Source organism: Marinobacter sp. ELB17 (assembly GCF_000169375.1).
In the GTDB taxonomy this organism is placed as follows: domain Bacteria; phylum Pseudomonadota; class Gammaproteobacteria; order Pseudomonadales; family Oleiphilaceae; genus Marinobacter.
Window position 1 is genome coordinate 1 of record NZ_AAXY01000016.1, and the last position, 84,138, is coordinate 84,138.

Annotated in this window: 63 protein-coding genes and 5 pseudogenes; 48 read left to right on the plus strand and 20 right to left on the minus strand. The window is 50.8% G+C overall.

Going from position 1 to position 84,138, the window contains the following annotated elements; translation table 11 throughout:
* Positions 1-303: 303 nt before the first annotated feature.
* The 20 genes and pseudogenes from mnmG (at position 304) to tnpB (ending at position 20,850) form a co-directional block, all read left to right on the plus strand.
* Entirely contained in the window at positions 304-2,190 is a 1,887-nt protein-coding gene (gene mnmG / locus MELB17_RS15670; RefSeq protein ID WP_007351272.1) for a tRNA uridine-5-carboxymethylaminomethyl(34) synthesis enzyme MnmG, read from the plus strand.
* Positions 2,191-2,838, plus strand: a complete 648-nt coding sequence (gene rsmG, locus MELB17_RS15675) for a 16S rRNA (guanine(527)-N(7))-methyltransferase RsmG (protein WP_007351273.1) — start codon at positions 2,191-2,193, stop codon at positions 2,836-2,838.
* 58 nt (positions 2,839-2,896) lie between these two features.
* Positions 2,897-3,691: a ParA family protein gene (locus MELB17_RS15680; RefSeq protein ID WP_007351274.1), complete on the plus strand. Its 795-nt coding sequence runs from the start codon at positions 2,897-2,899 to the stop codon at positions 3,689-3,691.
* A gap of 58 nt (positions 3,692-3,749) precedes the next feature.
* The gene (locus tag MELB17_RS15685; protein ID WP_007351275.1) at positions 3,750-4,625 is read left to right on the plus strand and encodes a ParB/RepB/Spo0J family partition protein; all 876 of its coding nucleotides are present in this window, start codon (positions 3,750-3,752) and stop codon (positions 4,623-4,625) included.
* A 266-nt stretch (positions 4,626-4,891) separates the two neighbouring features.
* Positions 4,892-5,287, plus strand: coding sequence for a F0F1 ATP synthase subunit I (locus tag MELB17_RS15690; protein ID WP_007351276.1), 396 nt, complete (start codon positions 4,892-4,894; stop codon positions 5,285-5,287).
* A 19-nt stretch (positions 5,288-5,306) separates the two neighbouring features.
* Entirely contained in the window at positions 5,307-6,182 is an 876-nt protein-coding gene (atpB, locus tag MELB17_RS15695; RefSeq protein WP_007351277.1) for a F0F1 ATP synthase subunit A, read from the plus strand.
* Positions 6,183-6,255: 73 nt separating this feature from the next.
* Positions 6,256-6,513, plus strand: a complete 258-nt coding sequence (atpE, locus tag MELB17_RS15700) for a F0F1 ATP synthase subunit C (RefSeq protein ID WP_036185081.1) — start codon at positions 6,256-6,258, stop codon at positions 6,511-6,513.
* 63 nt (positions 6,514-6,576) lie between these two features.
* A pseudogene (locus tag MELB17_RS15705) lies at positions 6,577-7,046 on the plus strand (F0F1 ATP synthase subunit B).
* A gap of 23 nt (positions 7,047-7,069) precedes the next feature.
* The gene (locus MELB17_RS15710) at positions 7,070-7,597 is read left to right on the plus strand and encodes a F0F1 ATP synthase subunit delta (RefSeq protein ID WP_036185096.1); all 528 of its coding nucleotides are present in this window, start codon (positions 7,070-7,072) and stop codon (positions 7,595-7,597) included.
* A gap of 28 nt (positions 7,598-7,625) precedes the next feature.
* On the plus strand, positions 7,626-9,170 hold the full coding sequence (atpA, locus tag MELB17_RS15715; RefSeq protein WP_007351281.1) for a F0F1 ATP synthase subunit alpha: 1,545 nt from the start codon (positions 7,626-7,628) through the stop codon (positions 9,168-9,170).
* A 67-nt stretch (positions 9,171-9,237) separates the two neighbouring features.
* Positions 9,238-10,098: a F0F1 ATP synthase subunit gamma gene (gene atpG, locus MELB17_RS15720; RefSeq protein ID WP_007351282.1), complete on the plus strand. Its 861-nt coding sequence runs from the start codon at positions 9,238-9,240 to the stop codon at positions 10,096-10,098.
* A 53-nt stretch (positions 10,099-10,151) separates the two neighbouring features.
* Positions 10,152-11,546, plus strand: a complete 1,395-nt coding sequence (atpD, locus tag MELB17_RS15725) for a F0F1 ATP synthase subunit beta (protein WP_007351283.1) — start codon at positions 10,152-10,154, stop codon at positions 11,544-11,546.
* A 35-nt stretch (positions 11,547-11,581) separates the two neighbouring features.
* Positions 11,582-12,004, plus strand: coding sequence for a F0F1 ATP synthase subunit epsilon (locus tag MELB17_RS15730; protein ID WP_007351284.1), 423 nt, complete (start codon positions 11,582-11,584; stop codon positions 12,002-12,004).
* A gap of 168 nt (positions 12,005-12,172) precedes the next feature.
* Positions 12,173-13,537 (plus strand): bifunctional UDP-N-acetylglucosamine diphosphorylase/glucosamine-1-phosphate N-acetyltransferase GlmU, encoded by a 1,365-nt coding sequence (glmU, locus tag MELB17_RS15735; RefSeq protein ID WP_007351285.1) that lies wholly within the window; start codon positions 12,173-12,175, stop codon positions 13,535-13,537.
* A gap of 79 nt (positions 13,538-13,616) precedes the next feature.
* Positions 13,617-15,449: a glutamine--fructose-6-phosphate transaminase (isomerizing) gene (gene glmS, locus MELB17_RS15740; RefSeq protein ID WP_007351287.1), complete on the plus strand. Its 1,833-nt coding sequence runs from the start codon at positions 13,617-13,619 to the stop codon at positions 15,447-15,449.
* A 134-nt stretch (positions 15,450-15,583) separates the two neighbouring features.
* Positions 15,584-16,399 carry a heteromeric transposase endonuclease subunit TnsA gene (locus tag MELB17_RS15745; RefSeq protein ID WP_007351288.1) on the plus strand — a complete coding sequence of 272 codons (816 nt, stop codon included), beginning with the start codon at positions 15,584-15,586 and terminating at the stop codon, positions 16,397-16,399.
* Entirely contained in the window at positions 16,389-18,470 is a 2,082-nt protein-coding gene (locus MELB17_RS15750) for a Mu transposase C-terminal domain-containing protein (RefSeq protein WP_007351289.1), read from the plus strand. Before MELB17_RS15745 ends, MELB17_RS15750 begins: the two co-directional genes overlap by 11 nt.
* Positions 18,460-20,055 (plus strand): ATP-binding protein, encoded by a 1,596-nt coding sequence (locus tag MELB17_RS15755; protein ID WP_198136500.1) that lies wholly within the window; start codon positions 18,460-18,462, stop codon positions 20,053-20,055. Before MELB17_RS15750 ends, MELB17_RS15755 begins: the two co-directional genes overlap by 11 nt.
* Positions 20,056-20,233: 178 nt before the next feature.
* Entirely contained in the window at positions 20,234-20,554 is a 321-nt protein-coding gene (gene tnpA / locus MELB17_RS15760) for an IS66 family insertion sequence element accessory protein TnpA (RefSeq protein ID WP_007351291.1), read from the plus strand.
* Complete coding sequence (tnpB, locus tag MELB17_RS15765) at positions 20,554-20,850, plus strand: IS66 family insertion sequence element accessory protein TnpB (protein ID WP_007351292.1); 297 nt, start codon at positions 20,554-20,556, stop codon at positions 20,848-20,850. The genes tnpA and tnpB overlap by 1 nt, the downstream gene beginning before the upstream one ends.
* A 185-nt stretch (positions 20,851-21,035) precedes the next feature.
* Here the strand turns inward: tnpB and MELB17_RS15770 are convergent, their stop codons facing one another.
* Genes MELB17_RS15770 through MELB17_RS15790 form a run of 6 tightly spaced genes read right to left on the minus strand, consistent with a single transcriptional unit; the run spans position 21,036 to position 31,515 of the window.
* Positions 21,036-22,742, minus strand: coding sequence for an NERD domain-containing protein (locus MELB17_RS15770; protein WP_007351293.1), 1,707 nt, complete (start codon positions 22,740-22,742; stop codon positions 21,036-21,038).
* Positions 22,723-22,968 carry a hypothetical protein gene (locus MELB17_RS24660; RefSeq protein WP_007351294.1) on the minus strand — a complete coding sequence of 82 codons (246 nt, stop codon included), beginning with the start codon at positions 22,966-22,968 and terminating at the stop codon, positions 22,723-22,725. Before MELB17_RS24660 ends, MELB17_RS15770 begins: the two co-directional genes overlap by 20 nt.
* The gene (locus tag MELB17_RS15775; RefSeq protein WP_007351295.1) at positions 22,937-27,487 is read right to left on the minus strand and encodes a DUF3883 domain-containing protein; all 4,551 of its coding nucleotides are present in this window, start codon (positions 27,485-27,487) and stop codon (positions 22,937-22,939) included. Before MELB17_RS15775 ends, MELB17_RS24660 begins: the two co-directional genes overlap by 32 nt.
* 34 nt (positions 27,488-27,521) lie before the next feature.
* On the minus strand, positions 27,522-28,451 hold the full coding sequence (locus tag MELB17_RS15780; RefSeq protein WP_007351296.1) for a DUF5655 domain-containing protein: 930 nt from the start codon (positions 28,449-28,451) through the stop codon (positions 27,522-27,524).
* Complete coding sequence (locus MELB17_RS15785; protein WP_007351297.1) at positions 28,448-29,887, minus strand: restriction endonuclease subunit S; 1,440 nt, start codon at positions 29,885-29,887, stop codon at positions 28,448-28,450. The genes MELB17_RS15780 and MELB17_RS15785 overlap by 4 nt, the downstream gene beginning before the upstream one ends.
* Entirely contained in the window at positions 29,887-31,515 is a 1,629-nt protein-coding gene (locus MELB17_RS15790) for an N-6 DNA methylase (protein WP_036185085.1), read from the minus strand. Before MELB17_RS15790 ends, MELB17_RS15785 begins: the two co-directional genes overlap by 1 nt.
* Before the next feature lie 96 nt (positions 31,516-31,611).
* Here MELB17_RS15790 and MELB17_RS15795 point away from each other — a divergent pair, with 96 nt between their 5' ends.
* On the plus strand, positions 31,612-32,499 hold the full coding sequence (locus MELB17_RS15795) for a radical SAM protein (RefSeq protein WP_007351299.1): 888 nt from the start codon (positions 31,612-31,614) through the stop codon (positions 32,497-32,499).
* Between the two features lie 676 nt (positions 32,500-33,175).
* Here MELB17_RS15795 and MELB17_RS15800 read toward each other — a convergent pair.
* Positions 33,176-36,253: a glycosyltransferase family A protein gene (locus tag MELB17_RS15800; protein ID WP_157133322.1), complete on the minus strand. Its 3,078-nt coding sequence runs from the start codon at positions 36,251-36,253 to the stop codon at positions 33,176-33,178.
* Between the two features lie 816 nt (positions 36,254-37,069).
* Positions 37,070-40,594, minus strand: coding sequence for a type I restriction-modification system endonuclease (gene hsdR / locus MELB17_RS15810; RefSeq protein ID WP_007351302.1), 3,525 nt, complete (start codon positions 40,592-40,594; stop codon positions 37,070-37,072).
* Positions 40,595-40,798: 204 nt separating this feature from the next.
* Between hsdR and MELB17_RS15815 the strand changes: the two genes are divergently transcribed.
* Positions 40,799-42,388 (plus strand): TnsD family Tn7-like transposition protein, encoded by a 1,590-nt coding sequence (locus tag MELB17_RS15815; protein ID WP_050774945.1) that lies wholly within the window; start codon positions 40,799-40,801, stop codon positions 42,386-42,388.
* A 1,599-nt stretch (positions 42,389-43,987) separates the two neighbouring features.
* On the opposite strand, the gene MELB17_RS15825 is transcribed toward MELB17_RS15815, so the two are convergent.
* Entirely contained in the window at positions 43,988-44,266 is a 279-nt protein-coding gene (locus MELB17_RS15825) for an antitoxin Xre/MbcA/ParS toxin-binding domain-containing protein (protein ID WP_319795889.1), read from the minus strand.
* A gap of 282 nt (positions 44,267-44,548) precedes the next feature.
* Between MELB17_RS15825 and MELB17_RS15830 the strand changes: the two genes are divergently transcribed.
* Both MELB17_RS15830 and MELB17_RS25105 read left to right on the plus strand, forming a co-directional pair.
* Positions 44,549-45,997: an anti-phage dCTP deaminase gene (locus MELB17_RS15830; RefSeq protein ID WP_007351307.1), complete on the plus strand. Its 1,449-nt coding sequence runs from the start codon at positions 44,549-44,551 to the stop codon at positions 45,995-45,997.
* Positions 45,994-46,146 (plus strand): hypothetical protein, encoded by a 153-nt coding sequence (locus MELB17_RS25105; protein ID WP_007351308.1) that lies wholly within the window; start codon positions 45,994-45,996, stop codon positions 46,144-46,146. Before MELB17_RS15830 ends, MELB17_RS25105 begins: the two co-directional genes overlap by 4 nt.
* 332 nt (positions 46,147-46,478) lie before the next feature.
* Here MELB17_RS25105 and MELB17_RS15835 read toward each other — a convergent pair whose 3' ends face one another.
* The 3 genes from MELB17_RS15835 to MELB17_RS15850 all read right to left on the minus strand — a co-directional run bounded on the left by MELB17_RS15835 (position 46,479) and on the right by MELB17_RS15850 (position 52,373).
* Entirely contained in the window at positions 46,479-48,860 is a 2,382-nt protein-coding gene (locus tag MELB17_RS15835; RefSeq protein WP_050774946.1) for a DUF4238 domain-containing protein, read from the minus strand.
* A 471-nt stretch (positions 48,861-49,331) separates the two neighbouring features.
* Entirely contained in the window at positions 49,332-50,195 is an 864-nt protein-coding gene (locus MELB17_RS15840; RefSeq protein ID WP_007351310.1) for a TIGR02391 family protein, read from the minus strand.
* 1,320 nt (positions 50,196-51,515) lie between these two features.
* Complete coding sequence (locus MELB17_RS15850) at positions 51,516-52,373, minus strand: EAL domain-containing protein (protein WP_227498937.1); 858 nt, start codon at positions 52,371-52,373, stop codon at positions 51,516-51,518.
* Between the two features lie 153 nt (positions 52,374-52,526).
* Here MELB17_RS15850 and MELB17_RS15855 point away from each other — a divergent pair, with 153 nt between their 5' ends.
* Both MELB17_RS15855 and MELB17_RS15860 read left to right on the plus strand, forming a co-directional pair.
* Entirely contained in the window at positions 52,527-53,432 is a 906-nt protein-coding gene (locus tag MELB17_RS15855) for a tyrosine-type recombinase/integrase (RefSeq protein ID WP_007348111.1), read from the plus strand.
* Position 53,433: 1 nt separating this feature from the next.
* Positions 53,434-54,489: an IS91 family transposase gene (locus MELB17_RS15860; protein ID WP_007348110.1), complete on the plus strand. Its 1,056-nt coding sequence runs from the start codon at positions 53,434-53,436 to the stop codon at positions 54,487-54,489.
* Positions 54,490-54,648: 159 nt separating this feature from the next.
* Here MELB17_RS15860 and MELB17_RS15865 read toward each other — a convergent pair whose 3' ends face one another.
* The gene (locus MELB17_RS15865; RefSeq protein WP_083796409.1) at positions 54,649-56,235 is read right to left on the minus strand and encodes a diguanylate cyclase domain-containing protein; all 1,587 of its coding nucleotides are present in this window, start codon (positions 56,233-56,235) and stop codon (positions 54,649-54,651) included.
* A 333-nt stretch (positions 56,236-56,568) separates the two neighbouring features.
* Positions 56,569-56,904, minus strand: a pseudogene (locus MELB17_RS23935) (IS66 family transposase zinc-finger binding domain-containing protein); the annotation flags it as partial.
* A gap of 84 nt (positions 56,905-56,988) precedes the next feature.
* Here MELB17_RS23935 and MELB17_RS23300 point away from each other — a divergent pair.
* Positions 56,989-57,234, plus strand: a complete 246-nt coding sequence (locus MELB17_RS23300) for a hypothetical protein (protein WP_050774947.1) — start codon at positions 56,989-56,991, stop codon at positions 57,232-57,234.
* A gap of 580 nt (positions 57,235-57,814) precedes the next feature.
* Here MELB17_RS23300 and MELB17_RS25110 read toward each other — a convergent pair.
* Positions 57,815-57,976: a hypothetical protein gene (locus MELB17_RS25110; RefSeq protein ID WP_007351317.1), complete on the minus strand. Its 162-nt coding sequence runs from the start codon at positions 57,974-57,976 to the stop codon at positions 57,815-57,817.
* 264 nt (positions 57,977-58,240) lie between these two features.
* Here MELB17_RS25110 and MELB17_RS15880 point away from each other — a divergent pair, with 264 nt between their 5' ends.
* The gene (locus MELB17_RS15880) at positions 58,241-59,431 is read left to right on the plus strand and encodes a diaminopropionate ammonia-lyase (RefSeq protein WP_007351318.1); all 1,191 of its coding nucleotides are present in this window, start codon (positions 58,241-58,243) and stop codon (positions 59,429-59,431) included.
* Between the two features lie 81 nt (positions 59,432-59,512).
* On the opposite strand, the gene MELB17_RS15885 is transcribed toward MELB17_RS15880, so the two are convergent.
* Positions 59,513-59,989, minus strand: coding sequence for an Lrp/AsnC family transcriptional regulator (locus tag MELB17_RS15885; protein ID WP_198136501.1), 477 nt, complete (start codon positions 59,987-59,989; stop codon positions 59,513-59,515).
* A 236-nt stretch (positions 59,990-60,225) separates the two neighbouring features.
* Between MELB17_RS15885 and MELB17_RS15890 the strand changes: the two genes are divergently transcribed.
* The 12 genes and pseudogenes from MELB17_RS15890 to MELB17_RS15940 all read left to right on the plus strand — a co-directional run bounded on the left by MELB17_RS15890 (position 60,226) and on the right by MELB17_RS15940 (position 71,725).
* Positions 60,226-61,041 (plus strand): Asp/Glu racemase, encoded by an 816-nt coding sequence (locus MELB17_RS15890; protein WP_050774948.1) that lies wholly within the window; start codon positions 60,226-60,228, stop codon positions 61,039-61,041.
* Positions 61,038-62,201, plus strand: a complete 1,164-nt coding sequence (locus tag MELB17_RS15895) for a M20 aminoacylase family protein (RefSeq protein ID WP_007351321.1) — start codon at positions 61,038-61,040, stop codon at positions 62,199-62,201. The genes MELB17_RS15890 and MELB17_RS15895 overlap by 4 nt, the downstream gene beginning before the upstream one ends.
* Positions 62,202-62,264: 63 nt before the next feature.
* Entirely contained in the window at positions 62,265-63,317 is a 1,053-nt protein-coding gene (gene dctP, locus MELB17_RS15900) for a TRAP transporter substrate-binding protein DctP (RefSeq protein ID WP_007351322.1), read from the plus strand.
* 76 nt (positions 63,318-63,393) lie between these two features.
* A complete protein-coding gene (locus MELB17_RS15905) occupies positions 63,394-63,936 on the plus strand; it encodes a TRAP transporter small permease (protein WP_007351323.1) in 543 nt (180 codons plus the stop codon).
* Positions 63,937-64,046: 110 nt separating this feature from the next.
* Positions 64,047-65,275, plus strand: a pseudogene (locus tag MELB17_RS15910) (TRAP transporter large permease).
* 83 nt (positions 65,276-65,358) lie between these two features.
* Positions 65,359-66,537, plus strand: a complete 1,179-nt coding sequence (locus MELB17_RS15915) for a M24 family metallopeptidase (protein ID WP_007351326.1) — start codon at positions 65,359-65,361, stop codon at positions 66,535-66,537.
* A 34-nt stretch (positions 66,538-66,571) separates the two neighbouring features.
* Positions 66,572-66,855 (plus strand): annotated as a pseudogene (locus MELB17_RS25725) (IS3 family transposase); the annotation flags it as partial.
* A gap of 378 nt (positions 66,856-67,233) precedes the next feature.
* Positions 67,234-67,863 carry an ABC transporter permease gene (locus MELB17_RS15920; protein WP_007351327.1) on the plus strand — a complete coding sequence of 210 codons (630 nt, stop codon included), beginning with the start codon at positions 67,234-67,236 and terminating at the stop codon, positions 67,861-67,863.
* A gap of 34 nt (positions 67,864-67,897) precedes the next feature.
* The gene (locus tag MELB17_RS15925) at positions 67,898-69,022 is read left to right on the plus strand and encodes an ABC transporter ATP-binding protein (RefSeq protein ID WP_007351328.1); all 1,125 of its coding nucleotides are present in this window, start codon (positions 67,898-67,900) and stop codon (positions 69,020-69,022) included.
* A 33-nt stretch (positions 69,023-69,055) separates the two neighbouring features.
* Entirely contained in the window at positions 69,056-69,787 is a 732-nt protein-coding gene (locus tag MELB17_RS15930) for an ABC transporter permease (RefSeq protein ID WP_007351329.1), read from the plus strand.
* 113 nt (positions 69,788-69,900) lie between these two features.
* Positions 69,901-70,794, plus strand: a complete 894-nt coding sequence (locus tag MELB17_RS15935) for a glycine betaine ABC transporter substrate-binding protein (RefSeq protein WP_007351330.1) — start codon at positions 69,901-69,903, stop codon at positions 70,792-70,794.
* Positions 70,795-70,891: 97 nt separating this feature from the next.
* On the plus strand, positions 70,892-71,725 hold the full coding sequence (locus MELB17_RS15940) for a nitrilase-related carbon-nitrogen hydrolase (protein WP_007351331.1): 834 nt from the start codon (positions 70,892-70,894) through the stop codon (positions 71,723-71,725).
* Between the two features lie 33 nt (positions 71,726-71,758).
* On the opposite strand, the gene MELB17_RS15945 is transcribed toward MELB17_RS15940, so the two are convergent.
* Entirely contained in the window at positions 71,759-72,649 is an 891-nt protein-coding gene (locus MELB17_RS15945; RefSeq protein WP_036185132.1) for an amidohydrolase family protein, read from the minus strand.
* Positions 72,650-72,743: 94 nt separating this feature from the next.
* A complete protein-coding gene (locus MELB17_RS15950; RefSeq protein ID WP_007351333.1) occupies positions 72,744-73,634 on the minus strand; it encodes an alpha/beta hydrolase in 891 nt (296 codons plus the stop codon).
* Positions 73,635-73,889: 255 nt separating this feature from the next.
* Between MELB17_RS15950 and MELB17_RS15955 the strand changes: the two genes are divergently transcribed.
* From MELB17_RS15955 to MELB17_RS15970, 4 genes and pseudogenes are all read left to right on the plus strand, one after another.
* The gene (locus tag MELB17_RS15955; protein WP_227498940.1) at positions 73,890-74,777 is read left to right on the plus strand and encodes a GlxA family transcriptional regulator; all 888 of its coding nucleotides are present in this window, start codon (positions 73,890-73,892) and stop codon (positions 74,775-74,777) included.
* Between the two features lie 100 nt (positions 74,778-74,877).
* Positions 74,878-76,185, plus strand: a complete 1,308-nt coding sequence (locus tag MELB17_RS15960) for an MmgE/PrpD family protein (RefSeq protein WP_007351335.1) — start codon at positions 74,878-74,880, stop codon at positions 76,183-76,185.
* A 171-nt stretch (positions 76,186-76,356) separates the two neighbouring features.
* Positions 76,357-77,531: pseudogene (locus tag MELB17_RS26530) on the plus strand (FAD-binding oxidoreductase); the annotation flags it as partial.
* Positions 77,532-78,288: 757 nt separating this feature from the next.
* On the plus strand, positions 78,289-78,624 hold the full coding sequence (locus tag MELB17_RS15970) for a MerR family DNA-binding protein (RefSeq protein WP_007351338.1): 336 nt from the start codon (positions 78,289-78,291) through the stop codon (positions 78,622-78,624).
* 63 nt (positions 78,625-78,687) lie between these two features.
* Here the strand turns inward: MELB17_RS15970 and MELB17_RS24670 are convergent, their stop codons facing one another.
* Complete coding sequence (locus MELB17_RS24670; RefSeq protein ID WP_157133323.1) at positions 78,688-78,870, minus strand: hypothetical protein; 183 nt, start codon at positions 78,868-78,870, stop codon at positions 78,688-78,690.
* Positions 78,871-79,075: 205 nt separating this feature from the next.
* Here MELB17_RS24670 and MELB17_RS15975 point away from each other — a divergent pair, with 205 nt between their 5' ends.
* The 4 genes from MELB17_RS15975 to MELB17_RS15990 all read left to right on the plus strand — a co-directional run bounded on the left by MELB17_RS15975 (position 79,076) and on the right by MELB17_RS15990 (position 83,221).
* Complete coding sequence (locus MELB17_RS15975) at positions 79,076-80,077, plus strand: hypothetical protein (RefSeq protein WP_007351340.1); 1,002 nt, start codon at positions 79,076-79,078, stop codon at positions 80,075-80,077.
* A gap of 85 nt (positions 80,078-80,162) precedes the next feature.
* The gene (locus MELB17_RS15980) at positions 80,163-80,540 is read left to right on the plus strand and encodes a cupredoxin domain-containing protein (protein WP_007351341.1); all 378 of its coding nucleotides are present in this window, start codon (positions 80,163-80,165) and stop codon (positions 80,538-80,540) included.
* Between the two features lie 118 nt (positions 80,541-80,658).
* Positions 80,659-81,717, plus strand: a complete 1,059-nt coding sequence (locus tag MELB17_RS15985) for an ADP-ribosylglycohydrolase family protein (protein WP_007351342.1) — start codon at positions 80,659-80,661, stop codon at positions 81,715-81,717.
* 136 nt (positions 81,718-81,853) lie between these two features.
* Positions 81,854-83,221, plus strand: coding sequence for a patatin-like phospholipase family protein (locus tag MELB17_RS15990; RefSeq protein WP_227498938.1), 1,368 nt, complete (start codon positions 81,854-81,856; stop codon positions 83,219-83,221).
* On the opposite strand, the gene MELB17_RS23315 is transcribed toward MELB17_RS15990, so the two are convergent.
* Positions 83,199-84,138: lipid A deacylase LpxR family protein (locus MELB17_RS23315; RefSeq protein ID WP_007351344.1), on the minus strand; the 940-nt coding region annotated here is incomplete at its 5' end. The genes MELB17_RS15990 and MELB17_RS23315 overlap by 23 nt on opposite strands.

Consider the following 84,138-nt stretch of genomic DNA (forward strand, 5'->3'; position numbering starts at 1 on the left):
TGCGGGCAGCAATTGAAATTTTTTTTTAAAAGATATACAAAACAGATTGTTATGCTGTTAATAAGGGCAATAAACAAATGCGTCGATCTGTGGATAACTTTATAGTGACGGACTTGAAAAAGGTCTGGCAAGCGGTTGAAATTTAGCCAATTTCACAGCCATTTCCGAGGCCGTTGACGAATTTTGCTAAGGGTTGCCTTAACTGGTTAAAATTTGCACATCCCGACTGCAATTTAGCAGCCGAGGCGTTATACTCGCCGCCTTGTTTTTACTTGATTCTGTTCCCGTTGTTTGAGGTGATTTGTGGATTTTCCGACCCGTTTCGATGTAATTGTTATTGGTGGTGGCCATTCGGGCACCGAAGCCGCGTTGGCAGCGGCGCGTATGGGCTCACAAACCCTGTTGCTGACCCACAACATTGAAACTCTGGGGCAAATGTCCTGCAACCCGGCCATTGGCGGTATTGGCAAAAGCCATCTGGTAAAAGAAATTGACGCGTTAGGCGGAGCCATGGCCCGTGCCACGGACAGGGCCGGCATCCAGTTTCGCGTGTTGAATGGCCGCAAGGGTCCCGCCGTGCGCGCTACTCGCGCCCAGACCGATCGCATTCTGTACAAAGCGGCCATCCGCGAAATACTGGAAAACCAGCCTAATTTGACTCTGTTCCAGCAGTCCGCCGATGATCTGATTGTGGAGAATGAGCGGGTAACCGGCGTAGTCACCCAGACCGGCATCCGTTTCCTGGGCAAAACAGTGGTGCTGACTACCGGTACGTTTCTGGGCGGCATAATACACATTGGTATGAAGAATCACGCCGGTGGCCGTGCTGGTGATGCTCCGGCCAATGCGTTGGCCCAGCGCCTGCGGGAGTTACCGTTTAACGTTGGCCGGCTGAAAACGGGCACGCCGCCGCGCATTGATGCCCGCAGCGTAGACTTTTCAGTGATGCAGCAACAGTGGGGCGATGACCCAGCGCCGGTTATGTCGTTTATGGGTTCCCGCGATGAACACCCACGGCAAGTTTGCTGTTATATCACCCGTACCACCGAAGAAACTCACGACATCATCCGCAGCGGCTTTGACCGCTCACCGATGTTCACCGGCAATATTGGCGGTGTTGGCCCGCGCTACTGCCCGTCTTTAGAAGATAAAGTAAGCCGGTTTGCCGACAAGAGCTCGCACCAGATTTTTGTCGAACCTGAAGGCCTGACCACGCATGAGCTTTATCCCAACGGCATTTCCACCAGCTTGCCGTTTGATATCCAGGTTAGGGCCGTTCAGTCGATTCCGGGTTTTGAAAAGGCCCACATCATGCGCCCGGGCTACGCTATCGAATACGATTATCTGAACCCGCAGGATTTACGCCACACCCTGGAAACCAAGTTCATTCAGGGTCTGTATTTTGCCGGCCAGATTAACGGTACTACCGGTTACGAAGAAGCGGCAGCCCAAGGCTTGCTTGCGGGCATTAACGCTGCACGGCAGGCGCAGGAAAAAGACGCCTGGTATCCGCGCCGTGATGAGGCCTACATTGGCGTACTGGTGGATGACTTAATCACCATGGGTACCTCCGAGCCTTACCGGATGTTCACCAGCCGCGCCGAATACCGACTCATTTTGCGCGAAGACAACGCCGACCTGCGCCTGACTGACAGCGGCCGCGAACTGGGCCTGGTAGACGACGAGCGCTGGAGCAAATTCAACGCCAAGCGCGAAGCCATAGGCACCGAGCGCAGTCGCCTGGAAGGCACGCGTGTGCATCCGAACACCGCTGCGGGTGAGCGTGCCAATCAGTATCTGAAGCAGCCTCTGGGCCGAGACCACACGTTGGCCGAGCTGCTGCGGCGCCCGGAAATAGTGTACGCTCACATTGCTGATATCGCGGAATATCGGGCCGATGACGCCGTAGTGGCTGACCAGGTTGAAATCGAGATTAAGTACGAAGGCTATATTTCGCGCCAGGCCGATGAGATTGAGCGCCTGCGCAAAAACGAGAACACCGCGCTGCCAGTCGATCTGGATTATGGAATAATTGGCGGATTATCCAACGAAATCAAGCAGAAGCTAGGAGTCGTGCGACCCGAAACTGTCGCCCAGGCGTCCCGAGTTCAAGGCGTTACACCGGCCGCCATAAGCCAGATTCTGGTGCATATGAAAAAGCGCGAATTGTTGCGCAAGCAGAGTGCGTAAATGGCACAGAATCCAGTATGGCAGCGTCAGCTTGACGAAGGCCTGGCGCAAATGGAGCTCAAGCTCGACGCCAGCCAACAGCGACAGTTGTTGGCATTTTTGGCTTTGCTGGCCAAATGGAACAAGGCTTTCAATCTGACCGCCGTGCGTGACGAGCGCGAGATGGTGTCGCGACAACTGTTAGATAGCCTCAGCATCTTGCCGTTTGTGACCACCCATCACTTGCTAGACGTTGGTGCGGGTGGCGGTTTGCCGGGAATTCCGCTGGCCATTGCCCTACCAGACATGCGCTTTACCCTACTGGACAGTAACGGTAAGAAAACCCGCTTCCTTAAGCAGTGTGTGCTGGAGTTGGGGTTGCGCAACCTGGACGTTATTCACAGTCGCGCCGAGGCGTATCAGCCCCGTGAGCTGTTTATCCAGATCAGCAGCCGTGCGTTCACCGCGCTGGACAATCAGGTGAGCTGGTGTGACCACCTGCTGGCAGGCAACGGCGAGTTTATTGCCATGAAAGGCCAGTATCCCGATGATGAAGTGGCTGCCCTTGGCCGTGGTTGGCAGGTAAACTCTAGCCATAGGCTAGCAGTACCCGGCGTAGAGGGTGAACGTAACGTGCTGATTATTGCCCGCAACGGACACCCACACTGAGGAATTCAGCAGCGCTGATCCTCTGACCGACAACCAATTCCGACACAGGAGGCAAGCGATGGCGCGCGTGATTGCGGTGACCAATCAAAAAGGCGGTGTGGGTAAAACCACCACCTGCGTCAACCTTGCCGCATCTCTGGCAGCGACCAAACGCCGGGTGCTGCTGGTAGACATGGACCCCCAGGGCAATGCCACCATGGGTAGCGGCATTGATAAAAACGCCCTGCAACTCTCTGGTTATGATTTGCTCACCAAGCGCGCCAGCGCCAGTGAGATCATCATTTATAACGAGATGGGCGGTTACGACATCATGCCGGGTAACGGTGATTTGACGGCAGCTGAAGTGGAGCTGATGACGGAAATCGGCCGCGAGCATCGTCTGCGTCAAGCCTTGAACCCGCTTCGTGACAACTACGATTACGTGCTGATTGATTGCCCCCCATCGCTGAACCTGCTGACGGTGAACGCGTTGTCGTTCGCCGATTCCATTCTGATTCCGATGCAATGTGAGTATTACGCGTTGGAAGGCCTGGCAGCGCTAATGAACACGGTGCAGCAGATTCAGGAAACGGTAAATCCTAATCTGCAGGTTGAGGGCATTCTGCGTACCATGTACGACCCCCGTAGCAGTTTGACGCGGGACGTGTCTGGTCAGCTCATCGAATTTTTTGGCGATAAAGTGTACCGCGTCGTCATTCCCCGTAACGTGCGTCTGGCGGAAGCACCCAGCTACGGCATGCCTGCCTTGAAGTACGACAAAGCCTCGAAAGGCGCTATTGCCTATCTGGCTCTGGCGGGTGAAATGGTTCGCCGGCACGGAGCAAAGAAAGCATCTGACGCGGTTGCGGTGTAAGATGCCGCCAACGCAAAATGCAATTTGATGGACATTAACGGAAACATTGGCTGACACCATGGCGGCGAAAAAACGAGGACTTGGGGAGCGCGGGCTAGGAGCCCTATTAGCAAATTCCCGCGTAAATCTGGAGCAGACACCGGCCAGCCAAGACGGCGAGTTGCGGGATATTGCTTTGGATTTGATTCAGCGTGGCCGCTATCAGCCGCGCCGCGACATGGACCCGGCAGCCTTGCAAGAGCTGGCCGACTCCATTCGCCAACAAGGCGTGATGCAGCCAGTTGTGGTGCGCCCTCTGGCCGCCGAACGCTTTGAACTGATCGCTGGTGAGCGCCGTTGGCGCGCCGCCCAGATGGCCGGCCTGGAGTCGATACCGGCTATTATCCGGGACGTATCAGACGAAGCGGCCATCGCTATGGCCCTGATCGAGAACATTCAGCGCGAAAACCTGAACCCCATCGAAGAAGCGTTTGCCCTGCAACGTTTACAGGACGAGTTCGGGCTGACTCAGGCTCAAGTGGCCGAAGCGGTCGGCAAGTCACGTACCACCATCACCAACTTGCTGCGCCTGATTGGCTTGACTGAAGATGTGCGACTGATGCTGGAACACGGCGATCTTGAAATGGGCCATGGCCGCGCCATGCTGACTCTGGCGCCAGAGCAGCAAATGCAGGTGGCCCGGCAGGTAGTTGCACGTTCACTATCGGTGCGCCAAACCGAAGCTCTAGTGCGCCAGCTGCAGCAGGAGAAGCCCGATAGCGGCACAGCGGCCAAGCCCAGGGTGGATCCAAATATCCGGGCTCTGCAGGACGATCTGGCCGAGCGTCTGGGCGCACGGGTGGCGATTAATCACGGTCAGCGTGGCAAGGGGAAGTTGGTGATTGAGTACAGTTCACTTGATGAGCTTGATGGCATTTTGGGTCACATCCGTTAAATCGTTAGATTTTTTGAACTTTCGGGCTCCCTCCAAAAGTATGATGCTGCTGTTATACACAATATATAGTGGCGAAAACTAAGCTAATGCCTATTTGTGTCGGATAAGAGCCAGACCCGGTTATTCTGCAGTTTCTCACGGTCTGTCGCGGTTTGGGTTTTGTTGATTCATGCACATTGAACATATACAATCTGCGGCGCTAATGTCAGTGTGCCTGTTCATTTTTCATGCGGCATCGATTAAAAGCATCAAATTCTAGGACAAACATGGCCAAACCAGCTCTGGGTGGCATTCAACGCCCGCCCATCGCACGATGGCTTGCAATAGAAAGTGTGGTGCTTGTCCTGGTCAGCCTGGCATTTTTATTACGTGGTCAGGTTTCTGGTTATTCAGCGCTTTTGGGCGGTCTCATTTTTTTGCTGCCCCACGGTTATTTTGCGTTTAAGGCATTCCGCTACTCCGGCGCGCGGTCTGCCAAAAAGATCATAAGCTCTTTTTATCAGGGTGAGTCCGGAAAGCTCATTCTGTGCGCCATCTCGTTTACGGTGGTGTTTAAATGGATTCAGCCGCTTGACGTAGCGGCACTTTTTTTAACATTTGCGATCATGCTGGTCGCCAACTGGTTCACGCCGTTTTTGGTAAACAGCACGCAGCGACGCTAACAGGACCTGAGAGAACGATATGGCAGGCAAAACCGCATCCGAGTATATCCAGCATCACCTCCAGAACCTGACCTATGGGCAGCTGCCGGTAGATTATGAGCGTTTTGACGGCACTGTGCTTTCTGAAAAATCCTGGACCATTGCACAAACATCCAAAGAAGCTGCCGATATGGGCTTCTGGGCGATTCACGTAGATACAATGGCCTGGGCTATCGGTCTTGGCGCACTGTTCCTGTTTGTGTTCCGTCTTGCCGCCAAGCGGGCAACCTCCGGGGTTCCCGGTGGTCTCCAGAACTTCGTCGAAGTGATGGTCGAGTTTGTCGATAAAAGCGTTAAAGAAACCTTTCATGGCAAGAATGCCGTTATTGCACCGTTGGCACTGACTATTTTCTGTTGGGTTTTCTTGATGAACCTGATGGATCTAATACCGGTTGATTTCATTCCGCATCTGTTTACTCTCGCAGGTTTCCCGTTCATGAAGATCGTTCCGACCACGGACATCAACGTGAGCCTGGGCATGGCGCTGTCAGTATTCGTGCTGATTATCTATTACAGCATCAAGATCAAAGGTGTGAGCGGCTTCGTGGGCGAACTTACGCTGCACCCGTTCTCATCTGACAATTTCTTCCTGAAGCTTGTGCTAATTCCGATCAACCTGCTGCTGGAAGGTGTCAGCCTACTGGCCAAGCCAGTTTCACTGGCGCTGCGTTTGTTTGGTAATCTTTACGCAGGCGAGCTGATCTTTATCCTGATTGCTCTGCTGCCTTTCTGGGCGCAGTGGGCATTGTCTGTACCCTGGGCGATCTTCCACATACTGATCATCACGTTGCAGGCCTTCATCTTTATGATGCTGACCATTGTGTACCTCAGTATGGCGCACGAAGACAGTCACTGATTTTGTATTGAAAACGTAGTTCTAAACCCCTAACCCTTAAACTGAAAAACTAAACTGAAAACTGGGAGTTATCATGGAAACTGTAGTTGGAATGACCGCGATTGCTGTTGCATTGCTGATCGGCCTGGGCGCACTGGGCACCGCTATCGGCTTTGGTATTCTGGGTGGCAAGTTCCTGGAAGGCGCCGCGCGCCAGCCGGAAATGATCCCGATGCTGCAGGTCAAAATGTTTATCGTTGCAGGTCTGCTGGATGCTGTAACCATGATCGGTGTTGGTATTGCACTGTTCTTCACCTTCGCCAACCCGTTTGTTGGCCAGCTTGCCGGTTAATCGAATCGCCACCGGAGTGTTCCGGAAAGGTGTTTTCTTACATAACAGGCGAGAGGTGAAGACGTGAACATTAATTTGACGATTCTTGGTCAAGCCATCGCGTTCTTTATCTTTGTTGTTTTCTGCATGAAGATGGTCTGGCCTCCGGTCATTGCCGCTTTGCAGGAACGACAAAAGAAGATCGCTGACGGACTTGCTGCTTCAGATCGTGCGGAACGTGACCTTGAACTGGCGCAGGAAAAGTCAGCTCAGGAACTGCGTGAAGCCAAGCAGCAGGCCGCCGGCCTTATTGAGCAGGCTAACAAGCGCGCTGCCCAGATTGTGGAAGCATCCAAGGATGACGCCCGCAAAGAAGGCGAGAAGCTGATTGAGCAGGCCAAGGCCGAAATTGTACAAGAACTGAATCAGGCTCGTGAGGCGCTGCGTGCAGAAATTGGCGTCATAGCCATTGCGGGTGCCGAGAAGATTCTTGAAACCTCTGTCGATGCCTCCAAGCACAACGAAATGTTGGAAAACTGGCGGCAGAACTTTAAACGACGAGGTTCATTATGGCAGACTGAGAACGCTGGCCCGTCCTTACGCAAAGGCAGCATTTTCTGTAGCCCGGGAGCACGACCAGCTTGCTGAGTGGCACCGGGTACTGACGATCGCCGGACAGGTTACTGCGATTAAAGACATTCGACAGCTTCTCGCGAATCCGGGTCTGGAAGAGCAGAAGAAGGCAAACATGATTCTGGAGGTTGCTGAAGCCGGCGACTCAGAACAGGTACGCAACTTCTTTGCCGTGCTGGCTGAAAACGGCCGGCTCGTTCTTCTTACCGAGATTGCAGCTCTCTTCGACACGTACTGGGCTAATCTGAAGCGCACGGTTGATATCGAAGTGACCGCAGCCTTTGAACTGACGGACGAACAGCAAAACAAGCTCGCCCAGGCACTCTCGAAGAAGCTCGAGCGGCAAGTATCACTCGTAGCGTCATTAGACAAGTCACTGATTGGGGGTGTGATTATCCGCACTGGCGATATGGTGATTGACGCATCTGTACGCGGAAAGCTGACTAAGCTGGCCGACGCTCTGGGCTCCTGATTTCAGCACAAGGTTTGAGGATATTGGCATGCAGCAACTGAATCCATCCGAGATCAGTGACATCATCAAGAAGAGAATCGAAAAACTCGATATCTCTTCTGAAGCAAAAAATGAAGGCACCATTCTGTCTGTAGCAGACGGCATTGTGCTTATCCACGGTCTGGCCGACGTTATGTCGGGCGAAATGATCGAATTCGCCAACGGCGAATTCGGCATCGCTCTGAACCTGGAGCGCGACTCTGTTGGCGCCGTAGTTCTGGGTGACTACGAAGATCTGGCCGAAGGCCAGAAAGTTCGTTGCACTGGACGTATCCTGGAAGTTCCGGTTGGCCCGGAACTGATGGGCCGCGTTGTAGACGGTCTGGGCAATCCTATTGATGGCAAGGGCGAGCTGGGTACCACCCTGACTGATGCGGTTGAAAAGGTCGCACCGGGTGTTATCGAACGTCAGTCGGTTGACCAGCCGATTCAGACCGGTATGAAAGCGATCGATACCATGGTTCCGGTTGGCCGTGGCCAGCGCGAGCTGATCATCGGTGACCGCCAGATTGGTAAGACCGCTGTTGCCATCGATGCGATCATCAACCAGAAGAATTCCGGCATCAAGTGTATCTACGTTGCCATCGGTCAGAAGCAGTCGTCGATCGCTGCGATTGTGCGCAAGCTGGAAGAGCACGGCGCGATGGATCACACCATCGTGGTCGCCGCAGGCGCGGCAGATCCGGCAGCCATGCAGTTTTTGGCACCGTATTCCGGCACCACCATGGGCGAATACTTTCGTGACCGTGGCGAAGACGCTCTGATTGTGTACGACGACCTGTCAAAGCAGGCTGTTGCTTACCGCCAGATCTCTCTGCTGTTGCGTCGTCCGCCAGGCCGTGAAGCCTATCCGGGTGACGTGTTCTATTTGCACTCCCGTCTGCTGGAGCGTGCCTCCCGTGTGAATGCGGACTACGTTGAAAAGTTCACCAACGGTGAAGTGAAAGGTAAAACCGGTTCTTTGACCGCGCTGCCGATCATCGAAACCCAGGCAGGTGACGTGTCGGCTTTCGTACCGACCAACGTAATTTCTATTACGGATGGCCAGATCTTCCTCGAGACCAACTTGTTTAACTCCGGTATCCGTCCGGCGATGAACGCGGGTATTTCGGTATCGCGGGTAGGTGGTGCAGCTCAAACCAAGATCATGAAGAAACTGGGCGGTAACATTCGTCTGGCTCTGGCTCAGTACCGTGAACTGGCAGCTTTTGCCCAGTTCGCCTCGGATCTGGACGAAGCCACCCGTAATCAGCTTGAGCACGGCCAGCGCGTTACCGAGTTGATGAAGCAGAACCAGTACAGCCCGATGTCTGTGGCTGAAATGGGGACCGTTCTGTATGCCGCTAACGAAGGCTTCCTTGATGACATAGATGTCACCAAAGTAGTTGAGTTCGAAGCACAATTGCTGGATTGGATGCGTGTCGAGCAAAAAGATCTGCTTGAGAAAATCGGTGCTGCCGGCAACTACAACGATGACGTTGCCGCTGGCCTGAAAGCTGCGCTGGAGAAATTCAAGACCACTCAAGCCTGGTAACAGCGCCGGCCCGCTGCGGCGGGCCTGTTTGTCCAAATGAGTGTCTAACTTGAAAGGGCAGTGACCTATGGCCATCGGAAAAGAAATACGTAATCAGATCGGCAGCATCAAGAGCACGCAAAAAATCACCAGCGCCATGGAAATGGTGGCGGCGAGTAAAATGCGCAAAGCTCAGGAACGCATGCGGGCAACTCGGCCTTATGCGGAAAAGATGCGCCAGGTAATTGGACATATTGCCAAGTCCAACAAAGATTATCGGCATCCGTTCATGCTTGAGCGTGAGGTGAAGCGTGTAGGCTACATCGTTATCTCTTCTGACCGCGGCTTGTGCGGTGGTTTGAACAGCAACGCGTTCAAACTTCTGGTGCGTGAAATGCGTGACTGGAAAAATAAAGATGTTGCGATTGATCTCTGCGCAATTGGGCAGAAGGGCGCTTCATTTTTCCGCAGCTACGGCGGTAACGTGGTTGCGGCTCTTACGCACATCGGTGACGCCCCCAGCGCGGAAGCTTTGATCGGTAACGTTAAGGTAATGCTGGATTCTTTCCGGGACGGCAAGATCGACCGGTTGTACCTGGTTAGCAACGAATTCGTCAATACCATGACGCAAATGCCGAAAGCACAGCAATTGCTGCCGCTGCCGGAAGGCAAGGAAGACGACATCGGTCACCAGTGGGATTACATCTACGAGCCGGATGCGCGCCCGATTCTGGACGCGCTGCTGCCACGCTATATTGAGTCCCAGGTTTATCAGGGAGTGGTAGAAAATCTGGCCTGCGAACAGGCTGCCCGGATGATTGCCATGAAGAGTGCTACCGATAACGCCGGTGACATTATTAAAGACCTGCAGTTGGTATACAACAAAGCTCGTCAGGCAGCCATTACGCAAGAGATTTCGGAAATTGTGAGCGGCGCGGCATCGGTCTGATTCGCCACAATCCTACTGGTATTATTGACTATGAAGATAGCGAGGAACCGAGCATGAGTAGCGGACACATCGTTCAGATCATTGGCGCGGTTATCGACGTGGAATTTCCACGTGATGCCGTACCCGGCATTTACGACGCACTGCTGCTTGAAGGTGGCGAAACAACTCTGGAAGTTCAGCAACAGCTGGGCGACGGCGTTGTACGTACCATCGCGATGGGCAGCACCGAGGGCCTGAAGCGCGGCCTGAAAGCAGAAAATACACACAAGCCGATTTCAGTACCTGTGGGCACCAAGACTCTTGGCCGCATCATGGACGTTCTGGGTCGTCCTATCGACGAACAGGGCCCAATTGGCGAAGAAGAGCTTTGGGCGATCCACCGCAAAGCACCCGGTTATGCTGATCAGGCTGCATCTGCAGACCTGCTGGAAACCGGCATCAAGGTTATCGATCTGATCTGCCCGTTTGCCAAGGGCGGCAAAGTGGGTCTGTTCGGCGGCGCCGGTGTAGGCAAGACCGTTAACATGATGGAACTGATCAACAACATTGCGAAAGAGCACTCCGGTCTCTCCGTATTTGCCGGTGTTGGTGAGCGGACTCGTGAAGGTAACGACTTCTACTACGAGATGAAGGACTCCAACGTTCTTGATAAAGTAGCGATGGTCTATGGCCAGATGAACGAGCCCCCGGGAAACCGTCTGCGTGTTGCCCTGACCGGTCTGACCATCGCCGAGAAGTTCCGTGACGAAGGCCGTGACGTTCTGTTTTTCGTGGACAACATCTACCGTTACACCTTGGCCGGTACCGAAGTATCCGCACTGCTGGGCCGTATGCCTTCCGCAGTAGGCTATCAGCCCACGCTGGCCCAAGAAATGGGTGAGTTGCAGGAGCGTATTACCTCCACTAAAAGCGGTTCCATCACGTCCATCCAGGCGGTATACGTACCGGCGGATGACTTGACCGACCCGTCACCAGCCACCACCTTCTCCCACCTTGACGCCACCGTGGTATTGAGCCGTGACATCGCTTCCAAGGGTATTTACCCGGCGATCGACCCGCTTGACTCCACCTCGCGCCAGCTAGACCCGCTGGTGATTGGCGAGCAGCACTACGCGGTTGCCCGTGGTGTGCAGAATGTTCTGCAACGCTATAAGGAACTAAAAGACATTATCGCCATTCTGGGTATGGACGAGCTGTCGGAAGATGACAAGCAGATCGTATCCCGTGCCCGTAAGATTGAGCGATTTCTGTCTCAGCCATTCCACGTTGCTGAAGTATTTACTGGTTCACCGGGCAAGTACGTGTCTTTGAAAGAGACTATCAGCAGCTTCGAAGGCATCCTCAATGGCGACTATGACGATATGCCTGAACAGGCGTTCTACATGGTCGGCACCATGGATGAAGCCGTCGAAAAAGCGAAGGCTATGAAATTGAAAGAAAGTAAGTAAATCTCTTTCAATTTCTGACCCAAGAGGCTTAGATAATGGCTATGACTGTACATTGCGACGTCGTAAGCGCTGAAAAGAAGATTTACTCCGGTCTGGTAGAGATGCTTATCGCTACTGGCTCCGAGGGTGAGTTGGGCATTCAGTTAGGCCATGCTCCGCTGCTGTCTGCGCTCAAACCGGGCGCTGTGCGGATCATCAAGCAAGGTGGTGAAGAAGAAATTCTTTATGTGTCCGGGGGCTACCTCGAAGTACAGCCGAATCTTGTCACCCTGATGGCCGACACCGCGGTGCGCGCGAAAGACGTCGACGAGGCCGCAGCATTGCAGGCCCAGAAAGACGCCGAAGCGACACTGGCGAATAAAACAGGCGAGTTTGAGTATTATCGTGCTGCCGCCGAGCTGGCAGAAGCCGCCGCTCAGCTACGCACATTGCAAAAACTGCGTAAGAACGTTCGTTAACAGCGTTCGGCAGGGCTCGCCCTGAACAAGCCGCATCCCGGCGTGGGTAGCGGGTGTTGTGTCACCATATTTGGTGAGTGCAACGCCTTCGCTCACTGCAAGGATGCGGCTTTTTTATTATATACATCTCCGTTTTATAGAGTCTGACCACAAAGGATGAGTTACCTCATGTCACCGCTGCACGTTGTTATTCTGGCCGCAGGCCAGGGCTCCCGGATGAAATCATCGCTGCCAAAGGTGCTGCACAAGGTTGCTGGGCGATCCATGTTGCACCACGTGATAGCGACTGCCAAGACCTTGGGCGCGGCGGGAATTCACGGGGTAATTGGCCATGGTGCCGATCAGGTAAAAGCCGCCTCTGCTGGCCATAAAGTCAGCTGGGTTATGCAGGAGCAACAGCTAGGCACCGGGCATGCCGTTGCCCAAGCATTGCCAGACCTACCAGATGATGCGCGAGTGCTGGTGCTCTACGGCGATGTACCGCTGATCACGGCGGACACGTTGCAAGGGTTGATTCAGAACCTGGATGACAAAACCCTTGGGCTGCTAACGGTCACCCTGGATAACCCCCAGGGCTACGGCCGTATTCTGCGCAACAGTGCAGGCCAGGTAACCGCTATCGTGGAACAAAAAGACGCCAATGTGGAACAGCTGGCGATTTGCGAAGTGAACACCGGCATCCTTGCCGTCAGTGCTCGCCATCTGAAAACCTGGTTGCCACAGCTTTCTAGTAGCAACGCTCAGGGTGAATACTACCTTACCGATATCATCGCCATGGCGGTGGAGGCAGGCATGACAGTCAACGTTGCTCAACCGAGCAATGCGTTTGAAGTACAAGGCGTGAATAACCGCGTGCAGCTGGCTGAGCTTGAACGCTGGTATCAAAGCCGCGAAGCCGAACGCCTAATGATAGAAGGAGCCACTTTGGCGGATCCGGCGCGGGTAGACGTGCGCGGTGAGCTCAGCATTGGTAACGACGTGCTAATTGACGTCAACGTGGTGTTCATTGGTAAGGTTACCCTGGGTAGCCATGTGTCTATTGGCCCAGGCTGCGTGATCACCGATGCGACCATAGCCGATGGCGCGCAGATTCACGCTCACAGCGTGATCGAGCAGGCCAGCGTGGGTGCCAACGCTCAGGTCGGACCATTCGCGCGCCTCCGTCCGGGTACACAATTGGCGGCCAACACCAAAGTGGGCAACTTTGTTGAAACCAAAAAAGCCATCTTGGGTGAAGGCAGCAAAATTAACCACCTGAGCTACATCGGCGATGCTACGCTGGGTGCTGGCGTAAACGTAGGTGCGGGCACCATCACCTGCAACTATGATGGTGTGAACAAGTCCCAGACGGTGTTAGGTGATGGCGTGTTTATCGGCTCCAACAGTGCGTTGGTAGCACCGGTCACTATTGGCGCTGGCGCCACTGTTGCCGCAGGCTCGACCATCACCAAAGATGTCGCAGAGCAAGAACTGGCAGTTGCCCGCGGGCGCCAGCGCAATATACCCGGCTGGCAACAGCCAAAAAAACACTGAGCACGATTACTTTTTACTGCTTTCCAGAATTTTTTTCACCGTTTTCACGACAATTTTTACGACCAACAGGACAAACAGCATGTGTGGCATTGTAGGTGCGGTTTCAGAACGGGACGTTCACGGCATACTTCTTGAGGGACTGCGTCGCCTTGAATACCGCGGGTACGATTCAGCAGGTATGGCCGTGATTGACTCCGCAGCACAGGTGCATCGCGCCCGCGAAGTCGGCAAAGTGGCTGCTTTGGCTGAAGCCATTGCTGCCAATCCGCCGGCGGGTCCTGTGGGCATCGCCCATACACGTTGGGCCACCCACGGTGCGCCCTCGCAGATAAATGCCCATCCACACATGTCTGGCGACCGACTTGCCATCGTTCACAACGGCATTATCGAAAACTATCAGGAACTGCGTGAGGAACTGAAAGCTGAAGGCTTCGAATTTACCTCGCAAACCGACACCGAAGTGATCGCCCATCTGATCGAGAAAAAATACCGCATCAACGGCGATCTGTATCAAGCGGTTAGCCAGGCGATCAGCCATCTGCGCGGCGCTTACGCCCTGGCGGTAATACACGCCGATGAACCCGATCACATGGTCGTGTGCCGCGAAGGCAGTCCGCTGGTGATTGGCGTAGGCATCGGCGAGAACTTCATTGCATCTGACCAACTTGCGCTGCTGCCGGTAACCGACCGTTTCATGTTTTTAGAAGAAGGCGATATGGCAGACATTCGCCGCGACCGCATGGAGATTCGCGACCGCGAGGGGCAAGTGGTAGAACGCACAGTGAGTCGCTTTGAACACGGCAGCGATTCCGCTGATAAGGGCGAATATCGCCACTTCATGCTGAAGGAAATCTTTGAGCAGCCGCGCGTCATCAAAGCCACCATGGAAGGTCGGGTCACAGCCAAAAAAGTATTGGAACAAGCGCTGGGAACGTCCGCTGGAGACCTGCTCAAGAACGTGCAACACGTACAGATTATTGCTTGTGGCACCAGTTACCACGCTGGCATGGTGGCCCGTTATTGGATTGAAGACCTGGCCGGTGTGCCCTGCTCGGTAGAAGTGGCTTCCGAGTTCCGCTACCGCAAGCATGTGATTCAGCCCGACACCCTGTTTCTGTGTATTTCCCAATCCGGTGAAACCGCCGATACTCTGGCTGCCTTACGCCAGGCAAAAAAAGCCGGCTTCCGGGCGGCGTTGGCCATTTGTAACGTGCCCGGCAGCTCGCTGGTGCGCGAATCTGATTTGGTGATGATGACCCAGGCAGGCCCGGAAATCGGTGTGGCTTCCACCAAAGCCTTTACCACCCAGCTCACCGCGTTGCTGATTTTCACTCTTGCGCTGGCGCGCCACAATGGCTTGAGCGAAGAGCGCGAAGCTGAAATCGTAGAGGCGCTTCATAGGGTGCCGGGGCAGGTCGAGCAAGTACTGGCTTTAGACAGCGCCATCGCCGAGATGTCTGGCGCCTTTATGGACAAGGTCCACAGCCTGTTCCTGGGCCGCGGCTCTCTGTTCCCGGTGGCGCTGGAAGGTGCGCTGAAACTGAAAGAAATTTCCTACATACACGCCGAAGCCTATCCGGCGGGCGAGCTCAAACATGGCCCGCTGGCGCTGGTAGACAGCGACATGCCGGTCGTCACCGTCGCCCCGAACAACGCTATGCTGGAAAAGCTCAAGTCCAACCTTGAAGAAGTCCGCGCCCGCGGCGGCGAGCTGTTTGTCTTTGCAGACTCTCAAGCCAATGTGAAGGCGGAAGAAGGTCTGCACGTTTTATCACTGCCGTCGGTACATGAGGTTACTGCGCCCATCGTTTACACAGTGCCTTTGCAGTTGCTGTCGTATCACGTTGCCGTGCTTAAAGGCACGGATGTGGACCAGCCTCGCAATTTGGCGAAGAGTGTTACGGTGGAATAAGCCTAGCGGGACACTCTCGATATCTGTCAGAGGACATTAAAGTTTGATAAGTACTAATAAAGTCTGATAATTTACATTAAAGTTTGATAAAAATAAGCCTCCTGCTATTCTAAGTCTAGCAGGAGGCTTTTTTTATGGCAGATACTAATAAACCCATCGATCCGAAACACGAAAGGCTGCTCAAAACCCGTGGTCGGGGAGCAGGAAAAGACTATGAACCATTCATTAAGGTTCATGAGCTCAGCAGTCAGGGTGAAAGTGTTCGAATTCGAAGTGCTTCGGTCGGTCGAGTGCATCACCTGCTATCTGGTATAGAACTTTATGCCTTCCTGATTTTCGATCAATTTGAGAAAACCATCGATATCCGTGAACAATATCCCCTGCCAATCGAGGACACTCTCGATATCTGTGCTCGCTTGGGTATTCGTCATCCTCAGGTCCGTGGCTTTCTGACCGTCGTTTCAACCGATCTTTTGATCGACCTGTCTTCGGGTAAGCAACTGGCGATTGCCGTCAAACCCTCATCAGAACTATCAAAGCTAAGAGTTATGGAAAAACTCCAAATTGAAAAAACATTCTGGGAAGCTCGCGGAATCGAATGGAGGATTTTCACACAGAGGGAAGTAACTGATGGTATGCGAGAAAATCTGCTCTGGATCCAGCCTTACCTAAATCCGGACATGACCAATCACCAAGAGCTGGGCGTTGCAGACGTGCAGGATCTTTTGTACCGGCTGGAGCCGTACCCCCAAGCCAAGGTGACACGGCTGTGCGCAAAGCTCGACGACCAATATGAACTAGACCCCGGGTTTCATTTGAGCATCCTCAGGCATGCGGTGGCCTACCGATTCATACGGGCTCCTTTAGATAAAGCGTTCCACAGCTGGACCTATGGAGACCTCGCACTCAGAGAAACAGTGCCAGTCGCCGGGGTGAATAATGCTTCTTAATCAAGTTTTCAGCGATCCCTATACAAATAGACGTTACAGAGTCGTTCTTGAGCACCTGAGTGACTTAATGCTGATAGATGTAGATAGCGAGAAAGCCTGGCCTTTCCAAATCTCAGAAGAAGAATTCCATGCAGCTGGATATGAATCTATCTCTGACCCATACCCTTTGGTCAGTGTCGAAGAGGGCAGCGTTGGCGCGGCAAGACGGGACGAAGCCTGGAGTACCATTAGCCCTTTACTTGGCGATTATGCGCTGATGTTCATCAAAAGTGAGCGTAATCGGCTGATAAGCCAGCTCCTAATATCTACTGATAAGCCGAGACTTTACATCACTCGCCAACTTCGGCGTTTCTGGCAAAGGGGAATGGCACCAAATGCTTTGGCATCGGATCACCATAAATGCGGAGCCGCTGGGCGGCCAAGGCGCGAAATTGAAAACAAAGTTGGGCGAAAGCGAACGGTTTCTCCAGGGGTAGGTGTACCAGTAACAGAGGAGGTAGCGGAGCTGTTTCGCATGGTGCTCGATGGCTTTTATCTGACGAATGAAAAGGTGCCGTTGACTGCGGCGAAGGATAAAGCTGTTGGCCTCTTTAAAGCTCGATATCCCACTGCCACTGAATCGGCGGTGCCCACACTGAAGCAGTTTCGGTATTTTTTTAAGACTAACTATCAGAATAGCGTAGTCGCGCGGAAGCGAACTCCTGCACGAATTTACGAAAAAGATATGCGAGCGTTGACAAGTACGTCAGCGAATTTGAATTTTGGCCCGGGAGCACGATACGAAATCGATGCGACGATCGGTGATCTTTATCTCGTGGCCGAAGATGATCCTAACGTCATCATCGGTCGACCCGTTTTGTACTTCGTCAAAGATGTGTTCAGCCGAATGGTGGTTGGCATGTACGTGGGCCTGGAAAACCCCTCTTGGGTGGCCGCAATGCTGGCGTTGAGTAATTCCTTTAGTGACAAAAGGGCCTATTGCCGGGAATACGGAGTGGATATCCGAACAGAAGATTGGCCCAGTATCGGCATTCCTGCGGGGATGATGGCCGATAGGGGCGAACTTCTATACCGCCAAGCCGATGTGCTGGTTAACAGGTTTGGCGTGCAACTGAGTAACTCACGGGCCTACCGAGGTGATGACAAAGCGATCTGCGAGCGGTTCTTCAACACAATTCAGAGTCAGTTCCGGCCTTACGTGGGTGGTGTAGTGGAGCCGATGAATGGCAAGAAGCGCATCGGTAAGCGCTATGAATTGGATGCAGTTCTGAATATTTCTGAATTCACAAAAATGCTGATCAACTTGGTTGTTGTCTATAACACCCAACATGTTATTGAAGGCTATGACCTTGCGCCCGATATGCCAGTAGATCTGCCATCAATACCGTTGGATCTATGGAATTGGGGAATCCAGAACCGCACCGGCAAGCTCCGGTCATGCGACGAGAATTTAGCTCGAATTAACCTTTTGCCCTATGAAATTGGAACAGTGTCTCAGATGGGCATTACCCTCAAAGGTCTTGTTTATACTTGTCGGGAAGCAATTACAGCAGGTTGGTTTGATCGGATCCGCCAGAACCGGCCATCAAAAGTTGAAGTCGCCTTCGATCCCAGGCGAACCAATACGGTCTATCTGAGACCCGACAAAACGTTTGAGAATTATTGGGTGTGCGAACTTTCGGACAGAAGTCGCAGATTTCGCGATATGAGTTTTATGGAAGCCGCTGGGGTGCTCCAAGCTGTGGGCCGTACGAAAGCGACCGCTCGACAGGCTGAGGATTATCGAAAGCCAGATTCACTGGCCGCCGTTGAAAAAATTGTTGCGACTGCCAAGAAGCGACAAAAAACCAATAAGTCATCTGCCAGTGATTCGGCACGACTCCGTGGAATACGGGACAATCGCGTGACAGAAAAAGAGACCGAAAGGGATCAAAGTGCTATTAAAAATGATAGTCAGGTCAAGCGAGATCGCCCAGCCGATATAGTGCCTTTCCGCTCTCAAAAACCGCATCCAAATGAGAGCATAGACTACCCCGATTTGGATGCTTTCTTGGAGGACGATGATGATTAAGTTGCCACTCGCCGAGTATCGAGAAGCAGAAATCCGGGAATATGAAGGGCATCCACTGATTAATGCTTTGCCTCCTATTAACTCACCGCAGGCTACTGCGAAGATGCTAGGTCGCTTCCCGAGCGTAGATGAAGCTGAAAAATTATTGCCAGCCCACATTCGACGTCATGCAATGATGCGAATTCTGGATCAATTTCTGTATCCAACCAAATCCCATCTTCAGTTGGAGCAAATGATTTCGGGCATGATTCGCCGTGGGTATCTGAGCCGGAATATCGCTGCGTCTGATTACCACCGTAATCTTGATGATGTGGCACGTACTGACTTCACAGCAATCTTACGAAACGCCGGTAATGAGGCGTTGGTCAGTTCTGTCATTGGATGTTCTGGTACCGGTAAGACAACGGCGATAGAGGCTATCTTAAGGAGTTATCCGCAAGCGATTTACCATCCTGACTACCAACATTGCCAGCTTGTTTGGTTAAAAGTGGAATGCCCCCATGATGGCTCAGTGAAGAGTTTATGTACCCATTTTTTCCGAGCTATTGACGATGCGCTGGGTACGGATTACCAAGCGCTCTATGTGAAAAGTAGATCTTCTGCAGAGTCTATGCTGGGAGACGTTGCTCGTGTGTCTGCGCTGCATTCAGTCGGCGTGCTCGTCATTGATGAGATTCAGCACTTGGAGAAATCCCGGTCGGGAGGTGCGGCCCAGATGCTCAACTTCTTTGTTACTCTGACCAACGTGATCAAAGTACCAGTCCTTTTTATCGGGACGCCCAAAGCTCTAGAGCTTTTTCAGCCGACTATGCGGTCGGCGCGAAGGGCGGCTCAGTTTGGCAGTCTGGAATGGGGGCGGTTTGCACGCACCGAGAATACGGGCAGTGATGAAGAGTGGGAAAGATTCTTCAAGCGACTATGGAAGCTGCAGTGGTTTGAGCACGCGACTCCTTTCACTGATGAAATGATGGACTTGTTCTGGGAGTACACCCAGGGTATTGCGCACATAGCCGTTGCTCTTTTCTATCTCAGCCAAGTAAGAGCAGTTGTGTCGGGTCGGGAGTCGATAGATCGAGCGATCGTAACCAAGGTCTACCAAGAAGAGCTTGCGATGATGCATCCGATGATTGCCGCTTTACGAAGTGGCCGAGAAGCAACGATTCTTCAATTCGCTGACCTTGATATACCCAGGGAGGCGCTGCGTGTTCAGAGTGCTTTGCAGAAAGCTTCGCATCTGCCTGTTGATCAAAAAACACAGACTGATGCTCAGAGCTCCAAACTGGAGCGTCTGATTGCGATATTAGGTCAGATGGGTATTGGGGAAGATATTGCGCCCATTGTTGCTGAGCAGGCTCTGGAGGAGCGGCCAGATGAGGATTTATTCTCGTTAGTGGCTCATATTAAAAAGCTGGAGGAGAAGACTCCGGGGCAGCCTGAAATCAAAGCCAGTTCTCAGAAAAAAGAGAAGTTGCGCCCAGTTTACTTGAAAGATGACCTTCGGTTGACCCGGGATGACGATTCTGAGGCGACATACCGAAATTTGAAGAAAAGTGGTGTGGTTATTGAGCTATCGGCTTATCTTTGAGGGCGCAAGATAGAATTCCCGTATACCCGTTTTTCGATCCATCTAGTCTTGACTGAAGACTCCCTGGAGCAAGAGCAAGCGGCCACCGGGTTCGCTGTAAGCGCCAATAAATCAGCACCTACATTCCGGCTCGCCGATTACACACATTGACTCCTCACCCATTCCATGAGGAATCAGCATGACCCCAACCGAACGAGCGCACGTCTGGCAGCAGCATATCACTGACTGGGAAGCCTCCGGCGTGTCCGGCAGCGCTTACTGCAAACAACAGTCGCTGGTTTATCATCAATTTGTTTACTGGCGCCAGAAGCTGGCTCCGACTGAAGGCTCTCCAAAGCAGGATCAAGCGGCCACCGGGTTCGCTCGGGTCGTTTCTGCTCCTAGCGTTGGCATCTGCGAAGCCGACGACTTGACGGTGTCACTTCCCGGTGGTGCTTCCATCACCGGTTTACACGCCGGCAACATTGAGTTGCTGGGCGCTGTTTTGAGACAGCTGTGATGCGCCACCGATATTTACGCCCGTCCTTGTCGTTGCCAGAGATTTATCTGTACCGGGCGCCCGTTGATTTCCGTAAGCAGGCCCAGGGCCTGGCAGTCTTGGTTGAACAGGAACTGGGCCACAATCCGTTTACCGGTGCGCTTTATGCCTTCACCAACAAGCACCGAAACAAGATCAAATGTCTGATGTGGGGAGACAACGATTTTGTGCTCTATTACAAATCGTTGGCGGAGGAGAAATTCAAGTGGCCGAAGGCCTCAGATGAGCTGATGGGTAACCATCCATCAGACCTTTAGGCACTCCTACTCACCAGTTCTATTTGTTTAGACCTGAAGCAAGTGTGAGAAAATTAATGCACTATTTTTCAATAGGTTAAATTTTTACTATTTCTAGAGGGGGTGATTATTGATTGAGCTCTCTATCTATTTATCGTGACCTAAAATCCGATCGACTTACCCCAATCGTCGACGCAAGAAGTTTATTAGAGTAGATCAATAGTTGCAGGAGTAGAGCAAACGATAAGTAGCGATTTTGCTCTACTCAACCCGACATAAAGCAATTCTTCATTCGACTGGAGATCCAAGCCGTCCAATCCCCACAATATGATTATCTGGGACTCTAAACCCTTAAAGCGATTAACAGTTTCTAGCAATACGCCATTTATGGATTTATGACCTTCTTCTAACCAACTTACTGCTCCGGGAAGAGGGAGGCCTTTCAGAGAAGCGTAGTAACCAGACTTATTTTTCGCATCGCCGATCAATACGGTGATATCGTTTGCGCTGACGCCTTGTTGATGAATTAGCTCGACAATCCTCGAATGAATCTTGCGCGCTTGCGATGCCAAGTTCGGAGCAGTGTCAAAAACTAATTCCTCTCCATCTATTTCAGGTGGATCAATAGGTACACCACGGTAGTGACCATACGCTGCGTTATGAATTGATATAGTATTCCTGCAGTTTTTGGTTAGTGTAATAGGAGGGGTCTGAATGGGAAAAGTACTAGTACGAGAATAGATGTTCTGGTTCTCGTCATAGAATACATAGAATGGACTTTCTTCTGTGTCTGTCAGCAAGAGTTCTAATGGGATCCAGTATTCCTCACCGAAATCTTGTCCCTCATCACATATGATTGCATCGTAACGCTCCTCGGTTACGTCGAGCGCGAAGGAGAGTGCCATGGGCAGTTGCACTTCAAAAAAACCGGTTCCGGGAAAAGTTACTTTTGATTCGCTTTTTAAGTTCCTTCCAGTCGTTCTATCTGCACGATCAACCCATTGGTAGCAAAGTTGGTGAAAACTCATCACATCAAGATTCGGGATGTCCTGGGCAAGATGCATCAGGTGATCTGCTAACTGTCTGTTATAACAGGTCAAAAGTGTTTTGAATCCATCAGTGGCAAGACGGCGAGCTTTTTCCATAGCGAGAACAGTTTTACCGGTGCCGGCGCCACCTCTGATTGCAACGCGCCGATGTGATTGGAGCAGGCCGAGAATACTAATTTGCTGATTAGTTAGGTGTATTCGTCGTTCTTCAATCTCATCAAGTTGTACTGAAATCAAAGCAGGAACTGAAAAAGATTGAGCAAAAACCTTCTTCATAAAATCAATACCGGACTGCTCGATAGGATTGAAGTTAGTTGAGGCGCTTCCCCAATAGCGGAATGCGTTATCGACCCATTCCTGTGGACTATTCAGTGCGGCTTTGGTGCCAATGAGACTAGCTGGCATATTCGGTCGTGATAATGGTATTGGGTCGCCAATGTCAGGAAAATATACAGCATGTCCTCTGAGAACATTGTTCAGGCCGTAATTTCGCCATGAAGGGTGCTCCTTGAGCTTGGAGAATATGGAATATTTGGCTTTGAGAGCTTGCTGGACAGGGTCTTTTATTGAGAACTTATTTTGATGTCGATCGACGGAATACCATGTATCTGATTCAGCCTTGTAGGAAATCCCCCCACCTTTTACCTCAACACAAAGGTAGCCCAACTTTGGGTGACATACGATAAAGTCGCATTCGCCATCTCGGGCTCGATCACGTTCATTTTTCAGAATCCAACCTACCTGAAATAGCACCGTATAGGATGAGGCAAGGTTGTCACGAAATGATCTGTATACTTTAGCCTCTGCACTTGATTGGAGTTCATCTAGCTGAGCCTCTGATAGTTCAGGAATGATCGTCGCCATCTTCAGGCTCCAATATTTTCATCTGATAAATGTTGATAGCGACGTTCTTGGTTGGTTGGGGCTTATCTTCGAACTGGACGGTTAACATTTTTACCACGCCTCGTTTTTTAGTTTCGATAATTTCGCCGATTCCCAGTTTATCGTGCTGTATTCTCGCGCCAAAGACGAATCCTGAAGTTGGATCTTCTACCTCTTCAAAGGGCTGCGCCTCTCCAGTTACCGTCAAACATAAAAGACGTAACTTGTGATGCGGGATTTTGAATGGGGTGAACTCTTATGTTGTCTGGGTCTGCAGCGAACTCGATAACATACAGCCAATATGAATCGTTATATTTTTTTGCGTAATCAAATTGCAAGCCAGATAGACCAACCCCAGTTTGATTCCACTCCCCGTTCACGCCCTTCACTTCAATCATTCGGCTTTCACCAGTTTCTGTGTCTAGGCTTTCAATGTCATAACCGGGGTGTGTTTGCGGCATCTGGGTGGGTACACGCCCCCGTCGTTTTTCAAAGTCACAAACCGCTTGTCGAGCAATCACCTCGACACCAAGGTTGTGTTCATTTCCATCGCCGGTTGCAGAGGTATCATCGTTGGAAGGATCTCTCCTCTTCACATAAGACAACAACCTTTTATCCCACTGCTCCTTGTGCTTGGATCGGCGTTTTGGTTTGTTGTCGCTTCCACTGCTGCGATCTTGTCCGTTGTGCGCCGTGGAGTCGGAATTTCCGGGCTCTTTGGTGGCTAGGTTGCTCTCGCTATTAAAACGAGTCACTGATGTAGTGTCTGAACCTGGCTCTGTTTTGGTAGGTTCATCTTCAGAACCACTGTGCGCCTCACATGCTGGCTCATCCGAAAAATTATTCATTGAGCCTTCGACAGGCTCATTCTCTGTAGAATTGTGGCCTAGCTCACCCAACTCTTGAGTACTTAGATCATAACCGTCAACTTCCTCGTTCTCGGGGAGTGGGGGTATACCACAGCTTGTTAGGTGGGTATCTGCAACTTCCGGGCTCATGTTGAGTAGTGAGTACAGGCTTAGCGTAAGGTTTGAAATAGCACTACCTGACTCTTCTGGCATCAGGTGGTGTAAAAGCGATGTTAGAATAGGAGCCCAGCTCGCATTGCTAATAGGTCTAGTTACAAGTAGTTCGTTAGTTTCCTGGTCAAAGAAAGCGTTAGCACTGCACACAGGTGCATGAATTTCCTGACTATCAATAACAGCTATAGCCTGCAGAAAGGTGTTGTCGGTACTGTATACACTGAGGTTGAAGAGTGTCGGCGTAATTCGCTCTTGGATAGTCCTGGGTTTATCGTGAAAGAGCCTGAGGATAACTCTTGCCCGATTTCCTAGCGTTTTGCTCACCTCTTGTTCTGGAAGTTTCTCTCCGACTATTTTGTCCAGCTTTAGATGGCAGGCCCTGCTGAGACGTTTAACACCTAAAGCGTCTGCGAAAATCCAGAGTTCAGGATCTAGTTTGCAGAGACCCTGATCCATGTTGCCGTCAAAAAATTTTGCCAACCACTCGCTATCATGTAGCAGCACTTCATCCGGGTGAACGAAGTAATCGTCGAAATTCAGAATGCATGGGGCTTTCTGGAGCTGAACTAAATTGTGTTGTTCGAGACTTCCCTGAGTAAAAGCCTCGGCTAAATGATGCAAACAAGACTGATATACCGCTCTGTCTGCTCCAGTTAATGGTTTTGATTGCTCGAAGAATTCGGCAATTATTTCCAGAAGAATCTCAACAAGCTCATCGACATCTGGCGAATCCTTGACGCCGACGACATTAAAAAAGTTGGTGAAGTGCTCAAGATTTGGAGGAACCCTGTATGCGAAGCGCCCCAGTTGTTGCTGTGACCAATAGATTTTGCTGGGCTTCACGAAAGCCTGTAATTTTTCGACGTAAATACACGATGTTCCCCGAAGTTTAGTCACCTCAGAGTCATCTTTTGCGCGCTCACTCAGTATTCGATAGCACGTCTCGTGTGGCGGTGTTCCGTTTTCCATACAGTGTTGAAGGTGCGACACAACAAGTTCTGTCGGGGCTTTGAGTTTTACGCCGATATCTTCCAGAAGCTCAGTGTTTAGCCTGTTTGTATTTCTGAAGTCCAGAATGTGAGCTTGGCTTTCAAAACCCTCAGATCGGAATGGTGTATACAGATCAACTGGGTAATACCAGTTCTTCTCGTCGTTTTTCGCGGGCAGACAACGGGCTGCTTTTAGTTTTGATACAGCTTCTGAGAGAGTCTCGGTTCCGGCTTGCCCATGAACAACTTCACACAGCGTATAGAAGGCTTCTGCTGATAGTTTCTTAACGGTTTCATCTGGGTGATGTGCCTCAGCCAAGTTTTTTAGGCGTTGGACAAGGTGGATTGGAGCTGGAGAGTGTAGAACACCAAGAGCGTCAACAAAGCTTTTGACGGATTGAGCTACTGGTAGTTTGGAAAAGTCTAGCCAAAGGTGGTCATCATTGCCAAGCACGTTTTCGAGCTGCTCGGTGCGTGCATACACGGAAGCTGGTTCGGACCACCCTCCACCTTGCGTCGGCAGGATTGGCAGGCTCTGGAGGGTTTTAAACGCATTTGTATGGTCGAGAAGCTCAGGGTGATTAGAAAGCTCACGAATAAGGATACTGTACCGACTTTCATCCAGAGGACCTGAGGAATCAAAAAACGTGGGCAGCATCGTTTCGACAAAGGCACTAATTGACTGAGTTTTGACGCCTAACTTTTCAGAAATAAATTGTTTGGCAGTAGCAGTCAGAACACTGGTATTTAGGAGTGCGCCTTTCCCAGTTGGATCTTCAAAATTACCCGGAAGAAGCGCGCTTGAGGCCTTAATCAAACCTTGGCTTGAGCTCCAAATTGGAAGGTTCGAAAGGGCTTTATAGACCTGATTAGAGGAGTAGCCGAGATTGTCAATTTCTGGGAAAAAGTCATAAATATCTTTTAGAGCATCGGCTTCAATGTTGATGCAGTATTCCAAATCATGTCGAGATATTTGTTTCGAGAGATGATTTGTTACTGCTTGAAGATCAAGATCCGCAACGAGCTTGCTGATATTAGGATGATCGGCAATATGTCGAGAACAGATGAACATCTTCGGAAATAGCCGAGCTGCCAAACTCGCATTAATTATCCTGCTACATTGATAGGCATCTGCTGCAGAAACGGTATACAAACCTTCCGTCACCAGAAAGCGGAGAGTTTTTAACTGATCCACCAAGCGGTTCTTGAAGAAATTCGCTGGCATCAATTCTTCAATAATACTCCAGAGTGGAACCCAGAATTGCTTGAGCATTTCTTCAGTTGTTCGACAGCTTTCTCCCGTTATATTGCACAAGTTCGCTCTCAGGATCGCAATAAGAGGGTCCAGCCTGAGAGTCGGAACCCCAATTTTGCTCAAAGTGTTGCGGTAGGGCGAAAGTTTTTCAGAAACAACATTGGCGCCTAAACGATTTAGGGCCGAAAGCTGACCATCAGAGAATCTTGTACTGCTGGGTAAAAAAATCTCGCTAGGTACATGGAGCTCCCCGTTGGTATCAATAGCAACCTTGCAGGCCGGAACGGTGCCGTTAAATTGCTTCCAAAAAGCCTTGAAACAGGCAGGGTAGTCTGAATCTCGGGAGGCAATCTGAAAAGCTTGATGGATAATTCGCCAGAGGGCCTCCTCGCCGATTAGCCGGCCCAAAGATTCCGGATTCCGCGCCAGCTCAGCCGCCGCGGCCGAAATGAGCATTTCATTCCAGTACCTAGCATGTTGAGTTCCGGAAAAGATCAGCGCCTTGCGGTCTGCCTCCGGGAAAAAATCCGCATTGATGTGCAGAGGTAAGCCTGTGTTCTGCTCAGTAGGAAGAAAGGCGTAAAGCAGGCCCTTGTCCTGATAATCCGGATCTAAGTTAAGTGCAATCGCGAATTTTGAGCTGCGGTTCAAGCTCTTTAAAAGGTCATATTCTTTGGCTAGCCGTTCAGCTTCTTGTTCAGCATCTCCGCGGATAATATGCCAACGCTCAACTGAATGCTCGGGGCTATAAGTAATAGTAAGTGAGGAATCATCAGAACGGTTCAGTTCACAGCGCAACAGCAATTTGCCATTTCGACGAACCTCTGTTGTTTCGATGTGCCGAAGAAAGAGAAGGCTCCTGCGTAATACCGCTAGGACTTCAAGCTGAAGTTGGTCAATGTCGCCGGCTCGCACTGGAGTCGCTCCAATTGCTCGCCGACCAATTGAGTGAGGGTTCATTGCCCATGGGAGAACGAACTTGGTTCCTGTCTCCAGCGGTATGTTTGAACACGCATACTGTGCTTCCTCGGGTATCAGCTGAAGCTTGATTCCGGAGGAGTGGATTTCGGGGTGATCCGTAACCTGATAGGCTGAAACGAAACCGATACCGAATCGACCAATATTCTCGCTTTTGGCAAGTTTTCCGCCACTCCCGACATCGGCAATGCGGTGGAAGTCACAGCTATAGTTATCCTCTTGCATGAGGCGGCACACTGGACTCATTTCCCCGCAGTATGTGAACGCCCCGCTATTCCAGACTACCAGTGCGTCGTCCGTGATATCGAAGGCGACGCCGTGTGCCTTGGCATCGTCGGCGTTTTGGATGAGCTCCAAAGCCATAATGTCATAGCCTTGGAGACCCGCAAGGTGCCCCCGAATGTTACCGAGCAAGTTCGCCGTGTAGGAGCCACGGGTCACGCTAACGTCTGCTTGATCAAGTTTATTTTTATCTTCTTCCATGATTATTCTCTTTGATCTGCAATCTTGGTGTGAATCAGCTTTCTTGGTACGCCCGTTCAATTAATATCCGGGCCTTTTCCCAGTCTTCCGCCGTGCGAACATTCACCTCAAGATTGCCGGTGCCCCAGTGACCAATGTTGGTTACGTCGCGGCTGAAGGTTGTTTCTTCGCCGAGCGATCCAGGGAGCTTCAGGTACATTTGCAATCGTGAGTCTTTCCCAGTTTGAACCACAATAGAAACGAAGTTACGAATGCTTTTGAAAGCAGTGTAAAGCTTGAGTTCTTTGCGCTGTACTTCATCGCCCAACTGTTCGGTGTAGCGGCAGGCCGTATGGAACAGATCAAGCAGTTCTGGTGGCGCATCGGCGAGACGTTCCTGCTGGCTTTTGTCTTTGCTAGTGTTTTTCCCAGTTTTCTTTAGGGCTAGTGGTGCGCCGGCGGTGGGCGCTGCCTGATTTGCTGTTTGGGCGTTTACGAGCTCTAGGAGCAGCAGCTCGTTACCGAAATAACGGTAGCGCATGAGCTCAATATTACGGTTAATCTGCTGAACCGCATGCTCGTCATACTTATTAAAATCTGAGGCAATAGCTATCAGCCGGGTGCCGGACCACTCAATACCCTCGGCCTCGGCCTTACCGATTTTTTCCATTACTAGCCATTTGAACTCGGCCTGATGGTCTAGCAGCCAGTCCAGATAGAATAGTCCCTGATTGATGATATTTTCGTTGTTGTGGCGTTTGTATTCCACAATCACCGGGCAGCCGTTTTCATCCAAACCGAGAGAGTCAATCCGGCCTTTATGTGTTTTGCCAGTGCTATATTCGCTGGCTAGAAAACGCACGCCAATCAGAGTCTCCATATTGGCTTCGACATGGTTTTGCAGATGCTTTTCCAGTTGCGCGCTTTTTCCGCTCAGTTCTTCAACACTGGTCTCAGACAGCCGAAACAGTTTGATATCACTCATGCCGAGGTCTTCCGTTTGCGGGCTGCGTTGGTTGGTTTCATCGCCGCTCTCTCGACCTTTATCCTTTCCAGCAACGCCGCAGCACTGTTCTCCCCACTAATCAGGTTCGGGTTGTCCTTGCGCCACTGCTCAGTAAGTTCACCCCGAAAGGCTTTGGCGAGTATGGATTGGGTGAGCTTGTTGACGCGGGCTAGGGCGTTGTTGACTTGTTGCTCGACGCGTTCGGCATAGGCGAAGAGTTGGTCTACTTGGTGAACGATTTCGATTTGTTCTTCAAGCGGGGGAACAGGTATCAAATCCTTTCGAAGGTCGATCAAATGAATGTGTTGAAGACCGGTGCCAACGCCAATCATTTGCCCCTGAACCACTGATGATTGAAACGCGAGTTCTAAGTAATTGCTCATGCTTCTATCTGCTGGCTTTACCAATGCCACAGAGACGAAAATGCTAAATATGGCGTCGGTGCGAATCTGTCGGACTACGCCAAGAGTTCCGTCTTTCGATATGAGAATATCGCCTTTCTCCGGGTTGGTTCTCTTACAAAACTCCTCATGATCATGAGTTGAGATGTAGTTTGTTTCGGTAAATGATATGCCGTTACCTTTTGTTAGGTTCTTGACGGTAATGAATGGCACGCCATTGCTGATATATGTGGGTTTTTTATGAACACCGTCAGTGACCTTGGTGGCCAGTGCTTCTACAGGTATCCAATACCACGAGTTTGGCAAATCTCCGGGCGTGCCATAAGTGTCGATAGTCACAGGCTTATACTTGGTTTTTTTTCCGGTTCTTAGGTTCTCGTCTTGAACCGCTATCTGGCGTAGCTCCTCAAAGTGGTTCAAGAGCTTTTTTGGCGACGATTTGGTGGTTCGATTGTTCCTCCACTCCTCCGTTAACCGCCCACTCACCGCTGCAGCCAGCACGGACTGGCGGAAACGTTTGAGGATTGTTGGGATGCGTTCGAGGCGGGCTTTGGTGTTTTCCACCTGGGCCAGCAGAGTGTCGAGTTTGACAGCGATGGTTTTTTGTTCGGCGAGGGGGGCAACCTCGAACTTCAGCTCTTTTAAGAACTTGAAATGCCGGGAGTACCCTTTATTAGGAATTTCTAATGATCGAAGTTGGTAATACGCGAAACGGGGAAAAAGATATGGTTCCGGTTGAAGAATCTTGGTTCCATCCGCCCCAGGTACAAAGCTAAAGTCGACCCATTTTACTGCTCGGGTGTGATCGCCAAAAACGATAAGTGGATCGGAAACATTGATAAGCCTGTCGGGATCATCCACGTACCCAGCAACCGGATTTTGGCCTTGATCAATAACAGGGAATCTTCCGGTTTGCAGGCAATCCTTGGTTTTAACCTTTTTGCCAGTTGTGGAAATTTGAGTGAAACCAGTTGCAGCTATTACCTGTGCCCATTCTGACCGATGAGAAGCCATTACTTTACCTCACCAAGTACTTCGTTCAACAAAATACGTTGCCCATCAGCCTCCTCATCAGCCCCTAATTCCCGCATCAGCCCACCCAATTCCCCCAGCGCCTGCACCAGCTCACTTATAGCTTCACCGGCTAGAACATTGGGCTCCGGCAAATTAGCCGCATCCACACTGTCACTGTCTTTCAACCAAACGATATCCAGCGAGTCGCCTTTATGCTCGGCGATCCATTTCCGAGAAAAACAGCGCCAGCGGCTGTGGATCATGCGTTCATCCACGCCTTGGTTTTCGCCTGTGACTTTAATTTCTTCCGGCAGGTCGATTTTGTCAGAATGGAAGCTCCACTCGCCTTCCGTGCGGGGGCTCTGGCCATTGGAGTCGTCGCCGTACACAGCTTCAAACGGTTTCAGGTGCTGCTCGCCAAAGGGAGTGCGTTTGCCAAAGCTGGTCATATTGGTGCGCAGGTCGTAGATCCAGACGTTGTCGGTGCTGTTTTCTTCCTGTTGCTTGTCGGTCGCGCTGCCTTTGGTGAAGAACAGCACGTTGGTTTTCACACCCTGGGCGTAAAAAATGCCAGTAGGCAGGCGCAAAATGGTATGCAGGTTGCATTTGTGCATCAGGTCGCGGCGCACCTCGGTGCCGACACCGGCTTCAAACAGCACGTTATCCGGCAATACCACGGCGGCGCGGCCTCCGGGTTTCAGGTTGCGATAGATGTGCTGCAGGAATGCCAGTTGTTTATTGCTGGTCTTGTAGGTCAAGTCGTCCCGGGTGATGCTGGCATCGCCGCCTTTGCTGGTGCCGAACGGTGGGTTGGCAAGAATGACATCGGCCTTCTTCAGACCGGCACCTTGCTGGCCTAGAGCATTACCCAGGTGAATCACACCCTCTTCGTCGCCTTCCATGCCGTGCAGCAGACAGTTCATCAGGGCCAGCCGACGGGTGCTGGGAACCAGTTCGATACCGACAAAGGCGTCGTTGCGCTGGAAGGCTTGCTGCCTAGCATTCAGGTCGAACAGCTGGTCGGTCTGGTCTTTGACGTGTTGATCGGCGGCAATCAGGAAGCCTGCGGTGCCGGCGGCCGGATCCTGAATCATCTCTCCGGCCTGAGGTTTGATACAGGCCACCATTGTGTTGATCAGTGCCCGGGGCGTGAAGTACTGGCCAGCTCCGGACTTGGTCTCATTAGCGTTTTTTTCCAGCAAGCCTTCGTATAAATCACCCAGACCGTCTTTCTGCGCGCTGAACCAGTCAATCTGATCCAGCGTTTTGATCATCTGTTCCAGATGGCGAGGTTCGCGCAACCGCGTCTGGGCATCGGTGTAGATTGCGCTGATCAACGGGTCGTTATGCACCAAGGTGCCGTCGCTGTCTCTACCGGTCGAGAGACTAAGCAGGATGCGTTTGTAGTCGTTCAGCAGGTTGATGCCTGATTTGCCGTTCAGGTCGGTCCAGCGGCAGCCCTCGGGTAGGGGGTGTTTCTTGAGCGTGCCGGCCTCGGTGTTCTCGTGTACCATTTTGATAAACAGCAGCAGCACCAGTTCTGTCACGTAATCTGAATAATTGATGCCGTCGTCCCGCAGGACGTCGCAGAGGTTCCAGAGTTTTTGGACGATGTCGTTGTTAGTCATGTTTGAACCTTGGGTTTGAGCTTGCCCTTCAATTGGAAAGCTGGCGTTATGGTGCCAGCATTTTTTATTTCGGGCACACGGAGGAGGCCAGTCATTTTGCATTTTAAGAGAAAAAAGAGCGAGGGTGGTTTTGTTTATCCAAACAATTACCCTACCAGCTTCGTTTTTTGGGTACGGCTAAAGTTTGCCCTCAAGAGTATGTGGCGTTGGGTCAGGGTTCAAACTCCTGTGACCAAGCTACTTGGCTATCAATATGCTCCCTCTCGGGATCTGATTGAGATAGATCTAACATATCTGTGTAACCTTAGGTGCAACAACTGCAATCGCTCCTCTGCCCAAGCTCCAGAAGCCCGTCATATCAATGTCTCCCAGATTGAGCAGTTTGTTGCAGACTCAATGGCTCAGAATCGCCACTGGCGGCGCATCCGGATTCTGGGAGGGGAACCCACTTTGCACCCCGATTTTCTTAGAATTCTAGAGGTCCTGAGCAAGCTCAAGGAGGTTTTTCCAGAGACGGCCATTGAGGTGGTCACTAATGGTTATGGTGTGAGAGTGAATTCGATTCTGGACAGAATACCCGAGGGCGTTGAGGTAGAGAATTCGTCAAAGAGCGAGAACGTCCAGCCGGGGTTCGGTCCATTCAATATGGCGCCAATTGATAGCTGGCAGTACGCTTTTTCTGACTTCCGTAATGGCTGTGATATTGCCCAGAGTTGTGGAATTGGACTCACACCCCAGGGTTATTACCCTTGTGCGGTGGCAGGCGGTATCGACAGGGTTCTTGGCCTTGAGCGAGGTCGAAAATCCATCCCTGAAACAGACGATGATATGCGAGATTTAATGGATGAGGCATGTCGTTTATGTGGTCGCTTTCGAGACGGGCACTACGTTCCTGAGAAGCTGAGGACGCCGTTGATGGAGCAGCAAAGTTCCAAATCGTGGGTAAAGATATATCAGTCTTGGCAGGATCGTCCTGAAACATGAGGTTTACTGAGTGAGTCACAATTACTGATGCCCATCTGGCACTTAATTGGTAATGGGGAAGGAGAGGTCGTTCGCCGGGCTGGAGAAAAGGTCGTTCGATTCAATCAGAAACCCGATAGCACCACCTGGGATTTGAATATCTGTAATGGTAAAGCAGTGGGTGCAAGCGGATCATTTTTGGTGAGAGGCGTAGAGCCGGTGAAGGGTTTCGCTGGTTTGTTGGAGGAGAATGCTGCGCAGTTGAAAGATGAGCTGGACGCTTGGCCATCGTCAGGACTGGTAGCCCTTCTCGCGCTCGGTAAAGCCGGGCTAACCGTCAGGTTAAGCTGTATGAATCTCCTGCCATCTATTGCTCGACCGAAGGATCTTGGGGAACGAGTGCCATTAGCTTGCGTTTACCATAATTGGTTGGGCGAACGCAGGGTCGCTTTGCCAATATCGCATGCTTTGGACTGGCCAGGTTTTTGGCTGCCTGACGAGGAATCCCCTGGAGCAGTCCCTTTCAATCCATATCCGTCACTGACTGAACTACCGGGCCTTGATCGCACTGCAGGGAGCGAACTGATTGAAAAATTGGTGCAGGTACCTGCGGAACGTTGGTTGGAACACGCCAGTTTAGAGGCGATTCAGCGAATGGAACCACTTTTCTTCCTTTCAAGGACTGAAACGACGACTCCTAGCTGGTGGTTGTACGACCACTTTGCGTCACACTGTATGTCTCGTACTCTTTATCGACTTGCTCAAGCTCAGCAGACTTTCTGGCTGCGGGCTTAGCCAGTATTTCGGGGATCAATTGGGCTTGGTGAGATAGCTGCTGTTCTTCATAGGGGGCGCGCTCGTGCCAGTACGCATAGCCGGTATCCAGGAAGGTTGGCTTCTGTGCCAGCTCTGACATGGGCAGCATGGTTGCGTAGTCTGTTACGGAATCGAACCAGTTCCCTTGGGGTCTCTGGAAGTACCACTCTGGCACCTGTTGAAACAGAGATTTTCTGAAGGCTCTCAAATGGGCCCATGTGTTACCTGCGCCCTTCAATCTGGGTTGCTGATAATCGGGCTGATACTGCTTTAGGGGTTTGTCGGGGCGATACATTGGCATTTGGATTAGGTCGCTTCCACGATTCTTTGCGTCGAGCAGTTGGGCAACCACATCGTTTTGCATGAGAAAATCATCCTGATCCAGAATGACAATCAGGGAGTCTGCTCGCGTGCAGATTTCATTGACTGCGAGAAGAAAGTTAGCTATCCGGCCTTGATTCTCCGCTTGCCTAACCAGCGTGTAACGGCCATTGAACGAGCTAAGTCTCATGGGGTAATGCCACGTTTTCTGAAAACCACTTGCGTCATCGATAACGATGAGGCCGAACCCCTGCTCGGTTTGTCGAGCCAGAGAAGCCAGGCAGCGCTGTAATTTTTCGGTTGAAGTGTAGCGGCCTTTTATGAGAAAAATAATTGACTCGGTACGTTCTTGATATTGCCATTGCGGCTCGATGATTAGATCGAACTGCTCTTGCTGATGGGTTGGCACCATGCCTTGGGCGATCAAATCCCGAATGACACCGGAACGCAGCGCCGGTTTGTCAACATTTTGAGGATGAATATAAAACGAAGCTGGGTCTCCGCCACGAACACAGGTGCAGTTCCCACTGGATCGCTGGAACTGCTGGATTGCGCGGTGCCAGGTTAACTTGAAGCGGCCATCCTCGGTTGGGTTATCGATGGGAAGACGACTCTCCAAACGCTGAAGATCTAATAAACCGAAACGGACTTCAGGTGCGAACTGCCCCGGCTCACCAAAGTACTCCAGAAAAAAGTCGGTGCGCTTCGGTATATTGAACCCCACACCAAGAACCCTGTCCGCCTTGATAGCTCTCAGCATGTCGGCTAGATAATCATGGTGCCAGTTTTTCCGGCCTATGAGCACGTCACAGTCACACTGCAGCACATAGCGAGTATCGAGTTCAGAGAACGCCCATATTTGAGGGTACAGGGGGGCGTTATCCGCCGTACGAGTATGAGCTATCGTGGAGGTGTCGAACCAATTCGAATATGTCCTCTGGATGGTGGACTTGTCCGTAGGTGGCGTAAGCGATCCGTCAATTATTCCCGCCTGCTGCAGCTGTTTGGTTTGTTCGATAAGTGATTGCAGGTCTGGCTTCGCATGTTGCCGCAGAAAAGGGCCGGGGTAGTCGTCAATTAATACCAATATTTTTGCGAATCGGGCCGGGTGTGTTAATTGATGGACAATGTGGGAAATCTGTTCATAAAAGTCTTGAGCATCCTGCGCACACGCTTTAATCAGAAGAGTGACCTGCGTGTCTTTTGGATTGAGCAAAGGCGAATAGTGATTGGCTAATGATTGGGAATGCAAAGAGCTGATGAGCTCATTATAAAAGCTTTTGAAGCCGGGCATTTGGCTTAAAGACTCATCTTGCGTTCGCCAAGACTTTCTCCGAACCCACTCCTCGTCGTCGTTTCCAAGGATCCCAATTGAGAAGAGTCTGGCGGACATATCAAGGAATCCGCTGCTCGAAAGCCGGCAGATATCTTTTCCAATATCTATGTAGTGGAGGTGTCCAGTATCATCGAGGCGAAGATTGTCTCTTTTAATATTGAGCGCACAGATCCGTGACCGGTACAGGTCCACTAAAAATCGGAAAAGCGCTTTTTTTGGGATGTAAGTTGCTACTGCTCTGCTATTCAGCTGTGGAGTCCGGCACTGCCAAACTTCATTTTTTTTGATCCAGGTTACTGCTGAAATCGAATGAGGAGGGCTGACTAGAAGCCTGTCCAAGCGCTCAACATCCTTATCGGCCATTGCCCAGGGATAAAAATCTTTGATGATTTCATGGTGCTGACACCAGACAATACCTTCCATTCCATAACCGAGAATCTGGCGATTTGTCTGCTTCAGGCGACTCAGTTTATCGAGGAAATAGGCAAGGCGCCGTCGTTGATCGTGCCAGACTCCGGCTTGCCTATTCTCAGTTGTATCCTTTCCTCCTAAAGAATAGATGCAGAAGAGCGGGTCAGAAACTGTTCGGACGCCGTCAGGGTATTTGATGATCAGGTTGCATAGAAGCCAGTGATCTTCTGCACTTCGAGTGTTGGGATAACGCAGTCCGAGCCTATTTTTCAACATAAGGTTACATGAGGGTAGTTCGCGTTCCTGTTCGCCAAACGAAAAACGTTTCACGTATGCCGTCAGATTATTAAGATCAAGTAGTTCTTCAGCATCGGCCCGATTCGCCCATGGAAGAATACGCTCACCCAGCCGGAGAGCGTTACTTCCGACCACGGCAACTGTGTCGTGGCAGTCCGTGGCATTGAGTAAAGCTTCCAAGCTGTGAATCTCAGCCAGCTCGTCATCTGCATCCAAGCGGGCTATCCACTCTAAGCCGACTTGTTTGTCGGCCCAGTCGAGTAATTGATTTCGGGCTCTGGCGGGAGAGCCACATTCTGCAGTTAATATTGTAACGGACGGCTCATTCAAAAGGTCTTCGATTGAATCCTGCCATCCTTTTTCAGACTGATCATCGAGAATGACAATTTGTGCGACTGCCTGTTTGACCAGCGTCTGCTTGAGAGCACTGGATAGCGACCTCCTAAGTTCTGTAGTTTGATTTTGATGCGCAATAGCTATTAAAACCGAAGCGCGTTGGTATCGGGCTGAGCAGTCTTTGAGCGTGCATAGCCGCCTGTCTGCAAGCACTTTCGAGTACTGCCTCGGTGCGGATGAGGAGAAACTTTTATTCAAAGGTAAGCCTCCGCTTTTCTGCCTCTATATCCTGCATGGACCACTGAAAAAGCTCCTCTATGCGGTCGAAGAAAAATTTTCGGTCAAGCTCCGACATTTGCCTTTCATACAATTGGAGAAACTGAGCACACCCTCTCAGCTTCTGAACTGACCTGGGAGCCGAAAGCGCCAAAGGATTCGAATTGCAGTTCCAGAAAGCGGTTGCCGTGCTGGTGTATCGCACGTCAATCGTTGGCCGACTAAGGACACGGATAGCAAGGTCTCTGTCATTGCAGCTGATTAAGCCGTCGGTGAATCCTCCGACTGAACGAAGTATTGAGGCCTTGATAAAGGTGTTCGAGCCTTGCCAGCCGGGGTTTCCTCGTAAGAAATCCGCGGGACGTAAATTGGATGGTAAATTGGTATCTACGACTTGGTCATTGATTACTATATGAAGCCCTGGAACAACGACATCTGCCGAGCCGTAATCTGAGAAATTAAGACATGTTACCAAGTGATTTTCTTGCCACCGATCATCATCGTCAATGATGGCCACATAACAGTCGGAAAAGATTCGTAGAATTTCTTTGATACCGGTATTCCAGCTCCCTGCGACTCCCGGACTGTGTCCGTTGTCTAAAAAAAGAAAATCCATGCAAGGTAGTTTCAATTGGATCGACTGTCTTTCAAAATCCCTCAGACTGCGGCCATCTGAGACGATTACAACCATTGAAGGTTGCAGCGATTGACACCGGATAGATGGCAGCGCATGCCGTTCCAGCAGTTCTAACCTCGGTGTTGTTGCGATTAATGTAACTATGGGTAGCATTTGGTTTACTAAGCAGTTTGGGCAGGCCACATGGCACCGTTGATTTCTTCAAGAACATTGTCGAGCTGCTGATTCAGCACCTTATCCAATTGCTTTGCGCCACCCTGGAAAGCGGGTAATTGATTAACAGTTGCGCGGTCGATGACCACCTCATGGACGAGCTGTTTGGCGAGCCGATCCAGCCACTTGCGCTGGGCGAGACTCCATTGGTGCTGGGTATAGATGCGGTCCATAGCTTCGGCGACGCGCTGCTTGAAAGGGATCAGCGGTTCACCTAGGGCGGCGCGGCGGATGTAGCCAATGATGCTGGCGGCGATGTCTTTATTTGTCTGGTTGCGAACAGCGGTTTGTAAGTTGGCTTCCGAGTAACCGTTGTTATCCAGGAGAAGTCTCACTTCTCGGAGCTGTTCCCGGGTAAGGTCCCTGGGTTTATTGACTACTACAGCCAGAGCCACAGACTGGTTGAGCTGTTCCTTAATGAACCGGTTGAACTCATCCAGATAGTCTTCTGGCCGCTCGTGAATCCCATAGCTTTGTGTGCGCTTTTTGAACTCATCCTCGTCGTTGGAAATCAACGGCATGTATTCGGTACCCGCGAGCTGTTTCACCTCGGCAAGCTGGTTCAGCAGGCCACTGTGCTGGCGGATAAATTCTGAGGCCCGGCGAGGGCCAAGTTTGCGGAGGTGCTGATGAAGGGATTTCGGTTCAACACCCCAGAGTTGCTGTAGTTCGTCCAGTTTTTGTTTTAGCGCTGGGCGATTTTCGGCCTTTTTGTCGGCCTTGCGCAGAACCTGCATCAGCTTCTGACTAAGCTGGCTGAGAACAACATCGGCCTGAGTATCGCCCTGCTGCTCGCCTGGGCTGTTGAGCGCTGTTTCCAGCTGCTCGTCATCGGTGAGTTCGCCGACCAGTTGCTCCAGGGTGATGTTGGGGTCTTTCACCAGCGGTTTCATGGTGCTGACATCCTGCAGCGCCGCGTAGATATCCACAGGATCGTAGATGCGGAATACGGTCTTACCGATTTCATCGCAGCGACGGGTGGCGCGGCCGATCATTTGCTCGTAGAGGATACGCGAGCGTACCCGACGCATGAATACGAGGTTGCAAATAGGGGGTACGTCGATACCCGTAGTGAGCAAATCTACGGTAATGGCAATGCTGGGATAACGCTCGTTCTTATATCGGCGAATAAGTTGGTTCACCTTATCGCTTTGGCCAGTGATCTTGGCCACGGCTGCTTCGTTGTAGCTGCCGTTGTATAGGTCTTTGAATGCGTCATCTAGCAAACGCTTGACCATGTCGGCGTGCAGGTCGGTGGCGCAGAAGACCAACGTTTTCTCGTCACCGAACGGATCCAGTTCATGCACCAGTTGCTCGCAAATCACCCGATTGAAGTTTTCGTTGATAACACGGCGGTTGAAGGCTTCTACTTCGAAGTTCAGTTCATCTTCCAGTTCGGTGGTGTCCACCTCACCGGTCTGGGTATTGATCACTTCGACAGGTTTACCCTTTTCGAAGTGAATACCATTCTGAGTGAGCAGGGTTTCATAACGGATGGGTGGTTCATGATCGATCAGCCAGTCGTCCGCCACGGCTTCCCGGTAGGAATAGGTGTAAACGGGTTTGCCGAAGATTTCGCTGGTGTGTTTTGCTGGGGTGGCGGTTAGAGCGATTTTGACCGCATCGAAGTAGTCCAGCACCCGCCGATAACTGGAGATGTACTGGCTAGTATCCCGGGTAGCCAGTTCGCCTTCAGTCATTTCCTGGTCCAGCGTATAGCCGCGGTGAGCTTCATCAATGATGATGCAGTCGAACTGGTCGATGGGCGGCGGTGTATCGCTCATGAAGATGCGCTTCACCATGGCCTGTACGGTGGCGACCTGAATGCGGGTTTCTGCTTCGGAGGCCAGGTCGCCCAGCTCTGCGACGTTATAGATCTTACTGAGCGTGTGGTTCTGTTCCAGCGGCGCTTCATTGAAAGCGTCGATAGCTTGCTGACCCAGCGCGGTGCGGTCCACCAGAAACAGAATGCGACGGAAGCGTTCTGTCTTCAGGAATCGGTACATCAGCCCAATAATAGTACGGGTTTTGCCGGTGCCGGTTGCCATGGCTAGAAGTGCGGCGCGAATACCTTGGGCCAGTGCGTTTTCGGTAGCAAGAATAGCTGTTTGTTGGTAATCCCGTAGTTTGAGGTACCCGAACGGTTCGTTCTTCAACAGCTTTTCCGCGTTTTCTTTATCCCGCTCCAGCAGATCCAGTAGGCCACCTGGGGTATGAAAGCCTGGCAGCGCTCGGCGTGTGTTGCTGTGTTCCCGCACATCCCGGAACCAAGTGCCGGACTGCTCCGCTAACTGCGGTATGTAGGGCCGGCCATTGCAGGAGTACACAAAGGGCACCAGGTAGTGGCCGTCATCATCTGTCGGCCAGGCGATAGTGCGACCCGTGAGCTCCCAGGCGCCGACCAGCGGTGCTTTTACGTTGAAGCCTTTGCTGTAGCGTTCGGCCTGGCGGATTTTTCCGGCCACGTTGATGTTTTCTTTCTTGGCCTCTACTACAGCAATAGGGGTGAGACCCGCAAACAGCACATAATCCGCTCGCCCCTTTTCGCCTTTGTCGTTCGTGGGCCATTCAGCGATGGCGCGGTACGTGCCCTTTTCGGGCCTCGCACCTTTCTGGAAGGTGATTTCCTGACTATCGGCTGCCCAGCCCGCCTCAACCAGTTGTTGGTCGATCAGAATGCGGGTGAGTTCCTCGTTCAGTACCAGAGTATCGCTGGCGGCCTTGGTCTTTTTGGCCACCTGCTGGCGCTGTTCGTTAACGGTTTTCTCGCCCTGAGTGGTTAGCTGTTGTTGCAGGGTTCTAATTTTATCTTCATAGGCTTGCTGCTGTTCGATCAGCGCTTGCTCATGCTGACGTGCCTGTTCGGCCGAGGCTCGGGATTCCTCATCCATTGCCAGGGCAAGAGCTTCATACTCAATCTTTTCTTTTTCGATCAACTGGCTGAGCTGCTGGCTGCTGTCCAGTTCCATATTGGTTTGCTGGAGTTCATGACGGAGCTTTTCGATGTCTGTATGCAGCTGGCGTAGCTGGGCACTGGGGTCCGCCGGAGGAATGAATGGGCCGGGTTTGAAGTTGGGGCCGGCTTTGCCGAAGGAGCGGTGAAACCAGATTGCTAGCGCCCGTGCAAGCTTAAGCCCGTCCATTGCTTCTTTATGACGGGTGCGGAACTGGTGGGTGGCCTTGTTACCTTCGATGCGCAGGGTATGGAAAAGCTCTTTTACCTGGGGCTCAAAGCGCAGCTCTTTGTTCAGGCGGCAGAGCAAGTCGGCCTGACTTGTCTGTTCGTCGAAATCGACCGCTGAAAGAGCGGCGATGTGCTGCGCCAGCGCTTCACCAAGCTGACGGAGCTTGATCAGTGTTGTGTTGGGGTCACTTGAGAAAGCGCGTTCGGCGGTGCCTGCAAGCTCAACGAAAAGTTGATCATGTTCCACCAAAAAGCCAAAGTTTGCCGATGGGTTACTGCTCTCCTGCACAACTTGCTCCCTTTACCCAACATTATTACCAGACTTGTAGTAAGCCATGAGCCGACCAGTGATTAACGAGAACGGTCAAATCACTCTTAACGGTTACCTTACTCGCTTCGTTATGACTTTATCAGCGTTTGTTGGGTGGGCCAATCAACAGAGATGCAAATCATTGACTATTATTTGAACAATCACAGGCTGGGTTGATCAGATATGTTGATGCAATTTCCCATGGCACATTGCGACGAACTGATTGGCAGCGTTATAGCGAGATTCGTCCAACGGCAAGGTTTGGAAGACGATAAAGTGGCTTTGCGTCAGCTTTTTGCTTCTCAGAAAATTGTGCCTTCGTCGATCCTTCAGGGCCATACAAATCAACTGCTCGCGAATATCGGGCATCTATGGACGATCTCACCCCGCGAACTGTTAGAGAAGCATACCCTTCTGCCAGTTTTTCGTCCCTTCGTAGCGTCCGAAGCCTACAGTCATTTTGTTCGTGATTTATGTGGCAAGGGTAAAAATCACAGTATGCTGAGAACAGGCCTTAACGCTTCGAATATCGTTTGGCCGTCTAACTTCAAGGTCTGTCCTTTATGCTGTCAGCAACAGTTGAGAAGAAATGGCTACCGATATTGGCAAAGGCTTTTCCAGTGTCCGGGTGTCGAAGCATGCCCGGAGCATAGCTGTTTGTTGATAGATACGGGCGTACCTTTACAGTCGCATAGGCGGCATCGGTTTGTCGGCACACAAGGCATCACGCAACATATTCCTGCAGTGTCGCCACTGGCAGCTAGAAAAACTCTGCTGTTATCTGTTGGTGTTTCAGACTTGCTCAGATGCAAAACGACAGAAGCACCCAACATCCATCAATGGTCGAGATTTTATCGAGACTTGGCGCGCCAGCAGGGGCTGTGTAGAGGGACAGTCGTGCAGCATCAGGAAATTGCTGCTCGGGTTCGCGCTTATTGGGAAGTTGACTGGCTGGAGAGGCAGGGTCTCTCGCTTGGCCTTGTTGAAAACTGGTTGGTCTCGATGTTCCGAAAGCATCGCCGGCCATTTTCTTATTTGCAGCATTTCGTTTGTTGGTTTTCTCTTTGCGACAAAGAGCCCGTGTTGGGTAACGTGTTAGCTGAGGCTTCTAAATTTCCGAAACAGCCCTTAGAGAAGGCAACGTACTTTTCGGCACGTGCCGGGGAAGTTTGTCACCAGTATCGGGCGCTATGGAACGAGCTACTGAGCCACTATGGCTCTCTGCGTGACATTCGGAAGCAGCAGGAGGGCGCACGAGTCTATTCCTGGCTATATCGGTTCGATTCGGACTGGCTTGCATCACATAAGCCCAAAAAGCTCAGATCTAAAAGGAAGCCTAAAATTGATTGGACAAGGCGTGACCGGACAATTGTGCGGGAGCTTTTCGCTATTGAACGGTCTGTCTGGCATGATCTGGACGGACTCAGGCGGTCAAAGAACTGGTACTGTAAGCAGGCTGCGGGTGGAAAAATCCTTGAGAAAAAGTTAAGCACGCTGCCTTTATGCCAAGAATTTTTTGTTCGATATGCCGAGACGATCGACGAGTATCAGGCGAGGCGGTTGGCATGTATATTTGCTCGCTTGGTTCTGGATAACAAATGGCTGACACCGACTTATGAAATTGAACGAATTGCCGGTCTTGATCAGCGAAAGTGTCGTGAAGCTGGCCGACAAATACTGGAGCGAGTCATCCCAGCGTGGCAGGTTTCTTCGGAAATTCCCTTCCGAATCCGGCCTGATAAGAGTGGGCGGAATCCAGTATCGAAGGGTTGATTATCGAAAAGTTAAACCCTTCATCTGGGTGCAGTTCGAAGGCCAAAGTAGAAGTTTTGTCCCTGTCGACCTAGTTCCACTGTTGGTTGTTGGAAGCCGCTACCAGAACAAAGAAAGGATTCCCGAGACAGGCACTGATGCGCACCAGTTCAAAGTAACCGGTGAACCGACGGCAGTGGCCTCTGAGTCAGGTGAAAACTGGATGCATTTTGATAATGAGGATGGATCCACTGTCCGGGTGCGTCAACTAGAGTTGGCTCGGTGCCTTTTTCTTCACAATCATCATCTGACGAGAACTGCATTCCGCCCAAACGGCTTGAAAGGGTTGGCGCACCCATTAATAGATGGCAAAACGACAGTTATCAAGTTTTCGTCTTTGGCGGACTACCCGCTGTCGAACCTCAGGTCGAAATCAGCATTGCAGCATCTTGCGTGGATTTTGTTGGATGACGATGCCCGTCGCAGTTTTGACTCAATCCTAGTTGGCTTGATGAGTTCGCCAAAGGAGCTCTGGAATTTCCGTTTCGCGCCACCGAACATGAAAAACTGGGAGATATCCGGGTCGGGATACTACAGTTCGTCAGATGATAAGAACTTCACAGTTAATGAAATCACAGGTTTTGATAATCCCACACGGTACCGTTTCAACGAGATATTAGTTGATCATCCCAGATTTAAGCAACTTCTCCCGAAAAAGCCCGAAAGTGGAAAGCGTCCAATTGTGCAACGCGGAGACCCTGACCCCCTTCTGGACCTAGGCTATGAGCCGGAACTTGGTAGGCGATTAGACCAAGTGACCGACCAACGATTTACTTTCTCATTCGATAAAAGCTTGCAGGTGAAGGTCCGTGTGAACGGCCAGACTTTTCGGATAAAACCGCGCGTAGATCCCGAGTCAGTGCCAATCAGCGAAACCACTAGTCCGGGTCATGCGGATGAAAGAGGAACTGGTCGGGAGCTGGATCATGGTATCAACAGATCTGAAAGCGATGACCACTATCTCGTTAAGCTTAATGATGCGCAGCCGTCAGATAGGTTTAGTTTTTTTGAGGGTGTGGTGAGCAGGTTAACTAAGCGACCGAATTTCAGCCTCATTGAATTGGGGTGCTATTCTTTACCCCCGACAAGAACTAATCGGCATGCTGTTTGCGATACGTATAATGGTGAGCGAGTTCAATGCTACGTTGCTTGGATAGAGTGCCGGTCTATTCTTATTGCTATCATTGAGGTTGATACGGAGAGCATGATACACGATCGCTCACTGAGCAATCTGATCGTAAGTTTTGACCAAGATGCCGACGCAAAGCACCTTATCGATCTGTTTCTTCAATCATGCTCTGACGAAGGTGTTCACTGGAAGGCTTCGCGGATACAAGCCTACAGCGCCGCATGGGGGACCAGCAACCACCCCGATCGAAACGTAAAAAAACGCCCCGCTCGAAATATAAAAGAGTCGTCTGACCAAAGGACTAAGGAAGATAAACAGTCCGTTCGAGTTGACCTCGAAACATATGAGAAGCGATGGGTCTCAAATTTACACGGCGCAACACAAAAAGTAGCTCGTAATATGCGGCGTAAGTAACCTTTTTTTGGCCGGTCTCAGGAGAAAACTCCGTGTTCGAGCCGACCGATTAGGTCTCGTACCTGCTGAATACCTTCCTTGGTTGCAATTAGGTCATTTGGTTTTCTGTGGCCCAGCCCACGGACGGGCGTCGAGAGCCAGTGTTCGGCGGCTTCCTGATCCCCTTCGAACAGCGCGACGGCCTCCGCAATAGCCTTTGTGCGTAGGATGTTCAGATCCATGTCGTTTTGGCTCATGGTGGGCTTCCCCTTGCGAAGGCGTGAGCCGGCAATGTCAGCGATGTGCTCGGTCAGTATTGCACATAGTGCTTTCGATACCGAGTTCGTATTGAGTTATCTTTTAGGGGCGAAAACTGGGATGCCTATACGAGAATTGTCATCGAGTTGGGGGTAGACTATAGACATAAGCTGAACACGTTGGATATGCTCAGATACTGCGATAAAGCTCAATCTATAATATGGAATTTTTGACCCTTCTTGTCAAAATTTTGAAAAAGTTAAGAAAATCTAGCTCACGAGCCAAAATTATTAAAGTTATACAATATAGTTAATTGAATTAACCAAATTATGGCGGACACTATGGTTGAGTACGCAAAAGATTGCGAGCTGGTGATCGGTCTTGCAAGTCCGGTGGGCGTCAATCATGACGATGTAGAAAGTAGGCTTAAAGATATTTTTGGACAGTTTAATTATCATGTTAACTATATTCATTTAAGCGAGCTTGTGGCTAAACACTTTGAAATGCGTCCGTGCAAAGATCTTAATGAAATTGAAAGACTTGATTGGGCGATGAAAACTGGAACTGAATTGCGGAATAGATATGATAGGGGTGATCTTTATGCCCTAATGGCTATGGATGAAATAAATTTAGAACGTACTTCTGAAAATCAAACAGTGTTGCCGAGAAAACGCACTGTTCATGTTATCCGATCATTAAAGCATGCTGAAGAAGTCAATACATTAAGACAAGTATACGGACAAGGATTTTTCTTGCTAGGAATATCCGCTAGCACGGAGAGCAAAAAGCATTATTTACGAGAATTAAAAGGAGTAGAAAGCGAGAGTGAGCTTGATAGGCTTATTCAGAGAGATGACAAAGAAAGTGATAAGCTCGGCCAACAAACAAGAAATGTATTCCAATTAGCAGATGCATTTGCAACAACAGATGACAACATCCGTTTATCGAAGCAAATAGGGAGAATTGTTGATTTAATATTTTCCCATCCTTATCAGCCACCTACAGAGGAAGAGTATGCCATGTTTATGGCATATGCCGCGTCGCTACGGTCCGCAGATTTGTCTAGACAAGTAGGGGCGGTGCTTACAAATAAAATGGGCGATATTGTTTCTACTGGCGCTAACGATGTTCCAAAGTTTGGGGGTGGCTTATATTGGCCGGGTGAAGATGATTGTAGAGACTATGTACGTAAATGTGATTCTAACGAAATGCAGCGAAATGAGATCATGGAAGATGTAATAAAGTCTATTGTCGGTAAAGATATTGGTGAAGACGAGGTTGAAGAATATAAGTTAAAGCTTTCAAAAACCAGAATCGGTGACCTTACCGAGTTCGGTAGAGCTGTTCATGCTGAAATGGATGCATTGTTACAAGCATCCAGAAATGGAATATCGATTAGGGATGCTAAATTGTATACCACAACTTTCCCCTGTCATAATTGTGCGAAGCATATTGTTGTAGCCGGGATAAAGGAAGTTGTTTACATTGAGCCATATCCAAAAAGTTTTGCGACTACACTGCATGATGATTCGATTAATAACTCGGAAAGCCCGGTCCTAAATAAAGTAAACTTTAGGCAGTTTGTTGGGATTGGGCCTAGAAAATTTATTGATTTGTTTTCAATGAATTTAGGTAATGGTAGGAAAATTAAAAGAAAAGATAAGGGCGCAATAGTTAGTTGGAGTAGAGGAGCAGCGGAATTAAGAATACCAATGTCACCGCTATCCTACTTAGAATCTGAAACAGATAATGTGAATCTATTCGCTAGATTAGTAAGGGGGCAGGAATGAGTGAAAATGAACTGATTAAAAAGAATCACCAAAGAGCTCAGGATATTGTGAATTCTTGGCCATCATGGAAGCGCGAGTTCTCAAAAGTCCATTGCTCTTCAAACGGAAAAGAAACGAACGATCAATTGGTTAAGGTAAAAAAACCGTAATAATAACAAGGACAGGGACGTCTGTTATTTTTTCGTAGTTGACTACTGGTAAGGTTTTTTGTGACTGAATAAAAACTTGATATACTGTCCGAAATTAGTAAATTACTACAATTACCGTAACTGCATGGTTATCATAATTTACTTAAAGCACGGATTTATCGATATCCAGGTTTAGCCGAAACAGGTTCTACGAAAGGGGGTTCACCCCCTCTTCAAAATCTTGCCTCTCCAATGGAGAAGCTAAAATATGACTAGATTCTGGGCAGTGAGGAAAGCTCACGTTGATTATTAATTGTCTTTTGGTCCGCACTGATCTTGTTTTGAGGCGTCTTCTAAATTGAAAGACCAATAACATAAACCGACCGAACTTGGTGGTCATATCTTGGGCAGCTTGATCGAGCCAATAGCCTTTGGACTTGCGCATCATGGAAGCCGCCGTCAGGACTCCAAATTTTCAATGAATTCTTTGCTAGGTGATCTCCGAGTCCTTCAATCTGATCATTAACGTCTTTCGTTTGACCTGACAATTGAGTCAATTTTTCGAAATCTCGATCATTTGTTAAAACCATGTTATCTATCGTCTTTAGAAGATGTCTAAATGAAGCGAAATGGCTCCGAGATTTCTGCAGCGTGTTCAAAAACTGATAGTCGATAGGAATCAGAGTTAGTTGATCTAGAACAGTATTCCAAGGATAACTGACGATGCCCTGTTTTCGATGCTGCGCACCCCTCAATTGTCGCCATCTTGAACCACTGTCAGTTACCAATACCGAGCCAGTGACCTGCGCAACAAACAATGACATCTCGTAATTCGGTGCCAATCTATACTGAATAAACTGTCCGCTTTTGACAGTGCCCACGCTTTGCAAAATCATCAGCGGTGAAGCTTCGGCATTGCTCTCCAATTCAGAAACCATCCCTGTTGCCTCCAAATTGGATAATCCGAACTGATCGATAAGCATCTGAATCTTCACTTCCGTGGGCATCATTGCTGTCGAGTTCAATATGTCCTCGGTCATTAAGCCGAACGCCAATTGCCTATCTTCCTCACACACAATATCTTCGCTCTTACCTCGCGCTCTCGCCATTTCCATGAACGCGCCCATCAAATCGAGATCGAATTCACTTGGATCAGGTATTAGGTTTACCAAGCCGCGCTCAATAAATGGCTCAATTTCAAGCATAAAGAGAAAATCCTTTAGTGCCTGATATTTGTATGATCCTGGTGATTCTGTTGGGCTAAATTCTGGCCGAACGTTATTCGGGTTAGTTATTGGCATCTCTATCAAAAATTCATCGAATACCGATGCCATAGGCAGCGCATGTGTGCGAATGATTCGAACGTCTAGTGGTCCTGTATAAAGCCCCCGAAATTTGCCATCGGGTTTTGACAGGAGTGAGTAGATATCGGTCTGACGTGGCCATAATACTGAATAAAAGCCGTAAATCTTTGAGATCTGTTCTTCAGATAGCTCACGTCTGACATCTACCCAAGTTTTACCGCTGTCGAGTCTAAGAACACTGCGGATACAGTTGCAAAATGCTAGGTTTCGTTCTCGAATACTTAGTACGTTCCACGTGGCTCGCAGGTTTACAGGAACATTCCTGCAGCAATTCTTGTACTTTTTGGCACTACCACAGCCACAATGGTTATTGCGGCCAATTTTATTCTCATCAGTGTTTTTACTTAAAAATTCATTTTGTGGTGTTGTTCGACCAAACGCATCTTGATAGTGAACAGAACCATCTTCGGATCCGGCATAAATTTCGCCACCAAATCTGTATAGTTCCTCTGCTGGCGGCAGAAGAACCTGCTGGATATGAGACCAGTCGTAAGTTACATTTTTTTCAGGATAAAGCCATTCCTCTTTACCTGCAGCTATAGATGATTGGGCTCTGCTTTTGATGACGTGGTTAATCTGAGTGACTTCATCGGCCGTAAGCCTTCGAGTATTAATAAACTCGATGGTTTTGACCATGCTTTGGTGGAACCGGGTTGCGTTGGTTCGTTGCTCTAATGGATTAGCGTTGTCTGGGTCTTGAGCAAATTCAAGGTTTGTTAAAATCAGACAGCGATTCTTATCCAATGGAAATATTGTTTGTGAGCCCTTCAGGGAAATATCAGGGTCATTAGGATATTTGCATAATTCTGACTCTGGGGGGCAGGCGTAGTTGTAGACAGTGACAGGATGATCCGAAACAATAAATTTAACATCTGAGTCGTCGGCAGATACCAGCTCTCGGACCCCCTCAACCCATAGAGTACAGTGTATGGATCTAAGCGACTGCATCTCCATCATTAGTTGCAGCTGGCTTAGTTCCGGATATTTACTCTTAATCCAGTCCAGTCCTTTTGGTGATCGGAGTTTTTGTGCGTCTAAATAAATGAATAGATCCTGGAACGAACGATGCCATTGAGATTGGTCGTTGGTTAGAAATGCGCGAATGGCTTTTGAACCGCTGTCGTCGATAGGGCCGAAGAGCCTCTGTTCAATTTCATCGTTTAGGTTTTCGCCGAAGAATGTTGAGTAGAGGTCTTTTTCATAAAACCGTTGAGCGGCTGTCTGCCATTTCGTTGAAGGAGATTTCTTGATGCTGCCGTCTGGTAGCTCTATGTCTCGGTTTTTGAGATGGCAAAGCTGATTGCTTCGCTCATCCATAAACCCTTTCTGATACCACTGTGGTACGAAGTGATTGTCCCTTGTCTTATTCATAAGATCACGCACCAATCAATAGTTGCCGAACAAGCAGAGCCTAACAGAATACAAAGAACGTTGTGCAAAACGCCTAATTATGGAGCGTTAATTAACTTCTCCCGACGGGCCAAGTTAATTGTTGCACCATAGCCTAATCAAGTTGAATTAAGTGCCCGTTAAAAATGGAGGGATTACCGCATGACCTCTCAGTATCTATTGGACTACGCCGCCAGGGCCACAGCTTCCGGGCGACGTACGAGGATAAAGTAATGTCGAGATATGAGCCGTAACAGCTATTCAGGTTGGCGAGGAGCCTCATCACCAACGAACATTAAAATTGTTATAGCCATCATGAGATGGCTCCTGATTGTATTTAATCAAATTAGTCTGCAGATATCGTTTTTTCCAGCCTTCGGGGTATGGAGGTCCAGATCAAAAGGAACTGCAGGTTGCCACTCTCGGGATCAAGACGGGCGGGAAGTTATCGGATCAATCGGCACCGCCGCTCTCATTTCTGAACTTAGCCTCAGATTCGAGTATGAAGAGCTGGTTGAGCAACAAAAATTCCCTCAAATCGTCCGCTAAATGCTCTCGTTTCTCGTTATGCGCTCGATGGTTGCGGAAAGCTTGGAAAGCCGCAATGAATAGCTGCGCCCTTCCGAATTGCTCGGTTGCGTGCATACTGGGCCAATGCAGAGTAGAACCTTTCCCTTTATTAGAAAGGAAAGCCTCTGACATTAACTTCGAGTTGCTTTCCTCTGAGCCCCCCAGTCTAAGCCGTATCAGATCCTCTAAACGTCTGTAACCTTTAAGAATTACGTTGTCGGGTTCTGCCTCAAAGCGAACAGCTAGGTCAACAAGGCGAGGATCTAAAATTGAAAAAGGAACCGATGTTGGAAATAGGCGGGCTAATCTAGAATCATCCCGATCCCCCAGACCATATTGATGATATATATAGTCACGCCACCGCTGCGGGCGAAGTGGTCGGCTCGCCTCCAATACCTCCATATCCTTATTCGAAAGACACGATGCGTTCAGCCGGTCCATGATAGCCTGATCGACATAAAACTCGTCGATTTCTTCGCAATGACGATCAAGGAGGTACAGCGCGTCTGCTAGCCCTTTCGGCCCCTCACCGGGATAACCAGAACTGAATCCGGACTTCACAGCGATGACATCAGTTGCGCCCGTATGAAGTACGAAAGCATGATAGTTCTCTGCTGTTAGGACGTAAGCACGGCTTATACAGACACCAGCATGGACCAACTGAACTATGGCCTTTACGCAATAAGACGTAATACCCGGCTCACCCAGATACTCAATGCCGGCATAAGAATCTAAATTTCGGAACAAAACGCTACTCCACTAGCTAAGGAGCCAACGCAAAGCATTAGCTGCGAGGTGTTCTTGAAGGAAGATCTCCAGATTGGCTACGAATCGACACGAACGCAACCCAAGAAACAATCAGCTATCATGAGGGAACAAAACCTCAATTTACCCAAACGCAATTGATGCAGTCGATTAGGTGAATGTTGCTAAGCTGAAAGTGGCTAAACTATAAAGAGATAGATCAAATTTTGCCAAAAAATACGTAGGCCTAGTTGCCCAGGTCAGGGATATGCTTGCCGAATATGAGCGAAAGGTCAGGAAATACGCTTTTTCTAACTCTAGAGCTGCTCATGGTGAGTCGCCTGTTTAAGCGGAATAAAACTCGACCAGTTTTTAGAAGTATCAAACTCTATTGGCATTGAGCTGGTCAGAGTAATTAGTTAATGGGTTGTAAAATATCAAACTTTAGAATTTTTTGAGTCCGAAAATGCGCGAAAATAACGCATTTTTTATCAAACTTTAATGTCCGCTGACAATATCTTGTGGGATCATAATAAAGTTGGTAACTTTGTAATAAAGTTGGTAACTCACGAACGTTGTGGCAAAGTCAGGTCATTCTTTTCAGGAATCTAGGGAATGACCGATTACGTTAAGTTATCCCGCGCCGGACGGTTTGATGGGGTGAGTCAGGCAACCTGCCGGGGTGGCAGCTTTCGCGTGGAATGGGTGGCAGGCTTCGTCTGGAATCAGTGGCAACCTTGGCCTGGAATACGCACCTGGAACGGGCTTCAAAAAATGTGTCGCAGCTCGACTAAGGGCAAGTGGGTCGATTTAAGGGCGTGTAGCAACAAGCAACTGGGGAACTTTAAGAGAAAGTGAAGCCATTCTTTAACCCTCTTAACGAAAAAATCCGTTCATTTGCCAGTTCCCGATCAGGAATCGCAGATAACGATTTTATGGATGAACTATAGCCTAAATCCGTGATTTGGCACGGCTCAACTGGCTCCTCAACCCTGCAATTGGAAGAGTTCTGTGTCTGCACCAATAGTATTGGCGCAATCGATAATCTAAAAATATAATTTCTACGCTTTCGGCCTGGCTCAGCGGTGTGTAGCTTTGACCATAACAACAGTGTCCAGTGCATTTATCGTGACGAATTCCAGCATGAGCAGCTTGTGAAATTGGTGTCACGGGTGATGATTGCCAGTCAGCGACATTGGAACGTTGAGCAGTTTGAGGAATCTGTAGGAGACCAGAAACTGGGCTAGGTGTTGGCAACCGCTTCTTAGCGGAGAGTCGGCCCGGCGCGCACTAGGGTGGCTTGTGTCGGGTTCATCAGACCGTTTACTGAGATGTGCGTGGTTCCACGACGTTGCCGGACAGCATGTCTTGGAACCGACACGGGCGATGGAGCCCGTACCCCTGTGCAAAGTCCACCCCCATTTCTTTGAGCAACTCCAGGGTTTCGTTATTTTCAACGAACTCCGCTATGGTTTTTTTCTGCAAAGTTTTCCCGATGTCGTTTATCGCCCGAACCATAGCCAAATCTGTTTGGTCCGTCGCAATGTCCCGCACGAAAACACCATCGATCTTCAGGTAATCAACGGGAAGGCGACGAAGGTAACTGAAAGACGACAGCCCGGTTCCAAAATCGTCCAACGCGAAACTGCACTTTGAGTCACCCAGAAGTGCCATAAAATTCTGGGCATCAGCAAAGTTATGAATCGCGGCTGTTTCAGTCAGCTCAAAGCAGATCTTGCCACCCGAAAGTCCGTAATGCTGCAACCGTTCGATCACGAACTCAGCGAAATCAGGCTGATCAAATGAACGACCGGAAAGGTTGATATGGCACGCGTCCAACTCGTTCAGGTGCGCTGTATGCGCCGCAAGCTGCCGGAAGACTTCGTTAATCACCCAACGATCAATCTTGTGCGCGATACCAAACCGTTCTGCAGCTGGCAAGAAAGCACCGGGAGGAATGGTCTTGCCCTCCTTGTCTTTCAGCCGAACTAGGACTTCGTATCTCAGCCCTCTGCCACCTTTAACCGTTGGCGCTATTAACTGGGCGTCAAGAAAGAACCGGTTTTCCTGCAAAGCTACTTGGATTCGATTCAACCATTCCATCTCAATGCGTTGTTCTGAAATCTGTACGTCATCAACGACGGAGAGGTATACCCGGTTACGGCCTTGGTTCTTTGCCACGTAACAAGCGATATCCACAGCACGCAGCATCGTGCTGATATCTGCAACTCCGGTTGTTGAACGGAGCCGCTACGCGGCAAAGTTGCCAACCCTCCCAAAACTAAGTATTCCCTCTCTCACCCAATTAAGGGCTACAAACGAGAGGGTTTACCCATGAACGCTGCACAGCAAGCACACTACCATTCACTGTACACACAGCATGTTAATGCATTGCACCGGCAGGGAAAAGCCGCCACCACCATTGACGTTTATTCTCGAGCTGTTCGGCGTGTTACCGAGTTTTTTGACCGGTGCCCCGATACATTAACGCTCGACAATCTGAAAGAATACTTTACCGCGCTGGTCCACTCACACTCATGGAGCACCGTTAAGGTTGATCGTAACGGGCTCCAGTTCTTTTATAAACACGTACTCAATAAAACCTGGACCTGGGTCGATATCGTCAAGCCACCCCAAAAGAAAACCCTACCCGATATTCTCACCCAGGCTGAAATCGAGCGTGTCATTAACCATACCCGTGAGCTGCGCTACCAAACCTTTATTCTTGTCGCCTACAGCATGGGGTTGCGGCTTGGCGAAGCCTTGAACCTAAAAGTCGGCGATATCGATGGCCAGCGCATGAAGGTTCATGTGCGCTTGGGCAAAGGGCAAAAAGATCGGGTGGTCACGCTGCCCACCATCACACGAACCGCCCTGCGGTATTACTGGTCAACACACCGTCACCCACAGTTCCTGTTTCCCAGAGGCAGAACACCCGAAGAGAGAAAATTGGCGATTGCCGTCATGGATCGCAGCGGCTTACAGAAATCGTTTAAAGCCATACTCAAAAGCTGCAACATCCATAAAGACATTACGCCTCACAGCTTGCGCCACTGCTATGGCGCACACCTCACGGCCAGCAACCTTCACCTGCGCGCGATTCAATTCGAGATGGGCCATGCCTGCCCTAAAACAACGGCCATCTACACGCAGCTGACCGATGAGGTCCATCAGAACACCCAGTTGATCATTAACACGTTAATGGACCAACTCGAAGTCAAACTCGACGGGGCGGTTTAGCATGAACGTAAAGGAGCTCCTTCATCGCTACGGTGATCGCTTCAAAATCAAGCACGGCAAGTCGACCAGCAAAGACCAATGGTCGGCGCTGAACGCCATGTCAGGATGCCGCGAAGGTCAATACGGCGAGGTCGCCTTGGCGTGCAAGGCGTGCGACTGGTCCGGCCGTGTCTTCCAATCCTGCGGGCATCGCGCCTGTAACCAATGTCAAAACCATAGCGCCACGCAATGGCTGGAGCGACAGCAGAACAAATTACTGCCGGTCACGTATTTTATGGTGACCTTTACGCTGCCGTTTCAATTGCGGGCCTTGGCAAAAAAACATCAGGCCGATGTCTATTCACTGATGTTCAAGTGTGCCACCGACACGCTGAAACAATTTGCCCGCAATGATCGGCAGCTAGGTTGCGACATCGGCATGACCGGCGTGCTGCATACCCACTCTCGGCGATTAGACTATCACCCGCACATTCATTTTATTGTGCCCGCAGGGGGATTACTAAAAAGCCGCAAAGAGTGGCGAAAAAAACGGGGCAAGTATTTGTTCAAGGAAAAGAACCTCGCCACCGTGTTTCGCGCAAGGCTGTTGCAGGCACTCAAACAAAGTGGCCTGTGGTTACCGCGTGACATTCCCAAAGCATGGATTGTCGACTGTGAGCCTGTCGGAAGCGGATTGCCGGCACTGAAATATCTATCCCGCTATCTCTACCGTGGCGTGATCAGCAACAGCAATATCATGGCCGATGATGGTGACACTATCCGCTTCCGGTATGTCAACAGTACCACCGGAAAAACCAACATCAGACAGCTACCTGGCGAGGACTTTATTGCCTTGCTGCTTCAGCATACCCTGCCCAAAGGATTCAGACGGACGAGAGACTTTGGTTTTTTACACGGCAATGCCAAGAAAACACTGCGATGGGTGCAGTACCTGCTCAGAGTAAAGCTGCCCGCGCCAACGGCTAAAGCAAGACCGAGCTTTCTCTGCAGCTGCTGTGCTCAGCCATTATCGATTGTGGGATTTATTAGACCGAGGGTGAAGCCGCAACCGGGATAGCAGAGCGACAGCAACAACAGGTAGCAGCATCAAGCCATCCCAGCAGGAGACCAGAAACACCCATGACAATGACCTTATTTTTTTATCGTGATAGCCGCGAGGTTTAGGCTCGTCTCAAAGAAATAGCGGCGTTTTATAACGTCGCTATTTCCCTCAAGTTCATTTTAGATATTTGCTATATAGAGAGTGTCGAGGCCGGCCGGGCTCGTTCAACAACCGAATAAGTCGCGGCAAGCGCGACTTATCCTTATTCGTTATAGGTACAACACCAATACTGCAGCTCACACTATGGCTTCGGCCTTCCCACGTGAACACCATGTCCTCAAGCGCTGCACGAAGCTTTTCCGTAATGCCCGCCGCGGCGTCCATCGTAAGGTTGCGCAGAATGATGCCGAACTCGTCTCCGCCAAGTCGCGCCAGAACGTCACTCTCACGCAGTGAATGACGGGCTATAGCAGCGACTTGCCGCAGCAACTCATCGCCTGCCAGATGACCCGATGTGTCATTTACAATTTTGAATTGATCCAGATCGACGAAACACAAGGCATGGGCGCCGTGTTCTGTTTGCGCCTGACTCACCACATGCTTCAGGTGACGCTCGAACGCTCGACGATTTATCAGTCCGGTCAGCTCATCGTGATTCGCCTGATAGTTTAATTCCTTTGACATGCGATAGGATTCGGAAACATCTTCCAAAACAACGATATAGTTGGTCGTGCGGGTTTTTTGGTAGTGACCGATAGACACGGTCAGTCGTGCCCAGAGTGAGCCTCCGCTGGAATTCATCAGACGCTGCTGAAAAGTATAACTATTGGTGTTTCCAGACATCACTTCCTGTTGCTGTAGCCGACCGGACTCCCAATCTTCGGGATGCAACAGATCTTTGTAACGCATGACAAGTAATTGGGGTTTTGAATAACCCAAAATCTTGCTGAGAGTCTCGTTGACATCAAGCACATTGCCCTCGCTATTAATCTGAGCGATGCCAACGGCTGCCTGTTCGAATATAGCGCGAAAGTTCTGTGCGGAGCGTCGAACCGATCGTGTCAGGCGCGCACTGATTTGCCACGCCATAAATGCCAGAAACAGCAGGAAGATGATGCTTACAATAGACAATACGTCTGCTGCCCATCTGGCCGCATTGCCCATTGCCTCACGAAACTGCAACGAAAATATTTGCAGCCCATCGTTTGCTGCCGTCAGTTGTTGACGCAGTAATGCTATTTGAGTCAGATCAGGCTGCGCTACCGACCAGTTCATTTCCAGGGCATCACCAATTGCAACGAGTTCAAGCAGACCGGGGTCTGTTTGTTGCCATGCAACAATAGCCTTCTGGAAGGCATCGATGTCGGACAAATTGCGCACCAGCCAGATCATGCCATCCACATCATCCGGATGGTTCCTGCCACCGATCAGGCCTGCTCGGGCCGCCTCGGCATCCAATGATTCACCTTCCATAGCCAGACGTGCTTTGCGGTCAGAAAGCGGAATGGAAAGCCAGCTTCTGGCTTGCTCCAAATCCAGGGGATCACCGGAACGAGCGTACCGGTCTAAATAGATCACAGCGCTCAGCTGTGATCTGGACCAAATGCTTTCGCCACCCGTGTACGCCGCGACTGCGGCTTGTACCTGAACAATGGAAACTGCAAAACCGATGGCGATCAGAATCAGGGCAAAAAGTCCCACAAACATGCCGGCTATTTTTAATCGTGGAGGCTGCCGATACTGGCTATGTAGTCCTGTCATTTTCTTTCCCTGCTCATGGCCGGACGGCGCAAGGGTCGCTCAACAGGACCGCCGGATTTCTGATCTATTGAGTCAGAGCGAACTCTACTCATAAGGGTGGATACGATTTGAGTGTAGTCGACTGTTGATAGTATCAGAACGTGAAGGTCACACGGAGTCAATGATCAAGTAAAGCGAGTACTGGGGTTAACGACAGTTACATTGAATTTTGTAAGACAATGAGTTGTTGCAAAACAGAATGTGTAGTTATCAGTTTGAACGTCATGACCAGCGTGACAGGAGTGGATTAATACGTCAGGGTTACAGGAAAAGCATGGTCGTCATCAATGTCTAAACTTGCGCTAGCAGTCTAGCGGTGGGGACGCCTTTATTAATGACTTGGGCTGGCACCGGAGCCTGGATCAGGGTTTCGCACTGTTCGCAGGCCCTCTTGCCTCGGATACGGCGCTCCACCGTGAACTCGCCGGGGACGTAATCCAGTTTTTCGCTGATGTCTTCCCCCACCCGCTTAAGCTGGCAGCCGCAGCAACACTGGATGTTCTAAGGCTCGTGGCGGATCAGGCTGCGGGGAAGTTCAGGCGGTAGCGGTGCGCGTTTCGGCTGTTTTTTAGGTTGGGCAGGTGCTTTTATGGCCGTTAGCTGTGCCAGTTCGGCTTCGATGGCGGCAACGGACCGGCCAAGTTAATTGTCGCGCTGCATTTACGGTATTGAAAGTCAGAGATCAACGACATAGGCCGCCATCGCGGTGCGACTTTGTCAAAAAACACACAGTATCAAAAAATTATGATTGTAAACTTTAAAAATTATCAAACTTCACCTCCAAAAATGGCCAAAAATCTATATTTAAAGCGATTTTTTTATCAAACTTTAATGTCCGCTGACAATATCTGTACTCGCTTGGGTATTCGTCATCCTCAGGTTCGTGGCCTTCTGACCGTCGTTTCAACCGATCTTTTGATCGACCTGTTTTCGGGTAAGCAACTGGCGATTGCCGTCTAACCCTCATCAGAACTAGCAAAGTTAAGAGTTATCGAAAAACTCCCAATTGAAAAAACGTTCCGGGAAGCTCGCGGGGTCGAGTGAAGACTTCTCACACAGAGGGAAGTGCCGGCTGAAGCTTCACCCCCAAACCAAGGTGACACGGGTGTGCGCACAGCTCGATGACCAATATGGACCAGACCCCGGGGTGAATAATGCTTCTTAATCGAGTTTTCAGCGATCCTGATACAAATAGACGTTACAGAGTCGTTCTCGAGCACCTGAGCGACTTAATGCTGATAGATGTAGACAGCGAGAAAGCCAGCTCCTAATATCTAATGATAAGTAAAAGCTTTACATCAATCGTCAACTTCGCCGTTATCGGCGGAGGGGAATAGCACCAAATGCGTTAGCGCCGGACTACTATAAATGCGGAGCTGTTTCGCATGGTGCTCGATGGCTTTTATCTGACCAATGAAAAGGGGCAGTTAACAGCGGCGAAGGACAAAGCTGTTGGCCTTTTTAAAGCACGATATCCCACTGCCACAGAATCGGCAGTGCCCGCACTGAAGCAGTTTCGGTATTTCTTTCACACTAACGATCAGAATAGCGTAGTCGCGCGGGAGCGATCTGCGAGCGGTTCTTCAACACAATTCAGAGCCAGTTCCGGCCTTTCGTGGTTGTTGTCTATAACACCCAGCATGTTATGGAAGGCTATGACCTTGCCCGGGTGATGCAGGGTTCCCGCGATGATCATTTCCATTGTGGTGCTTTTCCTCAGCAGCTTGCGACAATACGCGGAACAGCCGCTCATCCGTTGCTTAAACTAGTTATAGCTGAGTCAACATAGCCCCTTATCACGACAAACGTGATTATGGTTGCGCTGCATGGTCAGTCACGTGCTCTCACACTGGTGAGCAACCTCATTTCGGAACAGGATTGGCTTTGCGGCTCTTTCAGAGGAGTAGCGATAGCGCTTCAGCGCAGCTGGTCAATCCTGCCAATAATAAAGAAGGCATCAACAGCTATGCTAGACCTCACAGGAAGACTGACTCATTTCGCTAATCCGAAGGCCGACACCAAGCTTGCCTATAGCCAGAGCCAAAAGGATGTGCTCTGCGTGGCGGCAAGTGGTGATGCGATTCGCGATATCAAAACTTGGCCAGGTTACGCGGTAACGCCTTTGTATTCATTCGAGTCTCTGGCGGCTGATGTCGATTTAGCGTGTATCTGGTATAAGGATGAATCCCGTCGCTTCGATTTGAAGAGCTTCAAGGCACTGGGTGGAGCCTACGCAGTGGCGCGTCAGTTGCAGTTGGCACTGGAGCAAAAAACGGGCACCCGTCCAGATATTGCTGATTTGCTAAAGGGTTGTTGGAAAACCGAAGTGGCGGAAATAGTGGTGAGTTGCGCGACAGATGGCAATCATGGCCGATCCGTGGCTTGGGGCGCGCAGATGTTTGGCTGCGGGTGTGTGATTTATGTCCATCGCGATGTAACTGAAGGCCGAAAGCAGGCAATGGAAGCATATGATGCAGAAGTCATCCGTATTAGCGGGAATTATGACGAATCTGTACGCCAAGCGGATGCAGATGCTAAGGCACATGGTCGCATTATCGTCTCTGATACGAGTTATGAAGGCTACATGGAAATTCCCAAGGATGTGGGTCTGGGCTATACCGTGATGCTGGCTGAGATCGTCGAGCAATTGGATGGAGAAATCCCAACCCACGTCTTTATTCAGGGCGGTGTTGGTGGTTTGGCAGCGGCCGTATTCGGTTATTTTTGGGATTTGTGGGGTGAAAAGCGCCCGCGCTTTGTCGTGGTTGAGCCTGAAAAAGCGAACTGCCTGCAACAAAGTGCCCGTGCAGGCGAGCCTGTAGTTGTGGAAGGGGATCTGGAAACGTTGATGGCTGGGCTGGCATGTGGCGAAGTCTCGCTACTTGCATGGAAAATTCTTGAAACCGGTGCCAATGATTTTATGACCCTGAGCGAGGATGCGATACCGTTGACGATGCGCATGCTGGCTAAGGGCTATCGTCACGACCAAGCCGTAGAGGCTGGCGAATCAGCGGTACCGGGACTAGCAGCGGCGATTCGCGCGCGTCAGAGCGGCGAATTTTCGGCGGCACTTGGGTTGGATCGTGATAGTACGGTCTTGGTGCTGGGTACTGAGGGTGCGACTGACCCCGAGCTATATCAACAGTTAGTTGGATGAGCCCCATTAGTCTTGAATAGGCGGCCTAGTGACCGCCTATTTTTACGCGTTTTCAAGCATGTGCTGTTTCTAGCGTGCGTTCTAATCCTTTTTTTCTTCTACCGGTACGGTTAAGCCGACCTTTACCGGGTCCATAACAACGTGCGTCTGGAAACTGCGCACGTTAGTATTTTCGAAAAATGCGTCGCTGGTGAATCGCTCATAATCTTCCATATCGAAGGCGGTCACTACGAGTATGAAATCAGCACTACCCGTCACGTAGTAACACTGCTGTACCTCCTCCCGTTTTTTCATTTCCTTCTTGAACAAATCCATTAGATCAGAACGTTCGCGCTCCAAGCTGACCTGTACGATCAACGTTACATTTCGGCCGAGCGCCTTAGCGTTCACACATGATACATCGGCGCTGATAATTTGCTGTTCACGCATTCGTTTGACTCGGCGCTGAACAGCAGCTGGTGATAAACCAACTTGTTCGGCTATCTGGTCAGAGGTGGTGCGGTTTGAACCTTGCATGATCCTGAGGATGTTGCGGTCAAAATTGTCGATTGAGCTCATGTTGGATGCCTGCATTGCTTGGGTCTGCGTAATAAGTGCTAGTGCGGCACGTGCTCTATGAATTCTGGTAAGTGAGAGGTGTGATGAAAACACATATATACGTGGATTTGCATATTTTCCTCATCCTCGGGTGCAAATTGTGTGAATTCCTGCAAATCAGTTGCGTAGCATTGTTGTAGCTAATCGGGCACTAGCATCAAAGCCATAAGCCCAATAGGGCGCGTGAGAATAAAATAATGAAAATAGAGACATTATCACCGCGTTATGCAATGGATCACTTGGCCCCACTAGGTCGGGTTGGCGTCATTACTCTTGCGACAGACTTCAATATTGAGCAGGACTTGCGGCGCATATACCCTAGTGGAGTAGAAATGTTCACCAGCCGGGTGCGCAATTATAACCCGCTAACAATCGAAAATCTGCGCATCATGGCGCCGGGTATAAGCGCTGCCGCTGATGCCATTCTGCCTGGCACATCGCTAGATGTTGTTATTTACGCGTGCACTTCCGGCACAGTAGCCATAGGCAGCGAGCGGGTAACAGAATTAGTTCATGCGGTCCGGCCGGGAGTAATCGTTACTAATCCTGTCACGGCGGCTTTCGCTGCGTTCACTGAACTAAATTCTAAGCGAATTTCGATCCTTACGCCCTACACCCAAGCCGTTAACGAGGACGTGATACGAGTGTTTTCGCGTTCTGACTGCGAGGTGCTCAACATCGCTGGCTTCGGATTTGAAGACGACACAGCCATGACCTTCATTAGCCCGCGAGACATTGAAGAAGCGGCGATCCAAGCCTGCGATCCTGATTCCGATTTGTTGTTTATCTCATGTACCGCGTTGCGTAGCGCCCAACTTGTTGAGCGTATCGAACGACAGCTGGGAAAACCTGTGATTACCAGTAATCAGTTATTGGCATGGCACAGCCTGCGTTTACTGCAGTACTCGAGTGCAGTGTCCGGCTACGGTCATTTACTGTCCTGTCATCTTTCCCCTACACCCGATTGCAATCATTTTGCGGCGCATACGCCGCCGTTGGAGGTCTCCTCATGATCAAATTTGACACCAATTTGATAACAGCCATGACCGAATGGCGACGTCATATTCACACCTTTCCCGAATGTGGTTTCGAGGTAAACCAGACGGCAGAGTTTATTGCAGAAAAACTGACCTCTTGGGGAATTGAAGTAGTGCGCGGCATTGGACAGGTTGGTCTCGTCGGGATCCTAAAAAACGGGGATGGCAAGGCGAGTGTCGGCCTGCGTGCTGACATGGACGCGCTTCAAATTAAGGAACAGAACACTTTCGACCACTGTTCGCGCCATCATGGCAAGATGCATGCCTGCGGGCACGACGGACATTCCGCAATGTTATTAGGTGCCGCCTGCTATCTGGCCCAGCACCGCAACTTTAATGGCACAGTCTATTTTATTTTTCAGCCAGATGAAGAGCACGGTTGCGGCGCTCAGGCGATGATCAATGATGGTTTGTTTGAGCGTTTCGACATTGATGCTGTTTATGGTCTGCACAATCTCCCAGGTCTACCGGCGGGTCACTTCCTGATTCGTTCCGGCTCACTGATGGCAAGTGAAAGCAGTTTTCAGATCCGGATCCAAGGAATCGGCGGTCACGCAGCTATGCCTCACACTGGCGTAGACCCAATTGTGGTCGGCTCACAGGTGATATTAGGATTACAAACTATTGTTTCTCGCAGTTTAAATGCCATCCGCGACACAGCGGTTGTATCTGCTACAGAGTTCATAACCAATGGAACCGTTAATGTCATCCCTTCTGAGGTTGTGATTAAAGGTGACTGTCGCTGCTTTACTGAAGACACGCTGGCACAAATTGAAAAACGTATGGAGCAAATCGTCGCCGGTATTTGTCAGGCGGCAGGAGCAAGCTACGAGTTTGAGTTCATCAATACCTTCTATCCCACTATTAATAGTGAATACGAGACGGGTCTTGCTGTAGCTGCGGCAACGCAGGCTCTGGGGGCTGAACAGGTGAATGCTAACTGTGAACCTTTCACGATTTCAGAAGATTTTTCAAGCATGTTAAGGGTTAAACCCGGTGCTTACGGGCTGTTGGGCAATGGAGTTGAATCAAGAGGAGGTTGTGCACTCCATAATCCAAAATACGATTTTAATGACGATATTTTGAAACATGGGGCGGCTTATTGGGTCACGCTGGTTGGTAATGTTCTCGAATAGATAGACTCAGTTGAACGTGGAAATTTTTCAAACCTGTAACATAAAAAATACAAAGGCGGTTATATGAAAAAGTTATTCGTACTCCTTGTCACTCTGGGTATTAGCCTAGGAAACGTTAGTGCCGTTCAGGCAGAAACCTGGAAGTTCGCTAGTGAAGAAGATAAAGGCGACGTTCAGGCAATATATGCTAAAAAGTTTGCTGATGTTATCAAACAGGAGTCAGACGGTGACATCAAAGTCAGAATTTATTACTACGGCCAGCTGGGCACTGAAAACGACATTGTCGAACTAGCCGCTAACGGCACAATTCAATTCGTCTCTGTTGGCACGGGCCATCTTGGCTCTTACGTGCCTGAGGTGCAGGCACTTAGCCTTCCGTATTTGTTAGGAACGGATGAACAGGTTATTCGCGAAGTACTGACGAGTAGTAAAACCATTTACGGAGATCTGTCGGAGAAGTTTGAGGATGTAAACTTGAAGCTGTTGTCCATGCTTTCAGAAGGTGAGATGGTTTGGGGCGCGAACAAGCCTATACGCAGCCCGGAAGATTTTGCTAACCACAAGATCCGTACTTTTACCTCAACTATCCCGGTAGAAACCTATAGAGTATTTGGTGCTACGCCAACGCCGCTTTCATGGGGCGAGGTATACGGATCCCTGCAATTAGGCACCATTGACGGCATGGTCAATCCTATGTACTTCATCTATAACGCCAAGTGGCATGAGGTGCAGACTCACCTTATCTTCCCGGGCCAGCAGCCTTATGTTGCTACCGTATCTACCAACAATGACTGGTTTAAAAGCCTCAGCGCCGAAAAGCAGTTGATGATTAAAAAAGCTGTCACAGAGGCTGAGCAAGCCGCGTTTGATTATCAGATTCGCATCAACCAAGAAAGTATGGATCGCATTCTCGAAGAACGCCCTTCGATGACCGTTGTGATGTTGAACGAAGAAGAGCGCAGTCGCTTCGAGGTGCTTGCAGAGAAGTTGCATGAAACTTACTACGACGTTGTTGAAAATGCTTACGAAGATAGCGACAAAGAAGCGGCTCGTGAAGGTGCTCGTAATATTCTGCAGAGGTTGTTTGAAGAAGTTGAAGAGGCCAAAAAATCCTAATGTATTAGAGGGGCATCATTAACCATTTATTCAACGAAGATAGCCACCAAAGGACTGGTGGTTTGGGGGTTAAGTAATGAAATACCTGCTTAGCAAAATCAGCTTTATTACCGAAAAGATTGAAAAATATGTCATCTGTTTTTCTATTGTTTTCATGATGCTGAATTCTACTGCCAACGCAATCGGTCGCTATTTTTTTAATCAGAGCATCTTCTTTGCTGAGGAACTCAATCAGTTTTTAATCGTGTCTGTTACGTTTATTGGATTCGCTTATGCCGTGCGTAAGGGGCGCAATATACGAATGACGGCCGTCTACGACGTTCTCAATCATTCAGCCAAAAAAATAATTTCGATATTGATCGCGGCTGTCACGGCGACACTTATGTTTTTTTTGGCTTACCTCGCTTTTAATTATGTTCTGGAGCTAAAGGAGATTAATCGCCTAAGCCCAGCGTTGCAGATTCCGGTTTATCTGATTTACTCGATCATTCCTCTGGGCCTTGCAATGGCGGGAATCCAGTATTTTATTAGTCTGATCATGAACCTCACACACAGCGATATTTACCTGTCCTATGAAATTATCGAAAGTAATATAGACCCAGAAGTGGGTGGGATATGAATTCGGCTGCCCAGTTTTTTGCGGATATCGTTGCGGGTACTCTGGACATATACGTCATTACATTCACGCTTGTGACTGTGATGGTGATTTTGCTGTTCATGAGTTTTCCGATGGTAGTGCCGCTGGCTGTCGCGGCTTTGATCGGCTTGGTTCATTTTTCTGCCACTGATCCTCAAGTGATTATTCAACAGATGGTGACTGGGATATCACCCAACGCGCTGATTGCTGTTCCCATGTTCATATTGGCGGCGGATATTATGACTCGTGGCCATACGGCACATAACCTGCTTGGCCTAGTTCAGTCTTTTGTAGGCCACATGCGCGGTGGTCTGCCGATTACTACCTGTATCAGTTGTACTCTGTTCGGTTCGGTGTCTGGCTCTACTCAGGCCACCGTGGTGTCAGTCGGCAAAATCATGCGGCCCAAATTGCTGCAGGCGGGGTATAAAGACAGTTTTGTTATGGCGTTGATTATTAATGCCAGTGATATTGCCTTCCTGATCCCGCCCAGCATTGGTCTAATCTTGTATGGTACCTTGGCTAATACGAGTGTGGGCGAGCTTTTCGTTGCAGGTATTGGTCCCGGTTTGCTGTTGGCGCTGATGTTTTCGGTTTATTGCTATTTTTACAGTATTAAGCATTCTGACGACATTGCTTTGGTGGAGAAAACGGATTGGGCAGAGAGGCTACTAGCGCTTAAGAAATCGATTTTACCGCTGGGTTTTCCCGTACTGATCGTCGGCGGTATCTACTCCGGTATTATGACGCCTACTGAGGCCGCTGCCTTTGCCGTACTGTATGCGGTGTTGGTTGAGTGTGTTATCTATCGCCAGCTTAAGATCAAAGACTTGATGGACTCCGCTTTGAGCACGGGCCTGATTACGGCAGTGGTGTTTATTTTGGTGGGAATCGGCCAATCTTTTCCTGGTATATCTCTTTCGAGCAGATTCCGCAGGAATTGCTGGCGCCTTTAAGTCTAGAGAATGCGTCTCCAGAGTTTGTGTTGTTTGTCATTGCACTAGCCTTCTTCGTTGGCTGTATGTTTGTTGACTCATTAGTCGTGTTGCTGATCTTGACGCCCATTTTTGTGCCAATAGTTGCAAGCGTGGGCCTAGATCCAGTGCTCGTTGGTGTTATGGTTACTTTGCAGATGGCAATTGGATCCGCTACTCCTCCTTTTGGTTGCGATATCTTTACTGCTATAGCAATTTTCAATCGGCCTTATATGGACGTAATTCGCGGCACGCTACCATTTATTCTCATTCTGTTTGCTATGACGGCAATACTAATTTTCTTCCCGGGCGTTGCCTTATCTTTGAGAGATTTGGCGTTCAACTAATATCACGGCTATGCGGGCCCGCTTTAGTGGTATCTGTAATTGTTTACCGTAGGCCATAGGCCAGAACAACGAGAGTAGCGAAAATGACTGATACTTTGATTGCACCATCACGCGGATTTGAGACTGTGGAGTTCAAAACTCGCACAGAGGCATTGCAGGCTCATATGGCTGAGCAGAATATCGACGTCGTGTTTTTTACCACGGAACCTGAATTCCGTTATTTTAGCGGTTTTAGGTCACAGTTCTGGGAGAGTCCGACCCGACCATGGTTTTTGGTGATCCCTGTGAGTGGCAAGCCGATCGCGGTCGTGCCGGAGATAGGTGCGGCCGGCCTGCGCCAAACTTGGATCGAGGATGTGCGCAGCTGGCCATCACCGCGGCCGGAGGATGACGGGATTTCGTTGTTGGCCGATACGCTGTCTTCGTGTGCCAAGGGTAGCGGCTGTATCGGGGCAATGATGGGGCCTGAAACCCATTTACGCATGCCCGCAGCAAACTTCGCGTTGCTGCAAGAGGAACTGAGGCAGCATTTTTGGGTGGACGTTTCGCTAATTATCCGGGCGTTACGCAGTGTTAAATCTGAAGCGGAAATCGCCAAAATTCGCTTTGCCTGCGAAGTAACGGCTGCAGGGTTTGATTTTCTGTTGGAGCATCTGCAACTGGGCATGACAGAGCGGGAAGCGTGCAAGGCAATGCACCTGGAAATGCTGCGGTTGGGCGCAGATGCGTGCCCATATTTGATTTCGGCTTCGGGACAGAGCGGGTATGACAACATCATCATGGGTCCAACAGATCGTAAACTAGGTAGCGGCGATGTGTTGATAATTGATACGGGCGCTAATTTTGACGGGTATTTCAGTGACTTCGATCGCAATTACGCCTTTGGTCATGTCGATGGGTTAACTGTTGATGCTTATGATGCAGTATATAACTCCACGGAGGCGGGCTTACGTATCGCTGCACCGGGAAGGACTACTGGCGAAGTCTGGCAGGCGATGTGGTCGGTGCTGGAGAAAGCTGGGGCTTTAGGTAATGATGTTGGCCGTATGGGTCATGGTTTGGGTATGCAGTTGACAGAGTGGCCCTCAAATGTGCCAAATGGTGATGTGGAATTGCAAGCCGGTATGATTCTCACATTGGAACCGGGTATGACCTATGCACCAGGAAAAATGATGGTGCATGAGGATAATATTCTGATAACTGAAAATGGTTGCGAGTTGTTGCACAAGCGGGCTTGGAGAAATTTGCCTATTATTGGTTGAATTCGTGGATTGGAGCGGTGACTCTTATCACCAGAGCTTGCCACCGTCCCGGATCGTGCCTCGACTAGCTGATAAAGGGCTTTATCTGGCGTCTGAATTCTCGTTCTACCGAGTGCTCAAAAAGCACCAGCAATTGAATCATCGGGGCCGCATGAAGCCGCCGCGCAAGGTCCCTGAGCCCACCATCTTTACCGCCACAGGCCCGAACCAGGTATGAACTGAGACATCTGTTATTGCCCCTCAGAGGTGCGCGGTCAGCACGGGTATCTGTACCTGATCATGGACACCTACAGCCGCAAAATCGTGGCTTGGCCAATCTTGTACTGGCCCGTAGGCTAAATCCGTCTCCATGTGCCTAAAGTGCGCCTTAAAAGCAACATATAGGCAAAAAAGCGGCGATTTTGTCGTCAAAATTGAACTAATAGATGCTGACCGAGAAAATAGATTGTTTTTCAGGCCGAATTTGGTTGGATTGCAATTAGTTGCCGTCTTTCGTCCACTGGTCAGCGTTTCCCTAGGGAATAGGCGCATGAATCAATTATGTCGTTAATGGGCCAGTTAATGTCGAAAATTTTACATTATCATCCCATTGTCATGGTGTATCGTCGCCGCACAATGTTGGTTTAGCCCTTAAAAAAATAAAACCTCAAACCGCTGAATATAGAGAGAACTGCATTGGAAATAATAACTTATGTTATGTCCAACCTTTCGCTGCTAGCGCAACTGACCTTGGAACATATAGCGCTGGTCGTTGTCGCCGTTGGGCTGGCCTGCCTTATGGGAGTTCCTATTGGCATCGCTATTACCCAAAATGAACGGATCGCCCGGGTCGTTCTGTATACCGCGTCTATTATCATCACCATTCCCTCCATCGCCTTGTTCGGGATCATGATTCCAGTTCTGTCCGTTATTGGTCACGGCATTGGTTATGTCCCAGCCGTTATTGCAGTTTTATTGTATTCCCAGTTGCCCATTATTCGTAACACCTACACGGCTATCAATAATGTCAGTCCGGGATTACGGGAAGCGGCCAGGGGTATCGGCATGACGTCGATGCAACGGCTACGGTTAGTGGAGATACCCTTATCCGTACCCATTATTATGGCTGGTGTGCGTACCGCAGTGGTGATGAATATTGGCGTCATGGCGATTGCTGCGTACATAGGTGCCGGTGGGCTGGGGGTTCTTATCAGTCGGGGAATTTCCCAAAGTGATCCCCGCCAACTAATCGTCGGAGCCATTGCTGTCAGCCTGCTTGCCATCGTGGCTGATACGCTTCTTCTTGCGCTGCAGAAGCGTCTTACGCCGAAGGGTTTGCAGTCATAAATTCGATACAACAAGAACAGATGAGACGGTAAACATGATTAACATTGAAAATCTCACCAAGATATTCGATACCAAGCAAGGCGTTGTTACCGCAGCCGATCACATTACAATGCAGGTTCCAGAAGGCGAAATTTGTGTCCTGCTTGGTCCTTCTGGCTGTGGCAAAACCACCACACTCAAGATGGTTAATCGCATCGTCACCCCGACTTCAGGGCGTGTGTTGATCAATGGTGAAGACACAACGCAGCAGGATACTGTGACCCTGCGCCGCAATATCGGTTATGTAATTCAGCAAATTGGTTTGTTTCCCAACATGACCATTGCAGAAAATATCAGCATCGTACCCAAACTCATTGGCTGGAACAAAAAACGTTACACCAAGCGGGCGTCCGAACTGCTCGAAATGGTGGGCATGGACCCTGGCACCTTTCTCAAGCGCTATCCGAATGAACTCTCCGGGGGTCAACAACAGCGAATTGGGGTCATTCGTGCCCTTGCGGCAGACCCGCCGGTAATGCTGATGGATGAGCCGTTCGGTGCCATTGATCCTATAAATCGCGAAGTTATTCAGGACGAATTCCTGAAGCTTCAACGGCTACTCAAAAAGACAATCATGTTTGTTAGTCACGATATCGATGAAGCGGTAAAAATGGCCAGTCGAATTGCGATTTTTCGAGAAGGCAAGCTGGTCCAATACGACACCCCTGACGATTTGTTGTCGCATCCAAAGAACGACTTCGTAAAAGGATTTGTTGGCTCTGACCGGGCGCTTAAAAGGCTGCAACTGGTCACAGTAGAGGAGGTTTTGGAAACCGAGACAGCGGTTGTAAAAATGAACGATTCGTTGTCCCAAGCCTTGGTCAAAATGGATGACGCCGGTTACGAAAGAGCAATTATCCTCGTGGATGACGCCAGGCGACCCGTCGGTTATATCTCTCGTAGCGTTGCACAGGCAAATCAAGGCGACTGCTCCAAACACTACGCAAACCTGCGCTCTGTTGTTCGACTTGAAGACAATCTACGGACAGTTGCCTCCAAAATGTTCACTCACGATGCAACCTGGCTGCCCTGCGTAAACAGCGAGGGCATACTTGAAGGGTGTGTTACTCAACGCGGTATTACCCGCCACCTGGGCGCGACCTATAAAGCGGTTCAATAAAGCGAAGAGGTGCAACCGGTGAAAAGTGCTGTCATGAAGACGATTCAGTTCAACAACATTGGCCGAGGAGTGATGTACCTTGCGGTTCTGCTGCTGGGCATCTACCTGCAACGCACGGGTCTCATTGATGATATTCTGTACTACTATGATGACATCGTTTATCTCGGTCGCCAACATGTTGAGCTAACGCTCATCTCCGGTGGCCTTGCTGTTCCTGTCGGCATCGCGCTCGGGATTATGCTAAGCAGGCCCAAGTTCAGAAATCTGTCAGAGTGGACCATGCAGGGCCTGAATGTAGGCACTACCATCCCGACACTGGCCATTCTCGCCTTATCTATGAGCTTCTTAGGCATTGGTATGTTGCCAGCCATATTTGGCCTGTTTATAGCGTCTTTGCTACCAATTGTACGCAATACCTACACTGGCCTGCTTGGCGTTCCTGCCCACCTGAAAGAGGCCGCTGCCGGCATCGGGATGTCATCCACCCAGATGTTACTCAAGGTCGAAATTCCAAACGCCCTCTATGTCATGTTCGCTGGCGTACGCACGGCGCTCGCAATCAACGTCGGCACCGTACCGTTGGCTTTTTTGATTGGCGGCGGCGGTCTGGGAGAACTGATTTTCACCGGTATTGCTCTGCTCAATACCCAAATGATGCTGGCAGGTGCCATTCCAACCGCTATGCTGGCCATCCTCGTCGATATTCTTGTCGCCGGACTTGCACTGCTGCTGGTGCCAAGAGGCGTGAACCCATTACGAAACTGAAGTTCTGACCTGCCGGCCTGACCTTCAGGTTCAACGGCTTAGCCAGGAACGCCCATTCCGGAGCGTGCCAATAACGAAAACCAGACCACTGGACCAATTGGAGATCATCGACAATGAAAAAGAGCTGGTATAAATCACTGACAGGTCTTCTGACCTGCTTATCTTTCGCGGCTATGACCCCGGCTTCAGCCGAAGAAATCGTGGTTGGCGGCAAAAATTTCACCGAACAGCAATTGCTGACATCCATTACCAGTCAGTATCTGACCGCCAAAGGCTATGACGTGGAAAGCCGTGCTGGTATGGGCAGCGCCGTTGTCCGTTCCGCTCAAGAAAATGGCCAGATTGACGTCTACTGGGAATACACCGGCACTGCGCTGGTTGTTTACAATGGCGTAACGGAAAAACTTGACCGAGAACAGACCTATGAGCGGGTCAAGTCTCTGGACGCCGAAAAAGGGTTGGTCTGGCTGAACCCATCGGATGCTAACAATACGTATGCGCTTGCCATGCGCCGCGCAGATGCAAAGAAACGAAACATTAAAACGCTGAGTGATTTTGCGGAAGTGATTAATAGCGGTACCAAACTTGTGCTGGCCAGTAATGCAGAATGGTATGCCAGGGAAGACGGCTACCGGCCCTTCTCCAAAGCCTATGGCTTTGACCTGCCGCGAGACCAGATAAAGCGTATGGATTCCGGTCTAACCTATACCGCTTTGAAAGAAGAACTAGTGGACTCAGCATTGGTATTCGCTACCGATGGCCGCATTCCGGCATTTGATTTCGTCGTGCTCAAAGATGATCGGGGGTTTTTCCCAGATTATGCCATCACTCCCGTCATCAGGGCCGACACACTTGCTGCCAACCCGAAACTCGCCGAACAGCTCAATGCCCTGTCGGGGGTTATTGATAACGAAACCATGTCCGCGATGAACGCACAGGTGGATGTGGAACGGGTAAGCGTAGCGAAGGCCGCCCGCAGTTTTCTTGAGAAACATGGTCTGATCTGACAGCCGTATCTAGTCACAGAGGCAACCAAACCCTGAGCAATGCTTTACTCAGGGTTTTTTCACTTTAGCACCCAAAAAAACGTATCAGGTGGAAAACATGACCTCAAAAATTCGGGTTGCGGTGGCTCAGATAAACCCGGAATTACTGGAAGTGAAACACAATCTGGCGCTGCACTGTGATTACGTGGCCCAGGCTCGCGAGCAGGGCGCCGAGTTATTACTGTTCCCGGAACTGTCATTATCAGGCTACCAGGTTAGCCGCAATGCTCCAGCCATTGCCATGCACGCCCATGACCCAGTGTTACATGCCCTCGCCCGAGAGGCGGTAGGCATAACCGTGGTCGCCGGATTTGTTGAAGAAGGCCGTCCCGGAGAGCTGTTTAACGCCATGGCGTATCTACGGGATGGCAAGGTTATGCACATACAGCGCAAAATCAATCTACCGACCTATGGCGGCCTGGAAGAGGGCAAGTGGTTCCATTCCGGGCAAGATCTCAACATCGTTGAAATCAAGCCAGGCTGGCAGGCCACCTGTTTGATCTGTGCCGATCTCTGGAATCCAGCGCTGACCCACTGCGCCATGTTGCAACGGCCGGAGATTTTGCTGGCTCCTATTAATTCTGCGTCCGGGGTGGTGAGTGAGGACTTTTCCAACGAACAGAACTGGGTAACGAACGTATCATTCTACGCAATGATGTATGGAACCCCCGTATTACTGGCAAACCGGTTTGGCCGGGAAAAAGAACTAAGTTTTTGGGGTGGTAGCTGCATTCTTGGGCCAAAAGGAGAGGTGCTAGCGAAAGCGGATGACCGGGAAATGCTTATATTCGCAGAACTTGACCGGAAACGCATAGGCACAGCGCGCTTTGATATGCCCACGGTGCGCGATGCCAATACTGCCCTGATACGAAAATTTCTGGCCGACTATTGACGGGTTGTTCAGGCTTTGCACTGCACAGGGTGCTTACGGCAATTTAAAGCCATAGAGCCGGGCCGGATTGCGAACCAGCACAGCATTACTCTGTTCGCTATCTGGAACCCACTCAGAGATGAGATCCACAAGGTCACCATCGTTGGGCATCCCACCCGAAAAGTGAGGATGGGGCCAGTCAGATCCCCAGATACAGCGTTCAGGGTTAGCGTTGACCAACGCCCGGGCGAACGGCACGACATCGGTGTACGGCGGTGCACCTTCCTCGCTAATACGATAACTCCCCGACAACTTCACCCAGACAAGGTTTTTCCGGAGCAGAGTCAACAACGTCTGGAACCCTTCGTTGTGGAGGCCCAAGTCACAGTTCATGTGGCCCATGTGATCAATCACCACAGGCACCGGTAATTGGGGGATCTGCTCAAGAATATCCACCGATTCCGCCACATTGATTAGAAACTGAAGGTGCCAGCCGCGATCCGCGATCCGGACTGCGAGGGCAGTCACGTCCGCCCAGTCAATCCCACCCTGGAATAGCAGATTCATTCGAACCCCACAAAATCCCGCGCGATCGAGCCGATCAAGTTCGGTTTCAGCTACATCTGGCGCCACTACACACACACCACGGTAATCAAGCCCTGCTCGACGTATGGCGCTCAGTGCTTCCATATGAAGACGATTATCTGTGCCGTAAACACTGGGTTGAACAAGCACGCCCTGCTCGATACCAATACGTCGGTGCAGTTGAAGGTAGTTTTCCAGAGTCGCATCCGGGGGCGTGTAGGTTCGATTGTCGATATACGGATACTGGCTTGCCGGGCCAAAGACATGGGCATGGCAATCACAGCTGCCGGGCGGCAATGCCAAACGAGGCGTTTTGGGGCTGGCATCCGCGGCGGCGCAAAAGGGAGGTGTCTGTGTCATGGTCAGAATCCGCTCATTTTTCAGGCCCGCCCGGGACCAAGAAGTCCCGGGCATAAAGAGGGAACAGAGTGCTCCCTCCCTATCGATGAAGGACTTAGAACTGCGCCTTCATCCAGTCACTAATGTAGCCCGAGAAGGCTTGGAATTTCGGGTTCTCATCGAGCATCCATTCCGTATGACCACCGCCTTCGAGCAAGAAAAGATCTTTCGGTCCAGGGTACCGGGCGTACAACGAGTAGGCTTCGCTGACCGGGTGTAGATCGTTTTCAGCCCCATGGGCAATAAGCAGCGGAACGCGGGAAAAGCGCTCGTCCAAGCAAGCTTCCGGTCTAAAATTAAGTAGCGAGTCGGCAAAATCGAAGGTGGACGTTACACCATAGCCCGGAGCCTTCACGAGTTCAGTTTCCACGTATTCACGGCTGATCGGATCCAGCGGGTAGATATCAAACGGGTCGATTCCTCTGAGCTCTCCACCTTTGGCCAGCCGCAAGCGTTCGCCAGCGATATAGGCGCGGAACTGCTTCCAACCCAACTCACTACGAAGGGCCTTCTGGACTCGGAGGGCATCATAAAAACCATTCATTGCGACTAGACCATCAACCTGATCTTCGCACAGCCGAAATGCATCGAGAATCAGACCGCCACCCATACCCCAACCTGCCAACACAACTTTTCTCTGTTCTGCGTGCGCACGCTCGTGAACGATGGCCACGGCATTGGCTATATCCCGTACCTGTTCCTCAAGAATAACTCGCTCCCGGGGGCCGTTCGAATCACCAAAACCACGATAATCAAATCCGAAAACAGTAAAGCCCTGACGGGTCCATGCCCGGGCATAGCGTTCGGGATGGATATTTTTCTGACCGGTAAAACCTGAGCACACAATCACGATCGGAAGACGGGCATCGTCATTTTCACTGTCTGTAAAAAATGCACCGTCCAAAGTCAGTGCGTCACTTTGAAACTTGATTTTTTGTTCAATCATTGTAAATCCTGCCTACGAAGCTGGTTTGATTAACGGCTTAGTGTCGCGTTTGGTTGCCTCACGAAACTACTGCCTGACACCTATCATGATCTGCAAATCCGTGTGGACAGGTTATTAAAATTCCGACAATATACTGCACAATTGCGTCATCAAGAGGGGTAATAAATGACAGAGCCTACAATCGAACAGATCGGTTTTTTGTTGGTTCCCCAGTTTTCCATGCTGTCTTTCACCTCAGCGCTAGAACCCTTGCGCGTGGCAAACCGTGTTGCAGAACGGGACCTCTATAACTGGAATTTCTACAGTATTGATGATCAACCTGTGGAGGCCAGCAATGGCATAGTTATTGCGCCCACCCAAACGATAAAAGATGTGGAAGGCCTTGGTCTGATGATTGTTGTTGCCGGGATAGGAGCCAGCGAAATCAGCAGCCCACAACTTTATGCCTGGCTCAGGCGGCTGTATCGCAGTCGTGTGATGATAGGAGCAACGTCAACCGGATCACTGTTGCTTGCACGGGCGGGCTTGCTCAAAAAGCACCGGTGCACAATTCATTGGGAAAACAGGGATAGCCTGGAAGAAGAGTTTCCGCAACTTGACGTCACCGGCGAGCTCTATGAAGTAGATCAGAACATCATGACTTGCTCTGGCGGTCTGGCCGGCTTGGACATGATGCTGCATAAAATTTCACTGGAGTACGGCGAGGCGCTGGCAATGGACATTGCGGAACAGCTTATTCACCCAAAAATCCGTCCAGCTCACGAAAAACAGCGTATGGAGCTTTTGCTTCGCCACAAGACCCGACATCCGCGTCTGCTAAAAGCCATTCAATTGATGCAGACCTACACTGAAAACGTGCTCAGCTGTCACGAAATCGGTAAACAGTCAGGCCTTTCAGTGCGGCAATTGGAACGGTTATTTAAACACCAGCTCCACACAACACCGGCGGCATTTTACATGCAACGTCGCTTGGAGCGGAGTAATCACCTTCTGGAACAGTCAACACTCACCGTTACCCAGGTTGCAACGGCATGCGGCTTCAACTCCGCCTCCTATTTTTCAAAGTGCTACCAGAAACAATATAAGTTGTCGCCACGCGAAGAAAGGGGAAAGACCCTCCAGCCAGCAAGCCAGCCCTCGTAAAATAGGACGAGTTCTTCCCCTTCAATGTCGTTTTTTTACCCTTTTTTACGGTTGTCAGTATTGATAATGAATTTCTATTAAAACTTGTAGGATAGTTACCATGGGTGCAGAGCCACATATTGAATGGATTACCTCTTTCAATTCCGCTGAGTTGACGGATACATTGCTGCAACAAAGCAAGCGTTGCCTGCTTGATCTACTCGGTGTAGCGGCTAGCGCTACTCAAACAGAGCTTCCAGCCATCGGCCGCCGCTATGTGCTCAGCCAGCATGCTGGCGAGGTTCCCCTACTATTTACGGACGGATCTGCCTCGGCCACCGGCGCCGCGCTTTATGGGGGATGGCTGATTGACGCATTGGATGCCCACGATGGACACGTACTGACTAAGGGTCACTCTGGTGTGGCGGTACTTCCGGCGTTACTCAGCGTCGCTCATTCCCGGAACCTGTCAGGCCGTGAGTTTCTGGGCTACTTGCTGCTCGGCTACGAGATAGCCACTCGCGCGGGCATTGCGTTACATGCCTCGGCATGTGATTACCACACCTCCGGTAGCTGGAATGCCTTGGGTGCCACGGCCATCGCAGGCCGGGTGCTGGGGTTATCCGCCGCTGAACTTAATCATGCCCTTGGTATTGCCGAGTTTTACGGCCCCCGCAGCCAGATGATGCGATGCATCGAGTATCCGACAATGCTCAAGGATGGTTCCGGGTGGGGCGCTATGGCCGGCGTCGCCAGCGCGATCCTTGCCCGGGAGGGCTTCACCGGTGCCCCAGCCCTGACAGTGGGAAGACCTGAACTGACCCGGTATTGGGATGACTTGGGGCAGCACTGGCGCATTACAGAGCAGTATTTTAAACGCTTTCCTGTCTGTTACTGGGCTCAGCCGGCTGTGGAAGCGTTGTTGTCGCTGGCCGACCAATTGCCTTCCCCAGCGCCAGTGACCTCGATCGTCGTGGAGACCTTTCACGAGGCCCGCTGTCTCCACGTGGTGTCTCCGGCTAACACTGAGCAGGCCCAGTACAGTCTGCCGTGGGCGCTGGCCGCAGCCCTGACGAGAGGGACAATTTCGGTCGACTCGGTGACCACAGATCTTGCGAATGTGGAGATTCACCAATTAGCGGCGCGAGTCGTGCTAACCGAGAATGATGAATTCAACCAAAAGTTTCCCGCCGAGCGCTGGGCTCGGGTTAGCCTGCACCTCGCTAATGGCCAGATTCTGGTGAGCGACAACTGTCAGGCCAAAGGCCACTTACAGAATCCGCTTTCAGACCGGGAACTGCAAGACAAATACCAGAGTCTCGCAGAGCCTGTTCTGGGCACAAGGGCCCAAGATATCCAGCTCGTCGTCGAGACCCTGGATACACGCCCGGCATCCGATCTACTGGTGCTGCTCGGCGCTCTCAACTAAGCACCAACCCACAGAATTTAATGGCAGTTACGGTGCCACTCGAAGGAGCAACGTGTGATTCCCCGCCTCACTGATATTACCCCGGTACAGAGTCTCTATCTGGCTTTTATCGATGCGTTGAAAGCAGCGGGGTTCGAGGGTGAACTCAACCCCGACTATGCTAATCGTACCGTTCTCGCCACTGACAACTCCATTTATCAGGTGCTTCCACAGGCTGTTGTCTATCCGAAACACACCGCCGATCTACAGTGCGTGACAACGCTGACAAGCAAGCCCGAGTGGCGGTCCATCGTACTGAGTCCACGGGGTGGAGGCACAGGCACCAATGCCCAGTCACTCACCGAGGGCATCATTGTTGATCTCTCCCGACATATGAACCGTGTACTGGAGATCAACCCTAACGAGGGCTGGGCCCGGTGTCCAAAGCTCAACCGTTGCCTCACGGGGTACGACCTTGCCCATATCCGGGATGACAAGGGTTTGTTCAACCTGAACAACATTCTCTGCGGGTCGGAAGGCACCCTGGGTTCATTGCCGAGGCCAGATTAAGCATTCTTCCCATACCCAGCCATTCTGCGCTGGTCAATATTCGTTACGGATCATTTGAACATTCACTGCGTAACGCGCAGGTGCTGATGGGCGAACGGCCGAGCTCCATTGAAACAATCGGCAGCCGAGTACTGGCGCTTGCCCAGAACGACCTTATCTGGCACAGCCTCTCCCAGTGTTTTCAGAACGATGATCACGACGGGGTTGCGGGTATCAACTTGGTGGAATACACCGCTGATACGGAAGCGGAGCTGACTGAAAATGTCAATCGACTGATTGGTCGGCTCGACACCCTCGCCGGCCTTCCCGGTGAATGCACCGGCTACTCGATCGCCTGGGGCAATCAGGAGGTGGAGAAAGTATGGGCCATGCGAAAAAAAGCCGTGGGCCTGCTGGGCAACACCCAGGGGGAAGCCCGCCCGGTTGCGTTTGTGGAAGACACCGCCGTGCCACCCGAAAACCTGGCAGATTTCATTATGGACTTCCGTGCGGTGCTTGATCGTGAAGGTCTGAGTTACGGCATGTTCGGCCATGTTGACGCGGGTGTGCTGCATGTCCGGCCCGCACTCGACATGAAAGATCCAGAACAGATCAAAACGGTACGTCGCATAACGGATGAGGTAGTCGGGCTGGTCCAACAGTATGGCGGCCTGCTGTGGGGTGAGCACGGCAAAGGCGTACGGTCTGAATTCAGCCCCGCTTTTTTCGGTGATCTTTATCCTGAACTTCAGGAGATAAAACGCGCCTTTGACCCATACAATCAGCTCAACCCGGGTAAGATAGCAACCACCAATGATCAACAGCCATTGCTGGCTATCGATGCCGTACCAACTCGCGGCGACCACGATCGCACGATTCCCGTCGCCAGCTGGCACTACCAGTCAGATGCCATGTACTGTAACGGCAACGGTGCCTGTTTCAACTATGACCCGAACGATGCCATGTGCCCCTCCTGGAAGGGCACTCGGGAGCGAAAACATTCGCCCAAAGGGCGCGCTTCCCTGATCCGCGAGTGGGTGCGAGTTCTCGGTGAAAAAGGTACCAACACACAGGATCTGGCACAGGCTGAACACCGCAGGCTACCGTTCTTGCATTGGTTTCCGCGGGCCTGGAAGACCCTGCGCCAACGCCAAGGGCAATACGATTTCAGCCACGAAGTCTATGATTCAATGGCCGGGTGTCTGGCCTGCAAGTCCTGCACCGGACAGTGCCCGGTCAAGGTCGATGTGCCCGAATTTCGGGCCCGGTTCCTGCATCTTTATTACGGTCGCTACTTGCGCCCGCCGAAGGATTACTTTGTTGGCTCGCTAGAATTCATCATACCGCTGATGTCTCGACAGCCGTTCAGGTGGGTGTACAACAGCCTGATGTCAGCATCACCGGTAAAGTGGCTGCTGGAACATGGCGCAGGCATGGTAGACAGCCCTCACATCCATCATCACCGGCTTGCACCCAGGTTGGATAAACTCGGGGTTCAATGGGCATCCCCCAGTCGGTTGCTGGAATTGACACAAGCGGAGCGACGCCGATCCGTTGTTATAGCGGCGGGGGCTGGTGGCGATTCCGGACAAGCCCTATGGCGGCATCCGGCATTATGAGGAAAACGCGTTGGTCCGGCTGCACTTTATCCGCTCCGCCCAGTGGCTGGGGTTTAACCTGGATGAGGTGTCTGAACTCCTGAAACTGGAGGACGGCACCCATGGCGATGAGACTCGCGCGCTGGCTGAGCACAAACTGGATGATGTGCGCCGCAGGATCGCCGGCATGCGACAGATGGAATCCACTCTGGACAATCTGGTGGAACGTTGCCGGTGCAGTGAAGACCCAAAGCGATGCCCAATCATTCACTCCTTGCAAGGCAATCTCGACGCCCCGACCGAGGAAGTATAGAAATGAGCTCAACACATCAGGATCGCGCCATGGACGCGTTCGTGGGAGAAGCCCTGGGCATTTTCACCACGGCCTGAAAGCCGGGCAGACAGTAGCCACCTGGGCGTTGGTAAAGCCCACCGCCGGCATGGCACTGTGGTTTGCAGGTGATCGTCCACCAAATATAGTGCCACCCCGGGTATCGACGCCAATGCCCTCCAGATTCAGCGTATTCGTGTTTGGGATGCGCCCGGTTTTCCTCATCATATTTTTCGTCTCGGCCATAATCGCCAGGCGGGATTAGTTGAGCAGCGTTTTTCAAAATTTTTCAGTGAGTTGAGGATAGCCTGTAACACTTGCCAGCATTCTGTGTCCGTAAGGTAGCTTCTGCTTCAGGTAGGAGAGGACTCGGGCCGCAGAATGCAGCAATGCGCCTACATACTCCAATGCAATGAACGAAGGAAACTCGATTATGTTTCTCACGAGCAAATCCATAGAAAAGCTGAGTATCAAAGCCAATTTCGTTACTCTGCCGCTAGCAGCGGTGACGGCGTCTATGCTTCTGGCGGGTTGTGCGTATTCCGGCGCCTCCAGCGAGAGCGCATCCCAGCCCCTTGGCGAAAAGCGGGTAACGCAGGAAGAGGGCAAGGTAACCTATTGGGTACTGCCCGGTCCTCGCAAGCTGGATGCGGAAACATTCGGAACGCCGGACAACCCGAAAATGCTGCTTGAACCGAAAATCAGGGCTGCTAAAGCGAGCAAAGGCCCCGACACGGTTCCGGAGCTTTTGAAGCAGGTCCCCTTCATGGTCGCCGCCCCGGTGCAGGCGCGTAAGGTTATGCCTAACGGCGATTACGTATTTGCCCAGCCCACTCCATTCTCCAACAAAGCGCGGATTATTCAGGGCAGTTTCGAAGCCACCTTCACCGATAGGGTGAAAACAGACCCTCCTGGCAAGCCGGGTCAAACACCGGATACCGCCGAATTTTCAGCAGAATTCTCTGATCCACAGGGTAACCAGTACCGTGTGGTCCTGGACCATATAGTGAAGCCGCCGTTTCCCGGTTATAAAACCGAGGGTGGTGTCATGCTGGATTCGGTTCACCACGGTGCCACCGGGACCGGTAGCCCGCTGATGCCGAAGGTGGATACAATCGCTGCTCTGTGGGGTGTTGGCGATCTGTATATCAACGGCGAACTGGTGGACGATCACCGGGTGATGCACCTGATGACCTCCGAAGTGGTGCGGAACAAGGACTATGAACTCGTGCACACGAAGGACCTGCCACTAGCTCCCGAGGAGCGTCATATCAGTGGTCAGGAGCATCACACACATCTGATGATGCCGCCTATCAAAGGCACGAAAAAGGGCCCCGTGTTTTCCCCTGTTCCCACCGCCTTCGAGCTGCCAAATGGCAAAAATCAGCCATTCCTTCACATCATGTTCGAGCAGGATCAGGTAGAGGTTCTCTGATCCCGGGAACGTTCAGGCATCAAACGGCGGAATCGGGCACCGGCCTGGTTCCGTCTCCAAATTTCCATTCCTCAAGGTGAGGCTTATGAAACGCTTCAGAATGCTTCCGGCTGCTTCAATATTGATATTTTTTGTGCTAGCCATGAGCACAGGCGCAGTCTCCGCTGACCAACAAACGCAGGGCGATCTCAGGACCGTGGAAGTGGTGGCGAAAGAATTCGCCTTTGAACCGTCAAAGATCGAGGTGGCGCCCGGCTCCCAGGTTAAGATCAAGCTCATTAACAAGGGTAACCTCAGCCACAATCTGCATATTAAGGGCAAAGGGGGAAAGACCGAAACTCTGCAGACCGGTAACTCGGATACCATTATTGTGACAGCGCCCGACAGTGGAGAACTGGAATTTTTCTGTAATGTGCCCGGGCATAAGCAAGCCGGGATGAAAGGGGCACTCGTTGCCAAATGATGGAGAGATCATGCAGGCTGAAGGTGGCTGTTGGCGTCCTTTAGCCGGTCATCGTAGTGACAATAAGATGAAAAGGGCCGAAGGGATTGACGATGAAAACTAACACCGGGGGTATGTCGTGACCAAAACGCCCAGGGATCGTGCTATCGGCGCCATTATGGGCGCGTTCGTGGGAGAAGCCCTGGGCGTTGGCCCCCACTGGTATTATGACCTGCAGGAGATGCGGCGTAATTATGGTGACTGGATTGATGACTACACCACGCCGAGACCGGGGCGTTATCACCACGGCCTGAAGGCTGGGCAGAGTGCCCAGGCCGGTTTTATTCTGGAGATGATGCTGCACTCGCTGGTGGAATGTAATGGCTACAGTGAGGCCGATTTCTGTCAGCGCCTGGATTATGAGCTTTTCCCGTTGCTGGATGGCCAGCCCCAAAGCGGCCCTGGCCACTATACCAGTGAATCCATTCGCCACGCCTGGCATCGGCGGGTCTTTCAAAAGCGTCCCTGGCATGACATTGGCGGCGCCGCCGACACTACCGAAGCCATGGAACGTACCCTCGCCATTGTCGTGCGCCATGCCGCCGATCCCGCCCTGATGTCCCAGGCCATTGCCAACAACACAGCGCTGACCCAGAGCAGTGAGACCTTGCTCTCCATGGGGATTGGCTACGGCTGCATTCTGGCCCGGCTGATTCAGGGAGACACCCTGAATGAGCGAATTTCACAGCAACCCATGAATTGGGTTGCAGAAGGCGCCCTGTCCTTCGAACCGGTCACCACCCGCCAACCGGCCCCGGATCATCCGCAGTTGCCACTCAGGGCCAGGCGCCACATTGTCAGGGATGCCCTGCATGCCGCCTCCGATATCGCCGCCATGGCAAGAGACCCGGACGTTCGTATCGAACCGGCCTGGAAGGTCTCCCATCTCTACGGCATGCCTTGCGCCTTCTACCATCAATTACCCGCCGCTTATTACCTGGCTGCGCGGTTCCGTGAAGATTTCGAAAATGCGGTACTTCACGCCATCAATGGCGGCGGCCAGAATCAGTCCCGGGCCATGCTGACCGGGGCGCAGGTGGGCCTTGTAGGTATTCCGCAGCGGTTACTGGACGGCCTTGAACGCGCAGATGAACTGCAGCAACTGGCCCACACCCTGGCCTCGCAAATGCCGGATTGACGTTGCAGTTTAAAAGATGTTTGTTTTCAACTGACCAACAAACGGCCCTGATTGTTACACCGAAGGCTAAGAAATGAATCGCTTACATCATCATCACCGCGCCAAACTCAATTCAGCAAGGCTTGCTGGTGCTCTAGTGCTGGCTTTTCTGGTAACCGGCTGTTCGACGGGCGTACTCAATGCCAATTTAAGCGAGAGGTCTTCCCAGTCGCGATACGACTTCAAATCACGACTGCCCGAGAATGACGACCGGTTATTTGTTGTGCTTGCCTTTTCCGGAGGTGGCACCCGGGCAGCGGCGTTGTCCTATGGCGTTCTGGATGCCCTTCGCAATGAGCGCCTCGTAATCGATGACCAGCTTACCCGGTTGCTGGATCAGGTCGATGTGATTTCCGCAGTTTCCGGTGGCAGCTATACCGCTGCCTATTATGGTCTGTTCGGGGATCGACTGTTCGAAGACTTCGAGGAACGTTTTCTGCGTCGCAACTGGCCGCGCACCTATGGCTGGATGCTGGCCAATCCCTTCAACATGGCCAGGCTTGCCTCGCCCGACTTTAACCGCTCGGATCTGATGGCGGAGTTTCTGGGCAAAAAGATTTTTGATGACAAAACCTTTGCCGATTTGTCGCTTGGGCAGCTTCCATTTGTGATTATCAATGCCACGGATTTGAACAATGCCCTGACCTTTTCCTTCATTCAACAACAGTTTGATTTCCTCTGCTCAGATTTGAACAGCTACCCCGTTGCCAACGCAGTGATGGCCTCGTCGACCGTACCACCCGCATTCGCTCCCGTGAGACTCCGTAACTACCCTGGTTGTGACACGAGTAATAAATCCTGGGTTAACGAGGCGCTGAACGAGCGCAACCTGCTGTCAAGAAAGTTTGCTGTCGCCCAGGGGCTTTCACGTTACCTTGAGCCGGGGCATATGCCGTATCTGAATCTGGCGGACGGCGGCATTACCGACAATATCGGCGTGCGGGGCTCAATGATGAGCCCGATCGCCCATCGTGGCGATGTCAAACGCATGGCCGGTGCTTTTACCGAAACGGCCCTCGAGAAGGTCGAAAAAGTACTGGTTATCCTGGTGAGTGCCCAGGTATCCCCTCCCTATCCATGGTCAATTTCTGGCACGGAACCTGGCGCATACGATACCCTCCAGGCCTCCTTTGATGCGACGTTCAATACGTTGACCACTGAAAACATCAGCCAGGCCCGCCGGGAATTTCTGGCCTGGGGAGAAAGCATTAACCGCCGCCGCCCCGGGAAGCTCCCTCTTAATGTCTACTTTACAACCCTGACATTCAACCAGGTTGAGGATCCTGCCAGGCGGGAAAAGTATCACGGGCTCCCCACGGCGGCGCTGGACGCTGATGAAGTCGACGCCCTGATCGGGCTTGGCGGGGAACTTCTGCAGCAATCAGAGCCGTTTCAAGAGTTTCTCAACGACATGAAACCGGAGTCCAACGCATCGGATGGTTCTAAAATCGGTACTCCGCCATGAGCGAGCCAAAGCTGTTCCTTGGATCCTCACTTGATGGCAGGTTGTCGTCATCCACAGTTTCCGTGGACAACCAAAGGCTCAGATGAGCACCAAACCGCGGCCCCACCCAGTGTAATCCCAGAATGGTCTGGCCGACTGTGCGCTTGATATCGACGGTGTTTCGGTCAGTCCATTCGTTATTGACCAGGAGATTCCCCTCACGGGGCAATGCCCAGGCGAAATAGGTCGCCCTCAGGGTGACCGATGCATACAAACGGCTTCCTCGATCCGGTGATAAGGTAGCGTCATAGTCCATTCCACGACCTATCGGGTCCGGAATAAAATGGAATCCCTGCGGGCGATCGCCGAACCTGAACTCCAGCCCCGGTTGCGCCAACGTAAAAAAATTTCCTAAAGCAACATCGCCCGCCAGGGAGACATCAAACCAGGAATTTTGATAAATCCGCCGTTTGACACTCACGTACCCGTTCAGTATGGGTTCGGAATCCAGCTGATTATCCCAGCCTTGCGGGTCGTCACCACCAATGATTGCATGAACAAATTTCTGCGCCTGCTCAGCAAGCGCTTCTTCACCAACCCAGCCAACAAGCCATTGCGCGCCAAAAAAATACTCGTTATCAAAGCCGTAAAAGCTGTTTCCCCAGCCGAGAAACCCCACGTAAGGTACATCATTCTCAATGAGTTCCCGGCGCTCGATGTCTGCGGGTGTCTGCATATTCTGACCAAGGACCCAGCTCTCGCGATACGTCAACCCGGACCTCTCAGGAATCACCCAGGCCAATATTGACCTGCCGAATGCCGGCGTGCCACCGGTTTGCTCCAGCGAACCGACGGGTGCGGACGAGACCACAATAGACGTGCCATTTGTGAACTGATTGTCCGAACTTAAGGCGACGTCATTTGAGAGTTCAAGCCGG

Coding starts and splice junctions, on each gene's coding strand:
- MELB17_RS15790 (WP_036185085.1), bottom strand. CDS start 31,515: ATGACTAACAACGACATCGTCCAAAAACTCTGGAACCTCTGCGACGTC.
- MELB17_RS15930 (WP_007351329.1), top strand. CDS start 69,056: ATGAAGACGATTCAGTTCAACAACATTGGCCGAGGAGTGATGTACCTT.
- MELB17_RS15890 (WP_050774948.1), top strand. CDS start 60,226: ATGAAAATAGAGACATTATCACCGCGTTATGCAATGGATCACTTGGCC.
- atpE (WP_036185081.1), top strand. CDS start 6,256: ATGGAAACTGTAGTTGGAATGACCGCGATTGCTGTTGCATTGCTGATC.
- MELB17_RS15830 (WP_007351307.1), top strand. CDS start 44,549: ATGGTTGAGTACGCAAAAGATTGCGAGCTGGTGATCGGTCTTGCAAGT.
- MELB17_RS15685 (WP_007351275.1), top strand. CDS start 3,750: ATGGCGGCGAAAAAACGAGGACTTGGGGAGCGCGGGCTAGGAGCCCTA.
- MELB17_RS24670 (WP_157133323.1), bottom strand. CDS start 78,870: ATGATGAGGAAAACCGGGCGCATCCCAAACACGAATACGCTGAATCTG.
- MELB17_RS15835 (WP_050774946.1), bottom strand. CDS start 48,860: ATGAATAAGACAAGGGACAATCACTTCGTACCACAGTGGTATCAGAAA.
- atpD (WP_007351283.1), top strand. CDS start 10,152: ATGAGTAGCGGACACATCGTTCAGATCATTGGCGCGGTTATCGACGTG.
- tnpA (WP_007351291.1), top strand. CDS start 20,234: ATGACCCCAACCGAACGAGCGCACGTCTGGCAGCAGCATATCACTGAC.
- MELB17_RS15880 (WP_007351318.1), top strand. CDS start 58,241: ATGCTAGACCTCACAGGAAGACTGACTCATTTCGCTAATCCGAAGGCC.
- MELB17_RS15925 (WP_007351328.1), top strand. CDS start 67,898: ATGATTAACATTGAAAATCTCACCAAGATATTCGATACCAAGCAAGGC.
- MELB17_RS15745 (WP_007351288.1), top strand. CDS start 15,584: ATGGCAGATACTAATAAACCCATCGATCCGAAACACGAAAGGCTGCTC.
- glmS (WP_007351287.1), top strand. CDS start 13,617: ATGTGTGGCATTGTAGGTGCGGTTTCAGAACGGGACGTTCACGGCATA.
- MELB17_RS15690 (WP_007351276.1), top strand. CDS start 4,892: ATGGCCAAACCAGCTCTGGGTGGCATTCAACGCCCGCCCATCGCACGA.
- MELB17_RS15895 (WP_007351321.1), top strand. CDS start 61,038: ATGATCAAATTTGACACCAATTTGATAACAGCCATGACCGAATGGCGA.
- glmU (WP_007351285.1), top strand. CDS start 12,173: ATGTCACCGCTGCACGTTGTTATTCTGGCCGCAGGCCAGGGCTCCCGG.
- MELB17_RS15770 (WP_007351293.1), bottom strand. CDS start 22,742: ATGGCGACGATCATTCCTGAACTATCAGAGGCTCAGCTAGATGAACTC.
- atpG (WP_007351282.1), top strand. CDS start 9,238: ATGGCCATCGGAAAAGAAATACGTAATCAGATCGGCAGCATCAAGAGC.
- MELB17_RS15755 (WP_198136500.1), top strand. CDS start 18,460: ATGATGATTAAGTTGCCACTCGCCGAGTATCGAGAAGCAGAAATCCGG.
- MELB17_RS15905 (WP_007351323.1), top strand. CDS start 63,394: ATGAAATACCTGCTTAGCAAAATCAGCTTTATTACCGAAAAGATTGAA.
- MELB17_RS25105 (WP_007351308.1), top strand. CDS start 45,994: ATGAGTGAAAATGAACTGATTAAAAAGAATCACCAAAGAGCTCAGGAT.
- MELB17_RS15730 (WP_007351284.1), top strand. CDS start 11,582: ATGGCTATGACTGTACATTGCGACGTCGTAAGCGCTGAAAAGAAGATT.
- MELB17_RS25110 (WP_007351317.1), bottom strand. CDS start 57,976: ATGGAAATGATCATCGCGGGAACCCTGCATCACCCGGGCAAGGTCATA.
- dctP (WP_007351322.1), top strand. CDS start 62,265: ATGAAAAAGTTATTCGTACTCCTTGTCACTCTGGGTATTAGCCTAGGA.
- MELB17_RS15680 (WP_007351274.1), top strand. CDS start 2,897: ATGGCGCGCGTGATTGCGGTGACCAATCAAAAAGGCGGTGTGGGTAAA.
- MELB17_RS15960 (WP_007351335.1), top strand. CDS start 74,878: ATGGGTGCAGAGCCACATATTGAATGGATTACCTCTTTCAATTCCGCT.
- atpA (WP_007351281.1), top strand. CDS start 7,626: ATGCAGCAACTGAATCCATCCGAGATCAGTGACATCATCAAGAAGAGA.
- MELB17_RS15915 (WP_007351326.1), top strand. CDS start 65,359: ATGACTGATACTTTGATTGCACCATCACGCGGATTTGAGACTGTGGAG.
- MELB17_RS15855 (WP_007348111.1), top strand. CDS start 52,527: ATGAACGCTGCACAGCAAGCACACTACCATTCACTGTACACACAGCAT.
- MELB17_RS15865 (WP_083796409.1), bottom strand. CDS start 56,235: ATGACAGGACTACATAGCCAGTATCGGCAGCCTCCACGATTAAAAATA.
- MELB17_RS15860 (WP_007348110.1), top strand. CDS start 53,434: ATGAACGTAAAGGAGCTCCTTCATCGCTACGGTGATCGCTTCAAAATC.
- atpB (WP_007351277.1), top strand. CDS start 5,307: ATGGCAGGCAAAACCGCATCCGAGTATATCCAGCATCACCTCCAGAAC.
- MELB17_RS15780 (WP_007351296.1), bottom strand. CDS start 28,451: ATGAGTGATATCAAACTGTTTCGGCTGTCTGAGACCAGTGTTGAAGAA.
- MELB17_RS15885 (WP_198136501.1), bottom strand. CDS start 59,989: ATGAGCTCAATCGACAATTTTGACCGCAACATCCTCAGGATCATGCAA.
- tnpB (WP_007351292.1), top strand. CDS start 20,554: ATGCGCCACCGATATTTACGCCCGTCCTTGTCGTTGCCAGAGATTTAT.
- MELB17_RS15815 (WP_050774945.1), top strand. CDS start 40,799: ATGTTGATGCAATTTCCCATGGCACATTGCGACGAACTGATTGGCAGC.
- MELB17_RS15775 (WP_007351295.1), bottom strand. CDS start 27,487: ATGGAAGAAGATAAAAATAAACTTGATCAAGCAGACGTTAGCGTGACC.
- MELB17_RS15950 (WP_007351333.1), bottom strand. CDS start 73,634: ATGATTGAACAAAAAATCAAGTTTCAAAGTGACGCACTGACTTTGGAC.
- MELB17_RS15940 (WP_007351331.1), top strand. CDS start 70,892: ATGACCTCAAAAATTCGGGTTGCGGTGGCTCAGATAAACCCGGAATTA.
- MELB17_RS15785 (WP_007351297.1), bottom strand. CDS start 29,887: ATGGCTTCTCATCGGTCAGAATGGGCACAGGTAATAGCTGCAACTGGT.
- MELB17_RS15920 (WP_007351327.1), top strand. CDS start 67,234: ATGTCCAACCTTTCGCTGCTAGCGCAACTGACCTTGGAACATATAGCG.
- MELB17_RS15935 (WP_007351330.1), top strand. CDS start 69,901: ATGAAAAAGAGCTGGTATAAATCACTGACAGGTCTTCTGACCTGCTTA.
- MELB17_RS15980 (WP_007351341.1), top strand. CDS start 80,163: ATGAAACGCTTCAGAATGCTTCCGGCTGCTTCAATATTGATATTTTTT.
- MELB17_RS15975 (WP_007351340.1), top strand. CDS start 79,076: ATGTTTCTCACGAGCAAATCCATAGAAAAGCTGAGTATCAAAGCCAAT.
- rsmG (WP_007351273.1), top strand. CDS start 2,191: ATGGCACAGAATCCAGTATGGCAGCGTCAGCTTGACGAAGGCCTGGCG.
- MELB17_RS15750 (WP_007351289.1), top strand. CDS start 16,389: ATGCTTCTTAATCAAGTTTTCAGCGATCCCTATACAAATAGACGTTAC.
- MELB17_RS15945 (WP_036185132.1), bottom strand. CDS start 72,649: ATGACACAGACACCTCCCTTTTGCGCCGCCGCGGATGCCAGCCCCAAA.